Consider the following 112845-nt stretch of genomic DNA (forward strand, 5'->3'; position numbering starts at 1 on the left):
ACTGTTCGTCGCCGTCGTGGGGGTTGGTCTGATCGCCGCCGGCGTGCTGTTTCTGGCCGGCTTCTGACGTCACCCGAGCCGGCTACTCCTCATCCGCGTCTCAGGTGAGGTGTTGCCGGACGCGGCGGGGCGGGGTGAACGCGTAGAGGTCGAGCACGCCGGGTGGGTCGGCCAGGCCGGGGCCGCCGGCGCGGATCCAGGCGGCGATGTCGTCGCTCGCGTCGGTGTCGTTGATCAGGCCGAGCCAGCCCGGTCGCCCGCCGGCGCGGCGGCCGGCGGGGAGGGCTGTACGACGATGACGTTGGCGTGCGCGCAGGTGTCGAGGCAGTCGCTGACCCGTACCACAGCGACGTCGGCGACTGCCGCTTGCAGCTGGGCCAGTTGCCCGGCGTGGTCGAACCCGGCGGAGGTGCCGCAGCAGCAGCCCTGGCAGACCGTGACGGTGCAACCGGCCGTCGCGCCGCCGTCCCGGCCGCGGCGGCTCACGGCGCCCCTTCGGTCTGGGCGCGTCGCCATGCGGAGGAGGCGAGTAGGCGTAGGCCGTTGAGGCCGACGATGACGGTGGAGCCTTCGTGCCCGGCGACACCCAGGGGGAGGGGTAGGTTGCCGAACAGGTCCCAGCAGACCAGCACGGTGATGAAGGGTGCCGGCGATGATCAGGTTCGCCGTGACGAGGCGGCGGGCGCGCCGGGACAGGGCGGTCGCGCTGGGCAGGGTGGCCAGGTCGTCGCGGACGAGGACGGCGTCGGCGCTGGAGGGCAAGGTCGGAGCCGCCGCGGCCCATGGCGACGCCGAGATTGGCGGCGGCGAGGGCGGGTGCGTCGTTGACGCCGTCGCCGACGAGCAGCACCCGCCGGCCGCTGGCCTGTACGGCGCGCACCTGGTCGACCTTGTCCTGCGGCAGCAGCCCGGCGTGCACGTCGGTGATCCCGGCCTCCGCCGCCAGGTGCCCGGCGGCGCCGGCGTTGTCACCGGTGAGCAGCATCGGCCTGGCCCCGGTGAGGCGGGTCAGCGCGATGACGGCGTCGGAGCGGATCCGGTCGGCCAGGGCAAGCACCCCGACGGGCGTCCCGTCGACGATCACCACCATGGCGGTGTGGCCGGTGGCCTGCGCGTCGGCGGCCACGGCCCGGGCCTGGGCCACGGCCATGGGCGTGAGCTCGTCGAGCAGGACCGGCCTGCCCACGGCCACCTGCCGGCCGTTGACCACCGCGCGTACGCCCCGGCCGGGCACGGACGTGAAGTCGGCCGCCGCCGGCACCGGCAGCCCGTGGTCCTGCGCCGCCGCGAGGACCGCGGCACCGACGGGGTGTTCGCCTGGCGTGCTCGGCCCCGGCGGCAAGCCGCAACACCTCCTCCGGGCGGGCGTCGCCGATGGGGTGGATGTCGACGACGCGGGGATGGCCTTCGGTGAGGGTGCCGGTCTTGTCGAACGCCACCCGCTCGGGGTCGGCGAGGTGTTCCATCACCACGGCGGACTTGACCAGGACGCCGTGGCGGCCGGCGAGGGCGATCGCGGACAGTAGCGGCGGCATCGTGGCGAGGACCACGGCGCACGGCGATGCCACGATCATGAACGTCATCGACCGCAACAGCGTCGAGCGCAGGTCGGCGCCGAAGAGCAGGGGTACGGCGAACAGCGCCAGGGTGGCGACGACCACCGCGATCGAGTACCGCTGTTCGACCTTCTCGATGAACAGCTGCGTCTTGGCCTTGGTCGCCGACGCCTGCTCCACCAGGGCGACGATGCGGGCGATCACGGACTCGCCCGCTTCACGGTGCACGCGTACGACGAGCGTGCCGGTGCCGTTGAGGGTGCCGGCGAACACCTCGTCGCCGACCGACTTGCCCGCAGGCAGCGGCTCCCCTGTGATGGTGGCCTGGTCCACCTCGCTGATGCCGTCGACGACGACCGCGTCGGCGCCGATGCGCACACCCGGGCGGACCCGCACATGGTCACCGAAGCGCAGCTCGACCGTGTCCACCACTGTCTCGCCGCCGTCGGGGTCCACCCGCGTCGCCTGCTCGGGCTGTGGATCCGGGTCGGGGCCGCCGTGGCCGTCCTCGCCGCCGGCGGCGCGGCCCTGTACGCCTGGCAGCGCCGACGCAGGGCCTGAAGGGCAGACCATCCCGTCATGCAGTCGGAACGGCAGGGCAGCGGCGGGGCGGATAGGATCTCCGCGATGAGACGCTGGCAGATGACCACGGCGCAGCGAGGCGACGGACGCCTCAGCCGCGTCGTCTGCCTGCTCCTGGTTGTCCTCGTGGCGCTGATCGCCGCCCACCCGGTCACCGGCGCCAGCGCGGCGCGCAGGCACACCCAACCGCTGGCCGGTGTCAGCGTGGCTCACCACGGCCAGGACTGTCCCCAGGACCGCCCCAGCCATGCTGAGCAGGCCTGCCCCACCCAGTCGTCGAGCACTACCCCGGTCACGGCCTCACTCATCCGGCCGTTGACTCTGACGAGCCGGCGACTGCCTCCGTTGCCCGCCGAGCGGATCCATCAGGATGACCCGGGGACCCATCTGTGTCCTCGCCTGACACAGTTGGCGGTGTCCCGCACGTAAGAGCCACTCCGCGTGGCATGGCTTCGGCGGCGCAGGCAGCCTGCCTCGCCGCCGCGAGCGGGAACCGGGTATCGCCATGGCTGTCGTGGCGGGCGACCGCCCCGGACAGGCACTGCCCGCGCTGGCCGGGTGTGCTTCCGGCCCCCGCATCCCCTGCCCGCGTCGCGTTCCTGAGCGGGTTAGGGCGATGGGTACGCGTCAGCCACCTGCTGCTCACCGGCTCCATTCGACTGGAGCCGTCCAGGAACATCGGCATGTCTTCCGCCCATCGGGCGCATCCCCCACTCCCACTAGTGAGAGGCATCGTGATGAGAGCTTCCAAGTCCTCTGCCCGTACCCGACCGGCGAAGGCCGTCGCGGTGCGCCCCGGCCGGCCGTGGGGCGTCATCGCCGTCGTCACGGCGGTGAGCGTGCTCGGCGTGGCGATCATCGGCTACGCCGCGGTCGCCACGTGGCAGGGCACCCGGCCCTGGGCGCAGCGTCTGACCGGCCTGTCCGGCGTGACGGATTACGCGTCGAAGAAGCCGGCGTGGCTGGCTAGTGAGCACAAGAGCGGCCCGCTGACCTACGAGGTGACCCCGTCGGTGGGTGGCAGCCACAACAGCGCGTGGCAGAACTGCACCGGCGACGTTTACGACGCGCCGATCGCCGCCGAGCACGCCACCCACAGCATGGAACACGGCGCGGTGTGGATCACCTACCGGTCCGACCTGCCCGCCGACGAGGTGCAGCGCCTGGCCGGGCGGGTCCGCGGCGTCGACTACATGCTGCTCAGCCCGCACGACAACCTCGACGCGCCGATCTCGCTACAGGCGTGGGGCTACCGCCTCACCGTCCCCTCCGCCGACGACGAGCGGATCGACGAGTTCATCCGCGCGGCCCGGGTCAACGCCGGACCCGAGCAGGGCGCGACGTGCTCGGGTGGGATCACCGCCACCGGCACGACGCCCCGTGACCTTGCCCCTCAGGGCCAGTAGGGGCCAGCCATGGACAACGCGCAAACACCCCCGCAACCCCAGCCGGACCCGCCGGCGAGTCGCCGCTGGTGGCCGCTCGTGGCCGCGGCCCTCGTCGTCTTCGCCGTCGGTGTCGCCGTGGGACTGCTCGTTCCGGCCGTGCGGGCACCCGGCGACACGTCCGCCGACGCCGGCTTCGCCCGGGACATGGCAACCCACCACGCCCAGGCCGTGGAGATGTCGATGATCGTGCACGCCCGTACCGACGATCCCGAGGTCGCCACCCTCGCCATGGACATCGCACTCACCCAACAGGCGCAGATCGGCATCATGCGGACCTGGCTGACCCAGTGGGGCCTGCCACCGACCGGCAGCCAACCGGCCATGGCCTGGATGAACGACATGAACGGCATGGACCACGGCGGTGCAGACGCGACCGGCGCCGCACCCATGCCGGGCATGGCGACCAAGGCCGAGATCACCCAGCTGCGCGAGACCACCGGCCGGAACCTGGACATCAGGTTCGCCGAGCTGATGATCCGCCACCACCGCGGCGGACTCGCCATGGTCGAGGCGATCCTGGCCGCAGAGCCCCGCCCGGAAGTCCGCGACCTGGCGGCGCGGATGCGCGCCGGCCAGCAGGCCGAGATCACCGCTTTGCAGAAGCTGCTGGACCGGCTGCACTCCACCGCCTCCACCGATGCGTCCACCAACTGACGCGTCGCTCGGCCCCGCCGCCCAGGCCGCCGGCGGGTACGCGCCTCGCCTCCGCCCGCACCCTGGCCACCTGGCTCGGTCCCGCATCAAAGTGGGCCATGGCTGGCGGGGCGTTGGCTGTCCTGCTGGCCGCCGGATACCGCCGGCGCGCGGCACTGATCCGTGCGCGAAACGCCCGCTTGGGCGGCATGGTGATGAACCGCTGACCGCCGGCCCGCCTCGGCGTGGTCGACGTACCGTCAGGACGTGGCCGGCGGTCCGACCGATTCCAACGGCGGAGTCCTGGTCAGCGTGCCCGGCCGCCGCGACGGGTTGGCGCGCAGGGGGAGGGAGCGGGTATGGCCAGCGCGCGGGTGCGGACGGCGCCTGGGCGCCGCGTCGAGCGGGCCCGGCGACCGCACGTTGCGCTGGCCGTCGTGCTGATCCTTGCCGGGGTGTTCGCTACCGGCGCCGGGCTCGGCAGCAACGGCAGCGGCAGCGGCCTGTTGGGCTGGTTGCCTTTCGTCGGTCAGCGGGGCAGCGCGGAGGCGTTGGGTCCGAGCCGGCCGGTGCGGATCAGCATTGACGCGATCAAGGTGAACGCGGCGGTGGGGCCGGTCGGCGTGGCGGCCGACGGGTCCATCGCCGTGCCCCCGCTGTAACGGGCCGACGACACCGGCTGGGCGACCTGCGTAAGGGCTCCCGCGTCGAGATCACTCGGGCTCACCGTTCGGTCGCGGTGTTCGCGGTCACCTCGGTCGAACGGTTCGACAAGAACCGCCTGCCCGCAGACCGGGTCTACGGCGGCGACGGCGGGCCCGGGCTCCGCCTGATCACCTGCGGCGGCGCGTGGATCGGCGGAAGCGTCGGCTACGCCGACAACACCATCGCCTTCGCCTCGCTGGTCGGCTCGCGCCAGCGCTGACCGAGCGGGGTCCCCGGGACCGGCCCGCCGTGGTGTGGCCCGGTCAGATGCTGATCTGGCCCGGCCCGACCGTGGCCCGTAGCCAGATCATCAGGTCGGTCCACGCTCCGGTGAGCAGCGCGAGCCCGATCGCGACGAGCAGCGCACCGCCGAGGCGGGTGACCCACCGGTGGTGGCGGCGCACGAAGCGGGTGAGGGTCAGCGTGCGCCGCAACCCGAGGCCGACGAGCAGGAACGGCAGGCCCAGGCCGGTGCAGTAGGCCAGGGCGAGGACGGTGGCCCTACCGGTGGTGGATTCCACCGCCGCCAGGCCCAGCACTGCGCCGAGGGTGGGGGACACGCACGGCGTCCAGGACAGGCCGAACGTCGCGCCGAGCACGGGTGCGCTGGCGATCCCGGCGGACGGGAGCCGGGTGGCGCGGACCTGCCGTTGCAGCAGCGGGAACGCCCCGAGGTAGCCGGCGCCGAGGAGCACGGTCAGCGTCCCGGCGGCGATCTCGATGGTGCGCGCGTTGGTCACCAGGGCGCGGCCGGCGGCGTTGAACGCCACGGCCACGGTGACGAACACGACGGCGAACCCGGCGATGAACCCGAGCGTGCCGGCCACGACCCGCGCCCGCGCCCGCCGCCGGGTCGCCACGGCGACAGCGCCGGCCGCCGGGGGCGGGGTGGGCTGCGCCGCGGCGTCGAGGTCGGTACCGGCTAGGCCGGTGACGTAGGACAGGTAGCCCGGCACCAATGGCAGGACGCAGGGGGATAGGAAACTCACCAGTCCCGCCGCGGCGGCGACGGCCATCGCGGCCAGGAGGGGCCCGGTCGCGGCGATGGCCGCGAACTGCTCGCCCATGTCAGCCGGCTCCGGCCGACGTGCGCGCCACGGAGTCCGGTTCCACCAGTCGCGGCATGTGTCCTCCCTCAGGTCGCGCTGGCTGCGCAACGGTCATCGTCTCACGCCGCTACTACCTTTCGTAGTATGGGGTGTGCCGTCCGCGCACTGGGACGGCTTGCCCCGCAGGGGACGCCGACCGGCCCGCCGCGCGGGTCGGCTGTTGCGGCGCGCCCGGACGCGGCCGGTGTCGCGCGCCCGTGGCCGTCAGATGCACAGCACCCTCCGTCGTGGTGGCGGCCGCGCAGGTCGTGGCGGCGATCCTGGATTCCTCCCTTCGCCGCAACCGGAGGATCTAGCCTGAATAACAGTCTTCTGGTCGGACGGCAGTGATCGATGAGCCTGTCCCCGCCGCACCCCCTGAGCCCGCCGCGCTGCTCGACCTTCCGCTGACCACGGTCGCGGTGGCGCTGCCAGTCGACCACCGCTCGGTGGCAAAGGTGAGGGAGGCGCGGTGGCAGGTGCCGGCGGCCGGGCGGCCGGCTCGGAGAGCACCCTGGAAGTCCAGCTTTCAGCGGTGCTGCCGGCCGCGCAGGACGAGCGGGATCAGTGCGTGCAGCGGCTGCGGGAGCGGCTGTCCGGGACACGGGGGCTGCGCGACGCGCACGTGCACGACCGCGACGGGCAGGCAGTGGTGTGCGTGCACTACGACCCCGTCGTGCTGCCGCTGGACCGGCTGCGTCGGGTGGTGTCTCAGACCGGCGCGCAGGTCAGCGACCGCTACCGGCATGCGTGGCTCCGGGTGACCGGGATGGACTGCGGTGACTGCTCTGCGAGCATCGAGCACGTCCTCACCCGCCAGAACGGGGTGCTGGCCGCCTCGGTTAGTTACGCCGCGGAGCGGCTGCGGGTGGAGTTCGACAGCGACGTCGTGTCGTTGGACGACCTGGTCCGTCTGGTGCGCGCCATGGGCTACGGCGTGGAGGTCCCGCGCCGGCGAGGGTGGGTGCGCACCCGCGCGGAGCTGCTGTTGGCGCTGGCCGCCGGCGTACTGCTCGCGATGGGCTTCGCCGGTGAGACGTTCCTCGACTGGCCCGCCACGGTTGTCGTGGTCGCGTACGGGCTGGCCTATCTGACCGGCGGATTCACCGCGGCACGGCACGCGGCGGCCGCCGCGGTGCGGCTACGGCTGCAGATCGACGCGCTGATGGTCGTCGCGGCCGTCGGCGCTGCGGTCGTCGGGGCCTGGGCCGAGGGCGCGCTGCTGCTGTTCCTGTTCAGCCTCGGCCACGCGCTCGAGCACCGGGCGATGGGCCGGGCCCGCCACGCGATCGAGGCACTCGGGACGATCACCCCGCACACCGCCAGGGTTCGCCGCGAGGGCACTGAGACCGAACTCGACGTGCGGGAGGTGCTGCGCGGCGACGTGGTCATCGTCCGGCCCGGCGAACGCGTACCGGTCGACGGCAGCGTGCGGGGCGGGCGGTCGACGGTCGACCAGAGCCCGATCACCGGCGAGAGCACTCCGGTCGACAAGGCGCCCGGCGCTGCGGTGTTCGCCGGCACGGTCAACCACGACGGCGTCCTGGAGGTCGAGGTGACCCGGCTGGCCGGGGAGTCCACCCTGGCCCGGGTGGTCACCATGGTGCAGGAGGCCCAGACCCAGAAGTCCCCCACCCAACGGCTCACCGAGCGCTTCACCGCGGTGTTCGTACCCGCCGTGCTGCTGCTGGCCGCGGCGGTCATCGCGGTGCCGCCGCTGCTGGGCTGGCTGACCTGGCAGGTGGCGTTCCTGCGCGGCATGGCGGTCCTGGTGGCCGCGTCGCCGTGCGCGCTGGCCATCGGCACGCCGGCGGCCGTGCTGTCGGGGATCGCTCGCGCCGCCCGAACGGGTGTGCTGGTCAAGGGCGGCGTGCACCTGGAGAACCTGGGCCGGGTCGACGCGATGGCCTTCGACAAGACCGGAACGCTCACCAGCGGGCACCCCGTTGTCACCGATGTCCGCCCCGCCGCCGGCGTCGACCCCGCGGCCCTGCTCAGCACGGCCGCCACCGTGGAGAGCCGGTCCACCCACCCCCTGGCCCGGGCTGTCGTGGCGGCGGCGCAGGGCCTGCCACTGGGCCGGGCAGGCGAGGTCACCATCGCCGCCGGGAAAGGGATCACGGCGGCCGTGGACGGCCGGCAGGTCCGGGTCGGCCGCCCCGGGTATGTCCTCCCGTCGGACCCGCCTGACGAGATCCGCGGTGCGGTCGCCGAACTGGAGGCCGCCGGCAGGACGGTCATCGCCGTCGACGCCGACGGGCACCTCCTCGGCGTGCTCGGGCTGGCGGACCAGCCCCGAGACGGCGCCAAACCCATGCTGCAGCAGCTACGGCGTCTCGGTGTCACGTCGCTGGTCCTGCTCACCGGCGACAACCCTCACGTCGCCGCGGATGTCGCCCGCAGCCTGAGCCTCACCGACTACCGTGCCGGGTTGCTGCCGGAAGACAAGGTCGACGCCATCGCCGGCCTGACCCGCCAGCATCGTGTGGTGGCCATGGTCGGCGACGGCGTCAACGACGCTCCCGCGCTTGCCCGCTCCACCATCGGCATCGCCATGGGCACCGCAGGAACGGACATCGCCCTCGAAACCGCCGATGTCGCCCTCATGGCCGACGACCTGAGCAAACTTCCCGCCGCCGTGGGGCTCGGCCGACGCTCCCGGCGGGTCATCCGCCAGAACCTCGCCGTCGCCCTGTGCGTCATCGCGGTCCTGCTACCCGCCGCCGTCCTTGGGATCGCCGGTATCGGCGCCGCCATCGTGGTCCACGAAGGCAGCACCCTGGCCGTTGTCGCCAACGCGCTGCGGCTGTTGCGATGAGATCAGGGCACTGACAGCACGAGAGTCGGTCGCGGTGACGGCGGACAGGGTTTGCCTGAAGCCCGGCCGGCCCGGACCCCGCAGCGAGCCCGTCAGGCCTATGGGTCACACCACGAGCCTCACCGTCTCGTAGCGCCGCATGTAATCGCCGTCGCCTACCTCTACGGCGACTCCCGGACGGCCCACTGGCACTCTCCTCCGGGCGCCTGATCCCGACATCAAGGACGTACCGAGCCGGAGACCTCAGGGGTGCCGGGACCCGTCGCCCGCGAACATCCGGACCTGCCCACCTGTCCCGGTGTCCGGTTTCGTCCGGTTACCGGGATCCCGGGCGGGCCGGCCCGCCCGGAATGCCGGCCGGGCGGCCGTGGTTATGACTCCCGTACGCCCGAGCACCCCCGCCCGGGCGTATCTCTTTGGGCGGCCCGCACCCCGATCTGCTGGCCGTCCTTTCCCCCAGGTGAAAGGTGAGCATCAATGACTACTGTTACTCGTTGGCTCCCGGCCATCACTCAGACTTCGGTTGTTCGTAAGGCCGCGCTCGGTGTCGCCGGGCTCGCGTTCGCCGGTGGCGCGATCGCCGGTCCCGCGACCGTGGCGCACGCCGCGCCGGTGTCGGCCGGCAAGCCGGCCACCGTGGCGCAGGAGCGTGACGGCGGCAAGGAGCTGGACTTCACGTACAAGTTCCAGGAGACCTACTTCTACTGCGCGCCGGCGGCGACCAAGATGGCGCTGTCCGCGCTCGGTAAGGACCTGAGCCAGGACGAGCTGGCCAAGAAGCTGGCCACCACCGAGGCGGGCACCAACTCCGCCATCGAGACCACCCGGGTGCTCAAGGAGGTCACCGGTAAGGACTACCGCACCGTCGAGATCCCCGGCCAGAAGGCCAGCAAGGCCGAGACCGACCGGCTGCGCAACGACGTCGTGCGCAACATCGACGGCAAGCGGCCGATGGTGGCCAACATCAAGGGCACCTCGGTCGACACCGACGGCCACGCTCACTCCTACGAGGGTGGGCACTACATCGCCGTGGTCGGCTACCGCGACGGCGGGAACACCGTGAAGATCGGTGACTCCTGGTCCGACGAGGGCCAGTACTGGATCAGCACCGACAAGCTGGCCAACTGGATCGCCTCCCGCGGCTACTCCGCCTGACCTGAGCGTGAACAACGATGGGGCCGGCCCGACAAGGGCCAGCCCCATCGTCGTATCCACCACCTCAGGTCTGCCGAAAGGAGACCAGGGTGCCGATGTTGGCGCGGGGCGGGCGCGCCATGTGCGGGGACCTACCGCAACGGCCCGGGCCGCGGTCTGACACGCGGTCACGCCGCGCGGACCGCCAGAGGGGTGCGCGGAGACCGGGATCTCGAAGTCGGGCCCGACGGCACCACCCGCAACGAGTTGCCGACCCGCCTGCAACGGCGCAGCGTCCCGCCGGAATGGAACCCGCGCCCCATCCGCGACGGCTGACCCGGAAAGGCGCAGATCTGCGCGACCCACCCACCGCCTGCCATTCGGCCGGAAATGCCTCCCGTAACTGGTTCCCGAATCAGCCGAAATTGCGCTCACATCGGTGCGGCGCGGCGAGAATGTGGCGAAGGGAAGCCATGAACGGGGGGACGCAGTATGCAGTTGAGGCGGCGATTGACGCTGATGGCCGCGACCATCGTGGCCACGCCACTGGTCCTGGCGGGGTGCACCGCCGACCGCACGCCCGGCGCACGACCCGCGGACGGGCGGGCGCCGGAGTTGACCGTGACACCCGCCGACCAGACGCGGGATCTGCCCATCACCGTCGAGGTGGGTACCGCCGTCAAGGGCGGGCGGATCACGGCTGTGCGGATCACCGACGACAGGGGGATACAGGTCAAGGTGGAGCCGCGTGAGGACGGGTCGGCGTGGGTGCCGAGCGCCCCGTTGCAGCCGATGCGCACCTACACCGCCGAGGTCGCCGCCACCGGCGACGCCGGGAAGAGCACTACCCGGAAAACCACCTTCACCACGATGCCGAAATCGTCAAAACCGGCGGTCACCAGCACGTTGTATTTCGCCGGAAACCAGACGTACGGCACGGCGATGCCGGTAACCGTCGCGTTCGACCCGCCCATTGCCAAAGAGGCCAGACCGGATGTGCAGCGCCGGTTGTTCGTGAAGACGGATCCGCCGCAGCCGGGGGCCTGGTCGTGGCTGGAGGACGGCAGTCAGGTCTATTACCGGGCGCCCGATTTCTGGCGGCCCGGCACAACGATCAGCGTCCGGGCCGGGCTGCAGGGCCTGCCGATCGGCAAGGACCGGATCGGCGATGCGGACCGGACCGCCACCTCCAAGATCGGCCGGCAGGTGGCGTTGGATGTCGACAACGCCACCAAGAAGATGTCGGTCTACCAGGACGGGAAGCTGATCCGCAAGATCCCGGTCAGCCTCGGCAAGCCGAGCACGCCGACCTCCAGCGGCAAAATGGTGATCATGGAGAAGCACCAGCAGACGACGTTCGACACCCGCGGCGAGCCGAACGGCGGCTACGTGGTCGACGTCGAGGACGCCCAGCGGCTCACCTGGGGCGGCGAGTTCATCCACGGGGCGCCGTGGTCGGAGGGCGACCAGGGCTACACCAACGTCTCGCACGGTTGCACCAACGTCTCAGCGGCCGCCGCGGACTGGCTGATGGGCATCACCCAGGTCGGTGACCTGGTCACGTTCAAGGGCACCGAGGTGCAGCTGCAGCCGGGCAACGGGTGGACGGCCTGGAACGTCAGCTGGGACGACTTCGTCAAGGGCAGCGCCCTGCCCGTACCGGCCGGGCTCCAGCCGGCGCAGGTCAGCCCGGCCAACCCGGGCGCCGTAGCCGGCGGATCACCCGCACCGGCGCCGTCCCTCTCCGGCGGCTGATCCGGGCCTACAGGACCGGTCCGCCACCCGGTGGGCCGGTCCTTTGCCGTACCCGCGGCGCGCGATCCAGCGGTACCGGGCCACGCCCGCAGCGACCACTCCGCCTGCCATGAGCGTTCGAAACGATGGAACTGGGCCGACGGGTGCGGTCCACCTTGGTATCCGCCATCACCTCAGGCCTGCCGCGACGAGACCAGGGTGGCGAAGACGATGACATTGTCGGTGTAGCTGCGTTTCTGCTCGTCGAAGGTCCCGCCGCAGGTGATCACCCGCAGGCTCGCCGTGTCCGACGGGCCGTACACCAGATCGGTGGGGAAGGCGTCCTTAGGATACGACTTCACCCCGTCGACCCGGAAGGTCACCTCGGTCCGGTCAACCCGGACCACCTGGATCATGTCGCCGGGCAGGAGCTCACCGAGGCGGAAGAACACTGCCGGACCGATCTTCGCCGAGTCGACGTGACCCATGATGACGGCGTTGCCGACCTCTCCGGGACTGGCGCCCAACTTGTACCAACCGGCATCCATCGCCTGCTCCAGCGGCGGCACCTGCACGGTGCCGTCCCCGTTGACGCCGAGGGCGAGGATGTCCGCCCGCACGCCGACGCGGTCGATGGTGATGCGGGTCGGCGCCGATCGGGCCAGGCCTCTGTGCTCCGCCGCGGCGCTTGGCTCGGATGAGGCATGGGGCGCATGCGGCGTGATGGTCGCGGGCGCGACGGCCGGCGGTGGCTGGGGAGGTGGGGATGAGGCGGAGGATCCCCTCAGTGCGGCACCGACTATGCCCGCGCCGGTCAACGCTGCCACCCCTGCCAGCGCCAGCGCGATTGTCGCCGCGACCCGCTGCGCCGACCTGCGCCGCGTGCCGTACACCCTGCCGGCGGATGCCGTGCCACCCGCTGCTGCCTCGCCACCCATACCCGCACGCTAGATGGTGCAAACGAGAACTATTGGTGGAAAACGGGCTCACGCACCGATGGGGGACGCCGGTCAGGTGGCGGCGGACGGTGACGGTGACGGTGGTCTGGTCGACGTCGCTGGCGCGCGCGGTGACCTTCAGCGTCCACTCACCCGCGGCGGGGAAGCGAACCTCGGCGCTGGCGTGGTGGGGTTCCGGCGTGTCGACCGGCACCGTGATCGGCTCGACGCCGGCGGCGGGCAGAGCGAGGCTGATGGCCCATTCCGCGACGGGCAGGGCCCTGGCCTGCGGGGTGTAGACGTAGATGTGCAGGCTGTTGGCCACATCCGCCCGCCGGGGTAGACATCGAACCACAGCATGTAGAGGCCGGTGGTGAGGGTCTGCGCGACGCTGTTGCGCGCAACCCGGGCGGCGTCGGTGCCGGCGACCCGTCCTGGTGAGGTCGTCTGCACCAGCACCGCGGTGAGCGCGAGGACCACCGCCGTGGCCGCGAGTTCGAGCCAGCGGCCCCGGCGAGCCGGCGGGGGCGGGTCGCCGCGGCGCGGCGGCGCACCCTCCGCCGCTGCCCGGCGGCGACAGCGAGGACCCCGGCCAGCCGTGCGGCCTTGCCGCAAAGCGGCCGCCCGTACGCGGTGTCGAGCAGCGCCGAGGGCGGCCCAGTTCGAGCGCGGCCTGGGCGACGCCGGCGGCGACGAGCCAGCAGACCGCGAGGGTCGCCCACCGTGACCAGGCCGGCAGGATCCGCGCGAGAACCCGCTCGTGGGTGCGGCGCGGCAGGAACACGGCCAGGGTGAACAGACTGCCAAGCCAGATGGTCACCCCGGCGAGATGGGCGGTGCCCACCGCGACGCTCACCGGCCGCAGGGGCGAGGCCACCGGGTGGCCCGCCAAGGGCCAGGTGGCCAGCGCGGCCAGTCCCACCAGCGCCAGCCCGGCGGTGTGCCAGCGGCCCGCGGCGCCGCGCAGGACGGCCGGTAGCAGCGTCGCCGCGGCGCCGAGCAGCGCCAGCCGCGCGGCGAGCACCGCCCCGACCACCGCTGGCGCCGACCGCCTCCAGGTCCCCGACCGTCAGCTCGCCGATCCTCGCCCCGACCATGTCCGCGGCCTGTCCCACCCAGGTGCCGGCCGGGGCCGCGGCGACCAGCCCCTGGTGAACGCCATGACGGTCGCCCCGCGGCGGGACAGCCGCCGGGGCCACATCGTGGCCACCAGCAACACCGGTCCGACCGCCAGGACCAGGCCCAGGTAGCTGGCGTACTTGGCCGCCGGCACGAGCACCCGCCCGGGCCGGTCGGCGCCGCCGGCACCCTGCGGCGCTGTCGCCGATGGCGCTCCTGCCGAGTAGGCGAAGCTGCCCGCGATCGGGTGGCTGTCGGCGGAGGCCACCCGGTAGCTCACCAGGTAGGTGCCCAGCGGCTTGTCCGGCACCCGCACCGGGATCCGCATCGTCGCGCCGTCGAGCACCGGCTCACCGTTGTTGATCATCTTGCCGTCCGGGCCGAGGACCTGCACGCGCCCGGCGACCGGAAACCCCGGTTCGCTGAAGGCCAGCACCACCTCCCGCGGCGCGTACCCGATGACCTCGTCGCGCACGGGCGACGTGGCGACCAGGGCGGCATGCGCGGCGCAGGGACTGGCTGGCGCCAGCGGCACGGCGAGAACGGCCAACATCAACCCGCGCCGGATCGCGGTTCGTGTACGCACGCCAGATGGTTCGGACGCCACTACCAGAAGGACCCGGCCGCCGTCCTCCCGTCCAGCTCGCCGTGGCCGCGGCCCGGCGACCCGCGCAGGCGCCGCGGACCGGCCTACCGGCTGCCGGCCAGCAGCACGGCGAGTTCCTCCGGCACGGGCATCGGCTGGGTCAGCGGCACCCGCGCCCGGCCGGTGTTCCCCTGCGGGTAGCGGCCGGTAGCTGAGCCCGGGCCCGCAACCGCCAGGCGGATTACCTGCCCTACCGCCTCGATGACGTCGCGCTCGCGCAGGGCGCGCCGCAGCATGACGGCGTGCACGACGGTGTGTGGCCAGGGCCACGGCTGGGACAGGATGTGGGCCCGCTCGGCCGCCCGCCACGCCGCCGCAGGGTCGGACGTGTGGCGGGCGGTGGCGAGTTCGGCGTCGAAGACCGCGCGGACGGTCGCCGGCATCTTCTGGAACATCACGCGGCGTCTGACGGGCAGCAGGTACAACCAGGCCGGCATCCGCACCCATCCGTGTCGGGGCCGGCGGCTGATGGGGTGGTCAGGGGCACGGTGCAGCAGGCGTCGCCGCGCCACGCCTCGCGGCCTTCCTTGACGGCGACGGCGGCGATGACCAGTGCGGCGATCGGGTCGGCCCAGGACCAGCCGAACAGGCTGTTGAGGCCGAGGCCCACCAGCAGGACCGCGGATAGGTAGGTGCACAGCAGGGTCTGCTTGGAGTCGGCGACCGCCGAGCGGGAGCCGAGTTCCCGACCGGCGCGGCGCTGCGCGTACGACAGACCCGGCATGACCGCCAGCGACACCACGGCGAGGACGATGCCGACCGGGGAGTGCTCGGCGTCGGCGCCGCCGAGCAGGGCACGGGCCGACTCGACGGTGACGTAGGCGGCCAGGGCGAAGAACGACACGGCGATGATCCGCAGCGCGGTCTTCTCCCGCGCCTCGGGGTCGCGGCCGGCGAACTGCCACGCGACCGCCGCCGCCGACGACACCTCGATGATCGAGTCGAGACCGAAGCCGACCAGGGCGGTCGACGAGGCGATCGTGCCGGCGCTGATCGCCACGACCGCCTCGATCAGGTTGTAGGTGATGGTCGCGGCGACCAGCAGCCTGACCCGCCGGGCGAGCACGGCCCGCCGGGCCGGGGACGGCTCGGCCGGCGCCTGGATCAACGGCAGGCTCATCAGCAGCACCCCTTGTCGTCGGTGTCTGGGCACGCCGCGGGGTCCACCGCCAGGACCAGGCCGAGCAGGTCACCCAGGGCGTGCGCCAGCCGCGCGTCGGCCAGTTCGTATCGGGTGCGCCGGCCCTGCGGCACCGTCACCACCAGGCCGCACCCTCGCAGACAGGTGAGATGGTTCGACAGGTTTTGCCGGGTCGTGCCCAGCAGCTCGGCCAGCTCCGCCGGATAGCCGGGCCCGTCGCGCAGCGCCAGCAGCAGCCGAGCCCGGGTCGGATCCGACAGGGCGTGGCCGAACCGGGCCAGCACCTGCCCGTACGTCAATGTCTCCACGGGCACGACAGTACACTCTTCGCTGTACTAACCGGTGAACGGCCCCCTGGGTAGTCATGTGGGCCGTTCCCAGGAAGCTGACAGCAAGTCGGTACAGCGCCCCCCGTATGGTCCGCGCGATGTCCCACCAGACCGTGGGACGTCATGTCGTTGGCTGATGAACAAGGACGTGGAATGACCAAGAACACCCGCCTGACCTTGGCGCTGATCGCGGCAGTGGTGCTTGTGGTCAGCGGGTTGCTGGCCGTCAACCGCACCGACGAGCCGCGCGCCGCTACCACGGCCGCCGGCGCCATCGACCCGGCTTTGCTGGTGCGCGAGGACAGCCACCGGCTGTCCACCGCCGCCGACGGCAAGGTGACCCTGGTGGAGTTCCTCGACTTCGAGTGCGAGTCCTGCGCCGCCGCCTACCCGGCGGTCAAGCAGGTCCTGGCCACCTACTCCGACCGCATCACCTTCGTGGTCCGGTACTTCCCGATCCCCAGCCACCCCAACGCCGAACTGGCCGCCCGCACCGCGCAGGCCGCCGCGAACCAGGGCCGCTTCCACGACATGTACACGCAGCTGTTCGACAACCAGACCCGCTGGGGACACAAGGAGCAGCCGCAAACCGATCTGTTCCTCGGCTACGCCCGCACCCTCGGACTGGACATGCAGCGGTTCCAGCGCGACCTCGACGACCCCGCCACCGCCGCCCGGGTGGCCAAGGACAAGACCGACGGCGAAGCCGTTGGCGTGCAGGGCACCCCGACGTTCTTCCTCAATGGCCGCCAGCTGACCGACCTGCGCACGCAGGACGACCTCGTCGCGGCCATCGACGCCGCCCTGGCCGAATGAGCACCGCCACCGTCGAACGGCGAAGCGAGCAGGACTCCTCGCGCGGGCGGTTCCTCGCTCGGGCCACGGCGTGGATCTGCGCCGTTGGCGGCGGCATCGGCATGCTGGCCGCAACCATCCTCACCGTCGAAAAGATCAACCTGCTCGCCCGGCCCGGCTACGTGCCCAGCTGCAGCATCAACCCGATCCTGTCCTGCGGCTCGGTCATGACCACACCCCAGGCCGAGGCGTTCGGCATCCCGAACCCACTGATCGGCATCGCCGGCTTCACCGCCGTCACCACCATCGGCGTCGCCCTGCTCGCCGGCGCATGCCTGCCCCGCTGGTTCTGGCTCGGCCTGCACGCCGGCGCCACCTTCGGCGTGGTCTTCGTGCACTGGCTCATCTACCAGAGCCTCTACGTCATCGGCGCCCTGTGCCCCTACTGCATGCTCGTCTGGGCCGTCACCATTCCGATCTTCCTCTACACCACCCTGCGCAACCTGCACGACTTCTCCGGCCCGCTCCCGGGGCCTGTGCGGGCGGCCGGGATCGCCGCTGCCGGCTACCACAGTCTCATCCTCACGGCCTGGTACGCGCTGATCCTGGCTGCGATCCTGGCCCGCTTCTGGGACTACTGGACAACGCTCATCTGATCCCTGCCGCAACGGACGGCAGGCAGGAGCACCAGCACCCGTAGCCCGGCCTGATACGTCACGGCGAGGAGTCATACGAACAGCGGCAGCTGCGCGTCACACAGGCTGCCTTTATCAGGTCGGGCCTCGCTGTTAGCCCCCTGCCCGCGTCCCAGGCAGTCATCGTTCATCGGCTTCTTCAAGGCTCCTTGACTGACACGGCAAATAGCTGGACGAGGAGAGGTTCCGTCTTGAAGGACAAGGATCTCGAAGGCGCCGAGCGTTCGCAGCTTTCGCGCCGTCAATTGGTGAAGTACGCCGGTGTCGGGGCGACCCTGGCGGCGGCGAGCCCGCTGGTGGGTGGCGGTGCGGCCTGGGCCAACGACGACCGCGAGGACGACAAGCGCGACAAGGGCGGGGAGTCCCGTAACCGGGTGTGGCGGGCCGGCGACCACCACATCCACTCGGAGTACAGCGGCGAGTTCGACACCTCGACGAACCCGCCGACGTTCCACAAGGGCGCCGACGCGGTGTACCCGATCGTCACCAACGCGATCATGGCGAAGAACTTCGGCCTGACCTGGGCGATGGTCACCGACCACGGCGGGCCGACCCACTCGAAGGTCAACCTGGAACAGGCCTACCCCGACCTGTTGCTGTCCCGCAAGCTCGTGCCCGACGTGCTGCAGTTCTGGGGCATGGAGTTCGACGCCCCGGCGATGGACCACCACACCCTGATGATCCCACGCCACGACGACGAGGCGCAGATGCTCTTCGACCTGGAGAGCAAGTTCGCCAAACGCGACCCGTTCCCCGCCGTCCCGGGCGGGGACACCGAGGCCAAGATGGTCGAGTTTCTTAAATACGCCAAGACCCTGCGGCAGAAGCCGTTGGTCATCGCGCACCACGCTTCCCGGTCGGCTCCCGGTTGGGGCGTGTGGGGGCAGGACACGCCGCACGAGTTCCGCAACGGCAACAACGCCGCGCCGGACATCTATGTCGGCTTCGAGGGCGCTCCCGGCCACCAGGCGGGCCCGCTCAACGGCGGCGCCCGGGGCGGCTACGGCAACCACCCGACCCACGGCGGCTACGATCAGATGACCGCTCGGGTTGGTGGGCTGTGGGACTCGCTGCTCGGTGAAGGGCGGCGCTGGTGGATCACCGCGACGTCGGACTCGCACGTGCACTGGACCCGCGGTGGTTCCGACTTCTGGCCGGGCGAGTACAGCAAGACGTACGTGCTGGCGCGGCAGGACTACGGCGACATCATGGACGGCCTGCGTAACGGCCGGATCTGGGTCACCACCGGCGACCTGATCACCAGCCTCGACCTCACCGCGAGGAGCCAGGGCAAGGACGCGGCGATGGGTGAGACCGTCACCGTGACCCGCCGCGACCGCACCGACGTCGAGATCGAGATCAAGTTCCGGCCGCTTAACGGCCAGAACCACAACGGCGACCGGCCCGAGGTCCGGCGGGTCGACCTGATCGTCGGGCAGATCACCGGCCCGTCCGCCAACCTCGACGCCGACACCAACCCCACCACCAAGGTCGTGGCCCGGTTCGGTCCCCGCGACTGGCGCAAGCAGGGCAACGACTACGTCGTCAAGCACACGCTGCGCAACGTGGACGGTGACATGTACGCCCGCGTCCGCGGCACCAACACCGACGAGGCCGAGCCGCTCGCCGACGGGCTCGAGAGCCCGTGGGAAGACCTGTGGTTCTACTCGAACCCGGTCTTCGTCCACGTCCGCTGAACCAGCCGGTCCTGAGCCTTGGCGGACCTACCGGGAGCGGCAACCAACACATGGCGCTGCTCGGAACCGTCCGACCGCCCAGCTCCTGCTTCCCCGACGTCCGTGCCTTCCGTCGCGTTTGCGACGGAAGGCACGGACGGCGCCCCTCTGCGGCCGCGCGTCCCGGTAGGACGGCGCGGCGCTGGGCGACCGCGACGGGGATCATGACGGCGAGGGCGACGACGTTGAGTCCGATGCCGACCAGCGACGTGTCGGGGCGTTCGGCGCCGATCAGGTCAGAGATGGACTTGTAGGTGACGTAGCCGGCCAGTGCGAGGAAGCTGCCGGCGATCAGCCGCAGCGCCGGCCGTTGTCGGGCGCGGGGTCCGGCGCGTAGTTGCCAGATGACGACGGCGGCGGCGAACACCTCGATGACCGAGTCGATGCCGAAGCCGATGAGTGCGATGGAGCCGGCGGCCAGGCCGGCAGTGACGGCGATGGCTCCTTCGATGATGTCCCAGACGACGATGAGCCAGGCGAGGCGCTGCCCCCGTCGGCGCAGCGCCTCCTCCCGGTTGGTCATCCGACGCTCACCGTCTCAGGGGCTGGGGTGGTGTCGGCGTCGGTGGTGGTGGTGAGGGGTGGGAGCGGGCGGGCGCGGCCGGCGCGGACGCCGTTGGCGATGATGATCACCTCGGCGATCTCGTGTACGAGGACGACGGCGGCCAAGCCGAGCACCCCGAGCAGGGCCAAGGGCATCAGGCCGATGACGACGGCGAGGGACAGGCCGACGTTCTGTAGCATGATCGACCGTGCCCGGCGGGCGTGGTCGAGGGCCTGGGGCAGGTGGCGCAGGTCCTCGCCCATGAGCGCGACATCGGCCGTTTCGATGGCCACGTCGGTGCCCATGGCGCCCATCGCGACGCCGAGGTCGGCGGTGGCCAGGGCGGGCGCGTCATTGACACCGTCACCGACCATCGCCGTGAGCCGCTGATCGCGGAGCTGCGCCACGATGCGGGCCTTGTCTTCGGGGCGCAGGTCGGCGTGCACCTCGGTGATGCCGGCCTGTTCGGCGAGGGCGGTGGCGGTGGCTTCGTTGTCGCCGGTGAGCATGGAGACGTGGTAGCCGCCGCGGCGTAGCCGGTCGATCACCTCGACGGCTTCCGGTCGAAGCTCGTCACGCACCGCGATCGCGCCGATCAGTCGGCCGTCGTCCTCGACGAGGACGGCGGTGGCGCCGGCCTGCTGCATGCCGGTGATGGTGTCGGCGAGCTCCCCGGGGTGCAGCCAGCCGGGTCGGCCGAGCCGGACGGTCCGGCCGTCGACGACGCCGGTGAGGCCGGCGCCGGTGATGGCTTCGACGTCGGTGGCCGGCCGGGGGGTGTCGACGGCGGCGAGGATCGCCCGGGCGAGGGGATGTTCGCTGCGCGCCTCCAACGCGGCGGCCAGGTCGAGGACCTGCTCGCGGGTGGCGCCGCCGGTCGCGGCGACGTCGATGACCGTCGGCCGGTTGCGCGTGAGGGTGCCGGTCTTGTCCAACGCCACACCCCGCACTGCGCCGAGCGCTTCGAGGGCGGCGCCGCCCTTGACGAGCACGCCGAGTTTGCTGGCGGCGCCGACGGCGGCGACCACGGTGACCGGCACGGAGATCGCCAGCGCGCACGGGGAGGCGGCGACTAGCACGACGAGGGCCCGCTCGATCCAGGTGGCGGGGTCTCCGAGCAGGCTACCCACGACCGCGATGAGCGCGGCGGCGATCATCACCCCGGGAACGAGGGGTTTGGCGATGCGGTCAGCGAGGCGCTGGCTGGCGCCCTTGCGGGCCTGTTCGGCCTCCACGATCCGCACGATCTTGGCGAGGGAGTTGTCCTCGGCGGTCGTGGTGACCTCGACCTCCAGTACCCCGGTGCCGTTGATCGACCCGGCGTACACCTCGCTGCCGGTGGCGGCTTCGACCGGTACGGATTCGCCGGTGATGGCGGAGACGTCGAGGGCGCTGCGGCCGGTGCGGATGATGCCGTCGGTGGCGATCCGCTCACCGGGCCGCACGATCATCAGGTCGCCGACGCGCAGCTCGGCCGGGGAGATGGTCAGCTCGGCGCCGTCGCGGCGGACGGTGGCCTGCGCGGGGACGAGGGCGAGCAGGGCGCGCAGGCCGCGGCGGGTGCGGGCCAGGGAGTACTCCTCCAGCCCTTCGCTGATGGAGTACAGGAAGGCCAGCATGGCGGCTTCGCCGACCTGACCGAGGATGACGGCGCCGACGGCGGCGATGGTCATCAGCGTGCCGACGCCGATCTTGCCCTTGGCGAGGCGGCGCAGCGTGGACGGCACGAACGTCCACGCGCCGACGGCGAGAGCGAGGGCCTGCAGGCCGATCTCCACCGGCCGCGGCGCGCCCGTCCACCCCGCGATGTAACCGGCCAGCAGCAGCACCCCGGCTACAGCGGCCGCACGGATCTCGGAGACATCCCACAGCCGTTCCGGTTCCCGTTCTTCGGCTTCACCTGTGCCGGTGGGCTTGTCGTCGCCGCAGCCGCACGCGTCGCTCATCGGGCACCTGCTCGTCGTGCGACGGCGGCAGGGGCGCTGCCGGGTCGAGGTGTGGCGGTCATGGTCACGGATCCTTTCCGAGATACGGGGGTTACAGGGATTTGATGAGGGCGGGGACGTGCCGGCGCTGCCGGATCAGCAGCGCGACGGCCAGGACGGTGTAGACGGCGGCGATCATGTAGCGGATGTTGGGTGAGGGCAGCACGAACTGGACGGCGAACAGGCCGAACAACAGCAGTGCTTCGGCGCGGGTCAGCCGCAGGTCGGCCAGGACGGCCACGCCGAGCAGGGTCTGGGCGGTGGTGAGCGCCAGCTCCTCGGTCTGCCGGGCGTCCAGCGGCAGCCCGGCGAACGTGCCGCCGCCGAGGTGGTACGCGGCGGGAAGGCAGGCGATCAGGAGGGTCCACTGGTTGAGTTTGGCTGCCAGCAGAGCACCCATGCCGTCGTCGGCGCGGCCGTGCAGCGCGAACGTGATCGCGACGATGACCTCCGGGGCTTCGGAGGCGATCGGGGCCAGCCACTGCACCAGCAGGAACTTGTCAATGCCCAGGTCGGCGCCGGCGGCGACCAGCGAGTCGCCGAACGGCTCTGCCGCGGCGAGGATGGTGACGCCGGCGGTGATGAACAGCGCGGTGACCAAGCCGCGGCGGCGGGCGGGCGGCTGCACGGCGACGGTGGCTGCGACGCCGGTCAGGTCCTCGTCGCCTTCGTCGTTGCCACGGATGCGCCACAGGTAGGCGGCGAACAGCCCTCCGAGCACCAGGGTGTCGTACCAGGCCAGCCGGCCGGTCAGCGGAATGACCAGGGCGTAGACGGTGGCGGCGGCGAGGAACACGATCTCGGTGCGCCGATGCGGCGCCAGGGTGACCCGGTCGCGCTCGCCGCGCTTCCCGTGGCGGCGCACCGCGAAGATCGCGAAGGCGACCAGCAGTGGCCACGCCACCCCGATGAGCAGTCGGTTGGCCCCGGTCATGTTCGCCGTGGCGTAGGCGGCGTAGGCCGGTTCGTGTCCGGCGGTGTAGGCGAAGTAGATGTCGACCGCGTACTCGGGCAGGATCGCCACCAGAGCCAGGATGGCCAGCGCGAGGCTGCCGGAGATGTCCACCCGTGCGGCCTCCGACGCCCACATCAGCAGCGCCACCGCGGCCAGCACCGCCGCGCCGAACACCACCATTGCCGCCACCGGCGCCAATTGCACGCCGGCCAGCCGCACAACCACCGCCGGGGCGGCGACGGCCAGGGCGATCCCGATACGGGCGGCGGCGCCCCGTCCGCTGACGGTCATTTCGATCTCAGCGCTCACCGCTCCCCCCGGCGATCCTCGAGCCCTGGATGTCGTCGGCTGCCCGGACAGTGACGGGCACGTTGCGCAGGCTTAGCCACACCGCGACCGCAACGCCGCAGATCAGGAAGGTGTCGGCCAGGTTGAACGTCGGCCACCAGTCCAGGTACAGGAAATCGACCACATGTCCTCGGCCCAGACCCGGAGACCGGAACAGCCGGTCGACCAGATTCCCGGCCGCTCCGCCTGCCACCAGGCCGAGCGCCACCGCCCACCCACGGTGGGTAACTCTGCGCCCATACCAGGCGATGCCCGCGATGACGGCCACCGTGACGACGGTGAAGACCGGAGTGATACCGGTACCGACCGAGAACGCCGCGCCCGGGTTGCGGGTCAGCCGCAGCGCCAACCCGGCGAACAGATCGACGCTGCGGCCCGGCAGCCACGCCGCGGCCGCGCTCTTGGACGCCACGTCCACCGCCAGCGCGGTCATCGCTGCCCCTGCCAGCCACGCCACCCGCTGCGGCGGGGCCTGCACAGCGGTCACTGGGCGCCGTCGCCGTAGGTGGGGCACAGCGCCACCGTCTCCCCGGTCGCGGCCAGCAGCGACTCGGCGGCCGACAGTACGGCCATCAGCTCCACGCGCGTCAGGAAGTAGAAGGACTGGCGACCGACCGCCCGATAGTCCACCAGGCCGCAGTCACGCAGGCAGGCCAGATGCGCCGACACCGTTGACTGCGCCCAACCCAGCTCCCGGACGAGATCCACCACCCGCGCCTCACCGTCGGCCAGCCGGCGAACGATCGCCAGGCGGGTCGGATCCGCAAGCCCGCGGAACAGTGCCGCAGCGGGGGCGAGAGTCTCTCGCTCCACCTGTTGTCTCATCGCCATGCGGCGATGCTAGCGCATTATTCGGGTTGGCATCGCGCGATCGCGATCACATCGTATCCACGTGATGCTGGCATGGATCTTTCGCGGATCCCCGGCATCGACAGCCGTGTCGTTCTTCGCGCTGGCCGCCTACGTCACGGTCGAGTCGGTGCGCGCGCTCGCCGGTGGCGGGGAAGCCGAGCACTCCACCGTGGGTTTGGTCCTGGCCGGCCTGTCGCTGCTCATCATGCCCGTGCTGTCTCATGCGCAGCGGCGGGCCGGGCGCGAGTTGGGTTCCCGGTCGGCGGTGGCCGACTCCAAGCAGACCCTGCTCTGTACCTACCTGTCGGCGGTACTGCTCGTCGGCCTGGGCTTCAACAGCCTGTTCGGCTGGTCATGGGCTGATCCCCTGGCCGCGCTGGTCATCGCCGCCGTTGCGATCAAGGAGGGGCGAGAGGCATGACGTGGGGACGCCTGCTGTGCGGTGCCGGTCAGCGGAGCGAACTCGCTTACTTTCCAGGCTGAGGGCGCCGGCGCCTGCGGGTGCAAGCCCGGCTGTGCCTGCTGCACGAGCGAGGCCAAGTGATCTTCCAGCGCATGCCCGAACCGGTAGGCGTCGTGTTCGACGCCGAGCTGTTCACCGCGCGCACCGCGACCGATTCCGCTGCCGCCTGGCGCGCAGCCGAACGCGCTCACATCCTGTCCCAGCCCTGGCCGTGGCGGCACACCGTCACCCACGCCGTGATGCTCAAACGAGCACCACGCGAGCGCGACGTGGTCGAAGCGGTGGGCCAGGCGGTCCGGCTCGCGGTGGCCGGCCCAGGATCAGCCGTCGGCCGCTACCCGGAAGGCAACACGGGACGGGCCCGCGTCCCCCTCACCCAGCTGATGCGGGTGCCAGATGACTTGGCGGCCATCCTGTCGCACCGAGCTGAGTGACCAGGTGGGCAGAAGCTCCGGCCAGGCGGCTAGCTGGCCCGTGGGGCGTACATGATGACGGCGACTCCGACAAGGCAGATGGCTGCGCCGATGATGTCGTAGCGGTCGGGGTGGAACTTGTCGACGACCATGCCCCAGGCGAGAGAGCCGGCGACGAAGATGCCGCCGTAGGCGGCCAGGATGCGGCCGAAGTTCGCGTCGGGTTGGAAGGTGGCGACGAAGCCGTAGACCCCGAGTGCGATGACGCCGGCCGCGACCGAGAGCAGGCCCCGGTTTTCCCGCCAGCCCTGCCACACCAGCCAGGCGCCGCCGATCTCGGCGAGCGCGGCGAGCAGGAACAGCAGGATCGAGCGGGCTACCGTCACGCGTCCGACCGTAGCGTGACTACCTCGCGCTCGCGCTGGTCACTCTGCCCGCAGGAGCAGTTGCGGCCGGCGCAGCCGGTGGTGTGGCGGCGTTTGCTGGCCCACCACCAGGACAGGCCGGCGAGCACGGCCAGGGCGAGGGCGACGCCGGGCAGGAAACGGTTGGCCGCGGCCCAGCCGGCACCACCGAGGATTCCGGCGGCCAGCAGTGGCGGCAGCACGCAGCAGGCGGCGCAGGCGGCTCCCGCGAGTCCGGTCATGCCGGAGGGGAGCAGGCGGCGCAGCCGGTTAGCAGGTGTCGGCACGGTCGTTCCTTTCGGCGAGTTCAGCAAACGGCAGGGGGCAGCAGGCGCTGCCGGCGCAGGCGACCAGGTCGTCGCAGCCGGCCGAGATGGCGGCGCGCAGGGTGTCGCGGATGACGGATAGGTCGGCCAACTTCTGTTCCACCTCGGCGAGCTTGTCCTTGGCTCGTGCCTGGAGGCCGGTGTCGGGTCGACCGTTGTGCTGGTGTTGGCCGGCGGCGAGGAGGTCGGCGACCTCGTTGAGGGTGAAGCCTAGGCGTTGCGCGGTCTTGATGATCCGCAGCAGGGTGACCGTGTCGGACGGGTAGAGCCGATGCCCGCCGGGCGACCGCTGCGGGGAGGCGAGCAGCCCTCGGCGCTCGTAGTAGCGCAGGGTTTGCAGGTTGACCCCGGCCGCGTCGGCCAGCTGGCCGCTGCGCAGCCCTGATCCGCTCATCGCTGAACCCGGACAGCCCGCTGGGCTAGGGCATCAAGCACGTCGACGTGTGCTGCCGGTACTCGAACGTCCAGCGTCAGTGAGTTCAAGTCGGGTCGCGCGATGTCGAACGTGAAGAACGAGCAGCAAGACGATTCACGGGCTGCCAGATCCCGCGCCGTCTTTTCGACCTGCTCCGCGCCGTCGAGGTGCAACCGCAGATGCTGTGCCGACAACCGCTCGGCACCCCGCACCGCGTCCCGGAAGAACTGATCGAACTCGGCGAGCCGCAGCGGCCGTTCGGCGGTCGGCAGGGTGCAGGCATCTGGCACCCAGGAGTCATCCGTCGTGACATGTTGGTCGCTCATGCAACGACGGTAAGCCTGTACCTAGGTATCAGATGCAAGCCCTGGTTCAGGAGAAGGACCAGGCTGCCGGCAGGCCGTCGGACACGGCCAACCAACGATGACCATTGGGTCGGCAATTGCCACGGTTGAGAAGCGGCTTACCGGGCAGCGACGCCGGCTGGGCGCCCACGGGTGCATACCAGTGTCCCTGCTCCTCGACCACGGTGTCGCCACAGATCCGATCAGCCCGGGCATCATTTGATGAGGCAAGGCCTTGTCGGCGTGGTCGACGCGGCCGTGACCAGAACGGACGCCATTGTCGGCACCCGCAGGAGCGAAAGCCGGCCTTCGAGGGTGCCGGTCAGCGGGCCTTCTTCGTCGTCCGCTTGCGGGGCGGCGTCAGCAGGTCGGCGATCGCCGCGATCGCGGACGGCACCAGTCGGTAGTACGCCCAGACGCCGCGCTTCTCGCGCTCGATCAGGCCGGCCTCGGTGAGGATCCGCAGGTGATGACTCACGGCCGGCTGGGACAGACCAAGCGGCGCGGTGAGGTCACTCACGGACGCCTCGCCGTCGGGAGCGGACTGGATCAGACTGAGCAGTCGCAGCCGGGCCGGGTCGGCGAATGCCTTCAGCACTCCCGCGAGCCGCTCGGCATCGGCACGCTTGATCGGCTCGCCGGCAAGCGGCGAGACGGCAGGCGTAGCTGTTTTCGCAGTTGGCACGTCTTCCATCGTTGCACCAACACCATCGATAGGCCGCTGGAACCAGGACCCGGTCACCGTCAGGTTGCGGGTAGGGAGCCCTGTCGGCTCGTCCCGGCCGTGTCAGGGGCCGGATGGGCGGTGCCGGCGTCGGCCCAGCGTGACGTGGAACTTGGGCCACTCGGCATGATGATCCGCGGACGAAGGAGGTGCCGGGCGTGCCCGGATCGTGTGACGTGGTGGTCGTCGGGGGCGGGCAGGGTGGCCTGGCGGCGGGCTACTACCTGCGCCGTGCCGGTCTGGATTACGTCATCCTCGACGCCCAGTCTCAGCCGGGTGGCGCGTGGGGGCATGGCTGGGACTCGTTGCGGTTGTTCTCGCCGGCCGAGTACAGCCCGCTGCCGGGGTGGGGGATGCCTCGGCAGGAGGGCGAAGACTTCCCGACCGCCGGGCACGTCGTGGACTATCTGCGGGCGTACGAGCAGCGGTACGACCTGCGGGTGCGCCGGCCGGTCCGGGCACATGAGGTGCGGCGAGCCGGGGAGCGCCTGGCGGTGGAGACCGACGCTGGGAGATGGCTGGCCCGGTACGTCATCTCCGCCACCGGTACGTGGGAGTGCCCGTACGTGCCCGACATCCCGGGCCGTGAGGAGTTCGCCGGCCGGCAGCTGCACACGGTGAACTACGCCTCGCCGGAGGAGTTCCGGGGGCAGCGGGTCGTGATCGTCGGCGGAGGTAACTCCGCGGCGCAGATCCTGGCGGAGGTGTCCCGGGTCGCTGAAACCACCTGGGTCACCTTGCGGCCGGCGCGGTTCATGCCGGACACCGTCGATGGTCGGGTGCTGTTCGGTGTGGCCACCCGTAAGGCCGCCGGTGGTGCCGGTGGCGGCGTCAGCGACCTTGGGGACATCGTGATGGTGCCCAGCATCCGCGACGCGCGGGAGCGCGCGGTCCTGCACTCCCGTCCGATGTTCGTGCGGCTCACCGACCGCGGCGTGCGTTGGGCGGATGGCGCAGAGCAGCCCTGCGAGGCCGTCATCTGGTGTACAGGTTTCCAGCCCGACCTCGCCCACCTCGCGCCGCTGCTGCCCGGATGGCGGCAGGGGAAGGTGGCGGTCGAGGGCACCCGGTCAATGGACGAGGCCCGCCTTTACCTGCTTGGCTACGGCGATTGGACGGGGCCGGCGTCAGCCACGCTGGTGGGTGCCGGCCGCACAGCGAAAGCGACGGTCGCCGACATCGCCACTCGACTGCGCGCAGCTTAGCGTGCCTCTTGACAGGTCGGCTGCCCGCCGGCCGAGGTGGCGACGCGGCAAGCGGGAGTGCAGGCGAGCGACAACGACGGCGACGCGGAACCAGACGAGGGCCTGCAGCCGTCAGGGGAGGTCGGCGGTGCGGGCGCTGACCCATCGCTGCGCGGCCGTTTGCACGGCGTCCCAGGGGCTGCCCAGCGGCGGGGTGTAGGACAGGTCGAGGTCAGTGAGGGCGTCGACAGTCATGCGGTGGTGCAGGGCGCCGGCGTAGATGTCCACGCGGGTGGCGACTGCGGTGTCGCGGTGGCCGACGAGCTGGGCGCCGAGCAGCTGTCCGCTGCGCTGGTCGCCGGTGATCGCGATCGTGACCGGTTTGGCGCGCGGGTAGTAGGCCTTGTGATCGTCGACGCGGGCCACGTGCGTGGCGGGATCGAATCCGTGCTCTCGGGCATCGGCGTCGCGCAGACCGGTCCGGGCGGCTACGAGGTCGAAGACTTTGACCGCCTGGGTGCCCAGCGAGCCGGCGAACTGCCGGTCGCCGCCGGTGGCATTTTCTCCCGCCACGCGGCCCTGCTTGTGCGAGGTGCTGCCGAGCGGCAGGTACGTGTTCGTGTCCAGGAGCCGGTGGTAGGTGTGCACGCAGTCCCCGGCGGCGTAGACGTCCGGCACCCCCGTGCGCATGTGCCGGTCCACCGCAATCGCCCCGCGCACTCGGAGCCGGACGCCGGCGGTCTGCGCGAGCGCGGTGTCGGGCCGGACTCCGACGACGACAAGCACCACGTCGGTGATCTGGCTGAAGCTGCCGCTATCGCCGAGCTGGTTGGTGGAATGGCCGGTGACCTTCAGCCGGCCGCCCTCGCGTGCCACCTCAGTGACGGTGGTGTCGGTGACGACGCGCACGCCGTGGCGTGTCAGTTCGTCGGCGACCAGCGTCGCCAGCTGCGGGTCGACGGTTCCCAGCACCTGCGGGATCTGCTCGACCACGGTGACCTGCAGGCCTCGGGCGTGCAGGGCTTCGGCCATCTCCAGCCCGATGTAGCCCGCTCCCACGATCAGCGCGGATTCCGGGCCCCGCTGCAGCGTCTCGGCAAGGGAGAGGGTGTCGTCCATGGTGTGCAGCAGATGCACCCCGTCGGCCGGTGTGAGCTCGTGCAGGCCGGCGATCGGCGGGCGGACCGGGACGGCGCCGGTTCCGATGATGAGCCGGTCGTAGCGGAGCTCTTCGTCACGCCCGCCTGGCCCACTGACCGTGACGGTGCGGGACGTGGGATCGATGTGCCGGGCGCGGGTGTCCAGGAGTAGTCGCAATCCGGCGTGTTCGAGGTCGTCGCGTGTGCGGTGGGCAAGGTTCCGCCAGTCGGGCACGTCGCCGGAGATGTGGTACGGGATGCCGCAGATCGAGTAGTTGGGGAAGGCGTCGGCGGCGACCACAGTGGTCTCGACGGACGGGTCGACATGTCGGGCGCGTAGCCCGGCGCTGACGCCGGCATCGCTGCCACCGATGATCAGAATGTGGGTCATGATGCCTCTCCCATCGGCGGCCCTGGACGGGCATCTCACCGCTTAGGTTGCCTGCTTGGCCACGCTGCCCAACAGCAGCCAGCGGGTCGGGGGCGCTGGGGGTTGACTCTGCCGGGTCAGTCCTGCCGGACATCCGACCGGCAGGACTGACCGAGTTCAGGACGTGGCGGCGAGGTACCGCTCGGCGTCGAGGGCGGCGGCGCAGCCGGTGCCAGCGGCGGTGATGGCTTGCCGGTAGGTGTGGTCGACGAGGTCCCCGGCGGCGAAGACGCCGGGAATGTTGGTGCGGGTGCCGGGGGACTGCACGCGGACGTATCCCTCGTCGTCCAGGTCGACCTGGCCTCGGAACAGTTCGCTGCGAGGGTCGTGGCCGATGGCCACGAACACGCCGGTGACGTCAAGGACCGTGATCTCGCCGGTGTGGACGTTGCGCAGGCGCGCTCCGACGACGACACCGTCGTTGCCGATGATCTCCTCGACGACGCTGTTCCACACGATGCGGACCTTGTCGTTGGTGAGGGCGCGTTCGGCCATGATGCTGCTGGCGCGGAAGGTGTCGCGGCGGTGCACGATGGTGACGCTGCGGGCGAAGCGGGTGAGGAAGGTGGCTTCTTCCATGGCCGAGTCGCCGCCGCCGATGACCGCGATGTCCTGGTCGCGGAAGAAGAACCCGTCGCAGGTGGCGCAGGAGGAGACGCCATGCCCGAGGAGTTCCTGTTCGCCGGGGACGCCGAGGGGTCGCCAGGCGGACCCGGTGGCGAGGATGACAGCGTCGGCTCGATAGGCCTGCTCGCCCACGTACACGGTCTTCAGGCCAGGGCCGGTGAGTTCGACGCGGGTGACGTCGTCGGTGATGAACTGGGCGCCGAAGCGGTCGGCCTGCTTGCGAAGATTGTCCATCAACTCGGGGCCCATGATGCCGTCGGGGAAGCCGGGGAAGTTCTCCACCTCGGTGGTGGTCATCAGCGCGCCGCCGGACTGGACGCCCTCAATGACCAGGGGGGCGAGGTTGGCGCGGGCGGCGTAGAGGGCGGCGGTATATCCGGCGGGTCCGGAACCGATGATGATCAAACGGTGGGGGTCGGGCACGAGGGGCTCCTCGATCGGTCCGCCCGCCACCCCTGTAGGGGCGGCGGGCGGTGGGGTGGACTCGTCAGGTGGTGGGGGTGAGGTCGGCGAGGAGGTCCTCCACCCGGGTGCGGATCTCGTCACGGACGCGACGGACCATGTCCAGGCCCTGGCCGGCCGGGTCCTCGAGCTTCCAGTCCTCGTACCGCTTGCCGGGGAAGGCCGGGCAGACGTCGCCGCAGCCCATCGTGATGATCACGTCGGAGGCTTCGGCGGTGGCGTAGTCGAGGATCTTCGGCTTGTTGGCGGTGATGTCGATGCCGACCTCCCGCATCGCCTCGACGGCCACCGGGTTGATCTGGTCGGCGGGCTCGGAGCCGGCGGAGCGGACCTCGACGGCGTCGCCGCCGAGGTGGCGCAGCCAGCCGGCGGCCATCTGGGAACGGCCGGCGTTGTGCACGCAGACGAACAGGACGCTGGGCTTGGACATCAGATGCCTTCCTTGGAGTACACGTGGTCATAGGGCCGATTCACGGGCGTCTCGGCGCGGGGTGCAGGCAGGGACCGGTCTGGGGCGCTGCTGCGGTCGAGCAGGCGGTAGCGGCCGGCGGGACGCGGCGGGTTGAGCAGGCGGCGGTAACGCACCTCTGCCTCGCCGTGCTCCGGGTCGTGGTTGGTCATCGGCGGTGGTCCAGTGCCGGGTCGCGTTCCTCGGCAGGGACGACGACCTGGTCGGCGGCCCGCCCGGCGTCGGGGTAGAGCGCGGCGAGTAGGCCGACGCCGACCGCCAGCCCGACCAGTTGGGCGACGACGAACCCTGGGACGGAAGCGGGGGCGATGCCGGCGAACGTGTCGGTGAACGCACGGCCGATCGTCACCGCAGGGTTGGCGAACGAGGTCGACGAGGTGAACCAGTACGCCGCCCCGATGTAGGCGCCGACGGCGGCGGGAGCGACCGGCGCGCGGCCGGAGCGGGCGAGGGCGAAGATCAGCAGGATCAGGCCGGTGGTGGCGACGACCTCCCCGAGCCAGAGATGCCCGGCGGCCCGGTCCTTGCTCGACCAGGCCACGGCGGACAGGTCGAACATCAGGTTCGCCAGGATCGACCCGCCGATCGCCCCGAGGACCTGGGCGATGACATACCCGCCGAGTTCGCGCAGGGTCAGTCCGGTTCCGACGCGGCGGCCGAGGAACCAGTCGGCGGCGGACACCACGGGGTTGAAGTGGGCGCCGGAGACCGGACCGAAGATCAGGATCAGCGCGCCGAGGGCAAGAGCGGTGGCGACCGAGTTCTCCAGCAACTGGAGCCCGACGTCGCCGGGAGAGAGCGTGGCGGCCATGATGCCGGAGCCCACGACGGCGGTGACGAGCAGGGCAGTGCCGATGAACTCGGCCAGCAGACGCCGCCGGAGTGCGATGGTCATCAGTGTTTTCTCTCCCATGATCTGACTGTCCCCGACAATCGGGGCACAGCGGGTTATCGGGTGGCGGGAACGTCCAGTTCGTCGAGGAGCCGCCGGACCCGGCGCTCGATCTCGTCCCGGATCGGCCGCACATCGGCGACGCTGAGGCCCGCTGGGTCGTCGATGTCCCAGTTCTCGTAACGGGTACCGGGGAAGACTGGGCACGCGTCGCCGCACCCCATCGTGACGACCACGTCGGCGGCGCGGACCACTTCGTCGGTCCAGGGCTTGGGGAACTCCTCGGAGATGTCGATGCCGCGTTCGGCCATCGCGGCGATCGCCGAGGGGTTGATCTCGATGCCGGGTTCGCTACCGCCGGACCAGGCGACGGCGTGGTCGCCGGCGAGGTGGACGAAGAAGCCCAGGGCCATCTGGGAGCGGCCGGCGTTGTGGGTGCACAGGAACAGCACGACGGGACGGCCGTCGCGGTGGTGTCCCTCGACCCGTGCCAGGGCCCGCAACCGCTGGCGGGCGAAGCGCTCGGCGAGCAGGGGCAGGTAGTTCGGGATGCTGGCGGCGGTGGCGAACTGGTCGTAGCTGCTGTGCAGGAACCGCTTGATGGTCTCGGTGCCGTAGATGCCGTCGAACTCGGCGGCCAGCCGGGTTGCTGCGGTGTGCAGGGCGAGCTGCTGGTCGAGAGTGATCTCCTGTTGAATGCGGGCGCTGATGTCGGTCATCGGGTGCCTCTCAACATGGTGGTGGGGGCGAGGCGGTCGACGCGGTCGGCGAGGTCGGCGTAGGCCGCCTCGAACGCTTCGTCGGTGTCGATGCGGACCGGGTCCGGCACGGACCAGTGCAGGCGGGGGCGGACCGGTCCGGTGAGCTCTTCGTGGGCGTTGTCGCAGACGGCGATGACCAGGTCGTCGTCGCGGACGACGTCCTTGACGTGGGCGGTGCCGGTTGCATCGAGGTCGAGGGCGTGGCGGTGGGCCACGGCAAGCGCGCGGGGATGCACTCGGGTCGCAGGCTTGGTGCCGGCCGAGGCGGCTTCCCCATGGGTGCGCCGCTTCCACAGCGCCGCGGCCAGCTGGGAGCGGGCGGAGTTGTGGGTGCAGACAAAGACCACCCGTCCCACATCGGCCAGCGGGGGAGGGGTGAGGGCGGCCAAGGCTGCCGGCTGAAGTCGCAGGTAGGTGCGCCGCCGGTCGCCCTCGGACCGGCCGCGCTGGACGAGGCCGGCTTCGGTGAGCACCTTGACGTGGTGGGCGACGAGATTGGTCGGCATCTCGAGGGTGTGGGCGATCTCCCCGGGCGAGGCGTCGCCCTGGCTGAGCGCGTCCACGATCGCCAGGCGCGCAGGGTCGCCGAGTGCGGCGTGGACCCGTGCGCGCCCGGCCAGGGAAGCAAGCTCAGCGTTCATTGAGTCAACTATCGCTGAGTGATCTGTCGTTCGTCAAATGGGAGTGAGGGATAAGCCCGTCGGGGGCTTGGCGGCGCTCAGTCGACGGGCGGGTTCGATGATCAGGAGGGCGGCGAGGTGCGCATCGCGGTGGCGTGGCGCATCGTGACCAGGCTGCAGACGATCCGAGTGAGGCTAGCGGCGACGGCGAACGTGGCCAGTGACTTCGCCGGAATCTCTGACCGGAGGTGGCTCGCGATCACCGTGAGATCCCCGGCGAGCGCAAGGGCGGCGATGGTGATGGTCGCGGCGAGTGCGTGTTGTGGGCTTGCTTCGGGTAGCCAGCGCATGAGGCGACCGGTCGTGGCCACCGTCCCAGCGGCGGTGGCGATCGCGATGATGATCAGTGGGATGACGGGGATCGCGGCCAATAGGGCGACCAGGCCGGTGCGCCAGGGGTGGGGCTGCAGGAGCAGCAGCCACCAGATGCCCACGACAGGTCCGGTGGCGATGTACCAGGCGATGGTGCGCCGGGCGTAGGCGGTGGCCAGCTCCCCGGCGAAGGCCTCGGCGACCGCTTGCGGGGTGCCGAACTGGGCGATCGCGGCGGCGACCGCCTCACCTTGGGGTAGGCCGGCGGCGGTGCGGTCGGCGACGGCGTGGTGGAGTCCGTCGCGTAGTTCGGCGAGGATCTGCTCCCGACGCCGCCGTGGTCCACGCAGTCGTGCGGCGAGGTCGCCCAGGTAGGCGTCGAGAGGTGCTTCGCCTGCTCGGCTGGTCAGGCGGTCGTTGGCCATGCCCGCCCGCCCAGAACTGCAGTGACGGCGGTGGAGAAGTGGTCCCAGACTGCCCGCTGCTCACCGAGCGCGGCCTGTCCGGCCGGGGTGAGGTGGTAGGCGCGGCGGCGGCGGCCGCCGACGGTCTGCCAGTCACTGGCGATCAGGCCTGCGCGTTCGAGGCGGTGCAGCGCCGGGTAGACGGTGCCGGTCGGCAGGTCCAGTGCCCCGCCGCTGCTGTCTCGCAGGGCTTCGATGACGGCGTAGCCGTGCTGTGGCCCGGGTTCCAGGACCGCGAGCAGCAACGCATCGAGATGGCCTTTGAGCAGTTCCGGTCGCATCGGCAACACCTGTGGCTCCTCGTTCTTGCTGATGGCGGCCCAGCGGTTCTACTGTAGCGTCACAATACTTTGCGGTGCTACACATGGTGGTGGGTGATGAGCTCCAACCTCACGGTGGTGGACCTGGCCGAGGCGAGCGCGGTCGACCGGGCGCTGATCGGTGGAAAGGCGGCCGTGCTGGCGGACCTGACCGCAGCCCGGTTCTCGGTGCCGCCCGGGATTGTGGTCACCACCGGCGTCCTCGATGATCCGCAGCTTGACCGACGGCTCGCGGCCAGTGTCGAGGGCCTGGGCGGGGAGCGGTTCGCGGTGCGTTCGTCGGGAGCGGCCGAGGATCTACCGGATGCCTCGTACGCAGGCCTGTACGAGACGTACCTGAACGTGCCCGCCGACGGGCTGGGTGCGGCGGTGCGGCGATGCTTCGCCGCGGCGGCCAGCGAGCGGGTCACCGCCTACCACCAGCGGCGTGGCGGGGCGACGGCGGCGATGGCGGTGCTGGTGCAGGTGATGGTCGACCCGATTGTGGCCGGGGTGGCGTTCACCGCGCATCCGGTCACCGGCGACCGCGATCAGACGTTGGTGGCCGCCGTCGCGGGGTTGGGTGATCCGCTGGTGTCGGGTGTGACGACCGGCGAAGAGTGGACGGTCACCGCGAGTCGCACCGCGATGACCCGGTCCGGCCCCGGCGGTGGACGGGTCCTCACCGACGTCCAGGCCGACGCGGTCGCGGAGCTGTCGCGTCGGATCGCCGACCGGTACGACGGCCGCCCGCAGGACGTGGAGTGGGCCATCGACCGGGCGGGCCGTCTGTGGCTGCTGCAGGCCCGGCCGATGACTGCGGTGCCGGAGCCGGTGTCGTGGACGGCGCCGGGACCGGGGTTGTGGATGCGCAACTTCCGGCTCGGGGAATGGCTCCCCGAGGCCGTCACTCCGCTGTTCGCCAGCTGGCTGCTGCCGGTGCTCGAAGACGGGTATCTCGATGGGATGTACGGCAGCGTCGGGGTGCGAGTGCCGTTCCGGTACGCGCTGGTCAACGGCTGGTACTACAACGCCACACCAATCCCGTCACCAAAACTCCTCGCTGGGGTGCTGTGGCAGGGACGCTGGCGGGCCGCGAAGATCCTCTTCAACGCGTTGATCCGGGTCAGCCATGACCCGGATGCCGCCGACCGCGCCGTCCTGTCCGAACTGGAGCGGGCCTGGCGTGAACAACAACTGCCCGGCTATCGACGCCTCGTGGCCGCCGCGGAGGCGGAGGTCGACACGGCATCGCCTCGGCGATTGGCCGAGCTCGTCGACGCACTCGGGCGGGAAGCCGGGATCTACCTCTGGTATCTGGCGATCGTCGGCGGGTCGGCGTGGAAGATGGAAGCCTGCCTGACTCGCTTCGTCCGCCGGCATCTCATCGACGTGCTCCCCGACGATGAGGGCGGTGCGCAGGTGCTGTTGCGCGGGCTCCCCGGCGCCCAGCCGGTGGCCGGCGCGCACGCCGTACAGAGCGTCGACTGGTATCACCCGGTCGCCGGAGAACTGGCAACGGGCCGACCACCCCGAGCCGGGGACCGCTACCGCTCGCTTGCCGAACAGCGGATGGTTGCCGAACAACGCTGCCGAGCGACGCTGGCCGACCGCCCGCGGTTGCTGGCTGACTTCGACCGGCTGCTGAAGGTCAACCAGCGCTACGCCGTCATCCGGGAGGAGCAGGCGCGGGAGTTCACCCTCGCCTGGCCGGTCCTGCGGGCCTGCACCGCCCGCCTCGGGCGGCACCTGGTCAACCTGGGAGCTATCGAGCAGCCCGGAGACATCTACTTCTGCACGCGGGATGAAGTGAACAGCGGGATCGAAGGCGACCCCGGACAGCTGAGCGCCAGGGTTGCCGAGCGGCGCGCCCTCTGGCAGCGCCAACGCCGCCTGACCGCGCCGTTGACCCTGGGCCGTCCCGCGCGACTGATCGGCGACGTCATCGAACACGCGGTTCAACAGGCCCGCGGCACCACGGAGACCGCCGAGGGCGCCCTCGTCGGGCATCCCGCCTCGGCCGGCCGGGCCACCGGCGAAGTCGCCATCGTGCACGGACCTGAGGACTTCGACGGCTTCGCCGATGGTCAAGTGCTCGTCGCGAAGGCCACCGCCCCGGCATGGACACCGCTGTTCTCCCGCGCCGCCGCAGTGGTCACCGACGGCGGCACCCTAGCCGCACACGCCTCCCTGGTGGCCCGTGAGTACGGCATCCCCGCCGTCGTCGGCACCGGCGACGCCACCCAACGACTGCGCCCCGGGCAGCTCGTAACCGTCGACGGAACAGCCGGAACCATCACACTCCACACCTAACCTGTCATGCCTGCAGGTGCGGCATGCATGTCGGAGGGGGTGCGCGGCGTCCGGGCGGAGGGTGCTGGAGACCGCCGGGTCGCCGGTGGGCGACCTGGTCAGCAGCAGGTCGCCAGGTAAGACTGCAACTCCGCGAGGGCGGCGAGCGCGCCGTCCCGATCGGCCCGGTAGTACACGGTCTTCCCGTCGCGACGGGAGGTGACCACCCGTCCGCGTCGCAGCAGGGTCAACTGCTGCGACGCCGTGGCCTGGCTGATGCCCGTCCGCTCGGCCACCTCGCCCACCGACAGCTCGGCGCCCTGCGCGAACAGCATCATGATCCGCTGCCTGGTGGGGCTGCCCAAGGCCTTGAGGAACTCCTGCGTCTGCGGCGCCAGGCCCTCCGGGACTCCGGCCGCGCGCGCGGGCGGGGATGCCCCTGCGGGCTGTCCGGTGGCGTCGCTCATGGCCCTACCTTTCCCCACCATCGTCATATTGTCATTCAACAAAACGACGATATGATCGTGACATGACCACCCCATCCCAGCCAGTGATCATCGTCGGCGGCGGCCAGTCAGGCCTGGCCGCCGCCCGAGCCGCCCTGACCGCGGGCCTGCGGCCCGTTGTCCTGCAGGCGGGCAGCGAGCCGGTTGGCTCCTGGCCTGACTACTACGACAGCCTCACCCTCTTCTCGCCCGCCCTTTACAGCGCCCTGCCTGGCATGCGCTTCGACGGCGACCCGGACCGCTACCCCCGGCGCGACGAGGTCACGGCGTACCTGCGCCGGTACGCGCAGACCGTGGACGTCGACATCCGCACCCGCACCCGCGTCACGGCCGTGCACCCTCGCCGCGACGGGGGGTACCTCGTCCGCACTGACACCGGGGACGAGATGGCTGCGGTCGGCGTCGTCGCCGCCAGCGGATCGTTCGGCAACCCGTACCTGCCGACGCTGCCCGGCCAGGACGACTACGCCGGCGATCTCCGGCACGTCGCTCACTACCGCCGGCCGGAGGTGTACGCGGGCAAGCGGGTCATCGTCGTGGGTGCCGGCAACTCCGCCGTCCAGGTCGCCTACGAGATCGCCGGCCACGCCCGGGTCACGCTCGCCACCCGGGAACCCGTGCGCTTCCTGCCCCAACGCCTCGGCGGGCGGGACCTCCACCACTGGCTGCGGGTCACCGGCGCGGACCGCCTGCCACGCCGCGTCCTCACCCGACTTGTCCGACACGCCACCGTGCTCGACACCGGCGTATACCGCGACGCTCTCGCCTCCGGGCTGCTCTCCCGGCGGGACATGTTCACCGCCTTCACCCCTGAGGGCGTCATCTGGGCCGACGGCACGCCCGAGCCGGTCGACGCGGTCATCTTCGCCACCGGCTACCGCCCGGACCTCGCGTACCTCAAGCCCCTGGGCGCCCTCGACCATGGCGCGCCCCGGCACGTGGGCGGGATCTCCACCACCCATCCAGGGCTGATCTATCTCGGGTTGGAGTTCCAGCGATCCTTCGCCTCGAACACCCTGCGTGGCGTCGGTCCCGACGCCGCGCACGTCATGACTGCCTTCGCCGCTCACGTGTCCGGACGGCAAGGCCGGCAGCGGACAGCGGACGTCGCCTCGCACACGGGATCCGGCGCTCAACGCTGATCGCGTTGCGCGGTCGGCGCTGGTAGGTACGGGTTTGCCCGCGGCTTACGCCTGCGACGAGGGGGCGGGCTCGACCGACAGCAGGGCGGCGAGCTGGCGCAGGATTCCCGGGCGGGCGCGGTAGTAGACCCACGTGCCCCGCCGTTCGGCATCCACCAGGCCCGCTTCGCGCAGCGTCTTGAGGTGGTGCGAGATCGTTGGCCCGGTCAGGTCGAACGCCGGCGTCAGGTCGCACACGCACGCCTCCCCGCCCTCGGCGGAGGCGATCATCGACATCAGCTGCAGCCGCACCGGGTCGCCGAGGGCCTTGAACGCGGGAGCGAGCACCGCGGCCGTCTCGGCCGGAATCCGACGCTGCGCCAGCGGGGGGCAGCACGGCGTGTCGGCGTTGAGATCGATGACGGCGAGGGGCGCCTGTTGCTTTGACATGTCTCTAGGTTGACATCTCTCTAATCAACGTGCAACTCTCTGCTTAGACGGACGTCAAGACAGGCGTCTGGAGGAAGGGGACCCACCATGTTCGGCTCCACCCGCCGCTCATCCGCTCTTCGCGCTGGAGTCCGGTTCTGCGACTCCTGCGCTCAGGTGTCCACCGCCGACCAGCGTGCGCAGCGCCGCTACGACCGTGCCCGCACCACCGTCTACACGCTGATCAGCCCCCGCTGACGAGAGGACCTGTCATGAGCGACAACACCCAGACCACCGGCGGTTTCGCGGGCGACCCGGCCGCCGCCCTGCAGGTCACCGGCTCCGGCGCCTGCTGCGGCAGCCCCGCCCAGGCCGTGGGGTCCATCCTGCCGCCAATCGGCGAGGCCGCGAGCGCCGGCCCGTGCTGCGGCACCCAGGAAGCCGCGCAAGCGGCCGGCTCGTGCTGCGGCACGCAGGCCAAGGCCGACGCGGTGGCCGCGGGACAGGGGTGCTGCGGATGACCACCCCAGACGACCTCGCGGGCCTGCTCCGGGTAGTCAGCGCCGACCGGATGTCCGCGACCGTCGCCACCCTCGCCTCCGACCGCATGGCAGGACGGCGAGTCGGATCACCCGGCGGCGCGGCAGCCCGGGCGTGGCTCGTCGACGAGCTCACCGCTCTCGGCGCCACGGTCCGGACTGAGGAGTTCCCGGTCCGGGCGGTGCCGCAGGTGCACGAGGCGCCGACGGTCACCTGGGGCGGCGGGAGCAGCCCCATGCCGCTGGTATTCGGTCGCCAGGTCGCGATCCATTCCGCCTCCGCCGACGCCGCCGAGACCCGCCGCGGCCCGCTCGGCGTCGCCGGTGCCGACGACCCGGCCGGGCGGTGGCTCGTGGTGCCGGCGGAGATGAGCCTGTTCGACGCCTACCGGGACACCCGCGGCGCGGCCGGGCTGCTGATCCGCCGAGCCGTCGACGCCGACGGCTGGCAGTTCACCACCCTCGCCGGACCGGACCCGGGACCGCTGCCCGTCCTGACCCTCGACCCGGACACCCACCGCACCGTCCTCGCTGCGGCAACCGACAGCGCCAGCTGGTTCGCCGGCGCCACGCCGGTTCGCCGCGACGACGTCACCGGCACCAACATCCACGCCCGACTCCGGCAGACCGTCCCCGGCGGGGCGGAGCTGCTCCTGACCGCCCACTACGACGGCGTCGGCGACCACCCCGGGCTCCGCCAGCCCGGAGCGTCGGACAACGCCACCGGCGTCGCGGTGGTCCTCGAAGCCGCCCGCGTCCTCGGCCGCGGACTTCCCGACGGCGTCGGGCTCTGCGTCGCGCTGCTCGACGGTGAGGAGGTTGGCGCGCTCGGCTCGGCCCACCACGCCGCGCAGCTGCGCGACCAGGGCGCCGCGCCCCTGGTGGTCAACGTCGACGGAGCCGGCCGCCTGGATGGGGCGGCGGCGGTCGAGGCCGGCGGGCCCGCCCACCGCCTCCTGGCGCTGCTGGACCAGGCCGGCCGGCACACCGGCGTCCCACTCGCTGCGGGGCCGATGGCCTCGGACAACCGCCGCTACGGCGCAGCAGGCCTCGCCGCGGTCGGCATCGGTGCCGGGATGGGCGGCTACCACAGCCCCGCCGACACCCCTGACAAGGTCGACCCGGCCACCCTGGCCGCGATCGCCCGCCTCGTCGTCGCAACCGCCCACCTCACCGGGACGGCGCCTGCTAGGCTTTCATCGCCAATCGGCGATAAACGATAGAGGGAGTGGTGGTGGGCGAACTCCTCGACCGGGATACCGCGCAGACCTACGCCTCGTGGTTCCGGGCCCTGGCGGACCCGACCCGGGTGCAGATCGTGGAGTACCTGGCCCGGCATGCCCGGCCGATGAGCGTGGGGGAGATCGTCGCAGCTGTCGGGCTCGCCCAGTCCACCGTCTCCCAACACCTGAAGATCCTGACCGAGGTGCGGTTCGTGCTCGTCGAGCCGGTCGGCACCGCCCGCCACTACCGCATCAACGACGCATGCGTCGGCTGCTTCCCCTCCGCCGCCGACGTCGTCATGGGCCGACCCGCCCCCACCGTGAAAGGAGCCTGCTGATGGCCGACATCACCGTCCGCCCGATGACCTCGGACGACGCCGATCGTGTCCTCGCCATCTACCAGGCTGGCCTCGACGCCGGCAACGCCAGCTTCGAGACCACCGCCCCGACCTGGACAGCATTCGACGCGGCCAAGCTGCCGGACCACCGCCTCGTGGCCGTCGACGCGGACGACACCGTCCTCGGGTGGGTGGCGGTCTCGCCGACATCGAGCCGCGCGGTCTACGCCGGGGTGGTCGAGCACTCCGTCTACGTCGACCCCGCCGCCCAAGGCCGTGGCGTAGCCCGGCTGCTGCTGGACGCGCTGATCGCCTCCACCGAGGCCGCCGGCATCTGGACCATCCAGTCCGGAATCTTCCCCGAGAACACCGCCAGTCTCACCCTGCACCAGCGGGCCGGCTTCCGCGTCATCGGCACCCGCGAGCGGGTCGGCCGGCACCACGGCCGGTGGCGCGACGTCGTCCTGCTCGAGCGGCGCAGCCCCGTCATCTGAACCCCTTCGGCTCCGCCCGCCCCAGCACAACTGCACCTTCTTGATTCGACAGTTTTCAACACAGAGGAGTTTTCCGATGAGCATCCCGAACGAGCTGCCCGTCGTGGTGATCGGCGCGGGCCCGGTGGGTCTGGCCGCCGCCGCCCACCTGCACGAGCGTGGCCTGCCCTTCCTTGTTCTGGAGGCCGGTGACACCGCCGGCGCGGCGGTGCGGCAGTGGGGGCACGTGCGGGTGTTCTCCCCGTGGCGGTACAACGTCGACCCGGCCGCCCGCCGCCTGCTCGACGACGCCGGCTGGGTCGCCCCGGCCGAGGACGCGCTGCCCACCGGCGCGGAGCTGGTCGCCGACTACCTCCAGCCCCTCGCGGAGCTGCCGCAGCTCAAGCCGCACCTGCGCTACGGCGCGCGGGTGGAGGCGATCAGCCGCCTCGGCCTGGACCGGCTGCGCACCGCCGGCCGCGAGCAGACGCCGTTCCTGATCCGCCTCGCCGACGGTGACGAACTGCTGGCCCGCGCGGTCATTGACGCCTCCGGCACCTGGGGCACCCCCAACGTCCTCGGCGCCTCCGGCCTGCCCGCCCGTGGAGAGAAGGACGTGGCCGCGTACCTGGAGCACGCCCTGCCCGACGTACTCGGCGCCGACCGGGACCGGTTCGCCGGCCGGCACACCCTGGTCGTCGGCGCCGGCCACTCCGCCGCGAACACGCTGCTCTCCCTGGCCGAGCTGGCCGCCGCCGAGCCGGGCACGGAGGTGACCTGGGCGATCCGCTCGGCCAGCCCCGCCCGCACCTACGGCGGCGGCGACGCCGACGCGCTGCCCGCCCGCGGCGCGCTCGGCTCCCGGCTGCGCGAACACGTGGACGCCGGCCGGATCCGGCTGCTCACCGGCTTCTGCGTGCACGCGCTCACCCCGGCCGACGGCCGGGTCGCCGTCGTTGTCCGGCACGCCGACGGTAGCGAGGAGGAGGTGATCGTCGACCGGATCGTTGCCGCGACCGGCTTCCGCCCGGACCACTCGATCGCCGCCGAACTGCGCCTGGACCTGGACCCGGTCATGGGCGCCACCCGGGCTCTCGCCCCGCTGATCGATCCGAACGAGCACTCCTGCGGCACCGTCCCCCCGCACGGCGTCCACGAGCTCGGACACCCGGAGTCCGGCTACTACGCCGTCGGCATGAAGAGCTACGGGCGCGCGCCGACGTTCCTCATGGCCACCGGCTACGAGCAGGTCCGCTCCGTCGTCGCCGCCCTCGCCGGCGACTGGCAGGCGGCCCGGGACGTCCAGCTCGACCTGCCCGAAACCGGCGTCTGCAACAGCAACCCCGCCGAGGCGACCGGCACCGACAGCAGCTGCGGCCCCGCCCCGCAGCCGGCCGGGAAGGGGCTTGCCACGGGCATCGCCGGTGGGCTGCTGTCCGCCCCGCTGAGCCTCATCAGCCTCGACACCTCGACCAGCGGCCAGACCGGCGGCTGCTGCGCCAGCTGATGACCACCACCACGATGGCGCCCGCCGACCCCACCGTCGGCGGGCACCACCGGTGGCGCATCGTCGCCGCCCTCGCGATCACCTCGACCGTCGGCTACGGCACCATCTACTACGCCTACGCCGTGCTGCTCGGCCCGATGGCGACCAGCCTCGGCGCCTCGATCACCGCCGTCACCGGGGCGCTGACCGTCAGCGTCCTCGCCGGCGCGTTGATGGCCATCGCGGTCGGCAGGTGGCTCGACCGGCACGGCGGACGGGCCCTCATGACCCTCGGCTCGATCACCGCCACCGCGCTGCTGATCGCCTGGTCCCAGGTCCAGACCATCGGGCAGCTCTACGCCGTCATGATCGGTGTCGGGATCACCGGCGCGATGGTCCTCTACGAACCCGCCTTCGCCGTCATCGTCTCCTGGTTCACCCCCGACCGACGCCCCACCGCCCTGCTTGCGGTCACCGTCGTCGCCGGGTTCGCCAGCACGATCTTCATGCCACTCACCGGCTACCTGGTCGCCCACCTCGGCTGGCGCGGCGCGCTCCTCACGCTCGCCGCCGTCCACGGCGTAGTGACCGTGCCGCTGCACGCCCTCACCGTTCGCAAACCGCCGCACGTCACAGCGTCCAACCCCACGCTGCGAACGGCCCACGCCTCGCGGCGGACGGCGGCGCGCGCCGCGATGCGCGATCCCCGGTTCTGGATCCTCGCCGCCGCCCTCATCGCCCACGGCGCCGCCACCAGCACCATCGGCGTCCACCTGGTCAGCTACCTGACCAGCCGCGGCCACCCGGCTACTTACGCCGCCACCGCCGCCGGCCTCCTCGGCGTCCTGTCCGTCACCGGAAGACTCGTCCTCACCGCCGCCCGACGCCGACTCCCCGTCACCACCATCGTCGCTGGCGTCTTCGCCATCCAAGCAGTCGCCGTCCTCGCTATGCCCCTCGCCGCCGGAACCCGCGTCGGAGCCATCGTCACCGTCACCGGATTCGGGCTCGGCTTCGGCATCGCCAGCCTCGCCACCCCAGCACTCCTCGTCGACCGCTACGGCACCACCGCCTACGCCACCATCGCGGGACGACTCGCCGCCCCCGTCACCACCGCCAAAGCCGCCGCACCCCTGCTTGCCGCCACGCTCCTACCGCACGGCGGCTACCACCTCTTACTCGCCGCCGTCAGCACCGCATGCCTCCTCGCCGCCATCAGCATGCGCACCGTGGGGGAGGCCAGGACCGACAGCGGCGAGTACCGCAACCAGCCGGACTTACCGCGTCCAGGAACCCGCGTGGCTGCCGTGCCAGGGCCAGATTCAGCTCAAGCACCGGCAGATGGCGAGCGTGCAGAAGGCCGACACAACGACAGCCCGACGTCTACCCCAGGTCCCACGCGGTCCACGTGACGACCCATGGCCGCCCGGGTCGCGCGGCCGGAAGCGGCTGATCCCCGAAGAGAACTGCTCCTACCGCCTCGGCGGCTGCCTGCATCTCCGCCTCCGCGTCCCGCAGCGGATCACACACCACCAGCAGGAGATCGCCGTGAACGAGTGTCTGGGCGTGGTGGCCCGTCTGCTGCCTGATCAGCGACCGAATCTCCTTCCGAAGGACGGCAAGCTGGTCACCGGGGACCTGCCGGACCTCCGCGTGCCCGTGCTCACGCACCACGTCGCAGACCACCTGCGCGACGACCGGGACTCTGCGGTCGACCGCCGGCGCGGGGAACAGGCGGTCCATCAGCGTCAGACACCGTCGGCACGTCGGCGCGAACGCCGGCTCCCGGTACCTGCTCAGCGTCCCGCCGTCACCGCCGACCATCAGCGCCCAGACCCGCCCGCACATCGTCGTGTGCTCCCAGATCGGCTCCCGCAGCGCCTCGACGTCATAACGCCGCTGGACTGCCTCACGCTCACTGTCCCCGCCCGTGAGGTAGTGGTCGGGTACGGCGCTGCGGCCCTGCTCCAACGGCCCCTGCCGGCGCGCGAGGTGCACGGCCTCACCGCCGGCGACCGCCACGAGAAGCAGCACGGCCTCCCCGGCGGTGATGACGTTCGGTCCGTGCAGGCCGTCACGCATGCCAGCAGTATGCCCGCCCCCGTTTGATGCCGGGCGGCCACACGCGAGGCTTGGTCCGGCCTCCAGAGCCCGCTGCCGTCAAGCTCGTCGAGCACGTCGACGCGGGACCGCATCTGCCGTTGTCGCCGGCATGACACAAGCTTCCCGCCTGTACGGCGAACAGCTCGTCCGGCCGCTCGTTCCTGCCGCCATGCCCACCTGGCCCCGCCCGTGCCCGAGGCCGATGCCGGCACTGCCCGTTCACGTTCCTCCGCGGGTGTTCGCCGCCGCGCAGGACGTGCTGCTGGGGATGGCTGTCCCGTCGAGCTGCGGCCGGGTGACCGCACAACAGCTCCTGCACCCGTTGGGCTGGGAGCCGGGCCGCCGCCTCGACATCCAGCCACCTCAGGGGATGCTCGTCGTCGGCTCGGCCCACGACGGACGGCACCAGATAGGCAGCCGCGGTGAGCTGCCTCTACCGGCACCTGCGCGGCGGATGTGCGGGATCGAGCCCGGCTGGCCGGTGCTGCTCGCTGCTCTCGTCATCCACGACCTGCTCGTCGTGCACCCCGCCAGCACCGTCATCGGCGTCCTCGCCGACCTACACACTCGACTTGCGGGAGCTGGACATGCCCGCTGACGCCACCGCCGACGCCGCAGCGCGGCAGGTCTTGGCTCACCTCGGCGTTACCCTGACCGACCTCCAATCCCACACCGACGGCCCAGCCCCCCTGCCGACGATCGCCGAGTACCTACCCCGCGTCATCGCCGCAGCAGGCCCCGGCGCCCAACGCACCTACGGCACCTACTGGCAGCGCATGGCCGCCGTCTGGCGCGACCGACCGCTGGACGCCGTCGCGGCCAGCGACGTCGAGGCCATGACAGCAGATGACCATCACTGCCCGGTCGCGGCGTAACAGCCGCAACGGCCGGCACGCGGGCGAGCATGTCATCGCCGCCGCTCGCGCTTTCTACTCCCGGGCTGTTGCTGATGGTCTGATCGACGCGTCGGCCAGTCCCGCCCATCGTGTCGCCAAACCCCGCCGCCTCCCTAGCACCCGCCGTGCCCTGACGTCCTACGAGTTGGAGGAGATCAATGCGGTGGCACGGACCAGCGGCAATGACGTCATCCTCGACGCCCTCCTGCTACGCCTGCACACCGAAAGCGCCTGCCGGCGCGGCGGCGCCCTCGCCCTGCGGCTTGTTGATCTGGACCGCTCCAACGGCCTCGTGCGCCTGAACGAGAAGAGCGGCACCGTACGGTGGCAGCCGATCAGCCTCGGCCTCGCCGAGCACCTGCACGAACACGCCCGCGTCCGCGGCGCAGTTCTGCCCACCGACCAACTGTTGCGCTACCGCAACGGCCTGCCGATCAGCAGCCGCCGCTACGACCACCTGTGGAAACGCATCGGGGAACGCCTGCCCTGGGTCGTCGTGCACGGCATCTCCACCCACTGGCTGCGGCACACCACGCTCACCTGGGTGGAACGCCACTTCGGCTACGGGGTAGCCCGCGCCTACGCGGGTCACACCGACAGCCCAGCATCGTCCACCATTACCTACATCAAAGCCGATCTCCACGACGTGGCCGACGCGCTGTCGGCGATGACCGGACAGCCACACCCATTCGCAAAAACGAGCGAGACCCCGAACGGCCCGGCGACAGACACCCTGCCCTGATTAGCCTATGTGACCCACCCGGGCGGCGTGCTGGGGAATGGCTCCGCATCGCGCCGAACGGCAATTTCAAGAACTCCGGATTCTTCGGCCGTATTGGTGCCAGCGCAGGCAGCAGAATTGATTGCATTAGTTGCGCCCTGGCGTGCTCGCGGGCAGCTCACGCCTGTAGTGTTACGCATCGTGAAGTGCTAGACTTAACGCATGAGCACCCGTTTGTATAACGGATGCTACATAGGAGTGTTCAGCTCCCCCCTCGGACACAAACGATAACCCCACGGTGCGCGCTGAGATCGGTTTCAGCGTGCACCGTTTGCGCTTCAGGGACTGCGTAGATTTGCGTGTTTGACCTGGGTGTGGTCCGTTGGACAGGACGTTGATCCTTGTCCGGGAAGGACCACGTCATGGCAGACAAGAAGAACGCTGTTCAGCTTCCTGAACCGACGTCGGCGGAGGTGGAGTTCGCTCAGCAGTTGGTCGAGCGGGCCAAGGCCGACGGAGTGTCGTTGGTCGGGCCGGGTGGGCTCCTCGCGGGGATCACCCGGACCGTCCTGGAATCAGCGCTCGGTGCGGAGCTGGATGCTCACCTCGACGAGGCTGGCGTCGAGGAGGCCACCGGCCGGCGGGTCAACATCCGTAACGGGCACGGTGCGAAGACGGTGCAGACCGAGGTTGGGCCGGTGCGGATCCCAGGTCCCGCGGGATCGGACGGGTTCGTTCACGCCGCGGATCGTCCCGAAGCACACCCGCCGGCTGGACGGGTTCAACGAGGCGATCCTGTCGCGGTATGCCACAGGGCTGACCACCGGGGAGATTTCCGCGCATCTGGCGGACGTGTATGACGCCGACGTGTCCCGGGAGTTGATCAGCCGGGTCACCGACGGCGTGGTGGACGAGATGGAGGCTTGGCGGCAACGGCCCCTCGACAGGGTCTATCCGGTGGTGTTCATCGACGCCCTGGTGATGAGGATCCGCCAGGGGCAGGTCGCGAACCGGCCCGTCTACGTCGTGGTCGGTATCAGCCTCGACGGGGAACGCGACGTGCTCGGTATGTGGGCCGGTACCGGCCGGGAGGGCGCCAAGGAGTGGGCCGGTTACCTCACCGAGCTGCGCAACCGCGGTGTCGAGGACGTGTTCATGGTCTGCTCTGACGGCCTCAAGGGCATGACCGACGCGATCGAGCAGGTCTGGCCGCTGGCGGTGCACCAGCAGTGCGTCGTGCACCCTGGCCGCAGTTCGTGCCGTTCCTGGACTACGACCACGAGGTCCGCAAAGTCCTCTACACGACCAACATCATCGAGAGCCTGAACGCCCGGTTCCGTCAGGCCGCCCGCCGGCGGGGCCACTTTCCGGCCGAGCAGGCCGCGATGAAGGTGCTCTACCTCGTCGTCCAGCAGAAACGTAAGGGAGGCGGGAGCATGACCGGCCGGGTCTACGGTTGGGCCAAGGCCCTCAACGCCCTGATCCTCGCTTACGGCGACCGGATCGCCATCTAACAATCCCGATCACACCACAGGCCCAAACACGGAAATCGACACACTCCCGGGAAACATCACCTCCCCGCTTGGGGAGGATCGAGAGATGGCAGGAACGAAGCCGTATCCGCTGGAGTTGCGGGAGCGGGCGGTGCGGATGGTGGCGGAGGTGCGGCCGAACTACGAGTCGGACTGGGCGGCGACCACGGCGGTGGCGGCCCGGCTCGGGATCGGTACGGCCGAGACGTTGCGCAAGTGGGTCCGTCAGGCGCAGGTCGACGATGGGCAGGTGGAGGTGCGTTTCCGCCACACCCGCAAGCGGTCACGCAGCCAGTGGTAGCTGGCCTTGGGCGTACGGGATCCGGTGCCGTAGTCGACGTGGGCCAGACCGAAGCGGGGCCCATACCCGCGGGCCCACTCGAAGTTGTCGATGAGCGACCAGTAGAAGTACCCTCGCAGATCGAGCCGGTCGTCGACGGCGGCCGCACGGGCCGCCGCCGCCAGGTGCCCGGCCACGAACGAGATCCGTTCCGGGTCCGGCTCGGGTTCGTCCCGCAGGTCGGCGCAGCCGTTCTCCGTCACGTACACGGCAGGCAGGCCCGGGTAACGGTCCGCGAGCCCGGTCAGGGTGTCGAAGAGCCCTTGCGGCTCCACCGGCCAGCCCAGGTCGGTGGTGGGCAACCCGTTTGGCCGTAGCTGCCGGACCCCGATGTCGAACGCGCTGCGCAGCGCCGGGTCGGGCTGCTCGTATGGGGCGTCGGCGACGTGCACCCGGTAGTAGTAGTTGACACCGAGGAAGTCCAACGGTGTCGAGATCACCGCCAGGTCACCGTCCCGGCGGAACGACAGATCGCTCACCCCGGCGTAGAGCCGCTCGAACCCGGACGGGTACGCGCCGCCCAGCACCGGATCCGTGAACTGCCGGTTGAGCATGAGGTCCTGCCGATCCGCCGCCGCCCGGTCGGCCTCGGTATCGCTGGCCGGCACGGCGGGGGAGAGGTTGAGCGTGATGCCGACGCGCGCCCGCGGGCCGGCGGCGGACCGGACTGCGGCGACCGCCCTGCCGTGCCCGAGCAGCAAATGGTGGGCGGCGGCCAGGGCACCGTGTCCTTCGGCGGCGCCGGGCGCGTGCCGGCCCTCCGCGTAGCCGACCATCGACGAGCAGTACGGCTCGTTCAGCGTGATCCAGTCCTGGACCCGGTCACCGAGGACGCCCGCCACCGCGGCGGCGTACTCGGCGAACCACTCGGCGGTATCCCGTACCCGCCAGCCACCCTCGTCCTCGAGCGCCTGGGGCAGATCCCAGTGGTACAGCGTGACGAACGGCCGGATGCCGTGCCCGCACAGGGCGTCGACGAGCCGGTCGTAGTAGTCGAGGCCCCGCCGGTTCACCGCGCCCCGCCCTGCCGGCATGACCCGTGGCCAGGCGATCGAGAAACGGTAGGCGTCCACGCCGAGGCCGGCCAGCAGGTCCACGTCCTCCCGCCAGCGGTGGTAGCTGTCACAGGCGACCGAGCCGGAGGTGCCGTCGTCGACGGCACCGGGGCGGCGGCAGAAGGTGTCCCAGATCGACGGCCCGCGGCCGTCCTCGTCGACCGCCCCCTCGATCTGGTACGCCGCGGTGGCCGCGCCCCAGCTGAAGCCGGCCGGCAGGTCCGGCAGCTCGGGCAGGTCCGGCTGGGTTGCGGCCGCGGCGGCACCTTGGGATGTGGTGGTCATCCCTTCACCGCCCCCTGCATGATGCCGTCGACGAGATGCCGGCCGAGGAGCATGAAGACGACGAGGATCGGCAGCGTGGCGAGCAACGTGCCGGTCAGCGTCAGGGTGTAGTCGGTGGTGTAGCCGCTGGCCAGTGCGGAGAGCGCCACCTGCACGGTCGCGTTGTTCTGCAGCACGACCAGCGGCCAGAAGAAGTCGTTCCACGCCTGCATGAAGGTGAACAGCCCGAGCACCGCCGCGGCGGGGCGGGCCGCCGGCAGGACGATGTGCCAGTACAGGCCGAACGTGCTGGACCCGTCGACGCGGCCGGCCTCCAGCAGTTCGTCGGGCACGGCGCGGCCGAGGTACTGGGTCATGAAGAAGACGCCGAACGCGGTTACCAGCCCAGGCACGATCACGGCGGTGAGGCGTCCGGTCCAGCCGAGGTCGGCCATCAGGATGTACAGCGGGATGATGCCGAGCTGGTGCGGCACCATCGAGGTCGCGATGGCCACGACGAGAAGCGCCTTTCGGCCTCGGAACCGCAGTTTGGCGAACGCGAACCCGGCCAGGGTCGAGAAGAACACCACGGAGACGGTGATTGATCCGCTGACGATGAAGGAGTTCACCAGGGCCCGGCCGAAGTCGGTCGTGTCGAACACGCGCGCGATGTTGTCGAAGAGGTGCCCGCCGGGCACCAGGGCCGGCGGCACCTTCGTGACGGCGTCGCTGGTCTGCGAGGACACGACGATGGACCAGTAGAGCGGGAAGACTGACCCGGCCACGACCGCCAGCAGGGCGCCGTAGCTCCAGACCGAGCCCTTGCGTGGGTACCCGAAGCTCCGGCGCCGGTGGGACCGGCGTTGCGGCGGCGAGGGTGTGGTGCCGGTCTGTGCGGGGTCCGCGAGGGTGGTCACGGCGTCCTCCTCAGTCCTCGTCCTTGGCGATGCGCCGGGTGAGCAGGAAGTTGATGATCGCGAAGATGGCGATGACCAGACAGAGCGTCCAGGCGACCGCCGAGGCGTAGCCGAAGCGGAACTCCCGGAACCCCTGCTCGTACATGAACAGGGCGACGGTCTGGAACTGCCGGTCGGAGCCGCCGGTGGGCGTCTGGGAGCTGGCGAACAGCAGGGGTTCGGCCATGATCTGCAGGCCGCCAATCGTCGAGATCACCGTGGTGAAGATGATCGTCGGCCGCAGCATCGGGACGGTGATCCGCCTGAACTGCTGACCCTGCGACGCGCCGTCGAGGTCGGCGGCCTCGTACAGGTGGTGCGGGATCGCCTGCATCGAGGCGAGGTAGATGAGGGCGTTGTAGCCGGTCCACCGCCAGGCGACGATGAACGAGATGGCCAGGTGGGAGCTCCAGGTGTTGGCCTGCCAGTCGATCGGGCCGATGCCGACGAGGCCGAGCGCCCAGTTGACCATGCCGAAGTCGCGGCCGAACAGCTGGGTGAAGACGATCGTCACCGCCACGATCGAGGTGACGTTGGGCAGCAGCACGCCCATCCGTAGCGCGGTGCGGGCCCGCAGCCGGTGGTTGAGCAGGTGGGCGATCCAGAGCGCGGCGAGCAGTTGCGGCACGGTGGACAGCACCCAGATGCTGAGTGTGTTGCCCAGGGCGTTCCAGAAGTACGCGTCCTGCAGCATCTCGCGGTAGTTCGCGAGGCCGACCCAGCGGTGCGACCCGGAGTCGAGCAGGTCCCAGTCATTGAACGAGACGTACGCCGTGTACAGCAGCGGGAACAGCCCGAACGCGCCGAACAGCAGGAAGAACGGGAGGATGTAGAGGTAGGGCGAGCCTTTGGTGTCGAGCCGGCTCAGGCCGGCCCGGCGGGCCTGGTGGAGGTAGGTGGCCATCGTCGATCCTTCGTCGCCGGGGGCCGCCGGCGGTCAGGGGCGACCGCCGGCGGCGCGGGTCGAGTTACTTGGCGAGGCGCTCGACGTCGCTGACCATCTGCTTCCAGGACTCGTCGGAGCTTTGCTTGCCCTGTTCGATGCGGACGAGGGCGTCGCGGATGGTGGTCTGCACATCCCCGGCTCGCGGGCCCTGGTGCTGGGGCTTGAGTTGCTTTGCCGCGGTGGTGAAGAGCTGGCCCACCGGGGCGTTGTTGAAGAAGGCGTCCTTGTACTGGGCAATGTCAGGCTTGTCGTACAGCGCCGGGATGGACGGCAGGTTGCCCCGCGCGGTGAACACCTTGGCCTGCTGTTCCGGGGCGGTCAGCCACGCCGCGAGCTTCTTGGCCTCCTCGATGTGCTTGCCCTGCTTGGGAACGGTGAGGTATGAGCCGCCCCAGTTGCCGCCGCCGCCCGGGACGCTCGCCACGTCCCACTTGCCGGCGGCATGCTTCGCCTGGTCCTTGATCTTGGCCATCATCCAGGCCGGGCACGCTATGGTGGCGAACTGGTCCTTCGCGAAGCCGTTGTTCCACTCCTGCGAGCTGCCGATCAGCCTGGCCGACAGGCTGCTCTGGATCGCCGTCACCGTCAGGTCCCAGGCCTTGCGGACATCGGGGTTGGTGCCCACGACGATGCCGTTGTCCTCGTTGTAGTACCCGACCGGGGCCTGGCCGATGATGGCGTTGAACAGTTGGCCTCCGCCATCGAAGAAGGCGCTGCCGGCCGGGGCCTTCGCCGCGTACCGCTTGCCGAACTCGATGTACTTGTCCCAGCCGCTGCCCCAGGCGGCCGACACCTGGTCGCGGTCGAACGGCATGCCGGCCTTCTCGAACAGGTCACGCCGATAGCAGATGGCCAGGCCGCCGACGTCGGTGCCGTACCCGATCTGCTTGCCGTCCTTGGCCAGCGACGCCGCCCACTTCCAGTCGAGGTACTCGGACTGGCGGTCCTTGCCCAGGTCGACGAAGAGGTTGCCCCGCTCGCGCATCTGCGCGATGAAGCCCGTGTCGACGCCCTCGATGTCGCCCGCGCCGGAGCCGGTGGCCAGGTGGGTGATCAGGTCGCGATGATGGTCGTTGTAGGCGGCCGTGCGCTTCTGGATCGTGATGTTCGGGTGCGACTTCTGGTACTCGGCGTACAGGTCCTGGTACCCGAAGTTGCCGAACAGGTTGACGTTCAGGGTGATCTTTTCGTTGCCGCCGCCGGAGCCTCCCTCGGTGCCGGTGCCACACGCGGTCAGCAGTACTCCGGCGGCCAGGGTGGCCGCCGCCAGTCGCAACAGTCGTTTTGGGTGCATGCCAGGGAACCCTTTCGTGCGATCATGTAACCGGTTACTTGAAACCGGTTACATTGTCGGCGAAGCGATGGTGGTGGGGGTGGGTGGAGTTGGATGAAGATCGGATGCCGGCTGAGTTGCGGGTGACCGCCGGTGAGCGCCTGTCCTGGGAAGTGTGAACGGGTTCGGCTAGGGGGTGTCAAGTTACAAAACGGTAACGGTCGATGCGTCTTGACCGGCGGACATCGCTGGCGTTACGGTCGTGAAACCGGTTACAGAGAAGGCACCATATTGACCACAATTAGGGAGTTGGCGCGCCGCTCCGGCGTGTCCGTCGCCACCGTGTCCCGCGTCTTCAACACCCCCGAGGTCGTCAGCCAGCACACCCGCCAGCGCATCCTCGACCTGGCCGCCGAGATCGGCTACCTGCCGAACGGGTCGGCCCGGACGCTCGCCACGAAGAAATCCAACATGGTGGGCCTGGTATGGGACACCGACCATCGCCGCCCTGGATGGCGCCACCCGTTCCTGCAGGAGATCCTCGTCGCGCTCAAGACGGCGCTCAGCGCGCACGGGCTGAACCTGCTCATGCTCGCCGGCCACGACGCGGCGGGGCCCGACGACGGGCAGCGATACGTGCGCGCCGTCCGCCAGCACAATCTCGACGGCGCCGTCATCATCGACAACGGCACCCGGGACCCAGCCGTGCTCGCCCTCGTCGAAGCCCAGGTGCCGTGCGTCGCTCTCGACCTGCGGGTCGACGGCCCGACGTCGACCTACATCACCTCGGACAATGCCGGCGGCGCGGCGCTCGCCGTGCGCCACCTCGTCGAACGCGGCCACCGGCGCATCGCCACCATCACCGGCCCGCTGCGAACCTGGCCGGGAGCCGAACGGCTCGTCGGCTTCCGGGCCGCTCTGGCCGGGGCCGGCCTGCCGCTCGCCGACAGCCACGTCATCGAGGGAGACTTCTATCTCGACGGCGGTCACGCCGCGATGAACCGGCTGCTCGCCCTCGACGACCGCCCTACCGCAGTGTTCGTCGCCGGTGACGAGATGGCTGTCGGCGCGATGCGCGCGGCCCAGGCGGCCGGCCTACGGATCCCCGACGACATTGCGATTATCGGCTTCGACGACATCGAAGTGGCCGCGCTGATCCCGCCCGGGCTCAGCACCGTCGCCCAAAACAAGCCCGGCTTCGGCACGGCCGCCGCCGAGGCGCTGGTCGCCATGCTGCACGGCGGCGACGACCCGCCCAAGCCGACCGTGTTGCCGACGACGCTGGTCGTCCGCGGCTCCACCTGACCCGAACCGCGCGACGTCGGCGCCGTCCCGCTCTGGATCGTGCTGCTGCTCGCGGTTGCTGTTGCCGGAGCCGCTGTCACCGCCCCCGCAACCGGGCCTGCCTCGAGCGTCACACCCGTGCCTGGGCGAGGTCGCGGCCGGCGGTGGCTCGAATGATCCGGGGCCAGGTCCATGCGGCGCGCAGGATGAAGGCCAGAGGAGCGGGTCCCACAGTTCGAAGTCTTGATGGCGGCCATCGGGCGATGGAGCGACTGGGTCTCGTCGCCCGCCCGAAGTGGTCACCGAGGCCGGGCAGAACGGAAGGCTTTGGCCTGCGGTGATGTGGGCGATGAATCCGGTGTGACCTCCCAGAGAACTCCGGAAGTGGTCACGCGCATCGCTCCCGCTTGACTGGTGTCGGCTGTTGTCTCGAAGCTCGCTGACGTCAGCCAACAGGGCTTCGTCGTGTCACCGCATGGCACGGATGCCATCGCGGTGACGTCGGCATGCATCCCGGGGGCTGAGACTCGAATCCCACCCGAAGCCTGCTGACCAGGGCATCGTGCTCGGTGACCTCTTCGGCGAGCCCGAAGGTTCATGCAGCCGGGTTTCCTGACCGACGCGACGTTGTCCGGGCGGGGAGGTCAGCTAGACCCCGGAACGACCGCGACGCCCGAGGGCGTGGTCACCGATCGACCTGCGGTCGTCACATCCGACTGAAGCTGTCGATGCCTCCGTCCGCAGCCGCAGGAGGGCCGGGGCGTTACGCCATCTCGGCATCCCCACGGACCCGCGGGGGCGGGCGACCGTGCGGCGCTCCGGCCTCGCTGCCGGGCCGGCCGTGGAAGGCGAGCGGACGGGCGCGGGCAGCCGTTCGATTTGGCGGTACCGCATCCCGCCACCAATCGATACTCTTCTATAAAAGCTCGTGCGAGGGAGCCCGTCGGAACGGCATCCGCCGTTCCTCGGAAAGGAGTGCGGATGAGACACATGTTGCGGCGCGGTGCGCGATACGCGGCGGTAGTGCTCGGCGTGTGGGCGCTCGGGGTGAGCATGCTGCCCGCGTCCGCCTCCGGGGCGAATCCGGCCCGGCCGGTGGCTCCGGCGTCGGTCCGGGCGCCGGAGGCTGCACAGTTCTCCGCCGAAGGCGTCACCACGGTGGGTGAGCTGCGCACACTCGACACCACCCGCACCGCCGACCGGCCGGGTGCGCGTCAGCTCATCCGGCATCCCGGCGCCACGTACGTCAAGGTCCACTTCAGTGCACTGCGGCTGAACGAGGGGGACTACGTCACGGTGTCCAGCCCGGATGGCCGGGAGACCTACCGGTACGACCGGAGCCTCGACCGGACGACCGGCTCGGACTACACCACCGACGGCGGGCCGGGCTTCTGGGCGATGTCCGTGACGGGGGATACCGCCGTGGTGACGCTGCACAGCGCGGGGCCCGCTCGCGCGGTCGTCGACATCGACCGGTTCTGGCGAGGGTACGACCAGGCCGAGATCGCCCAGCACAACTTCTCGACCACGTCCGTCTGTAGCACCGACGCCCGCCGGGACGTGGTCTGCTACCAGAGCACACACCCCACCGAGTACGCCCGGGGCCGGGCGGTGGCACGGTTGCTCATCGGTGGCGGCGGACTGTGCACCACCTGGCGGGTCGGGAACACCAACCGGATGCTGACCAACAAGCACTGCTTCTCGACCCAGTCCGCGGTCAGCGCCAGCGAGGCGCAGTTCAACTACCAGTGCGCCACCTGCGGTGGCAGCAACCCCGGCCCGGGCACGAAGGTGAGCGGTGCGACCCTCTACCGGGTGAGCAGCGGTGGCTCGGGTGAACTGGACTACGCGCTCTACTCGGTGAACAATTTCGCCGCGATCCAGGGGTTCGGCACGCTCTACCTGAGGACGACCGCGACCAGCACCGGCACGCGGATGTACGTGCCCGGGCACGGTGATGGCAGCCCGAAGCGACTGTCGATCTACGAGGACACGCAGAACGGTGGTGTCTGCACGGTGCGCAACGCGAACTACAACACCTGGAACATCAGTTACAGCTGCGACACCTCGGGCGGCAACTCGGGTTCCCCGGTACTCGACGCCAGTCACCGCGTCATCGCCCTGCACCACCTCGGTGGGTGCCCGTCCAACCAGGGGGCGAAGGCACACCTGATCTACAACGAGATCGCCGGGCTGATCGACAACGGCTGACGGGCGCTTGCCGGTGGCTCGCCGACCGCACCCGGCGGCCGGGCCACCGGCGCGTCGCGGTCGCACGCGCCGGCCGACGGTCGGTCCGTTGCCCCCACCCGCACTCGATCCGAGTCGTTGGTTGACACGACGAGCGTCGATTGGTCAGTCTGGGAGAGCGCTCTTGCGCGCCGGGAGGTCAGCCGCCTCTCGTTTCTAGCGGGAACCGGTCGATGCCATGAGACGGCAGCGGATGCTCGGCAAGCTCCTCGTCGCCGTTCTGCTCGCCGCGGCCGGCTTGTGGCAGGTGGGGTTCGTCTACTCGCCGGCCGAAGCCGCGCAGAGCATCCGTGCGGCGGATCCCAGTGTCATCCGGGTCGGCGGCACCTACATCTCCACCCAGTCGGTCGGTGACGGCATCGCCGTTCGTCAAGCCTCGTCACCCGACCAGTTGAGCGGGGCGGTTCAGCGCCAGGTGTGGACGGACACCCGGGGCCGCGGCGGCGTCTGGGCACCGGAGATCGTCCTTGACGGTGGACGCTACTACATCTACTTCGCGCTGGGCGCGGGCAGCAGTCGCCGCACGTTCGTGATCAGCTCGACGTCGCCGGACGGTGGGTACACTGCCGAGCAGAAACTGGCCCTGCCGGACGACAAGTGGGCGATCGACGGGTCGTTGTTCACGTTCAACGGACAGCGCTGGTTCGTCTGGTCCGGATGGGCCGGTGACACCAACGTCGAGCAGAACATCTACCTCGCCAGGATGAGCAGCCCGACCACGCCGGTCGGGGCGCGCTACGTCATCTCCCAACCCCGGGAGCCGTGGGAGCGGGTGGTCGGCAACCCGTTCATCAACGAGGGGCCGGAGCCGATTCGAGACCCGAATGGCCAGTTGCACATCGTCTACTCCGCCAACGGCAGCTGGAGCGACCAGTACTGTCTCGCGGACCTGCGACTGCGGGCCGGAGGCGACCCGACGTACGTGTGGGACTGGTACAAGTCCAACGGCTGCCTGTTCGGCTCGAACCGGTCCACCATGATGTCCGGCTGGGATCCGACCCTCTACGTCAACGGCCCCGGGCATCACACCTTCGTGCTGCTGCATGGCGACATCGCCACGAGCCCACCGGCCGGGCCGCGATTCCCGCTGATGTTCCACGCGGTGCCGAAGGGAACGCCCTACACCTGGAGCAACCGGTTCTGGTACACCGGCACGTTCTGCTGGTGGGGCAACACCACCTACCGGCGGGCTAACGTCCCCGGCCCGAACACCGACACCGGCTGGAGCCTGAAGTTCTTCGAGTAGCGGCCGGTAGGGGGACCACACGGGCGGCGGACAGCGCGGACGCCACTCGTCCGCGTGTCGGCATCCGGGCCCGCCCGGTGGCGTGCAACAGAAGCGTGCCGGGACGGGAGGGAACGGGCCCCGGCCTGCCGGAAGGCCGCCGCCACGTGGCCAAGCTCCACCTCGCCCAGCGGCGAGTCGGTTTCGGCTGCGGTGAGGATATCGAGGGCACGTGTGCCGGCTCGTGGTGAGCCATCGTCCCTCTTCGAGGGCGGGCGCCGGTGCCGGGGCCCCACGGCATGCGGAACTGGCGTCGCGCGTGTGTCCGGTCCACCCCGCGCAGGGTCAGCCGGCGACCTGGTCGAGCAGTTGCAGCAGGTCGTGCGCGGCCAGTTCGACGTCTTTGTGCCGCCACTCCGAGGCGCGGTAGACGCACGCGACCAGACCGGACCGGTGGACGCGGCGGAAGTCGCCATAGGCGAAGGCGTACCGGGCCTTCGTCTCCTCGTTCGCACCCTCGGTACGGCCAAGGAACCATTCGCCATACTCGCGCCACGAGTGCTTGTCGAGGTAGCCGTTCTCGTCGGTGGCCCGGGGCTGGACAACGCCCCAGTCACTGTCGAGCACGTACTGGCGTGCTTCGATGAGCCGCCGGGCGCGGACGACAGCCGCCTGATCCACCGAGTACGAGGCCATGCCCGGCAGTATTCCCCGGCGAACGATCCGCCATGCCTACCGAGGTGGCCTCCAGGGTTCGGTCCGGCCATCCTGACTGGCGGAGTAGCGGGTCCGCCTCGGCGGGCTCGTCGGTCCGCCGGGGCCGTCGGTCACCGTGGGCGCAGCGCGGAACCGGCTCGCCAGCACCCGCGACGAGGGTGATCGGCGCACCGTTCGACACCGGTCACTGCCGGCGACGGCCGCACCTGAGCTGGCACGTCCCGGAGCGACACGGCGTGCCGCCGTCGGCCCACCTCGGACCGTCCCGGGCGGGACGCCGTGTCAGGCCTCGGATCAGCCGGAGCGCCACTTCTGGTTGGCGGTGCCGGCGCACTCCCAGAGTTGCAACCGCGCACCGTCGTTGCCGTTCCAGTCCTTGATGTCGACGCACTTGTTGGCCTGCGGGTTGACCAGGTCGCCGGCGGCGGACAGCACGAACTGCTGGGCCGGGTTGCCGCTGCAGGTGGCGATCTGGATGACCGCTCCGTTGTCCCGGGAGCCCCAGGCGACATCCATGCACATGTTGTTCTGCGTGCGCAGGCTGCCGCCGGTGAACGTCCACGCCTGCGCGGCCGTGCCGTTGCAGTTCCACGCCTGCAGCGGGACTCCGTCGGAGAAGTTCGAGTTCGGCACATCGACGCACTTGTTGTTCCAGTTGCTGATGATCCGGGTGCCGGAGCCGCCCCCGCCGGTGGTGACCAGACTGAGTCCGAAGACACCGAGGATCTCGTTGACCGGCTGGAACCACATGGTGCCGCCGGTGGTGCAGTTGCCGGATCCGCCGGAGGTGACTCCCTGGGCCTGATCGCCGGAGAGCCAGGCGCCGCCGGAGTCGCCGCCCTCGGCGCAGGCGTTGCTGCGGCTGAGCCCGTAAACCGCGCCCTGCGCGTAGTTGACCGTCTCCTCCCGGCCCAGCAGTACGCCGCACCGCCAGCCGGTCGTGCGTCCCGACCGGCACACGGAACTGCCGATCACCGCGTCCCGGGACCCGGCGACGGGAGCGTTGCCGCCGGCGTAGTTGTTCACCCAGGGCCGCGGCGTCCAGTCGGCGTTGGTGCGGACCCAGGCGTAGTCGTTGCCCGGGAACGACGAGCCGGCGAAGGTGCCCTGGGCTGCGTTATTGAAGCCGCGGGTGGGGCTGCCGGCGGCTCCGCAGTGCCCTGCGGTGACGAACCCGCCGACCACGGCGAAGCCGACGGAGCAGAGTACGTTGCCGTTGATGACGAACTGGTCGCCGCCGCGGATGTCGTACATCGGGCGCGGCGCGTCGGGCGCAGGCGCGTAGCGAACGAGCGCGTCGGCGAGGCCGGCGCCGCGCACGAACGCTCGGCCGGTGCGTTCCTGTCCCGGTGCCACCCGCACCACCACCTGGTTGGCGGCGACGTCCACGTACCAGCCGCGGACGGCGGCCCCGGGCGGTTGACCGGCGGCGCTCCGGTCCAGGGCGGTACGCGCCGATGTCAGGCTCGTGAGCGTCCGAGGGACGAGCCTGGGCCGGGCTCCCTCGGCCCGCACCGCGTCGGCCGCGGAGGCGTCGGTGACGGCGACCGTGAGCGGGCCGTCCGTCTCCAGCCACGAGCCGGCGTACCCGGTGCCGAGGCGCCCGCGCAGCCGTCGGTCGACCACCGCCGCGGCGGCCTCGGCCGCGAGGCGGGCGGTGAGTTGGTCGTCGGTCAGGTGCAGGTCGCGGCGCATCGCGGCGGCCATGCCGAGCGGCAGGCCGGCCACGGCCGGCCGTGCTTCGGAATGGTGGGCGATGTGAGCCGCCGCGGGGACGGCCGGGACAGACAGGCCGAGCATCGCAGCGGTGAGCAGCGCAGTTGTCTTGATCATCGAACTCCTTCCGGTTGTTCGTGACGCACCGGAGGCGGCGCGGGAGAGCGCTCTCAGCCTGAAACCGTAAACAATCCTTGTCAATAGATTGAACTCGATTTATTCCCTAGTTGAGCGGCCGTCGCGCCCGTCTCGGCGGATCGACGGGACGAGCGCCGGTCACCACCCGGACGTCAGCGGGAGCTCCACGTCTGGTCGGACTGGCGGTTGCCCGAGTCCCATATGGCCGACCGGGGTGCCGTCCACCGTGACGCACTGGTGCGGGCCGTCCTGGTCGTGTTTCCTAGGCGACATTGCGTCGTGGCGCCTGTGCGGGCACCGCTCGGAGCGGTGGTCATCTGCACCTAGACTGCGCCGATGGATGCTGAATTCGCGGCCAACGCCGCGGCCACCGCCGCGATTTTCGGGGTCTTCGGGATCGTCTGGTTCGGCTGGGCGCAGGAGGCACCGCCCAGGGCGTGGCGTCCGTGGCTCGGCATCGGTTCGGTGTTGTCTCTGGTCGCAGCGATCATCGGCGGCATCGTCACCGCACGCACCTGGGACAAGGGCAGTTCCGTGGACGAGAGGACGGGGCCGGTCTTCGGGGTGATCGTCCTGATCGAGGTGGTCCTCTGTGCCGTCGGCGCGATCTGGCTCCGGCGCGCCGGCCGCACCTCCCTGGTTCCGGTTTGGATCGCCCTGATCGTCGGCCTGCACTTCTTCCCCCTAGCGCCGCTTCTGGGGTATCCGGCCCTCGCGATCTGGGCCGCGCTCGTCACCCTGGTCGCGCTCGTCAGCGTCCCTGTCGCCCGACGGTGCGACTTCACCCCCAGCGCCGTCGTCGGTGCCGGCACGGGTGTGGCCCTCCTGGCCGGAGCGGCGACCGCACTGGTGCACGCGCTCACCTAGGTGTATTGCCGGAGTCGCTGGTGCCGCACAGCGCTGGGACGTGTCTGACCGACGGCGACACGGTGGGCGGTGCGCGACGCCGAGCTCCGCGCCGATGCGCCGGACGGATCGGCCGTCACGGCCGCAGGGACGGGCGCGCCGGCCGGCAACGGTGAGCCCGGGACGACTTGCGGCGGGTGCGGCTACGCCCGCACCGTCACGCCGGCTGGGCGGGTCACGCTTCGGCCACCGGTTTGTGCCCGCAGGCCAGCTCCCAGCCGCCGGGCAGCACGGCCACCCGGTCGAAGCCGACCTCCTTGAGCAGACTGGTGTAGAACTCCACCTCCCGCAGCCGACTGACGCAACTGTCGACCCCGATGAGGAAGTAGCTCCAGAAGAACTGCATCGCCAGGCGGTCTGGGGTGCGGAACTCCTCGCAGATCACCAGCAGCCCGCCCGGTTCGAGGGCCGCGTACGCCTTCTCGACCAGCCGGCGGGCGACGTCGTTCGGCCAGTCGTGCAGCACCCGGACGAATGCCATGGCGTCGTAGCCCGAGGGCAGCGGCTCGGCGAAGAAGTCGCCGCCGACGAAACCCAGCCTGTCGACATGCCCGGTGCGGGTCCGGGTCGCCTCCACCAGCGGAGCCACGGCCGGCAGGTTGTACACGTCGACCCGTAGCCCAGGCGCGTCGTCGAGGATGTGCGCGGCGAGCGTGCCGTCACCCCCGCCGATGTCCAGCAGACGGCGCCGGTCCGACCACAGCCGGCTGGCGTTGCGATGCATCGTCTCGATCACCGGACCGAGACCGACGGCCATGCTGCGCTCGAAGTCGGCGGTCTGTTCGTCGGTCTTCGGGGGCCAGGCGAAGTCGTCGTCGCTCATGCTCACCTCGCCGCGCAGGCTCTCGGCCAGCCGGCCGTGCAGCAACCGCCAGGGGTAACGGTCCCGGTCACGTTCGACAGCACCGGGGCCGACGACCGCCATGACGGCATCCCGGAGGCCGGGTACCGCACGGTACGTTGCCATCGCGATGTCGTCACCTGGCTCGCTGCGCTCAACGACACCGAGGCTTTCCAAGCAGTCGAGGAACTTGTAGAGCCGCAGGGGCCGCACGTCGAAGCGGGCGGCCAGCTCACCGAGGCTCGCCGGCCCGGGCTCCAAGGCGTCGAGCAGACCCGTGCCGAGCGCGGTCTCCAGCACGTCCATGGCCTTCGGCCCGTTGGCGAGCAGACTCATCAGCGCGCGTGGGGACAGCGTGACCTTCACCGTTTCAGCTCCTCTTCCAGGGCGTCCATGAACGTGTCGATCTCGTCGAGGGTGTTGTAGACGTGCGGGCCGACCCGCAGGTAGCCCCGCCAGCTGCAGACCATGTCGCGAGCGACCAACCGCCGCTTGACCGCCTCGCCGTCGGCGACGTCCAGGCACACGACGCCACCGCGCCGGTGCGGCTCGGTTGGGCTGACCACGTCGATGCCAGCCACCGCGGCCCGCTCCAGGATCCGTTGGGTGCAGGCGAGCGAGTGCCGTCGAATCGGGCCGGCACCTACCCCGGCCAGCAGATCCAGGCCGACCTGGGAGATCAACGAGGTCAGGGGGAACGGCGTCCCGCCGGCGAACCGTCGGGCCCCACCGGCCCAGCCTGTCGACGGCTGGAATGTGAAGGCCCGGTCACCGGCCTGCCAGCCGGTCGCCGCTGGCTCCAGCTGCGGCACCAGACCCGGGCGCACGTAGAGGAAGGCAGTGCCGACTCCGCAGAGCCACTTGTGCGCGCCGCCGAGAACCACGTCGACGCCGAGCGCCGTCACGTCCATGGGCATGACCCCTACGCTCTGGAAGGCATCAACGACCACCAGCGCGCCGACGTCGTGGGCGCGCCGCACCAGCCGGGGCAGGTCGACGGTGGCCCCCGAGGAGAAGCTGGCGTGCGGGATGCACACCAGCAGCGTGCGTTCGTCGATCCGTGCCTCGACGGCGTCCTCGTCGAACCGCGGGCTGCCCGAGCCGACCACGTCGAGCCGGGCGCCGTACCGACGGAACGCGTTCCAGATGAACGGCACCGTCGGATACTCCAGATCGGTGGTGACGATCCGGTTCCGCGGCGGACGATAGTCGAAACAGGACGCTACCCGGGCGAGCAGCGTGCTCAGGTTCGCGTCGGTGACCACGCTGCCCGGCGGTGCGCCGATGAACGCGGCGACGGAGTCGGCGTACCGGTCGAGGCCGGCGTGCCAGTCCTGCCAGACCTCGTCCCGCCAGTTCCGCAGCGTCCGCCAGTAGCCGGTGAGCACCTGTTCCGCGCCTCGCGGCACCGCGCCCGTCGAGTTGTTGTTCAGGTAGACGCCGGTGCTCAGCAGGGGGAACTCGGCGCGCAGTGCGGCGTGCGCGCTGGCGTCGAGGCACTCGGGCGTATCGAGGTCGGAGTTCCGGTGCGGTGGGCTCACTCAGGGCTGCCTCTGGTCGGCTCGATGGGGGACGGGTCGGGGCTCGCAGGCGACGGAGGTGAAGACCGGGATGGATCGGGCGGCGGCCAGATAGGGCGTGCCCTCCGTGTAGCCGGTGCCGGCCCGCGGGCCGAGCATCCGGGTCGCGAGCCGGTGGTGCGTGCGCCGCCACTGGAATACCGCGGCGGCGAACGACCGCATCTCCTCCTCGACCCGCCCGCCTTCGGGCGCGGCGAGCAGGCCGTCACGCACCGCCGCCCGGAACGCGTCGTCGATCGACGGCTGGCCGGCGTGCACCAGCTCGCGTACCTCCGGGACCTGGTGGTACGCGGCCGAGTCCAATCGCGACCCCTCGGGTGTGCGGCACAGCGACTCCATGAGCTTGTAGGAGCGGGACTGGATGGCGCTGGCCCCCGCGGTGTACTCCCGGAACGTCCGGAACGCCTCCGGCTGCATCGTCGCCAGCAGCGCGAACAGCGGCCCGGCGGCGGTGAGCTGCTGTCGGGCGTACGCCAGCCGTGCGGCCGCCCGCCCCGCCTGGCCGGCGGTCAGGGCGGCGATGGTGGCGCGCAACTCCTCGGCGACCCCCGCGAAGAGGCATTCGTACGACTGGAGCACCCGGATGAACAGGTACTCGTCGTGCGACACATGGACCGGCAGCATGCTCAGCCGCAGGACCAACTCGCCGGCGGGATCGGCGTCGGCGGCGACGGCCCGCAGCTCGTCCGGGGTCGCCACAGCTTCCCGGCCGGGGACCATCCCGGCGATGCCCAGCCGGGCGAGAGCGGGTGACACGGCCCGCACGCCGAGCCGGTAGCGCTTGGACACCACGTCCCGGCTCGGGCGCCGCTCGGGCAGCAGGTCGGTGGCACCGGAGGCGGCGGTCAACTCGAAGGCCAGCACGTCGGCGACCAGGCGAACGAGGAGCCGGTCCCGGTCCCGTCGCGCACCGAACGGGCCGGCGACGTCGCCCCCGCCGGGCAGCCGGAGCAGCCGCAGCGCAAGATAGCTGCGGTAGTCGTACCGGCCGTCCCACTTATCGAGCGCGACGTCGAGGAAGTCACCCAGCAGCCGGGCCTGCGGCTCCCGCGCGGTCGCCGGCACCGTCAGCTGCGTACGGGCCTGGTCGAGCAGAGCCAGCACTTCCTTTTCGACGAAGTGTTTACCGACCCGGTGAAACTCCGCCAGCACGGCGGAGTACGGAAAACGGCAGGTCTGACCGCCGCCGGACAGCCAACTCGTCAGTTCGCGCACGAAACCGCACCTCGACATTTCGGTCGCTACGCAGGTGGGTGAGGAAAAATTGACAATTACTGGTGAACGAGGATTGTCAACGTTGGTCGGCCTGTGATTCGTTAGCGGATCCGTCGGAGGGCTTCAGGCGGGCCCGCCACAATGCAGGGAAGAACCGGTGCCCGACGAGCTTGGCGAGCATCGTCGCCTCGGCGCCGCCGGGATCGTGGCCCCCGACGCGCAGAGCGACCCGGTAGTGCCGCATACGCCACAGCGACACCCGCTCGTCCCACTCGATGAGCGCCTCGGCGAGCCGCTGGACGGGGTCGGCGGGATCCGGCCGACCCAGTGCGGCCGGTTCAATTCCTCGGACTTCGAGATGCTCGGCGAACGCCCGGCCGAGCTGCCGGCTCATAGCGTGGACCTGCCGCCATCCGGGTGACTCGGCCCCGGATCCCTTACCCAGCGCCGGTTGCATGGCCTGGAAGTCGGCCGGGGACAGGTGCCGGAACATCTCCAGCTGGTCGGTGACCAGTCGGATCCCCAACGTCGCCCGGGTCAGCAGCGACTCGGTCACCGCCAGCTCGCCGACGCGCAGCCGGGTGACCGCCTCGGCCAACTCGGCGGCGACGAGCTTCAGCCACAACTCGGTGGACTGGTGCACCACCTGGAAGAGCAACTCGTCGCGGTGCATCATCTCGTCCGGCCGTCGTTGCAGGGCGAGCAGCGTGTTCAGTCGCATGTAGCGCGCATAGTCCGTGGCGCCGTCGCCGGGCAGCACAGGTGAGTGGTCCTGCTTCACGGAATCGGTTCCCTTCGGTCGACGTCGCTGCATCGGAAACCGATGGTGCGACCATGCGTGCAGCGGACATTATGCAACGGCAAACGACAATGTGCTATATCTCAACCCGATCGATCTGAGAGCGTAAAACCTCCTTTCCGCCCTTGAAAACGGTCAGGCTGGGCAGGGCGAGATTTGGCCGTACGTGTGCGGTGGGTCGGCAGGCCGTCCACCGATGCAGCCGGGGAGAGGCTGCGATGTGGCCGGCCCGGGCGCGGGCGGGGTGGCGGCGCCCCTGCTGATCAGCCGCGAGGTGGACCTGCTCTGGCTGGGCCAGGTGCTCACCGGGCCTTCGGGCGCTGGTGCTCGTCGAGGTTAGGGCCGGCGCGGCAGGAGCCGGATTCGCGGTGCCACCTATGAACTCCCCGTCGAGTCTGGGCGCTACCGGCCGACGGCCGAGAACGGCACGACCACGACGGCGTGGACCGTCACGTCCGGCGCTGTCGCCCGCGCCGAGCCGCCGAAGGGGTCCTGCACGCCCCGAGGGATCGGGCAGTCCGTGCCGCGCCGACCCCTGCTGTTACTGCCGGAACATGGAGATCTGCATGATCACGCCCGACGACAAGATCTCGGTCTTCGTGCGGACCACCGGACAGAGCGGTTCGGAGATCACCGGGCCATTCCGCCGGTGACCGGCTCCCGGCCCCGCTGACCGACACGCGACCACCGCTGTCCGGCCGCCCCGCAGCGGTGGCGGCCGGACAGCTGTGCGGGGTCAGCTACCGGCCGGGGCGGGTGAGACGGGTATCGGCCGACGGCGCCGACGGGTGAGCATGCCGAGGGCGATGTCGATGAAGAGGAAGCCGAGCAGAGTGACGCCAAGCCAGGGCAGTACCCAACCGAGTGCCACGGTGACCGGTCCACCGAGCGGCAGCGCCCACCACGGAAGCCCTCGGACCCCACCTCGGGCGGGCGGCGCGCCGAGCGGTGCGCGGCGACCGGCGCGGGTGGGGCGGCGCTGCCACCACATGCGGTAGCCCCAGACGATGACGCAGAGCAGGCCGAGAGCGAGCGCGGCGAGCAGGATCTGATTGACCGGGCCGAACAGGATTCCCATGTGGGCTTGAATGCCGAGGCTGCTGAGCCGCGCGAGGAGCGGCCAGTCGGCGAAGTCGCTGCGGTCGGTGACCCCGCCGGTGGTGGGGTCCACAGAGATCCGGTCCTTCGCGACCGGCCAGGTGTTGTCGACCTGGGCGACGGTCCATGCCTGGCCGGACTCCGCGGCAGGGCTGATCTCCACCGGCCCCGAGAGTCCGGCGCCGCGCGCGGAGGTCAGGACGATGTCGAAGGACGCCGGATTGTCCGCCGTGCCGGTCACCGCCCCACCGTGCTGGTGCCCACCACCACTAGCGGGCGGGGGCACGCCGTCGAGGGTGGTGGACAGTTCCGGAGTGCCGGCGCGCAGGACGTCCAGGCCGGCGCCGAAATTCGCGCCGGCGTACCGGGACCAGGTCAGGCCGGTGGCGGAGAGGAACAGCAGGCCGACCGCGAGCCAGACACCGGTGGTGGCGTGCCAGCCCCGCGTACGCCGGACTCCCTTGCGGGCGCTCAGGTCCGGTATGAGCAGGTGTGTCGTCCGGGCGCGGGTGGCGCTGCGACGGCGCCACCACAGGATGACGCCGCCGAGCACGAGGACCCACAGCCAACTGGCGGCGATTTCCGAGTAGTGCCGGCCGATCTCACCGAGGTGCAGATTGCGGTGCAGGTCGTCGAGCCAGGTGGTGGCCGGGGTGGAGCCGAACCAGGTGGTGAGCTGCCCGGTGACCTCGCCGGTGTACGGGTCGACGTAGACGGTGTGCTGCTTGTCGCCGAGTTTCTCGAGCGAGAACACCACCCGGGTGGTCCGGTCGCCTGCGCCGGGCGCCACGGTGGCGATGGTGCCGTCGGGGTGCGCGGCCCGTGCGGCGGTGACCTGTTGGGCGAGGGTCGTCGGCTGGTCGCCGACGGCGGCCACGGCCAGCTGGTCGCCGTAGAGGGCCTGGTCCAGCTGTGGGGTGATGGTGTACGCCAGGCCGGTCAGGGCGGCGACCAGGAGGAACGGGGCAACCAGGATGCCGGCGTAGAAGTGCAGCCGGGTCAGCAGCGCGGCAAAGGGCGTGGGCTCGCGACTCGAACGAGCGGTCTGCGCAGCGGCGGGAACATCCGGCGTGGGATCACCGGACAGGTCGGTGACGGACATCGACTACTCCGATCGGAAAAGGAGATTTCTAGTTCGGGGTGGCTCGTGCCCGTCGAGCCCTGGGCTGCCCGGTTGCCGTCTCCCGGTCGAGTAGTCGGTCAGGTACGTCAGGAAGTTCCCGGCTGCCCGCGCACATCGTCGGCGTCGCCTCCGCTGTGATGCGGAGCCGCCATCGTTGCTTGTCAGGTCGGCACCGCGCTTGCCGTCCGCACTGACCGAGCCTCACTGCGCTCCATCGGCCTGGCGTCCAACCGGCTCCTGCTGTGGGGAATCGCGTTCGAACTCGCCTTCGCCGCCACCATCGTCACCGTGCCCCCGCTACAGGCGATCTTCGGCACCGCCGTGCCCGGCCCCGCCATCCTCGCCATCCTGATCGCCTTCCCGATACTCGTCTGGGCACCGGACGAGCTACGGCGCGCAGTGCTACGCCACCGCACCGGACGCTGACACCAGCTATCTGTGCTTTGTGCGGGCGATGGACCTGGGGAGATGAAGATCTTCTCCGGTATCGGCGGTAACAGCCGGTAATGGATGATCAATGAGCCATTTTCATCGTGACGGCGCAGGTCACGGGCGGTGTGGGAGGCCGGTGTCCAGGTAGGACGAGGCTCCCGGTAAGACAGCAATCGACCAAGATCAGATGCCCCAACCGGGAGCCTCGCTGTGCTGTCTTACCCTGCCGCGATTCCGTTGTCCACCCGCAGCCTGAACCACCTCGCCGCCCTCATCCGAACCCGCCGCCAGCAGCAACGGTCTCGGTGGCGACGCCTCGACCCCGGCCGGCAAGCCCTGCTCGCCCTGGCCCACCTGCGCAACGGCGACACCTACACCCGCCTGGCCGCCGGATTCGACATCGGCGTCACGACCGCCTGGCGTTATGTCCGCGAGGCCATCGACCTGCTCGCCGCGACCGCCGACGACCTGGCCACGGCCATGACCAGGATCCGTCTGCTCGCCTACGCAATCCTCGACGGCACCCTGATCCCGATCGACCGGGTCGCCAACCAGAAGCCGTACTACTCCGGAAAACACAAGCGTCACGGCGTGAACGTGCAGGTCATCGCCGACGCGGCCGGGCGTCTCGTCTGGGCCTCGGCCGCGCTGCCCGCCTCGACGCACGACCTGACCGCCGCCCGCACCCACGGCATCATCGACGCCCTGGCCAGCACCGACGTGATGACCTTCGCGGACAAGGGCTATCAAGGCGCCCCCGGCAGCGTGCGCACCCCGTTCAAGCGGCGCCGCTTCCGGCCGAAGCTGTCACGCCGGCAGAAGGCCGTCAACCGAGCGCACGCGAAGATCCGCGCCCGCGGCGAACGCGCGATCGCCACCCTCAAGACCTGGAAAATCCTGGTCGAGCAGCGCTGCTGCCCACGCCGAGCGACCGCGATCGTGCAGGCCATCCTCGTCCTGCACCGCGTCGAAGCCGACCGCCACGCAGGATGAAAATGGCTCAATCTGCTCGACCTGGCTGTCTACAAGATCAGCGTGTCCCGGGTGCTTGGTGACTACGGCACCGCTGTCGACTACGCTCGGCAGGTCGACCCGGCCCGGATCGTCATGCCGGAGCGCCGAGCTCGCTACTGGGAAGACACAGCGCTGGCACTACACGGCCGCGGGCGCCCACAGGCGACATTCCAGGCGCTGCTTGCTGCCGAGCGAGACACCCCGCAGGAGGTTCGCTACCGGCCATGGGCGCAGCAACTCACAACCGAACTACTCAACCGCGACAGCCGCAACCTGCTAGGTGTACGTGAGTTCGCCAGCCGAATCGGGTTGATCTAGCCCTCTGCTTCCTATCGCGGCTGCTACTCCTGAGTTTCCCCTGCTTTGTTGGAGCGGTGGTTACCTGCTGCCGGCTGGTGCAGGGGTGGTGATAGGTGGTTCGGCTGGTTCGGTCTGGTGGTTGTGCCAGGCGGCCTCGTACTCGTTCGGGCTGAGGTAGCCCAGTTCCTTCTGGATGCGGCGGGTGTTGTACCAACCGTCGATGTAGGCGAAGATCGCGTTCTCGGCCTCGTCGCGGGTCCGCCACGAGGTGCGGTAGACGAGTTCGATCTTCAACGTTGACCAGAAGTTCTCCATGAGCGCGTTGTCGGAGCTGTCGCCGACGGAACCCATCGAGGGCAGGATCCCGTTGTCCTGCAAGCGTTCCGCGAAGCGGAAAGACGTGTAGTTCGATCCCCTGTCCGAGTGGTGGATCAATTGGCCGTCGCGGACGTCGCGCGACCAGATGCCGTATTCGAGGGCGGCGAGGATCAAGTCGGTGTCGCAGCGGTCAGACGTCTTCCAGCCGACGATCCGGCGGGAGAACGCATCGCGGACTGCGGCGAGCCAGAACGCGCCCTCGCCGCAGGGATGCGAGTGGCGTCGGCGACCCACAGGCGGTTCGGGCCGGTCGCGGTGAACTGTCGGTTGACCAGATCCGGTGCCGGCGTGTGCCGGGGATCCTGTCGGGTGGAGCCGCCGCGCCAGCCTCGACGCAGGAACGCCCCCTGCCAGCCCTGCTGCGCCATCAACCGCTCCACCCGCTTGCGGCCCACGCGGATGCCGTCACGGCGTAGCTGCCGGTGGACCCGGTCCGCGCCGTAGGTGCGCCCGGACGTCTCCCAGATCTCGTAGATGTTGGAGATCAGCCCCAGGTCGACCACGTCCCGATCACAGGGCTGCTCGGCCTGCTTGACCCACGCGTAGTAGGTCGAGGCGCCGATGTTCAGGACCCGTAGCAGGAGCGCGACCGCGAACTGGTCACGATGTTCACCGATGAACCTCATGACCGTCGCCGGGTCGGGTCGAGCTCCGCCGCGAAATACGCGCTCGCAGCCTTCCGGATCTCGTTCGCCCGCCGCAGCTCGCTAACTTCCCTGCGCAGCTGGCGGTTCTCCTCGACCATCTCGCTGCTCGACCGATCGTGACGCTCACCCTCATCCGCCTCGGCCTGCCGGATCCAGTTCCTGAGCGCCTCGTGATGCACACCAAGCTGCTCGGCCAGACGCCGGATCACCGGCTTCGGGTCCGACTCGCGGTACAGGCGCACAGCGCGCTGACGAAGCTCATCGGGGTACTTCTTCGGTGCTGCCACGGACGACTTCCTCCCCCACGGCCATCAGACCGTGGTCAAGAAGCTCCACGAAAGCGGGGGTGGCTCAGCGCTTGGGGCGGAGGATTTCTCAGGCCGTGCTGGAATCGGGAGGCAGGCTTGCGGTGCGGCCGTAGAAGCGGTGGATCTGCCCAACGACGCGCTCGAAGTCGTCCAGGCCGATGGGCTTGGTGACGTAGGCGCTAGCGTGCGCTGTGTAGCTGGCCAGCACGTCGGCGTCGACCACGGAAGTGGTGAACACGACGACCGGAATCGTCTTGAGCCACTGGTCGGCCTTGATCGCGGCGAGGACCTCCTGGCCGTTCATGCGGGGCATGTTCAGGTCGAGCAGGATCAACTCCGGGCGCGGAGCGTCGGCGTACTGGCCTTGACGGCGCACGAACGCCATGGCCTCTACCCCGTCGGGAACGTGGTGCAACTCAGCGGCCAGGGCGTGAGTGGCGAAGGTGTCCTCGATGAGAGCGACGTCGGCAGGATCGTCCTCGACCAGCAGCACCCGCAGCGGACCCAGTCGACCGCGGGCGGTTTCTCGGGCAACGTTCACAGCGGAAGAGTACTTCCCAGGCCTGACGCAGGTCACGAGAGCGATTCCGCAAGCGTTCGGAAGATCACTTCCAGTCAGTTCGGAGCCCTATGCCCCAAGGTGTAGGGCTGGGCGAATGAGCGAGGGAAAGCTGGTGGACCTGCGCCCGGCGCGGTGGCCGTCCTCCTTCGAAGGGCTTCGGCGGGCCGTTGCGGGGTGTCAGCGCCGTCAGCGGGGCCGGTCAAAAGGATCGCCAGGTGCGGGAAAGTGAGATCAGGCGCTCCTCAGCCCGCGAGCGCTCCTCGGCTACGCCCAATAGCCGCGTCCGTGGGCGATCGGCGAAGTCGGCCGCCGACACGTCCTCGAGGCGGGTGGCGCCAATCAGGTCGGCCTCGGCGGTGGTGATGAGCCCGGCGGCGACCGTGCGGGCGAGCACGACGTCGGGGTGTCCGCCGTCCGACGGCGGCACCGGCGGCTCCACGGGCGTACGCGGCTCACCGGCGCGCAGCGGCGTCCGAGCGGCGGGTGAGCGTAGTCTGAGTAGCCGCTGCGCCACCTTGGGCCCCCGCGTGGTTGAGCGCAATGCGGTCATCACCTCGGCCTGCACGTCCCCGGAGAAGCCGCGCAGCCGGTAAGCCGCTGGTGCAGTCCCGGGCAGGAGCACCCCGACCGCTCCGACTACCCAGGCGGACCGCCACCTCGGGCACTGTCGGTGAGCTGCCGCCACCCGGTCACTCACGGCGTAGCCGCAGGAAAGATGCATCAGGATCGCGGTCAACTCTGACAGCGCGATCCGCCGACGCGGCGGACCACCGCCGAGCGCCGGCCCGTCGACCGGCAGCGGCTCCGGGACGGTGGTCAGCAGCCGTAACGAGTTCGCGGAGACGTCGAAGGGTCGCTCGCCGTAGACCAGATGCGGCGAGGCCAGACCGGAGGCGGGCAGCGTGAAACGCAGGTGTGGCTGACCCGCCGTGCCACAGTGCGCTTTCGGTACTGACGAGCAGGTGCAGGTTGGCGGTGTTCGGCCAATGACGGCGCCCGTAGTCGAGTCAGTCGAGCAGTGCGTGGTGGGTCAGCTCGTCGAGCGGGCGGTCGTGACCGGCGATGGTGATGCGCCGGCCAGGCAGGTCGACGTCGTCGAGGTGCATCGCGCGGATCTGGCCGGGGCGCGCCGCGTGGACCGCGGCCAGTACGAGGAAGAGCCGGGCCTGCGGGGTTGTCGCGGCTGTAACGGCCTGGTTCAGCTCGTCGGGACGCAGGGGCTGCCAGATCGCGTCATCGACGCGTGGCCCTCTGACCCGGGCGGTCGGATTACGAAAGATCAGGTTGCTGTGCTTGGCCCAGCCGAAAAGCGACCGCAGGGCGTGGTCGCGGTCTGGCGTGGGTTGCCGTGCAGCCTGTCCAGATACGTGCTGACGTCGCGGCGGGTGACCTCCCGCAGGTGCTCGCGATGCCACGCCCAGTCGGTCAGCGCGGGCACGGTAGCGGCAACATAGCCGCGAACGGTCTCGACGCGCCGGGCGCGGACGTGTGGTCCGCCATCGCGCAGGACCGGGCCCACCGCAGCACATCGCGCCGAATGGGCGGGGCGAGGGTGGGCGAGTTTGGCGTGCAGCCATGGTTCGAGGGCGGCCGGTCGGTCATCGTCAACGACGGCCAAGGTGGCGAGGATCTCGATGACGCAGTCGAGGTTGGTGCAGCGGCGCACGACGATGTCCGCGAAGCCGCTGACCCGGATCAGATCGCCTTCCTGGTAGTCGGCGAGCAGCATTACCAGTACCCGTTGCATTCCCCGTCGTGTGACCGGGGTCCAGCCACGGGCTTCCGCGTTGGTGTGGGCCAGGTGCAGTACCCAGGCCAGCCAGGGGTTGTCCGGCGCGGGGCCGTGCCGCAGATCGATTGCGGCGTAGCGGTAGCTGCGCACTTCGGCGTCGAGCAGCGGCGGCTGGATCCATCCAGTGACCGGCCGGGCGGCCGGCGGTGGTGGTGGTTTGAGAGGCCGGCCCTTGGCTCCGTAGGGTCGCGGCGCAGCCCGGGGCCTGGCCGTCCGCCGGTCCATGTCGGCGAAGAACAACTGGTGGTGCCGGAGGTCGCGCAGGTGCGACGAGCTGGGCGGGGTTGTTCGGCTCCTGACGGCTCGGGAGCGGATGGCCGTCGCCGGGCCGGCAAGGATGGTCAGGCTGTGACGGCGCCTTGTTGGCGGGAGCCCCTATCGGGACACGTCGCGCCGGTCCGGCGGCAGCAAGCCCCCCCCGGTTACCTTTTTGATCGTCCCCAGCCGGGGCCCCTCGGTCGCCCGGCCCGGTATGACTTCCTGCCCCTGTCGTACGGATGATCCGGGGGGTGTTGTCGCCGGGTCGGGTGGCGTCGGTGGACCGCTGATAGGGACACGGCCACCCGTGTGGGGGTAGGTCTCTTCGTAACGTGGCTGCCGGCAGTCCGACGCCTGGACCAGCGGCCGAGGCCACGGACGATGCGTGGAGGCGGGTCTGGTGAACGACGAATACGGCGTCTACCTCGGCTTGGACGTCGGTAAGGGTGACCACCACGCAGTCGGGCTGGCTCCGGACGGCAAGCGGCTGCATGACGCGGCGTTGCCGAACACCGAGGCTCGGCTGCGGCAGCTGTTCGACAAACTCGCCCGCCATGGCCGTGTCCTGGTGGTGGTCGACCAGCCGGCCTCGATCGGCGCCCTGCCGGTCGCGGTGGCTCGGGCGGCCGGGCATCAGGTGGCCTACCTGCCTGGCCTGGCGATGCGGCGGATCGCCGATCTGCACCCCGGCAGCGCGAAGACCGACGCCCGCGACGCCTACGTCATCGCTGACGCGGCCCGCACCCTGCCGCACACGCTGCGGCGGGTCGACACCGGCGACGAAACTCTGGCCGAACTGGAGATCCTGGTCGGCTTCGACGACGACCTCGCCGGCGAAGCCACCCGCGTGTCCAACCGCATCCGAGGACTGCTCACCCAGATCCACCCCGCCCTGGAACGAGTCCTCGGCCCCAAGGTCCACCACAAGGCGGTCCTGGAACTGCTGTCCCGCTGCGGCGGCCCGGTCGGCCTGCGCAAGGCCGGCCGCCGCAAACTGCTCTCGATCGCCGCCGTCCACGCACCTCGCATGGGTGACCGGCTCGTTGAGCAGATCATGGCCGCTCTCGACGAGCAGACCGTCACCGTCCCCGGCACCCAGGCCGCGGAGACGATCCTGCCCCGCCTGGCCGACAGCCTCCGCGACATCCTGCGGCAACGCGACCAGGCCGCCGCCCAGGTCGAAAGGATGCTTGATGCGCACCCTCTTGCCCCGGTCCTGACCTCGATGCCCGGCATCGGCGTCAGGACCGCAGCCCGGATCCTGCTCGAAGTCGGCGACGGCAGCAGCTTCGCCACCCCCGGCCACCTCGCCGCCTACGCCGGCCTCGCCCCCCGTCACCCGACGATCCGGCAGCAGCATCCGTGGCGAACACCCACCCCGCGGCGGCAACAAGAACCTCAAACGCGCGTTCTTCCTCGCTGCGTTCGCAGCCCTGGCCGACCCCGTGAGCAGGGCCTACTACGACCGCAAACGCGCCGAAGGCAAACGCCACAACGCCGCCCTCATCTGCCTCGCCCGCCGTCGCTGCGACGTCCTATACGCCATGCTCCGCGACAAGATCCCCTACCAACCCCGCCCCACGACGCCGATCGCCGCTTGACGAACCCATAGGGACACCCCCCGGGACTCGAGCCGACAGATCAAACTCAAGGCACTGAAGGGCCGGCCGTAACGCGAGTCAGACCCGAGCACCGGGCAGCACCCGATCATCCTCACAGTCGAGTCGGCATGACACACGTTGGACAGGCGCGAGCGGGGAGCCGAGCAGGCAGAGCGGCCCACGGCCGCGGACGATCAGAAGACCACGAGCGTGGGCACGCCGTCGAGCCGGGTGAGGCCAACCGGCCCCGGCAGGCCGGCGCGACAACGGCGGGCCGTACCACGGGCGGTACCACCGGGCTGCCCGCGACCGGCCTGCTGCTGGTGGCGCCGGCGAACCCGTGGTGACCCCCGGCCGGACCTGCCCCGTCCGGCCGGGACGCGCCGGCCGTGCGGTGCGGTCACGACACCCAGACCGGTGGCGAACGCCGCCGGTTCGAGGGCAGCGCGTACCCGGAGCGCTCCAGTTCTCCTCGACTCCCCAGTCGGATAGGGTGCTCGTGCATCGATGATCGGGCTCACATCGGGGGGTTGTTGCCGTCTGGCGACGCCATCGTTCGCAGGCCAGAGCATGAGCATCGGCTCGACCAACCGCCCTCGCCCTCGCCCGGCCCGCAACGGTGCTGGCGCTCGTCGATCGCAGGGTGTCCCGGAAGGATGCCAGATGGGTACGGCGCGACCAGGGTACGCAGGTGGCCGGTCCGGGCCCCCGCAGCTGACGCCACCGACGGTTGCCCTTCACCGCCCCGGTTCGTCGTCGAAGCCCGTCGGACGGGAACGTGCCGGCCGCCGGAAGGGTCGTCCTATCGACGATGGACCGTGCTGACGGTGACCCGGTCGTCCGTAGCCTCGATGGTGCCGGTCCACTCACCGTCGTCCTTCTCGAACGTGATGATGGTGGTCCCGCCGGTCGTGCGGTCGCCCGTGACGTCGAAGAATCCCTGGGGCAGGGCGGTGCGGTAGAACGCGAGTACCCGCTGAGGGTCGGGCTCGACCAGGGTGAGCCGGGCGCCGGCGGCGGTGTCGGAGAGGTCGCGCACCTGGCTGCCCGGCGGGAACCGGAAGTTGAACGGCAGGTTCGTCACGCCCAGATCCCGGCCGGTCAGCGCCGGCTCCTCCGCCTGTGGCGGCGCGGTCGACTGCTCGGCCGGCCGGTTGCGGGCGAACGTGACTGTGGTGTCGCGCGAGGTGGCGATGACCTCGACGGTCCACCCGCGTCCGTCGAGGTGCAGAGTCTGACCGGTGTCGGTGCCCACCGGGTATCCGGCCGGCGGGCCCGCCTGGCGGTAGTGGGCGAGCACCTGCTCGGGCGGAGGAGCGGTGAGGATCACCGTGGCCGAGCCAGGGTCGCCGAACGCGGTGTCGACCTTGCTGCCGGCGGGGAACCCGAGCCCCGGTGCCACCCCGGCGACAGTCCGGCCGTCCACCTCGACCCGGTCGCCCTGGTCGCTGCCCGGCAGGCTCGCCGGGGCAGCCGTGCTCGTGGGGGTGGCGCTGTCCGGTCCGCTCACCGGCACGGCCGGGTTGCCGCAACCGGGCGCCGCGATCAGCAGCGCGATCCCGGCCAGCGCGGGTAGCTTCCGCTGGAGACATCTCATCTGCCTGTCCTTCCGGTCGTACCAGGATTCGGTGGAGCCGTCCCGATCATGCCTGGTGCGGTCGCACCCCCGCACGACGGACGAACTGCTGTCGGCAGTCCTGCCGACAGCGGTCCGGCCCGGTCCGGCATGCTGAGTGCCATGACTGCCACGGCCGCCGTCGCTCCGCCCGCTTCCCGCTCCGGTCCCGGCCCTTCCCCGGCGATTCCGCTGACCACCGGCCTGATCGGGCTGTTCGTCGTGGTGCGGATCTGCCAGGTCGCCGCCTGGCCGGTCGCGGTCCTCACCGGCGGCACGGCCGGACTGCGGTCGGTGCCGGCGGCGGTGACGGTGTACGCGGTCCAGACTCTCGCGGTGGTCGGCGTGCTGGTGTGGGTCCACGGACAGGGCGCGGTGGGCCGGGGGGTCGCCGGGCTGGACGCGACGGTGGCGCTGGTCGCCCTCGTGGCCGGCGGCCTGCTCACCCGGCCGGGCCACGGCACCGGGTTCAGCCATCCGGCCCTGCCGGCCGCGATCGGCGCGGGCCTGACCGTCGCGCTGGCACTGTCGCGTCGTCAGGCCCTCGCCTGGTACGCCGCGCTGGCGGTCGGCTACCTGCTCGGGGTGCACGCCACGGTCTCCCTGGGTCCGGCGGCGCTGTCCGGGGCGGCGGGGAACCTGCTGGCACTGGTGGGTGTGCCGGCGGCCGCCGGCCTGGTGGTCGGTGCCCTGCGGCAGGCCGCACTGCGCGCCGACCGGGCGACCGTACGGGCGGTGAAGGCGGAGGCGGCGTTGGCCGAGGCGGGGCAGCGGATCGCGGCGCACGCCGCCTACGCCTCGGAGGTGGCACAGCAGCACCGCATGTTGCACGACACCGTGCTGTCCACGCTGGACGCGGTCGCCCGTGGCGCGGTCGACACCGGTGATCCGGTGGTGCGGCGTCGACTCGCCGCTGACGCCGACCATCTGCGTGGCCTGATCGCGTCCGCCGGTTCCGCGGTCGGGATGCGGCTGGTCGGCGAGCTCACCACGGTCATCCGGGAGTTGGCGCCGACCGGCCTGCGGGTGCACCTGCGGGTCACCGACGTCCCGCCGGACGTGCCGCCGGCCGTGGTGCGAGCGCTCACCGGCGCGGTCCGGGAGGCGCTCAACAACGTGATCCGGCACAGCGGCACCTCGACCGCCTTGGTGACGGTGGCCGGCCCGGCGGCGGGGACGGACGACCCGGACCCGGCGAGGCTGCGGGTCACGGTGGCGGACCGCGGGCGCGGCTTCGACCCGGACCGGATCCGGCCAGGGCTAGGGTTGTCCCGGTCGGTGCGCGCGCGGATCGGTGAGGCCGGCGGCGAGGTGCTGGTGGACAGCGGAGCAGGTCAGGGCACCACCGTCGAGATGAGCTGGCCGCCCGGCGCGTGGACGTCGGCGGCTGGGTGAGAGGGCCGGATGATCACTGTCGCCGCGATCGACGACGACCGGATGCTGCTCGACGGGCTGCGTACCTGGCTGGCACCGGTCGAGGACGTTCGCCTGGTGCAGGTCGCCGCCACGGTCGACGGCTATCTCGACGGACTCGGCGGTGCGGACGCGCCCCGGGTGGTCCTGCTCGATCTCAACCTGCGCGACGGATCCGACCCGGCGGACAACGTGGCGCGTGTCCGGGCCGGCGGCGGGCGGGTGCTGGTCGTCTCGGCGGTCCCCGACGCCGACGGCGTGCTGGCCACGATCGGTGCCGGGGCGGCCGGCTACCTCACCAAGAGCCATCCCCTGGACGTGCTGGTGGAGGCGATCCGCGAGGTGGCGTCCGGCGGGTCGGCGATCAGTCCGGAACTCGCGTTCGTACTCAGCCGCGACGCCCGCGCCGACCGGCCGCGGCTGTCCCCGCAGGAGCGCGCGGTGCTCACCGCGTACGCCTCCGGGGCCACCCTGGCGGCCGCCGCGCGCCGCGCGGGCGTGGCCTACGGGACCGCGCGCGAGTATCTGGAACGGGTCAAACGCAAGTATGCCGAGGTGGGCCGCCCGACCCGGACGAAGTTGGAGTTGGCCGACCGGGTGCGCGAGGACCGGCTCGACCTGGGTGGTCCCGGCCGCTGAGCCCGCACCTGGGCAGTATCCAGCCGGCGTCGCGTCAGCCGCGACCACGTACCAGGGGCGGGGATACCTCTCCACGATCTCGACCAGCAACCTCGTCGTGGACGGACGGACGCCGCGCATCGCGTACCCGGCGCGCAGCAGCATGCGCGCCTCGGTCAGCGCGGCTCCCGGGGCTCGCGACGGGCGTACTTGGCGCGGAACTTCTCGACCCGGCCCGCCGTGTCGAGAAGGCGTGTTGAGCGGTCGGTAGCCTCGGCGCGGTGGCGGAGGATGACTTCATGATCGGGCTGAGCCCCCTTGGACGCGCGGCGTGCGGTCCGCCGACCGGGCGTGGCAGGCCGTCGCCGGATTGGTGGCGGCCTGCCACGCGCCGCAGGTCCGGTGGGTCAGCCGGCGCGGCGCAGCCGGCCGAGCATGCCGGCGAGGTCCTGGACGAACAGTTCGTGGCGGAAGTAGTGGCCGCCCGGCACCTCGCGCCACTCGTGCGGGATGCCAGCCCGGCTGAGCGCTCCCCGGAACTCGCGCTGGCCCGCCAGTACCTGGCCCTCGTTGACCGAGTCGAACCAGTTGACCGGGTCGGGTGACGTGCCGGCCGCCAGGAAGATCCGCTTGTTGCGGTAGCTCTCGATGCGCTCCATCGGGTTGTCCGCGCTGACCCGTGCCTCGTCCCACAGGGGCGCGCCGTACACGGTGCCGCCGCCGAGGTCGAGCGCGGCCGAGGTGATGTTCGCCCAGTGCACGACCAGGCCGAAGTCGCGGCGCAGGCTGGCTGGCCCGGAGTGGGAGCTGACCGAGCAGAAGTGGCCGTAGTACTTCGCCGTGTACTTGAGGGCCCCGAAGCCGCCCATCGAGAAGCCGGCCACGGCGCGGCCGTTGTACTCGGGGAATGTGCGGAAGTTGGCCTCGATCCAGGGGAGCAACTGGGCGATGTGGAACGTCTCCCAGTTGCGCGGCCCGACATTGGTGCTGACCGGGTTGCTGTACCAGCCAGTGGAGGCGTCCGGCATGACGACGATGATCTCGCGGCCCGCGGTGAGGTTGATGATGTTGTCCTGGAGGTGGAACGTGCGGAAGTCCGCGTTGCCGCCGTGCAGCAGATACAACACCGGGTAACGCTTGCGGCTGGTGTGGTAGCCGTCGGGCAGCAGCACGTTCACCGCCGGATCCCACTCGATCGCGTCGGTGGCGAAACGGTAGTACTGCAACCGGCCGCCGTTCTCGTTGCGGTCGACGATGCGCAGGCCGTACCCGTTGACGGCTGCACTGGCCGCGGACGGCGCGGTGAAGGCGCCGGCGAGGGCGCCGGTCGCCGCGACCGCGGCGGCGCCGGTGAGCAGCCGCCGGCGGCTCACGGTGGGGGAGATGTTCCGGTCGTGCGGCATGGTTCCTCCTGGGGCTCAGAGTGTGGTTTCGCTGGTGAGGCCGAAGTAGTCGTGCCATTTGGTGCTGGGGGCGAATGTGGTGCCGGTGGAGAGTGCGACGTAGATGTCGTTGGTGGTGCCTTTGGTGAAGACGATGAGGTCGTCTTTGCCGTCGCCGTTGGCGTCGGCGAGGTAGGGGAATTCGCCGGTTAGGCAGAAGAAGTCGTGCCACTTGATCGTGGTTCCGGCGAAGGTGGTGCCGGTGGAGGTGGCGGCGTAGACGTCGGCGTCGGTGTTGCAGGTGAAGGTGACGATGTCGTCGCGGCCGTCGCCGTTGATGTCGCCCACCCGGGGCTGCTCGGCGCCGACGGCGAACAGGTCGTGCCATTTCTGCGGTGCCCCGAAGCCGTTGCCGGTGGACAGGGCGACGATGACGTCGGCGGCGGTGGCGGGGCCTTGGGTGAAGGTGATGATGTCGTCGCGGCCGTCGCCGTTGACGTCGCCGAGGGCGGGGAACTCCCCGGCGATGGAGAAGTAGTCGTGCCATTTCACGGCGGTGCCGGTGAAGGAGGTGCCGGTGGACAGGGCGACGTAGACGTCGGCGTTGGTGTCGTGGGTGAAGGTGATGATGTCGTCGCGGCCGTCGCCGTTGACGTCGCCGACGGCGGGGACTTCGGTGCCGGGGGCGAACCAGTCGTGCCATTTCGCGGATGCGGCGAAGGATGTGCCGGTGGACAGGGCGACGTGGACGTCGGCGGTGGTGCCGTGGGTGAACACGATCGCGTCGTCGCGTCCGTCGCCGTTGACGTCTCCGGTCAGGGGGGTCTCTCCGGACAGGGCGAACCAGTCGTGCCACTTCACCGACGTGCCCGCGAACGACGAACCCGTCGACGTGGCCACATACGCGTCGGCCAGCGCACCGTGGGTGAACGCGACCACGTCATCCCGGCCGTCACCGGTGAAATCCGTCGGCGAACCACCGAAATAGCGGGGCGCGGGCGGCGGCGGCGTGCCGCAGTTGTCGCTGACCAGGAACCGCTGGTTGTATTGGCCGGGATACGGCGCGAGCGAGACGCCGTTGATCGAGATGACCTGGCCGACACCGTTGTAGAGCTGCTCGTAGTGCACGTGCGCGCCGGAGGAGTTGCCGGTGCTGCCGGTGATCCCGATCTGCTGCCCCTGCTGCACGTAGGCGCCGTCGGGCACCGAGTAGGCGCTGAGGTGGAAGTAGTAGGTGGTCCATCCGCCGCCGTGGTCGATGACGATGTAGTTGCCGGCGCCGCTGGGCTGCGAGTAGCGCCGGGCCACTCCGGCGGCGGACGCCATCTGGGGCGTACCGCCTGTGACACCGCCGTCGGCGCGGACGAAGTCCAGCGCCTGCCGCACCTCGGCGTTGTGGTGGCTGTACGTCCACCGCTGCCCGCAGGGGAACGGTGCCTTGAAGTTGGGCGCGGCGAGTGCCGGTGACGGGGTGACCGTCACCGCGGTGAGGATGGCCGCGGCCAGGGTGAGCAGCGCGACGAGGGCCCGCCGGACGGGACGCGTCGGGAATCTGGGCATGCGGTGACTCCTCGTCGGAAGAGGGATGCACTGTCGGAGCGGCGCGTGGGCGCGTCGGGCCAGGGGCCGGTGTCGCCGATGGGCGGGCCCTGACAGTTCGCGTCGGAGAAGGGGCGGCTGGCGCCCCGATCGGCGGGACGGTGGCGCTGAGGAGAAGTGAAACCGCAGACTTCGGAGCCTGTCAATACCCGCCGGGGTGGTGAGTGTTGCCGGAAAACTTCCTTCAGCGTCGCTTCCGCCCGGCCTGGCTGCGCGGCGTGCGGGCCGACCCGCCGCGAAGATTCCTGCCCTGGAGGGAAAGCCGGGCGCAAAGTATTGACAACCGTGGAAGTCTCGAAGTTAACTCGCCAGCAATCGATTTCTCATGCTCCTACGGCCGCTCGGAAGGGACACCGATGAGGCTTCGCATCGGCCGTTGGGCCGGCGCCGCAGCAGCCGCGCTGCTGGCCGTTGCCGTGCCCGCGACCTCGTCCGCCGCCGCGCCGGCCGCCACGTCGGCGCCCGCTCCCGCTCTCGCCGTCGCCGACGACAAGGGCCCGATCGGCTGGGACGCCTACCGCCGGCTCGACCGCCTGCCGGAACTGGCCGCCGGCACCCGTACCCACCAGTTCTCCAGCTTCGGCCGCGACGGCTCCAACGACGACGGCTTCGTCGGCACCTGGTCGTGTCTGCGTCGGAGCGGGGGATGTGTGATCGCCGAGGCGCACGGTCCGGGCGAGGTGCAGTCGATCTGGTTCACCCGCGACGACGGCAACGTCCGCGCCACCGGCTGGATCCGCGTCGAACTCGACGGCGTCGTGGTCGTCCAGGCCGACCTCCAGGATCTGGTGGACGGGCGGCTCGGCAGCCCGTTCGTCGCGCCGCTCGTGAGCAACGCCGACCAGACGTCCGGCGGCGTCACCGTCAAGGTGCCCATGCCCTACCGGGAGTCCATGCGGATCACCACCCAGAACAACCCGCTGTTCCACCACGTCACCTACCGGACCTTCACCGACGCGGCAGGGGTGCCCCGGTTCGATCCGGCCGACCCGGCCACCGACGTGGTCACGCTGCTGCGCGCCGCCGGCACCCGCGACCCGAAGCCCGCCCAGGCCGGCGCCTCCACCACGCGCGTCACCGTCACCGCCCCGGCGCAGGGGCAGGTGTCACTGGCCGCCCTGACCGGGCCACGCGCGATCACCGCGCTGCGGCTGCGCGTACCGGACGCCGCGGCCGGGGCGCCGACGCTCAACGGGCTGCGGCTGCGGATGACGTTCGACGGACGTACGACAGTGGACAGCCCGGTCGGCGAGTTCTTCGGCGCCGGGCTGGGCGAGCGCACCGTACGGTCGCTGATGTTCGCCATGGACTCCGCGCCGGGCGGCTGGTACAGCACATGGTGGCCGATGCCGTTCCGCACCGCCGCCGCCGTGACGCTCGTCAACACGACGGGCACCGCAGTCGGCGGCGTCGAGTTCGAGGTGACGTCGGCGCCCGGCGCCGAGTGGACGTCCCGGCTCGCCGCCGACGGCAGCGCCGGTTACTTCACCACCCAGTCACGCCGCGCTGAGGCGGTCGGCGGCGCGGACTGGATCATCGCCGACCAGTCCGGCCGGGGCCGGTTCGTCGGCGTCTCGCAGACCATGCGGGGCCACATCATCGGCGGCAATACCCGCAACTACCTGGAGGGCGACGAGCGGGTGCACGTGGACGGCTCGCCCACGCCGCAGATCTACGGCACCGGCACCGAGGACTTCTACGAGTCGGGCTGGTACTTCAACCGCGGCGAGTACAGCGGTGTCTTCACCGGCAACACCGCGCACCTGGTCCGCGGCGGCGGATGCGCCGACGAGTGCGACGCCGCCTACCGGCTGATGATCGGCGACGCGGTGGCGTACGGCACCGCGCTGCGCTTCGGCATCGAGCACGGACCGGCCAACGACATGCCCGCCGAGTACGCCTCGACCGCGTTCCTCTACACCCAGCGCACCGTGACCACGCGCCGGACCGACACCGTCGTCACCGGCGACGCCGCCAGCCGCGCCGCGCACGCGTACACCGACTCCGCGGCGACCCAGACCGCGCTCACCGCCGCCTTCGAGGGCGACGACGACAACGTCCCGCAGACCGGCCAGGTCCGTGCCACCACCGCCACGGTCCGCTTCCGGCTGGCGATCGACCCGGCCAACCAGGGGGTACGGCTGCGCCGCCACGGTGACCAGGCCGGTGGCTACCAGCAGGCGGCCGTGTCGGTGGACGGCACACCGGCCGGGGTGTGGCTCCAGCCGCTGGGCAACGACAGGCAGCGCTGGCTGGCCGACGAGTTCGTACTGCCCGCGGCGCTGACGGCGGGCCGGTCGGCGGTGACCGTCCAGCTCACCCCGGCGAGCGGCGCGCCGGCCTGGACCGCCGCCCGATACCTGGCCGACAGCATGATCGCGCCGTTCACCGACACTGTCGCCCCGGCCCCGGTCGCCGGTCTCGCCCTGGCCGGCGGGCGCGTGCACGCGCTGGGCCTGACCTGGTCCCCCTCCGCCGACGACGTCGGCGTGGTCTCCTACCGCGTCTACGCGTCCCGGAACCCGGGGGTGGCGATCACCGCCGCCAACCTGGTCGGCACCACACGTGCCACCATGTTCCGGCACGGTCCGCTGCCGGCCGCGCAGACCCGCTACTACCGGGTCGTTGCCGTCGACGGGTCGGGCAACGCCGCCGCGCCCTCGGCCGAGGTGTCGGCCACCACCCGTACCCGCAACACCAGCGACGCCGACGGCGACCGCCGCGACGACGCCGTCGACTTCACCCGCGGCGCCACCGCCGACGTGTTCACGTCGCTCTCCGACGGCACCCGGTTCGTGCCGGACAGCCGGCCCTGGAACGACTTCTTCGCGGTCGGCGCGGAGGTGCCGCTCACCGGCGACGTCAACGGCGATGGCCGCGCCGACGTCATCACGTTCACCCGTGGCGACAGCGCCGACGTCTACGTCGGGCTCTCCACCGGCTCCGGCTACTCCGCGGGCGTCAAGTGGCACGACTTCTTCGCCGTCGGCGCCGAGATCCCGGCGGTCGGCGACGTCAACGGCGACGGCCGCGCCGACATCATCACCTTCACCCGCGGCGCCGCCGCCGACGTCTACGTGGCGCTCTCCACCGGCTCCGGCTTCGGACCCGGCGTCAAGTGGCACGACCACTTCGCGCTCGGCGACGAGTTCCCGGCGGTGGGCGACGTGGACGGGGACGGGCGGGACGACATCGTGACGTTCACCAGGGGTACGACCGGCGACGTGTTCGTGTCGCTGTCCGACGGCACCCGCTTCGTGGAGGACGGCTGGAAGTGGCACGACAGCTTCGCCGCCGGCGACGAGCTGCCGGCGGTGGGCGACGTGGACGGGGACGGGCGGGACGACATCGTGACGTTCACCAGGGGTACGACCGGCGACGTGTTCGTGTCGCTCTCCGACGGGGGCCGCTTCGTGCAGAGCTCCTGGAAGTGGCACGACCACTTCGCCTTCGGCGACGAGCTGCCCGGGGTGGGGGACTTCAACGGCGACGGCCGGGCCGACGTGGTCGCGTTCACCAGGGGCCTGACCGCCGACGTGTTCGTCTCGCTCTCCACCGGCGGTGGATTCGGGCCACCGGGCAACCGCTGGCACGACCGGTTCGCCCCCGGCACCGACCTGCCCCGCCCGAGCGTGTCGTGATGCGCGCCCGGCGTGCCCTCGCGGCGCTCCTGCTCGGGGTGGCCCTGGTGGCGGTCCCGGCCGGACCGGCAGCGGCCGACGACCCGGTCCGGTTCGAGGCCGAGTCGCTCGCCGTCGTCTCCGCCACCGCGCCGGTCGGCGCGCAGACCGACTGCTGCGGGGTGAGCTGGTCCGGCGGACGGCAACTGTGGTTCCGGGGCGCCCGCGCCGGTGACGCGGTGACGCTCACGCTGCCGTCGGTGCCGGCCGGGCAGTACGACCTCGGCGCGGTCCTCACCCGGGCCGGCGACTACGGCACGCTGCGCTTCGCCGTCGACGGGGTGGCGGTCGGCCAGCTCTTCGACGGGTACGCGGGCGCGGTGCAGCGCACCGGGGCGGTGCCGCTGGGCTCGGTGTCGCTGACGGCCGGCACCCACCGCCTCACCGTCACGGTGACCGGCCGGTCCGCGTCCTCCACCGGCTTCTTCGCCGGGCTGGACACGGTGACGCTGCGTCGCGTCGGCCCGCTCGCGGCGGTCACCACCACGCCGTACGAGACGCTCGGTGAGACACCGGCGCGGGGCGCGTCCACACGCGTCTACGACCCGAGCGCCGGGGAGTCGACGACCTGGTACTACAACGACCACACGCTGGTGCGGCACGAGCAGACCGGCGTGTGGCACCTGTTCGGCATCACCCACGCCGAACCCGGTGCGCCGCAGGACGAGAAGGTCTTCGGGCACGCCACCGCGCCCACCCCGACCGGCCCGTGGACGAAACGGCCGGTGGCGCTGGCCGCCGACCCCGGGGCCGGGGAGCAGTGGATCTGGGCCCCGCACGTCGTCCACCACAACGGCGTCTACCACATGTTCTACGCGGCCGGGAACCCGGACTACGCCCGGTACCGCATGCACCTGGCCACCTCGACCGACCTGTTCACCTGGACCCGAAGCTCCGCCAACCCGCTGTTCATCGACGGGTGGGAGGGCCGCGACCCGATGGTGACCCGGGTCGGCGACCGCTGGGTCATGTACTACACGGCCACGTCGAGCCCGTCCGGCGGCAACCATGTCGTGGCGTACCGGACCAGCACCGACCTGCGCTCGTGGAGCGGCCGCGCGATCGCGTACACCTCGCCGCACACCGGCCGGGCGGGCGGGCAGACGGAGTCGCCGTTCGTGGTGCGCCGGGGGGAGTGGTGGTACCTGTTCGTCTGCTGCGACGGCACCGACTACGGCGCCGCGTACCGGCGCACGGCCGTCTACCGCAGCCGCGACCCGCTGCGCTTCGACGGCGCGGAGAAGGTGACGGTGCTGGACGCGCACGCCGCCGAGGTCGTGGTGGACGGCTCGAACTGGTACCTGACCCACGCCGGCTGGGGTCAGGGCGGGCTCTGGCTGGCGCCGCTGACCTGGTCGACCGGCGTGGTGGCGCGCGGCTGGACGGTGACCACCGGTTTCCTGCGCGCCGACGTGCGCACCTGGCCCAGCGCCCGGATCGCCGAGCTGGCCGTCGACCCGGCCGGGGCCGGCAATCACCGTCCCGCGCTCGACTCGTCGCACCGGGGCACCGGGCCGTACCTCGCCGTCGGCCGGTTCGACGTGACCGACCGGGCCGGGGCGCCGGACCGGGTCGACGTGTCCGCCGACGGCTCCCGGATCAACCTGGTCGGCATCCCGTTCGGCGACGAGCCGGTCACCGCCGACTGGCTGCTCACCGTGACGCCCCGGTGGACCGGCCCCGGGTTGCAGAGCGACGTCACCTGGTCGGTGAACGGGTGGCCGACCGCCGCGGTGTGGGAGGTGGCGTTCAACATCGACGGCGCGTCGCCGCTGGTCGGCGACCCGGCGGTGGAGGCGCGGCCGACAGGTGACGTCACCGGCATGCCCCGCTGGACGATGAGCACCGGCGACGGGCTCTCGGTGGTCGCGGCGCACCGGTGGGGGTCGGCCTGGCGCGGCGACAACACCTGGTACGACGCCGGCCACGCGATGGCGGCCTGGCAGCCGCTGTGGCGCTCCGGCGGCCTGTCCTGGGCGCCGGGCCAGTACGCGGGCGGCACCTGGCGTCTGACCGCGAGCGGGGTCCGGCGGGACGTGCAGTTCGCCGACGCCGCGCACACCGCGATCAACGCGATCCCGTGACCGGCGTGGACACCCGCGACGCGCCCGGCCCTAGCGGCCGGGTGGTGGTCGCGGCAACCGGAGTGGCCAAGCGGTTCGGCGGCGTGACGGCCCTCGACGGCGTCGACTTCGACGTACGGGCGGGCGAGGTGCACGCGCTGCTGGGCGAGAACGGCGCGGGCAAGTCCACCCTGATCAACATCCTCTCCGGCGTGATCACCGACTACGACGGAGAAGTCGCAGTCGACGGGACGCCGGTACGGTTCACCGGCCCGGCCGCCGCCCAGGCCGCCGGGATCGCGACCATCCACCAGGAACTCGACCTGGTGCCCGCCCTCTCGGTGGCCGACAACCTCGTGCTCGGGCGGGAGCCCCGGACCCGGCTGCGCACAGTCGACCGGCGGGCCGCGGGCCGCACCGCGCGCGAGCACCTGGACCGGCTCGGCGCAGACATCGACCCGCGCCGCCCGGTGGGCTCGCTGCGCGTCGGCGAGCAGCAACTCGTCGAGATCGCCAAGGCGCTCGCCCTGGACGCCCGCGTACTCGTCATGGACGAGCCGACGGCCGCGCTCGCCGACGGGGAGGTACGGCGGCTGTTCACCACAATCGGCGGCCTGCGCCGCCGGGGCGTCGGCGTCGTCTACATCTCCCACCGGATGGAGGAGATCGAGGTCGTCGCGGACCGCGCGACGGTGCTGCGCAACGGTTCCGTCGCCGGTGTCGTACCGGCCGGCCGGATGGACCGGCGGCGGATCGTGGCGATGATGGTCGGCGGCCGGGCCGCGTCGCTGTTCGAGCCCGCCCCGGCGGAAACGGCCGGCGCTCCCGGCCCGCCGCCCGGATCCGCCGGCGGCGGCCCGCTGCTGCGTGTCACCGACCTGGCCGTGCGGCCCCGGACGCCCCGGCTCGGCCGCTGCGAGCCGGACGGCGTCAGCCTGACCGTGCGGGCCGGCGAGATCGTCGGCCTGGCCGGGCTGATGGGCGCGGGACGTACCGAACTGCTGGAGACCCTGTTCGGCGCCGGGTCCGCGGGTCGCCGCACCGGCGCGGTGCTGCTGGCCGGCCGCCCGTACGCGCCGCGCCGCCCCCGCGCGGCACTGCGGGCCGGCGTCGGCTTCGTCCCGGAGGACCGGCGCCGCTCCGCGCTCGTCCTGGACCACCCGGTCGGCCGGAGCATCGTGCTGGCCGCCCTGTCCAGGCTGACCACGGCCGGGATCGTCAGCCGACGCCGGGAACGGGCGGCCGTCGCGCGGTCGGTCACCGACCTGGCGATCAAGACGGCGTCGGCGGCCACGCCGGTCGGCGCGCTCTCCGGTGGCAACCAGCAGAAGGTGGTCTTCGCCCGGCACCTGCTCACCGAGCCGCGGCTGCTCCTGCTGGACGAGCCGACCCGCGGCGTCGACATCGGGGCGAAGGCGGAGATCTACCGGCTGCTGCGCCGGCTCGCCGGCGACGGCATGGGCATCCTGCTCGCCTCCTCGGAACTGCCCGAGCTGCTCGGCGTCTGCGACCGGGTGGTGGTGCTGCGCCGTGGCCGGGCCGTGGCCGACCTCGCCACCGGCGGCTGCACCGGCGAGGACATCCTCGCGGCGGCGATGGGCGGCCCGGCCGCCGGAAGGGACGACCGATGACCGACACCCGAGTGCCGCCGCCCGAGCCGGCCGTGACCGGGGCGCCGCCCGCCGCCGGTACGGCCGGACTGCGCGGCGCGACGGCCCACTGGCTGCGTCGGCCGCGCAGCCGCCGGGAACTCGCCGACCGGCTCTTCGCGGTGCAGAGTCTCTTCGCGCTGCTCGTGATCTTCGTCGTGGCGATCCTCGCCTCACCGCGCCGCGACGGCGAGATCCTCTTCCTCACCGCCGGCAACCTGGGGAACATCGTCCGCGCGGTGTCGGAGATCGGCATCATCGCGATCGGGATGACGTTCGTCGTCCTGCTGGGCGGCATCGACCTGTCGGTCGGGGCGATCCTCGGCCTGTCGGCCGTCGGCACCGCGACGCTCATGGTCGACTCCGGACTCGGCATCCTGCCCGCCGTCGCCGCCGTGCTCGCGATCGGCGTGCTGTTCGGCGCGCTCCAGGGGTACGCCGTGGCCCGCCTCGGCATCCAGTCGTTCATCGTGACACTGGCCGGTCTCCAGGTCGCCCGGGGCATCGCCCGGATCTGGTCCGGCGGCCTCGGCATCCCGATCGCCTACGGCGACGGACCCCAGGAGGCGCCGCCCGCCTTCGAACTGCTGAACGGCTCGATGAACGGCGTGCTCCCGGTGCCGGCGGTGCTGTTCGTCCTGATCGGGGTGGCCGCTGTGGTGGTGCTGCGGACGACGGCGTTCGCCCGGCACGTCTGCGCGATCGGCGGCAACGAGAAGGCGGCCCGGCTCTCCGGTGTGCCGGTGACGCGGGTCAAGGTCGCCGTGTTCGCCGTCGCCGGCCTCCTGGCGGCGGTGGCCGGAGTGGTGCACGCGGGACAGCTCAACCAGGGCAGCCCGAACGACGGCGCCGGATACGAGCTGGACGCGATCGCCGCTGTCGTCATCGGCGGCACCAGCCTGGCCGGCGGCTCCGGCTCGATGGGCGGCACCCTGGCCGGCGCGCTGCTGCTCGGCATCCTCAACAACATCCTCGCGCTCAACAACATCGACGCCAACGTCCAGCTGCTGATCAAAGGACTGGTGATCGTGCTCGCGGCGGCGCTGCAGAAGCTGCGCCGCGGCATCGCCTGACCGAACCGACTCCGAGGAGCCACCCGATGGACAAGCGAACCACACTGCTCGCGCTGCTGGTCACCGGCGCGCTGGCGATCACGACGGGGTGCAGCGTCGAGAAGCCGTCCGACGACGCCGGGCGGGCCCGCGCCTGCGGCGCCGGCAAGGACTTCCTGATCGGCATGTCCCAGGCCAACAACGCCGAGCCGTACCGGCAGGTGATGAACAACGACGTGCAGACGGCGGCGAAGTCGGTGCCCGGCTTCCGCGTCGTGGTCTCCGACGCCGCCCAGGACAACAGCAAGCAGGTCGCCGACGTGGAGAACTTCCTCACCCAGAAGATCGACCTGCTGATCATCTCGCCGAACGAGGCCAAGCCGCTCACCGCTGTGGTGAAGAAGGCGTACGACCAGGGCGTGCCGGTGATCGTGCTGGACCGCAAGGTCGAGGGGGAGGCGTACACCGCGTTCATCGGTGGCGACAACGTGGCGATCGGCAAGGCGGCCGGCGAGTTCTACGCCACGACGCTGCTGCCCGACGGCGGCAAGGTGATCGAGATCGCCGGGCTGCCCGGCTCGACCCCCGCCGCCGAGCGCGCGCAGGGCTTCCGCGACGGCATCGCCGCCAACCCGAAGATCCAGATCGTCGCCTCCCAGCCCGGCGACTGGCTGCGGGAGAAGGGACAGTCGGTGGCGGACGCGCTGATCAAGGCCCACCCGGACGTGTCCGCGATCTACGCGCACAACGACCCGATGGCCGAGGGCGCCTACCTCGCCGCGAAGTCGGCGGGCAAGGCGCAGCGGATCAAGTTCACCGGCATCGACGCGCTGCCGGTGCCCTCCGGCGGGATCAAGGCCGTCGAGCAGGGCCGCCTCGCCGCCACGTTCCAGTACGCCACCGGCGGCCGGGAGGCGGTCGAGCTGGCCCGGAAGATCCTCGTCGACTGCGCCGAGGACGTCCCGCGTACCACCACGCTGGGCACCATGCGGATCACCAGGGAGAACGCCGCCGAGGCGTACGCGAAGCTCGGTGGCCTCTGAGCGCGGGGGCCGGGATGCGCAGCGCGAGCGTGCGGCGGGCGGCGCCGGTGGTGCTCGGCGTGGACATTGGCACGTCGAGCAGCAAGGGGGTTCTCGTCGACCTCGACGGGCGGTTGGTCCGGTCCCGGGTCCTGGAGCACCGGGTCGACCGGCCCGGCCCTGGCCGGGTCGAGATGGACGGCCGGATCTGGTGGCGGGAGTTCGTCGCCCTCAGCCGGGATCTGCTGGCTCCGGGTGACGTCCGGGTGTGCGCGGTCGGGGTGAGCGGCATGGGTCCGTGCGTGCTGCTCACCGACGCCGGCGGCACTCCACTGCGCCCGGCCGTCCTCTACGGCGTGGATACCCGCGCCGGGGAGCAGATCGAGCGGATGAACGAGCGGTTCGGCGCCGACGAGATCATCCAGCGGTGCGGGTCGGCGCTGTCCAGCCAGGCGGCGGGCCCGAAGATCGCGTGGGTGGCCGACACCGAACCGGAACTGTTCGCCCGTGCCCGCCGGCTGTTCATGCCCAGTTCGTGGCTGGCCTACCGGCTCACCGGTCGCTACCTGCTCGATCACCACTCGGCAAGCCAGTGCACGCCGTTCTACGACACCGAGGCCCAGGACTGGTACCGGCCGTGGATCGACCCGTTCGCACCCGGACTGGAGCTTCCGCCACTGTGCTGGCCCGGCGACGTGGCCGGTGAGGTGACGGCCGTGGCCGCCGCCGAGACCGGCCTGCCGGAGGGCGTTCCGGTGGTGGCGGGCACGATTGACGCCTGGTCGGAGGCGTTGAGCGTGGGTGCGCAGGGCGTGGGCGACCTGATGCTCATGTACGGCACCACCATGTTCCTCGTGCACACCGTGCCGCACCGGCTGACCAGCCCGTCGCTGTGGGGCACCGTCGGCGCGCTGCCGGGCACCCGCAACCTGGCCGGCGGGATGGCGACCTCCGGCGCGATCACCGGCTGGCTACGCGACCTGGTGGCGGGCACCGACCACACCGAGCTGCTCCGCCTCGCCGAACGTTCCGGCGCCGGTGCCCGCGGGTTGCTGATGCTGCCGTTCTTCGCCGGGGAACGCACGCCGATCCTCGATCCCCGGGCCCGCGGCCTGATCGCCGGTCTCACCCTCTCGCACGGCCCCGGCGACATCTACCGGGCGGCGCTGGAGGCGACCGGGCTGGCGGTACGGCACAACATCGAGACGATCGAGGCGGCTGGCGGCGACATCCGCCGGATCGTCGCGGTTGGCGGCGGCACCCGGGGTGGGCTCTGGACCCAGATCGTCTCCGACATCACCGGCCGGGAACAGCAGATCCCGGCGCAGACCATCGGCGCCAGCTACGGCGGCGCCTTCCTGGCCGCCCGGACCGTGATGGACGTCTCGATCGAGACGTGGAACCCGATCGCCGGGGTGCGTCGGCCACGACCCGAACCCGCCGCCGACTACGACGAGCTGTACCGGCTCTACCGCGAGCTGTATGCCGGTAGCCGATCTGTGGTTCACGCCCTTGCGGCCCGGCAGGAACGCCTGCCGGGCGCGTTCCGCTCCACCCACCGTCCGCCCGCCGAGGGAGCTGCCCCGTGACCCGTTACACACTGCCCGTGCCGGTCGAGCGCCCGGCCGCCCCGCCCCGCACCGTCTACACAGTCGCCAGCGGTGACCTGCGGCTGAGCGCGAACGTCACCTGCTGGCCCACCCAGCGGCAGCTCGAAGCCGACCTCACCGCCGCGGTCACCGCGCTCGGCTGGCACGTCCGGCGCGGTCACGACGTCGACCCGGGCAAAGGACACGGCTTCATCGACAGCCAGCGCGCCGGGATCGAGGTCTTCCGGAGCATCCCGGCCGACGTGCCGCTCGTCGTGGTGGAGGCGGTCTGGCAGTACAGCCACCACGTGCTGGCCGGGCTGCGCGCCCACCGCGGGCCGATCCTGCTGGTGGCGAACTGGAGCGGCGAGTACCCCGGTCTGGTGGGCCTGCTCAACCTCGCCGGCAGCCTCACCAAGGCGGGCGTGCGGTACTCGACGCTGTGGAGCGAGGACTTCACCGACGAGTGGGCGCGCGACGGGCTGAAGAAGTGGCTGGAGACCGGCCGGGTGACGCACGACGAGAGCCACGTACGCCCGCTGCCGGTGCTGCGGCCGGACGAGGAGGTCGAACTCGGCGTGGCGCTGGCCCGGCAGCTCGTCTCCGAGCGGGCCGTCATCGGCGTCTTCGACGAGGGCTGCATGGGCATGTACAACGCCATCATCGACGACGAGCTGCTCAACCCGCTCGGCGTCTTCAAGGAACGCCTGTCGCAGAGCGCGCTGGTGGCGGAGATGGCGCGGGTGCGCGACACCGAGGCGCGGGCGGTGCTGGCCTGGCTGGAGGCGGCCGGGATGACGTTCCACACCGGCACCGACGAGGCCACCGAGCTGACGTACGCCCAACTGCTCAGCCAGTGCCGCATGTACGTCGCCGCGCTGCGCATCGCCGACGACTTCGGCCTGGACGCCGTCGGGATCCAGTACCAGCAGGGGCTCAAGGACACCGTGCCGGCCAGCGACCTGGCCGAGGGGCTGCTGAACAACGTCGAACGCCCCCCGGTGACCAGCCGGGACGGCTCCCGGGAGCTGTACCCGGGCGTCGCGCTGCCGCACTTCAACGAGGTGGACGAGGGCGTCGCGGTGGACTCGCTGGTCACCAACCGGATCTGGACCGCGATGGGCCTGGACCCGGCGACGACGCTGCACGACATCCGCTGGGGGCAGCAGTACGGCGAGCACTTCGTCTGGGTCTTCGAGATCTCCGGTGCGGTGCCCGCGTCGCACAACGGCGGCTACGACAGGTCATACAGCATGCGTCAGCCGCCGATGTACTTCCCGCTCGGCGGCGGCACGCTCAGCGGCGTGTCGAAGCCGGGGGAGATCGTCTGGTCGCGGGTGTTCGTGATGGACGGCGGCCTGCGCGTCGACCTCGGGCGCGGCACGGTGGTGGCGCTGCCCGAGGCGGAGACCCGGCGGCGGCTGGACGCCACCACACCGCAGTGGCCGATCATGCACGCCGTGTTGCACGGCGTGGGCCGCGACCAGTTGATGGCCCGGCACAAGGCCAACCACGTCAACGTGGTCTACGCGCCCGACGCCGGCACCGCCGACCGCGCGCTACGGGTCAAGGCCGCCCTCTTCGCCGAGCTGGGCGTACGGGTGCACCTGTGCGGGGAGGTCACGATCTGAGCGAGCCGGCGGCAGTGCCGCGTGACCGGGTACGGCCCGCCGCGGGGCCCTGGCGGCCGGCCGACGGCGCCGAGCTGTCGCGTACCCGCAGCTCGGTGTGGAGCACCACTGTCGAGGGTGCCTTGGCCGGGTCGGCGATCCGCTCGACCAGCAGCGTGGCCGCGGTGCGCCCCAGGTCGTAGGTGGGCTGCGCGACGGTGCTCAGCGAGGGCCGGACCAGGTGCGCCCAGGGGATGTCGTCGAACCCGACGATGCCGAACGGGTCGGGCACGCCGATGCCGTTGTCCACGAGGCACTCGAGGGCGCCCACAGTCATCAGGTTGTTCGCCGCGAACACCGCGTCCGGCGGCTCGGCGGTCTCCAGCAGGGAGGCCATCGCGCGGTAGCCGCCCTCCTCGCGGAAGTCCGCGTACCGGATCAGGTCCTCGGTGGTCTGGCGTCCGCTCGCCTTCAGCGCCCGCTGGTAGCCCCGCAGCCGCTGCATGGCGGTGGAGATCCGGCGTGGGCCGGTGATGCAGGCGATCCGCCGGTAGCCGCTGCCCACCAGATGGGCGGTCGCCTGCTCGGCGCCGTGGGTGTTGTCCACCAGCACGGTGTCCACCTCGACGCCGCGTGGTTGCCTGTCGATCGCCACGACCGGGATGCGGGCCTGCACCAGGCGGCTGATCAGGGCCGGCCGCCCGGACGAGGAGATGATCACCCCGGCCATCCGCTCGGCCAGGGCCGCCGCCACGTAGCGGGCCTCCTTCTCCGGATCCTCGTCGCCGTTGCAGAGCACGACCGAGAAGCCGGCCTCCTGCGCGACGTCCTCGACACCGCGCACCATCGAGGTGAAGAACGGGTTCCCGATGTCGGAGATGATGACCGCCCAGAGGCTGGTCCGGCTGCGGCGCAGGCTGCGCGCGACGGCGTTCGGGCGGTAGTCGAGGTCCTGCGCGGCCTGCCGTACCCGGGCGGCCATGTCCGGGTCGACCGAGGCACGCCCGTTGAGGACGCGGGAGACGGTCGCCGGCGACACTCCCGCGCGACGCGCCACGTCGTAGATGGTCGTCATCGCGCTCCCGTCGTCGTCGCCCGGGCGCTCCGGCCCGGCCCCCGTCGGATGGTGACGTACCGGAGTGAGACCGCCACCGCGGGAGATCGCACGGAATCCTATACCCGTCCAGCAATCGATTTCCGACCGGGTCGATCGCGTCCCGCCGCCGCTATTGACATCGATGTGGGTGACTACGAGACTCGTCGGCAATCGATTTCTCGTCCGGTGCCGCTGGTCACCCCCACCCCCGAGGAGCACGGTGAGACGAAATCTGCTGGCGATGCTTGTCGCGCTCTGCACCGTCACGGCGGCCGGCGCGGCCGGCGCGCCGGCCGCCGCCGTACCGATCGGCACGCTCGCCTGCCCGTCCGTCCCGGCCACCCACGACCCCGCCGTCACCGTGATCGTCTACCGGGTGGCCCGGTCGTACAACGTCAACGACAAGGTCATGCTCTCCACCTTCGAGGCGGGCTGGGTCGAGTCCCACATGAACAACCTGCCCTGCGGCGACAAGTCCAGCCTGGGCGTGTTCCAGCAGCGCTGGGACTACGGCTGGGGCACGCCGGAGCAGATCATGGACCCGGTCTACGCCACCACGCAGTACGTCACGCGTGCGATCACCTGCGACCGCAACAATCCCGGCTACACGGCGGGCCAGGTCGCCCAGTGCGTCCAGCGATCGGGCTTCCCCGACCGGTACGACCAGGTGGCGGGGACCGCGCGCACGCTGCTCAACCAGGCGGCGCGTACCCACGGCATGGCAGGCGGCTCGTCGACGGACGTGAACGGTGACGGCCGCGACGACATCCTCACCTTCACCCAGAACGCCTCCGCCGACGTGTACGCGAGCACGTCGACCGGAACCGGCTTCGCCGGAACGTCGGTGAAGTGGAACGACTTCTTCTCCATCGGCGGGGAGACCGCGTCGACGGGCGACGTCAACGGTGACGGCCGCGACGACATCGTCACGTTCGCGCACGGCAACACCGGCGACGTGTACGTGGCGCTGTCGAACGGGTCGGCGTTCACGTCGCCGGGCCGGTGGCACGACTGGTTCGCCCCCGGTGCGGAGATCGCCGCCGTCGGTGACGTCAACGGCGACGGCAGGGACGACATCGTCGCGTTCACGCACAACGCGACGGCGGACGTCTACGTGGCGCTGTCAACCGGGTCGTCGTTCTCGGGCACGGCGGTGAAGTGGCACGACTACTTCTCCATCGCCGGGGAGTTCCCCGCCCTGGGCGACGTCAACGGCGACGGCAAGGACGACATCATCACCTTCACCCAGGGCCCCGCGTCAGCGGCGGACGTGATCGTGTCGCTGTCCACCGGCACGTCGTTCGGGGCGCCGCAGAAGTGGCACGACCTGTTCGCCGTGGGTGCCGAGCAGCCGCGGGTGGGGGACGTCAACGGCGACGGCAAGGACGACGTCGTCACGTTCACCTGCAACGCCGACGCCGACGTCTACGTCGCCACCTCCACCGGCACCGGCTTCGCCGGCACCACCGTCAAGTGGCACGACTTCTTCTGCCTGCCGGGCGAGTTCCCCTACCTGGGCGACGCGAACGGCGACGGCAAGGACGACCTCATCGTCTTCACCAAGGGCGCCACGAACGACGTCTACGTCGCCCTGTCCACCGGCACCACCTTCGGTGCCAGCAGCAAGTGGCACGACTACTTCGGGCTCACCGGTGAGGTGACGCTGTGACACCAGGATGGGAGGCCCCCGTGGCCGGAACACGACGGAGACGGCGACGCACCGGCGTCGCCCTGCTGGCCGCGGCGCTCGCCGGCGGGATCGCGGTGCAGCCCGCGCCGGTGTCCGCGACGCCGCCGGGCCGGACCGCGCTGGACGCCGCGTTCGTGCGGGCGGCGCAGGAGTACGACGTACCTCGGGACGTCCTGGTCGCGGTCGGCTACGGCGAGTCCCGCCTCGACGCGCACGGCGGCAAGCCGAGCCAGGCGAACGGCTACGGGGTGATGCACCTGGTCAGCAACCCCGCCCAGCACAGCCTGGAACGGGCAGCGAAGTTGACCGACGAGCCGGTCGCGCGCCTGAAGACCGCCACGCCGGCGAACATCCGCGGCGGTGCGGCCGTGCTGCGCGAGCTGGCCGACGCCGAGGGGCTGACCGCGCGGGATCGGGACCGGGTGACCGCCTGGTACCCGGTGGTGGCGCGGTACGGCGGCGCGGCCGACGACGCCACCGCACGCCTGTACGCGGACGGGATCTACGAGCTGGTGCAGCAGGGCATCCCGGGCGCGGTGCCGGTCCGGGCGCACCGGGTCGAGCCGGAGCGGGGTCGCTACGCCGCCGTGGCGCCCGCCGGCACCGCGTCCCGTACGCTCGCCGCCGCCGTGCCCGAGTACCCGCCGGCGCGGTGGGTGGCTGCCAACGGAGCGAACTACGGCGTGGGGCGGCCCAGCCGGATCACCACTGTGATTCTCCACGTCACCCAGGGGTCGTACGCCGGTACGATCAGCTGGTTCCAGAACCCGTCGGCCGGGGTCAGCGCCCACTACGTGGTGAAGTCCAGCAACGGCGAGATCACTCAGATGGTCCGCGAGGGCGACACCGCTTACCACGCCCGGTCGGGCAACGCGTACGGCGTCGGCATCGAGCACGAGGGGTACGTCGACAACCCGGCCTGGTTCACCGACGCGATGTACCGTTCCTCGGCCGCGCTTACCCGTTACCTGTGCGACAAGTACGGCATCCCGAAGAACCGCACCGGCATCAAGGGGCACAACGAGATCCCGGGCAACGACCACACCGACCCGGGACCGAACTGGAACTGGAACTACTACCTCTCGCTGGTGAACCAGGGTGGCGGGGGCCCGACCGCCCGCTATTTCGGTGGTTCGCCGACGGATTTCACCGGTGACGGCCGGGATGACGTGGTCGCGTTCACCCACGGTGCGCTGGCCGACGCGTATGTGGCCACGTCGACGGGTTCGTCGTTCGCGGGCACGTCGGTGAAGTGGCACGACTGGTTCGCCCTGTCCGGAGAGACCCCCCTGACCGGAGACGTCAACGGCGACGGACGCGACGACGCGATCGTGTTCACCCACGGCACCACCGCCGACGTCCACGTCGCCCTGTCCACCGGCACATCCTTCGCCGCATCCGCGAAATGGCACGACTGGTTCGCCCCCGGCACCGAAGTCCCCGCCGTCGGCGACGTCAACGGCGACGGCCGCGACGACATCATCACCTTCACCCACGACACCAACGCCGACGTCTACGTCGCCCTGTCCACCGGCACCTCCTTCACCGGCACCGCCGTGAAATGGCACGACTACTTCTCCATCGCCGGGGAGTTCCCCGCCCTCGGCGACGTCAACGGCGACGGCCGCGACGACATCATCACCTTCACCCAAGGCCCCGCCACCGCCGCCGACGTCATCGTCGCCCTGTCCACCGGCAACGGCTTCGGGGCACCGCAGAAATGGCACGACCTGTTCGCCGTCGGCGCCGAGCAGCCCCGGGTGGGCGACATCAACGGCGACGGCCGCGACGACATCGTCACCTTCACCTGCAACACCGACGCCGACGTCTACGCCGCCACCTCCACCGGCACCACCTTCGCCGGAACCACGATCAAGTGGCACGACTTCTTCTGCCTAACCGGCGAATTCCCCTACCTCGCCGACGCCAACGGCGACGGCAAAGACGACCTCATCGTCTTCACCAAAGGCACCACCAACGACATCTACGTCGCACTCTCCACCGGCACCACATTCGCCCCCAGCACCAAATGGCACGACTACTTCGGCCTCACCAGCGAAACCACACTCTGAGCCCGACGGCGAGCGACGCCGGCCCGGATCGGGACCGGCGTCGCTCGCCGTTTACCTGCCGCTCCACCACGTTGCGCGAGCTGGAGGCAGGCCTGACCGACGGGCTGGCCTTCGCTGCCGCGCGTATGTTGCTGGTCGTGGCGGTTGTCGCGGTGCGGCTGCGGCAGCGGCGTCACCTGCGCCTGGCCACCTGACCGGCGGGGACGTGGGCGGAACCCGGGGAGACGATCGCGGTCAGGCCGGCGGTGGACAGCGTCGCCCCGCCCAGGTCGAGACGCCCACCGGTCGGGTCCCGCGATTCCGGGACCAGTATCCGGCCGGCGAGCAGGCAGATCACCACGATCGGGACGTTCACCAGGAAGATCGCACCCCAGGGCAGGTGAGCCAGGACGAGTCCGCCGATCGGCGGCCCGGCGGCGAAGCCCAGCGCACTGGTCGCCGCCCAGATGCCGATCGCCGGGGACCAGCAACAACATCTTCCCGCTCGTCCCCGGCGTGGCCGGCGTGGTACGCGACGAGAAGGGCAACGTCCGCTGCGTGGTCCTGCACGATACGCCCCTTGGAACCTTCGCCGAACGCACCCTGATCGACCCTCGCGCAGCGTGGTTCTACCCGACGGCGTGGACCCGGTGCGGATCGCCACCGCCATGAACCCGGGCGATGTCATCCTGGATCGCGCTGACGCGCCGCATCAACTTCACCGCGGGCCAGCGCGTCCTTGTCCTCGGCGCCGTCGGCAACGCAGGTCGGATGGCGATCCAGATCGCGAAGTACCGTGCTCGCTCGTCGAGCTCTTCGACGTCTGCATCGCCGGCCTCATGCCCACGACCGAGGAGCCGGTCGCCGGCGGACGTGGCCTCGCACCTGCGCTCACGTATTGCTGCTCAGCCTCAGCCACGGCGCTCACTGTCGATCACGTGCCCTCGCCCAGCCACCGCGCACGAGAAAGGAGCCGGATGGGTTGCGGGCCGACAGCCACGCCGAGGCCGGTCCGGCGCGTCGGATTTCCCACAGCGGGTGCCCGGACCGGATCCGCGGCGAGCGCGGGCCGTTATGGTGGGGACGCCGTGGTGTTCGGGAAGCCGGTGTGATGCCGGCGCGGCCCTCGCCACTGTGATCGGGAGACCGTCGGCCCTCGTCGTTTCGCGAGGTCACTGGGCAGAGATGCCTGGGAAGGCCGGCCGGCGGTTGCTTGTCCCGTCAGCCAGGAGACCGGCCACGGCACGTTCGTCCCCGTCCACGAGGTGTTGGAAGGCGGTCCCGCTGTGCGGTTCCCCATGCCCTGGCGCGTTGCCGCGCCGTTGTTGCTGTCCACTGTGCTGCTCACCGGCTGCGGCGCCGATGCCAAGCCTGCTGCCGCACCACCGGCGGTGTCCGCTGGACCGGTCGCGGTGACCAACTGCGGCACCCCGGTGACCATCGCGGCGCCACCGATGCGGGTCGTCACCATGAACCAGGCCGCCACGGAGATCATGCTGGCCCTGGGCCTGCAAGATCGGATGATCGGCACGGCCTACCTCGACGACGCGATCCTGCCCGCCTACGCGGACGCCTACGCTAAGATCCCGGTGCTGGCCAAGGAGTACCCGACCAAGGAGAAGCTGCTCGAGGCTGAACCCGATTTCGTGTACGCGTCGTACAACAGCGCGTTCGGTGACGAGGGGGTCGGTGACCGCGCCGACTGGCAGAAACTCGGCGTCGGCACCTACATCTCCCCTGCCGGGTGCCCGGCGCAGACCCGGCAGGCGAAGCTCGCCATCGGCGACGTGTTCACCGAGATCCGCGAGCTCGCGGCGATCTTCGGGGTGAGCGACCGCGGCGAGAAGCTGATCGCCGACCACGAGGGCCGCATCGCCACGGCCGCAGGCACCGCCCGCAACGTGAAGGTCATGTGGTGGGACGGCGGCAGCGACGCCCCGAGCGTCGGCGCCTGCTGCGGCGCCCCCAACATGATCATGTCGGCGGCCGGGGTCACCAACGCCTTCGCCGACCTCACCGGCAGCTGGGGCGACACAAGCTGGGAGACCGTCACCGACCGCAACCCCGAGGTCATCGTGCTCGTCGACGCGAGCTGGGATCCCGCCGCGCAGAAGAAGACCTTCCTCGCCGGGCACCGCACCCTCAAGGACCTGCCCGCGGTCAAACAGCAGTGGTACGTGGTGATCCCGTTCTCGTCAACCACGGCCGGTGTCCGCAACGTCCTCGGCGTCGAAGCCCTCGCCCAGGGCATCGCCGCGCTGCCGTCCGGGGCCCCGAGCTGACCGCCGTCACCACCCGGCCCGCCCCGGTGCGCACCCACCGCCCGGTGCGGGCGGTCGGCCTGGCCGCGCTCGTGCTGGCTCTGGTCGCCGGTCTGGTGCTGTCGGTGGCCGTCGCGGTCACCATCGGCCCGGCCGACCTGACTGTCGGGACGGTGTGGACGGTCGTCGCCGGCCACCTGGGACTCGCGAACTCGGACGTGCCGCTGCTGCGCGACCACATCGTCTGGGACCTACGTTTGCCCCGGGTTCTCGGCGCCGCCACGGTGGGGGCGGGCCTGGCCGCGGCCGGTGCGGTCATGCAGACCGTCACCCGCAATCCCCTGGCGGACCCGTACCTGCTCGGGGTCTCCTCAGGGGCGTCGCTGGGCGCGGTCCTGGTGGTCGTGGCCGGCATCGGTAGTGGCGTAGCCGCGCTGACCGGCGGCGCCTTCCTCGGCGCCCTTGTCGCGTTCCTGCTGGTCGTGGGCCTGGCCGGGAGGTTCGGGGCATTGTCGCCGACGCGCGTGGTGCTGACCGGGGTCGCGGTGGGACAACTGTGCGCGGCACTGACCTCTTTCGTGATCATCTGGGTGGCCGACCCGCACGCCACGCAGAGCATCACGTTCTGGCTGTCCGGGTCGATGGCCCGCGCCGACTGGACGGCCCTGGGCTGGGCGGTACCGGTGCTGGTCGTGGTGCTGGCGGTGGTCGGCTGGCACGCCCGTACCCTCAACGCCTTCGCCTTCGGTGAGGAGGCCGCCGCGAGCCTCGGCGTCGAGGTGAACCGGCTGCGGTGGCTGCTGCTGGTCGGCACCGCCCTGCTGACCGCCGTGCTGGTCGCGGTCAGCGGCGCGATCGGGTTCGTCGGGCTGATCCTCCCGCACGCCGCCCGCCTGATCACCGGACCGGACCACCGGCGGCTGCTACCGGTCGCCGTGCTCGCCGGCGCCATCTTCCTGACCTGGGTCGACACCGCCGCCCGCACCGTCTTCGAACCGCGTGAGCTGCCGGTCGGGGTGCTGACGGCACTGGTCGGGGTGCCGGCGTTCTTCCTGATCCTGCGCCGCCGGGAGGTACGCGGCTGATGCTTCAGATCTCCGACGTCTCGTGGGCGGTGCCCGCCGCCCGCATCCTCGACCACGTCACCGGCACCGTCCCGGCGGGCAGCCTGGTCGGGCTGCTCGGCCCGAACGGCTCCGGCAAGACCACCCTGCTGCGGGCCGTCGCCGCGCTGGTGCGCCCGGATACCGGCAACATCACACTCGCAGGCGACGACGTGACTCGGCTGCGGCGCCTTGCCCTGGCCCGGCGCATCGCGTTGCTGGCCCAGCACGCCGAGACCGACCTCGACCTGACCGTCCGCGACGTGGTCCTGCTCGGCCGCATCCCGCACCGCCGGACCCGCTGGTCCGACACCGGCTGCGACCATGCCGCCGCGGTCGAGGCACTGGGCCGGGTCGACCTGGCCGGGTTCGCCGACCGTAAGTGGCAGACCCTGTCCGGTGGGGAACGCCAGCGCGTCCAGCTCGCCCGCGCGCTGGCCCAGGAGCCGGAACTGCTGCTGCTCGACGAACCCACCAACCACCTCGACATCGGCCACCAGCTTCAGCTGCTGCACCTGGTCCGCCGATCGCAGGTCACCGCCCTCGCCGCGCTGCACGACCTCAACCTGGCCGTCATGTTCTGCGACACCGTCGTCGTGCTGCACCACGGCCGGGTCGTCGCCGCGGGACCACCCGCACGGGTGCTCACCCCGGCGCTGCTCGCCGACGTGTACGGCGTCGACGCAGACGTGCGGGTTCACGACGGGCGGACGGTCATTGAGTTCCGGCCGCCGTCATGACCCGGCACGTGCTGCCGGTGCCCGGTCGGTCACCCACCACGCTGGCCACGACACGATCCACCAGCTCGCCGAGCAGATGGCCGCGCGTCTGGGCGTATTCGTGCACAGGTGTTTCCTCGACGGCGCGAAACCGTTTGCTGCACGCGGCGCTCGACGCGGCCACCGGTTCACTGGTCGGACGTGACCCGGCGGTTCGACGCGCCCCGCGCCGGCAACCCGATTATCCTGGCACGATGACCGAGGCCGGCGCTGGGCCGGCGTTCCTCGCGGCGCAGCAGGCGGCGGGAGTCATTGCGGCCAGACACCGCGGTGACTTCGCCGGCGCCGAGGAACTGCTGGGCGCCATCGGCGACGAGACCGTGCGCACCCGGGTTTCATGCTGCTCGCCGAACTCGCCCTTGGCCCTGGTCCAGTCACAGACAGGGCAGAGCATGGACGAACTCGTCCATGAGGTCACGTTGCTGATGGCCGAAGTGGTGGGCAGCGTCGGACACCAGCCCGGGCTGGACCTCGCCCACGCCGAGCCCGGCGGTCCGGCGGATGGACAGCAGGCGATACTGGGGCGGTGGAAGGACAGGCTCGCCGAACCGGGCGGCTCATGGTGGCGGGCACGACGTCGGACGCGGGCAAGAGCCGGGTGACGACCGCGTTGTGCCGGGCGTTCGCACGGCGCGGTGTTCGGGTCGCTCCGTTCAAGGCACGGAACATGGCGAACAATTCGATGGCGTGTGCGGGTGGGGCGGAGATCGGCCATGCTCAGTGGGTGCAGGCGCTGGCGGCGGGCGCAGAGCCGGCCCGGCAGGCCCGGCTGGATCTGCTCGCCGACCTGGCGGAGAAACACCTGGAGGTCGACGCGCTGCTGAACCTAGCCGAGCGGGGCGCTCCCGCGGCGCCGGTGATCGGACCCTACGCGTGAGGATTCTCGTGCTCGGTGGGACGGGCGAGGCCCGCGCGCTGGCGGCCTCGCTCGTCGACGACGGTGCCGTGGTCGTGACCTCACTGGCGGGGCGGGTCGCGCGTCCCCGGCTGCCGGTGGGGCAGGTCCGCGTCGGTGGCTTCGGCGGGATCGCAGGACTGGCCGCGTACCTGGCGGAGACCCGGGTGCGTGCCGTGGTCGACGCGACGCACCCGTTCGCGGAGAAGATCAGCGCCAACGCGGCGGCGGCGTGCCCGGCCGCCGGGGTTCCCCTGCTCCGTTTGGAACGGCCCGGCTGGGCCGCTCGCCCCGAGGCGTCGGCCTGGTACTGGGCCGGTGACCACAGTGAAGCTGCCCGGGTGGCGGCCGGTCTGGGCGACCGGCCGTTCCTCACCGTCGGACGGCAGTCGCTGGCGCACTTCGTCGAACCGTTGCGCCGGCACGCGTGCCTGGTTCGCGTGGTGGACGAGCCCGACATCGTTCTGCCGGTGTCGTGGAAGCTGCTGCGCAGCCGCGGTCCCTACACCCTCGCGCACGAGCGGGAGGTGATGGCGGGCACGGACGTTCTAGTTACCAAGGACTCCGGCGGTGACCACACGGTCGCGAAGCTGGAGGTCGCCGCCGAGCGGGCGATGCCGGTCGTGATCGTGCGCCGCGCCGGGCCGCCGGCCGGAGTGCCGCTGGTCCGTGACGTGGACGCCGCCCTGGCGTGGGTGCGGGCGTTGCCCGCACCCTGACGCGAGGTTCAGCCGGGAAGGTTCAGAGCGTGGCCGCCAGCTCCTGGCGGCGCAGCCGCTCGGCGGCACGGTCCGCGTCGCGTCCGACCAGACCGGTCAGCACTGCACCCAGGACCGCCCAAGTCGCGGCCAGGGTCGTGATCGACGAGATGCGGAAGTACCAGAGTGTGCCGGCCGGGAAACCGCCGACCTCGTTGACCGTCGGCAGCAGAGCCCCGGCGACCACGACGACCACGAGATAGGCGCCGGCACCGGCCAGCACCGCCGAGTATGCGCCCAGCTGGGGCAGCAGACGCCGGGCCAGGACCACGGCGCCGATCGCGGCGGCCAGGCTCAGTGCCCAGAACCCGAAGTACAGCGCGGTCCGCTCGTTGATCGTGTCACCGGAGCCGACCGCCGGTGGTGTGGCGGGGTACTTGAGGAACGGCACGAGGGCGGTGGCGACGAAACCGACGGCGGCGACCACCGCGGTGCTGGCCCGTGCGGACAGGGAGCCCAGACGCCCGGCGGCGAAGGCGGCAGCGAGCGCGGTCGCTCCACCGAGGACGATGCCCACCAGGATGGTGCCCAGTGCCAGGCCCCCGGTGGACTGGGTGCCACGCGAGACCTCGGCCTCCTCCTCATCGTGGCTGTGAGACTGCTCGGCGGTGGCATTGTCGTGCGGGTGCTCGGCGGCACCGGCTTCCTCCAGGGCGATGGCTGCATCGACCTGGGGTTCGGCGACGACGTAGGAGACGAGGAAGGCCGCGAAACCGGCGATGAGCCCGGCCAGCAGCCCGTGAACGAGAAAAGTGCGAGGGGTCATCAAGGGTCCGTTCGAGAGCCGGCCGCGGGCATCACGAAACGCCCGCAGCGCCGGTGACGAGGAAAGACGAAAACTCCGGCCGGGCCGGGCGAACTGCCGCGTGGCGTGGTGTCAGTGGCAGGGGAAGCCCAGCACGTGCCGTGCGTCGTGCGTCAGCTCGTGGATGAAGGTGCCCTCGAAGACGGAGAAAGCTCCCTGCTCGGCGCCCACGAAATACAGGACGACGGCGGTGACCAGCGCGAAGAACAGCGCCCAGGGGGCGAGCGCGCGAACGGGGATGGTGGGAAGAACGGCCGGAATGGCCGTGGTCGCCTGAGGCATGACACTCCTTGGGATGCTGCGTCCCGTCGATGGGTGGTCGACCTGGCTGGAGGGTCTGGCTTCGCCGCGAGCGGCGTCACAGTAGCGCGACTGCGCCGGATTCACACCGGCTTCCTTCAGCAGGGTGGCACGACCATATCAGGTATCGGAGCAACGCGACGCTGTCGCGACTGCCTGCACGGCGGCCGGTCCGAGGGCGACGACGTGGCCGATCACCGTTACGGCGGGCGCGCCGATGCCGGCCTCGGCGGTGTCGGCGACGACGTCGGCGAGGGTACTGCGCAGCACCCGCTGGCCGGCCGAGGCGGCGTCCGCGACGACGGCGCAGGGTGTGTTCCGGTCGAGACCAGCGGCGACGAGCGCGTCGGCGATGGCCGCGAGGTTGCGCATGCCCATCAGCACCACGAGGGTGGTGCCGGTGCGGGCGAGGGCGGCGTAGTCGATCGACGAGTCGGGATGGCCGGGCGGTACGTGGCCGGAGATGACGGTGAAGCCTTGCACGAGTCCGCGGTGGGTGACCGGGATGCCGGCCAGCTCCGGGGCCGCGATGCTGGAGGTCACGCCGGGTATCACGGTGGTGGGGACGCCGGCTTCGGCGCACGCGGTGACTTCCTCGAAGCCGCGGCCGAAGACGTACGAGTCGCCGCCCTTGAACCGCACAACGTGCCGTCCGGCGCGGGCGTGCTCGACGAGCAGCGCGTTGATCTGTTCCTGGCTCGTGCTCCGCCCGTACGGGATCTTGGTGACGTCGATGATCTCGGCGTCCGGACGCGCCCACTTCAGGGCCTCCCACGGGGCGAGCCGGTCGGTGAGGATCACGTCGGCCTGCTTGACGGCCGCGCGTCCGGCGACGGTGACCAGCCCCGGATCGCCCGGGCCGGCGCCGACCAGCGTGACGTGTCCGGCCGTTCGGACCGCTGCCGCCGACCCGGCCTCCGAGGGTGCGACGGTACGCAGCACGACGTCGAACCGGCTCTCGTCGACCGGGGTGGTGACCCAGGTCAGGCGCCCGCGGAGGGCGAGGTCCTCCAGCGCGGCGCACACGGCCGGCGCGGCGACGGTGACCAGGGCGCGCCTGTGCAGCAGCGCACTGACCGTGACGGCGGCGGGTGCGCTCCCGTCGAGGACGAGCACGCTACGGCCGGTGAGGTTCAGCTGCATGTGACGGTGATTCCTAACGTGCTGAGGAGACAGCCGTCCGGTGTACGGCCTCGGTGAACGACTGGGCCAGATGCGGTTGCCCAGCCCAATGCACGTGCAGATAGGACGCGCTGAGGCTGGGGGAGGCGAATCCGGCATTGCGGCCCTCGATGCGCCAGGCGGGGTGCTCGCCGTGACCGGGTGTGACGGTGGTGCGGTGGAATTCGTGGCCGGTGGCAGCGGTTCCCCGCTCGCCGAGCAGCTGGTCCGAGCCGAGTGCGGCACGGTGGTACGCGAGGGTGAGGCGCGGCGTCATGACGGCTTCGGCGTCGAGCGCCCCGACCATGGGATGGCCGTCGACGGAGCGGCACAGATACAGCAGGCCGGCGCACTCGGCGACGGTGGGGACGCCGTCGAGGACGGCCTGGCGCAGTTCGTGGCGCAGCGTCGTGTTGGCGCTCAGCGTGGACGCGTGTACCTCGGGGAACCCCCCACCGAGGTATAGCCCGCGTGTCCCGGCGGGAAGCCGCTGGTCGCGGGCCGGGTCGAACGGGACGACGGTGCAGCCCGCCGCCTGCAGCAGCTCGGTCGTCTCGGCGTACCGGAAGGTGAAGGCACGCCCGGCCGCGACCGCAACCACCGGTGATCCGGCGCCCGGCCGCCGGACGTGCGCGGCGGGGTCCCATGGCTGGGCGTCCAGATCGGGTGCGGTGCGTGCCACCTGCAGCACCGCATCGAGGTCCACGTGGCGGGCGATCTGCTCGGCCAGCACGTCCAGGGCGGCGGCGGCCTCCTCACGTTCGGCTGCCGGCACGAGCCCGAGGTGGCGCGACGGGGCGCTGACACCCTGGTCGCGGTGCAGGATCCCGAGCACCGGTACGCCGGTGGATTCCACCGCCCGGGCCGCCTCGGCGGCGTGGCGGGCGGACCCGGCTTTGTTGAGCACGACACCCGCGACGGTGACGCCGGCCTCGAACGTGTCCATTCCGTGCACGACGGCCCCGACGCTGCGCGAGGTGTGCGAGACGTCCACGACCAGCAGGATCGGGGTGGCGGTCAGGGCCGCGAGGTGCGCGGTGGAGGCGAAACCGTCGCCGCCGATGCGGCCGTCGAACAGGCCCATGACCCCTTCGACGATGGCGATGTCCGCGTCGCGTGCGCCGTGCAGCAGCAGCGGGATCACGAGTGAGGGGTCGGTCAGGTGCGGGTCGAGGTTGCGGCCGGGGCGTCCGGTGGCCAGCGCGTGGTAGCCGGGGTCGATGTAGTCGGGCCCCACCTTGTGCCCCGACACGGTGTGCCTGCGCGCGGCCAGCGCGGCCATGAGCCCGGTCGCGACCGTGGTCTTGCCGTGGCCGGAGGCCGGCGCCGCGACGATCAGCCGCGGAAGGCTCACCATTCGATGCCTCGTTGGCCCTTCTGGCCGACGTCCATCGGGTGCTTGACGTGCTGCATCTCGGTCACCAGATCGGCTGCCTCGATCAGCCGGGGGTCGGCCCGGCGCCCGGTGACGATCACGTGCTGACGGCCGGGACGGTGGACCAGTGTCTCCACGACGTCGCCGACGTCGACCCAGCCCCACTGCATCGGATAGGTGAACTCGTCCAGGATGTAGAGCTGGTGCCGTTCCGCCTGGATACGGCGCTTCACCTCCGCCCAGCCCTCGGCGGCGTCCGCGGCGTGGTCCGCCTCGGTGCCGCTCTTACGGCTCCAGGACCATCCGGAGCCCATTTTGTGCCACTCGACTGGCCCGCCTTCGCCGGTCTGCTCGTGCAGCAGCCCGAGCCTCTCCAGGACGGTCTGTTCCCCGATGCGCCACTTGGCCGACTTCACGAACTGGAACACCCCGATGTCCCAGCCCTGGTTCCAGGCGCGCATCGCCATGCCGAAGGCGGCGGTCGACTTGCCCTTGCCGTTTCCGGTGTGGACCATCAGCAGCGGCCGGTTGCGCCGCTGGCGGGTGGTGCTGCCGTCGTCCGGGACGGTGAGCGGCTTACCCTGCGGCATCAGGCCACCCCCGCCCGCGGAGCGGTCGCCGTGCGAACGACCCCGGTGAGCCCGTCGGCGGTCACTTCACCGAGCGGCACGTGCTCGGCCCTCAGATGAGTGGCAAGCCGGGCGGCGAGGCCGAGCCGGAATCGTCCGGTCTCGCAGTCCACGACGACGACCTGGACACCGCTGGTGGCGAGCGCGGCGGCGGCGCGGTGGGCACGACCCAGCGGGTCCGGGCCGGAGGTGGCGCGGCCGTCGGTCACCACGACGAGCAGGGGCCGGCGGGACGGGTCGCGCAGCGCCTCCCGGCGCAGCACCTCGCCACTGCGTTCCAGGCCCTCCGCGAGCGGGGTCCGGCCACCGGCCGGTAGGTCGGCCAGGCGGCGGGAGGCGACGTCGACCGAGCCGGTCGGTGGCAGGACGACCTCGGCGGTGTGCCGGCGGAACGTCACCAGTGCGACCTTGTCCCGGCGGCGGTAGGCGTCCAGCAGCAGCGACAGCACAGCGGTCTTGACCTGCTCCATGCGGCGGCGGGCCGCCATCGAACCGGACGCGTCCACGCACAGCAGCACGAGGTTCGACTCGCGCCCGACGGTCTCGGCCCGGCGCAGGTCGCCGGGCACGAGCGCGAGGCCGCGACCGCCGGTCAAGCCACCCCGGGAATGCTGATGCGGCGCCGCCGCGGTGATGGTGCCCGGCAGGTGCAGCCGGCCGTCGCCGGACGTGCGCCGCCGCTGCCCGGCGACACGGCCCTGCGGTGTTCGTGCCCGGGACCGCCGGCCGGCCTGACCGTCGCCGGTTCCTTTCACGACCAGCAAGCGGGCACGTGCGGGCTCGCCCGCGGATGCCATCGATGTGGCGGCCTGCCGTTCGGGCTCCGGTACGGGCGGGCTCTCGCCGGGAGAGCCGGGCACGTCCCCGGCCGATCTGTCGTGCCCGGTGTCGTCGGGCAGACCGCCGCCGGGACCGTCGGGTCCGGGGTCGGGGTCGTTGTGGCCGAGTAGGTCGTCCAGGCGGTCCTGGTCCAGGCCGGGCTCGTCGAAGGGGTTGCGGCGGCGGCGGTGCGGCAGCGCGAGACGGGCGGCGATGCGGATGTCCTCGAGTGTCACTCGCGTACGTCCCCGCCAGGCCGCGTGCGCCGCGGCGGCGCGAGCGGTGACGAGGTCCGCACGCAGGCCGTCCACGTCGAACGCGGCGCACAGCTCGGCGATCCTGGTCAGCGTCTCGTCGTCGAGCACGACACCGGCCAGCGAGCGCCGGGCGGCGGCCAGCCGGGTGCGCAGGGCTTCCTGCTCGCCGGCCCAGCGTGTGGCGAAGCCCTCCGGGTCGGCGTCGAATGCGAGCCGGCGGCGGACCGCCTGCACCCGCAGGACGGGGTCACGCGGGGCGGCGACCTCGACCGTCAGGCCGAACCGGTCGAGCAGCTGCGGGCGCAGTTCGCCCTCCTCCGGGTTCATCGTGCCGATCAACACGAACCGGGAGGCATGCTCGACCGAGACACCGTCGCGTTCGACGCTGACCCGGCCGGTCGCCGCGGCGTCGAGCAGCAGGTCGACCAGGTGGTCCGGCAGCAGGTTGACCTCGTCGACGTACAGCAGGCCACGATGGGCCCGGGCCAGCAGGCCAGGCTCGAACGCGACGACGCCGTCTCGCAGCGCGGCATCGAGCTTCAGCGATCCGGTCACCCGGTCGTCGCCGGCTCCGACGGGTAGTTCGACGAGGCGTACCGGCCGTTCGACGACGGGCGTGGGCACGTCGAACGGCCCGTCGGGGCAGACCGCCGAGGGATCGTCCGGGTCGATGGAGAACCGGTCGCCCGCATAGACCCGTACCGCCGGGAGCACCTCGGCGAGGCCGCGCACGGTAGTGGTCTTGGCAGTGCCCTTCTCCCCGCGGATCAGGACACCGCCGATGAGCGGATCGATCGCGACCAGGGTGAGGGCGAGAGTCATGTCGTCGGCGCCGACGACGGCACAAAAGGGGTACTGCGCTGGCATGTAGGGCTCCCGCTCGATCTGCCATGGCGGTCCACGACGCGGCATGCGCCGTGGATCGGATCGAGGCCGGTCTTCGGACTTCCCAGGTCAATGCCTGGATCACCGCAGCGGGCCCTGTGCCGGATTCTCACCGGCTTCCCAGATTCTCCCCGCGACCACGGTCGTGGGGCACCTCGAACCTGTGCATCACCATAGACGCCCCGGTGGCCGGGGCAAGGGCCGGTGGGCGGCTAGGGTGCATCTCCATGGAGGAGCGGGTGACCGTGGTGGGGATCGGGGCTGACGGGTGGGTGGGTCTGCCGGAGCCGTCCCGGGCGCTGGTGCGGGCGGCCGCGACGCTGCTCGGCGGGCGGCGGCACCTCGAGGCGGTGCCGCCCGTCGACGGCCAGCAGCGCGTGGCGTGGCCGTCGCCGCTGCGGGACAATCTGCCAGGTGTGCTCGCCTCCGCGCGAGGGCCGGTTGTCGTGCTGGCCTCCGGCGACCCGCTCGTGTCGGGTATCGGCACGACGCTGCTGGACGTCCTGGGCCCGGAGCGCGTGACGATCGTGCCCGGGGTCTCCTCGGTAGCCCTCGCCCGAGCACGTCTCGGATGGCCGGCCGAGTCCGTCACCACGGTCAGCCTGGTCGGCCGGGACCTACGGCTGATCGTGCCTGCGCTCTCGGCCGGGCGCCGGCTGCTCGTGCTGTCCAGCGACGAGACGACACCCGCGGCCGTGGCCGCGGTGCTGACCGGGCTCGGTTGGGGGCAGTCCAGGCTGGTCGTGCTCGGTGACCTCGGTGCCGCCGGTGAGTCGTGTACCGCGACCACCGCGGCCGGGTGGGACCTGAACGACGTGCCGCGGTTGAACGTTCTCGCTGTCGAAGCTCGCGGTGCCGGTCCGGGCTGGGCCTCGGGCGGCGTGTTGCCCGACGACGCGTTCGAGCACGGCGGGCAGATCACCAAACGTGACCTGCGGGCCAGTGCCCTGGCCCGGCTCGCGCCCGCGCCCGGTCAGCTGCTGTGGGACGTCGGCGCCGGCAGCGGCTCGATCGGTGTGGAGTGGATGCGGGCCTGGCCGACGGCACGGACGATCGCGGTGGAGCCCCGCTCCGACCGGGCCGCGCTGGTGCACCGCAACGCCGCTGCCCTCGGCGTGCCGGGTCTGTGTCTGGTCGAGGGTTCGGCGCCCGGGGCCCTGTCCGGCCTGGACCGTCCCGACGCGGTGTTCGTCGGCGGCGGGGCCACCGTCCCCGGCGTGCTGGACACCTGCTGGGATGCGCTCGGCGCCGGTGGACGGCTCGTCGTGCACGGTGTCACCGCCGAGACCGAGGCGGTGCTGCTGGAGCAGCACAGCCGGCGCGGCGGTGAACTCGTCCGCCTGCACGTCGAACGCGCCGAACCGCTCGGCGGCTTCACCGGCTGGACGCCCGCACGGGCAGTCAGCCAGTGGTCCATCGTCAA

At 71.2% G+C, this 112845-nt stretch carries 103 protein-coding genes, 10 pseudogenes and 3 riboswitches (2 of these 116 running past the window's edge); of the genes and pseudogenes, 54 read left to right on the forward strand and 59 right to left on the reverse strand.

What is annotated here, in order from left to right; translation table 11 throughout:
- Positions 1–67, forward strand: the 3' end of a protein-coding gene (locus BFV98_RS32105; RefSeq protein ID WP_176921741.1) for a hypothetical protein. 71 nt of this gene lie to the left of the window's left edge; only the last 67 of its 138 coding nucleotides appear in the window; its start codon lies beyond the left edge, outside the window; the stop codon is at positions 65–67.
- Positions 68–234: 167 nt separating this feature from the next.
- Here the strand turns inward: BFV98_RS32105 and BFV98_RS30320 are convergent, their stop codons facing one another.
- From BFV98_RS30320 to BFV98_RS33145, 3 genes and pseudogenes are all read right to left on the reverse strand, one after another.
- Entirely contained in the window at positions 235–486 is a 252-nt protein-coding gene (locus BFV98_RS30320) for a hypothetical protein (protein ID WP_225319877.1), read from the reverse strand.
- Between the two features lie 325 nt (positions 487–811).
- Positions 812–1261, reverse strand: a pseudogene (locus tag BFV98_RS33140) (HAD-IC family P-type ATPase); the annotation flags it as partial.
- 106 nt (positions 1262–1367) lie between these two features.
- Positions 1368–2387 (reverse strand): annotated as a pseudogene (locus BFV98_RS33145) (HAD-IC family P-type ATPase); the annotation flags it as partial.
- A gap of 488 nt (positions 2388–2875) precedes the next feature.
- Between BFV98_RS33145 and BFV98_RS30340 the strand changes: the two are divergent.
- The 3 genes and pseudogenes from BFV98_RS30340 (at position 2876) to BFV98_RS30350 (ending at position 5144) form a co-directional block, all read left to right on the forward strand.
- Positions 2876–3544, forward strand: coding sequence for a DUF3105 domain-containing protein (locus BFV98_RS30340; protein ID WP_082171189.1), 669 nt, complete (start codon positions 2876–2878; stop codon positions 3542–3544).
- Between the two features lie 9 nt (positions 3545–3553).
- Positions 3554–4240 (forward strand): DUF305 domain-containing protein, encoded by a 687-nt coding sequence (locus BFV98_RS30345; protein ID WP_047890780.1) that lies wholly within the window; start codon positions 3554–3556, stop codon positions 4238–4240.
- A 338-nt stretch (positions 4241–4578) separates the two neighbouring features.
- A pseudogene (locus BFV98_RS30350) lies at positions 4579–5144 on the forward strand (class F sortase).
- 43 nt (positions 5145–5187) lie between these two features.
- Here the strand turns inward: BFV98_RS30350 and BFV98_RS30355 are convergent.
- On the reverse strand, positions 5188–5991 hold the full coding sequence (locus tag BFV98_RS30355; RefSeq protein ID WP_030271575.1) for a cytochrome c biogenesis CcdA family protein: 804 nt from the start codon (positions 5989–5991) through the stop codon (positions 5188–5190).
- Positions 5992–6484: 493 nt separating this feature from the next.
- Here BFV98_RS30355 and BFV98_RS30360 point away from each other — a divergent pair, with 493 nt between their 5' ends.
- The 3 genes from BFV98_RS30360 to BFV98_RS30370 all read left to right on the forward strand — a co-directional run bounded on the left by BFV98_RS30360 (position 6485) and on the right by BFV98_RS30370 (position 11719).
- The gene (locus BFV98_RS30360; RefSeq protein WP_052166178.1) at positions 6485–8830 is read left to right on the forward strand and encodes a cation-translocating P-type ATPase; all 2346 of its coding nucleotides are present in this window, start codon (positions 6485–6487) and stop codon (positions 8828–8830) included.
- A 477-nt stretch (positions 8831–9307) separates the two neighbouring features.
- The gene (locus tag BFV98_RS30365; protein ID WP_047890781.1) at positions 9308–9985 is read left to right on the forward strand and encodes a C39 family peptidase; all 678 of its coding nucleotides are present in this window, start codon (positions 9308–9310) and stop codon (positions 9983–9985) included.
- A gap of 471 nt (positions 9986–10456) precedes the next feature.
- Positions 10457–11719 carry an Ig-like domain-containing protein gene (locus BFV98_RS30370; RefSeq protein ID WP_030271581.1) on the forward strand — a complete coding sequence of 421 codons (1263 nt, stop codon included), beginning with the start codon at positions 10457–10459 and terminating at the stop codon, positions 11717–11719.
- A 173-nt stretch (positions 11720–11892) separates the two neighbouring features.
- Here the strand turns inward: BFV98_RS30370 and BFV98_RS30375 are convergent, their stop codons facing one another.
- Positions 11893–12636 (reverse strand): class F sortase, encoded by a 744-nt coding sequence (locus tag BFV98_RS30375; protein WP_082171190.1) that lies wholly within the window; start codon positions 12634–12636, stop codon positions 11893–11895.
- An 89-nt stretch (positions 12637–12725) separates the two neighbouring features.
- Between BFV98_RS30375 and BFV98_RS30380 the strand changes: the two genes are divergently transcribed.
- Positions 12726–12935: a hypothetical protein gene (locus tag BFV98_RS30380; protein WP_052166179.1), complete on the forward strand. Its 210-nt coding sequence runs from the start codon at positions 12726–12728 to the stop codon at positions 12933–12935.
- A 770-nt stretch (positions 12936–13705) separates the two neighbouring features.
- On the opposite strand, the gene BFV98_RS33020 is transcribed toward BFV98_RS30380, so the two are convergent.
- The 4 genes from BFV98_RS33020 to BFV98_RS30400 form a co-directional block, all read right to left on the reverse strand.
- On the reverse strand, positions 13706–14341 hold the full coding sequence (locus tag BFV98_RS33020) for a copper resistance CopC family protein (RefSeq protein WP_135241033.1): 636 nt from the start codon (positions 14339–14341) through the stop codon (positions 13706–13708).
- Positions 14342–14445: 104 nt separating this feature from the next.
- Positions 14446–14796 (reverse strand): DUF3703 domain-containing protein, encoded by a 351-nt coding sequence (locus BFV98_RS30390; protein ID WP_198039662.1) that lies wholly within the window; start codon positions 14794–14796, stop codon positions 14446–14448.
- Positions 14796–15521 carry a cation transporter gene (locus BFV98_RS30395; protein WP_030271586.1) on the reverse strand — a complete coding sequence of 242 codons (726 nt, stop codon included), beginning with the start codon at positions 15519–15521 and terminating at the stop codon, positions 14796–14798. The genes BFV98_RS30390 and BFV98_RS30395 overlap by 1 nt, the downstream gene beginning before the upstream one ends.
- The gene (locus BFV98_RS30400) at positions 15521–15856 is read right to left on the reverse strand and encodes a helix-turn-helix transcriptional regulator (protein ID WP_030271588.1); all 336 of its coding nucleotides are present in this window, start codon (positions 15854–15856) and stop codon (positions 15521–15523) included. Before BFV98_RS30400 ends, BFV98_RS30395 begins: the two co-directional genes overlap by 1 nt.
- A 168-nt stretch (positions 15857–16024) precedes the next feature.
- Here BFV98_RS30400 and BFV98_RS30405 point away from each other — a divergent pair, with 168 nt between their 5' ends.
- The 3 genes from BFV98_RS30405 to BFV98_RS30415 all read left to right on the forward strand — a co-directional run bounded on the left by BFV98_RS30405 (position 16025) and on the right by BFV98_RS30415 (position 19058).
- Positions 16025–16687: a thioredoxin domain-containing protein gene (locus BFV98_RS30405; protein ID WP_030271590.1), complete on the forward strand. Its 663-nt coding sequence runs from the start codon at positions 16025–16027 to the stop codon at positions 16685–16687.
- Positions 16684–17322: a vitamin K epoxide reductase family protein gene (locus BFV98_RS30410; RefSeq protein ID WP_030271592.1), complete on the forward strand. Its 639-nt coding sequence runs from the start codon at positions 16684–16686 to the stop codon at positions 17320–17322. Before BFV98_RS30405 ends, BFV98_RS30410 begins: the two co-directional genes overlap by 4 nt.
- Before the next feature lie 230 nt (positions 17323–17552).
- Entirely contained in the window at positions 17553–19058 is a 1506-nt protein-coding gene (locus tag BFV98_RS30415; RefSeq protein ID WP_030271593.1) for a hypothetical protein, read from the forward strand.
- Positions 19059–19616: 558 nt separating this feature from the next.
- Here BFV98_RS30415 and BFV98_RS30420 read toward each other — a convergent pair.
- The 4 genes from BFV98_RS30420 to BFV98_RS30435 form a co-directional block, all read right to left on the reverse strand.
- The gene (locus tag BFV98_RS30420) at positions 19617–21587 is read right to left on the reverse strand and encodes a cation-translocating P-type ATPase (protein WP_030271597.1); all 1971 of its coding nucleotides are present in this window, start codon (positions 21585–21587) and stop codon (positions 19617–19619) included.
- A 91-nt stretch (positions 21588–21678) separates the two neighbouring features.
- The gene (locus BFV98_RS30425) at positions 21679–22890 is read right to left on the reverse strand and encodes a sodium:proton exchanger (RefSeq protein WP_083395345.1); all 1212 of its coding nucleotides are present in this window, start codon (positions 22888–22890) and stop codon (positions 21679–21681) included.
- On the reverse strand, positions 22880–23362 hold the full coding sequence (locus tag BFV98_RS30430) for a signal peptidase II (protein ID WP_135241032.1): 483 nt from the start codon (positions 23360–23362) through the stop codon (positions 22880–22882). Before BFV98_RS30430 ends, BFV98_RS30425 begins: the two co-directional genes overlap by 11 nt.
- A 50-nt stretch (positions 23363–23412) precedes the next feature.
- Positions 23413–23760, reverse strand: coding sequence for a helix-turn-helix transcriptional regulator (locus BFV98_RS30435; protein WP_030271602.1), 348 nt, complete (start codon positions 23758–23760; stop codon positions 23413–23415).
- A 67-nt stretch (positions 23761–23827) separates the two neighbouring features.
- Here BFV98_RS30435 and BFV98_RS30440 point away from each other — a divergent pair.
- Both BFV98_RS30440 and BFV98_RS30445 read left to right on the forward strand, forming a co-directional pair.
- A pseudogene (locus BFV98_RS30440) lies at positions 23828–24325 on the forward strand (cation transporter); the annotation flags it as partial.
- Entirely contained in the window at positions 24322–24678 is a 357-nt protein-coding gene (locus BFV98_RS30445) for a DUF3703 domain-containing protein (RefSeq protein WP_198039664.1), read from the forward strand. The pseudogene BFV98_RS30440 and the gene BFV98_RS30445, both read left to right, overlap by 4 nt.
- A 29-nt stretch (positions 24679–24707) precedes the next feature.
- On the opposite strand, the gene BFV98_RS30450 is transcribed toward BFV98_RS30445, so the two are convergent.
- The 5 genes from BFV98_RS30450 to BFV98_RS30470 form a co-directional block, all read right to left on the reverse strand.
- Positions 24708–25043: a YnfA family protein gene (locus BFV98_RS30450; RefSeq protein ID WP_030271608.1), complete on the reverse strand. Its 336-nt coding sequence runs from the start codon at positions 25041–25043 to the stop codon at positions 24708–24710.
- The gene (locus BFV98_RS30455; RefSeq protein ID WP_135241031.1) at positions 25040–25348 is read right to left on the reverse strand and encodes a hypothetical protein; all 309 of its coding nucleotides are present in this window, start codon (positions 25346–25348) and stop codon (positions 25040–25042) included. Before BFV98_RS30455 ends, BFV98_RS30450 begins: the two co-directional genes overlap by 4 nt.
- Positions 25332–25781, reverse strand: coding sequence for a MerR family transcriptional regulator (locus BFV98_RS30460; protein WP_030271612.1), 450 nt, complete (start codon positions 25779–25781; stop codon positions 25332–25334). The genes BFV98_RS30455 and BFV98_RS30460 overlap by 17 nt, the downstream gene beginning before the upstream one ends.
- The gene (locus BFV98_RS30465; RefSeq protein WP_030271613.1) at positions 25778–26128 is read right to left on the reverse strand and encodes a hypothetical protein; all 351 of its coding nucleotides are present in this window, start codon (positions 26126–26128) and stop codon (positions 25778–25780) included. Before BFV98_RS30465 ends, BFV98_RS30460 begins: the two co-directional genes overlap by 4 nt.
- Before the next feature lie 340 nt (positions 26129–26468).
- Positions 26469–26840: a helix-turn-helix transcriptional regulator gene (locus tag BFV98_RS30470; RefSeq protein WP_030274786.1), complete on the reverse strand. Its 372-nt coding sequence runs from the start codon at positions 26838–26840 to the stop codon at positions 26469–26471.
- Positions 26841–27028: 188 nt separating this feature from the next.
- On the opposite strand from BFV98_RS30470, the gene BFV98_RS30475 reads away from it, so the two are divergent.
- Positions 27029–28075 (forward strand): ArsO family NAD(P)H-dependent flavin-containing monooxygenase, encoded by a 1047-nt coding sequence (locus tag BFV98_RS30475; RefSeq protein WP_123111594.1) that lies wholly within the window; start codon positions 27029–27031, stop codon positions 28073–28075.
- A 111-nt stretch (positions 28076–28186) separates the two neighbouring features.
- Here BFV98_RS30475 and BFV98_RS30480 read toward each other — a convergent pair whose 3' ends face one another.
- The 9 genes from BFV98_RS30480 to BFV98_RS30520 form a co-directional block, all read right to left on the reverse strand.
- On the reverse strand, positions 28187–29584 hold the full coding sequence (locus BFV98_RS30480; RefSeq protein WP_030274782.1) for an FAD-dependent oxidoreductase: 1398 nt from the start codon (positions 29582–29584) through the stop codon (positions 28187–28189).
- A gap of 156 nt (positions 29585–29740) precedes the next feature.
- On the reverse strand, positions 29741–30673 hold the full coding sequence (gene trxB, locus BFV98_RS30485) for a thioredoxin-disulfide reductase (protein ID WP_030274780.1): 933 nt from the start codon (positions 30671–30673) through the stop codon (positions 29741–29743).
- A 64-nt stretch (positions 30674–30737) separates the two neighbouring features.
- The gene (locus BFV98_RS30490) at positions 30738–31145 is read right to left on the reverse strand and encodes an arsenate reductase ArsC (RefSeq protein WP_030274778.1); all 408 of its coding nucleotides are present in this window, start codon (positions 31143–31145) and stop codon (positions 30738–30740) included.
- On the reverse strand, positions 31142–31333 hold the full coding sequence (locus BFV98_RS30495) for a hypothetical protein (protein WP_030274776.1): 192 nt from the start codon (positions 31331–31333) through the stop codon (positions 31142–31144). The genes BFV98_RS30490 and BFV98_RS30495 overlap by 4 nt, the downstream gene beginning before the upstream one ends.
- A complete protein-coding gene (locus BFV98_RS30500) occupies positions 31330–32076 on the reverse strand; it encodes an MIP/aquaporin family protein (RefSeq protein ID WP_036311740.1) in 747 nt (248 codons plus the stop codon). Before BFV98_RS30500 ends, BFV98_RS30495 begins: the two co-directional genes overlap by 4 nt.
- Before the next feature lie 53 nt (positions 32077–32129).
- Positions 32130–32792, reverse strand: coding sequence for an arsenate reductase ArsC (locus BFV98_RS30505; protein WP_030274772.1), 663 nt, complete (start codon positions 32790–32792; stop codon positions 32130–32132).
- Positions 32789–33475, reverse strand: a complete 687-nt coding sequence (locus tag BFV98_RS30510) for a helix-turn-helix domain-containing protein (protein ID WP_030274770.1) — start codon at positions 33473–33475, stop codon at positions 32789–32791. The genes BFV98_RS30505 and BFV98_RS30510 overlap by 4 nt, the downstream gene beginning before the upstream one ends.
- 101 nt (positions 33476–33576) lie before the next feature.
- A complete protein-coding gene (locus BFV98_RS30515; RefSeq protein WP_030274768.1) occupies positions 33577–34251 on the reverse strand; it encodes a permease prefix domain 1-containing protein in 675 nt (224 codons plus the stop codon).
- On the reverse strand, positions 34233–34571 hold the full coding sequence (locus BFV98_RS30520) for a PadR family transcriptional regulator (protein WP_030274767.1): 339 nt from the start codon (positions 34569–34571) through the stop codon (positions 34233–34235). The genes BFV98_RS30515 and BFV98_RS30520 overlap by 19 nt, the downstream gene beginning before the upstream one ends.
- 117 nt (positions 34572–34688) lie before the next feature.
- On the opposite strand from BFV98_RS30520, the gene BFV98_RS30525 reads away from it, so the two are divergent.
- Positions 34689–36902: a PEP/pyruvate-binding domain-containing protein gene (locus tag BFV98_RS30525; RefSeq protein ID WP_176921742.1), complete on the forward strand. Its 2214-nt coding sequence runs from the start codon at positions 34689–34691 to the stop codon at positions 36900–36902.
- Positions 36903–37000: 98 nt separating this feature from the next.
- Here BFV98_RS30525 and BFV98_RS30530 read toward each other — a convergent pair whose 3' ends face one another.
- Positions 37001–37348: a helix-turn-helix transcriptional regulator gene (locus BFV98_RS30530; protein WP_082171419.1), complete on the reverse strand. Its 348-nt coding sequence runs from the start codon at positions 37346–37348 to the stop codon at positions 37001–37003.
- A 62-nt stretch (positions 37349–37410) separates the two neighbouring features.
- Here BFV98_RS30530 and BFV98_RS30535 point away from each other — a divergent pair, with 62 nt between their 5' ends.
- Positions 37411–38529 carry an NAD(P)/FAD-dependent oxidoreductase gene (locus BFV98_RS30535; RefSeq protein ID WP_083395346.1) on the forward strand — a complete coding sequence of 373 codons (1119 nt, stop codon included), beginning with the start codon at positions 37411–37413 and terminating at the stop codon, positions 38527–38529.
- A 45-nt stretch (positions 38530–38574) separates the two neighbouring features.
- On the opposite strand, the gene BFV98_RS30540 is transcribed toward BFV98_RS30535, so the two are convergent.
- Positions 38575–38958, reverse strand: a complete 384-nt coding sequence (locus BFV98_RS30540) for a metalloregulator ArsR/SmtB family transcription factor (protein ID WP_030274759.1) — start codon at positions 38956–38958, stop codon at positions 38575–38577.
- A gap of 87 nt (positions 38959–39045) precedes the next feature.
- Here BFV98_RS30540 and BFV98_RS32410 point away from each other — a divergent pair, with 87 nt between their 5' ends.
- From BFV98_RS32410 to BFV98_RS30570, 7 genes are all read left to right on the forward strand, one after another.
- Positions 39046–39195, forward strand: a complete 150-nt coding sequence (locus BFV98_RS32410; protein WP_157551546.1) for a hypothetical protein — start codon at positions 39046–39048, stop codon at positions 39193–39195.
- Positions 39196–39209: 14 nt separating this feature from the next.
- Positions 39210–39458 carry a hypothetical protein gene (locus BFV98_RS30545; protein WP_030274757.1) on the forward strand — a complete coding sequence of 83 codons (249 nt, stop codon included), beginning with the start codon at positions 39210–39212 and terminating at the stop codon, positions 39456–39458.
- Positions 39455–40699, forward strand: coding sequence for a M28 family metallopeptidase (locus BFV98_RS30550; protein WP_030274755.1), 1245 nt, complete (start codon positions 39455–39457; stop codon positions 40697–40699). Before BFV98_RS30545 ends, BFV98_RS30550 begins: the two co-directional genes overlap by 4 nt.
- 11 nt (positions 40700–40710) lie before the next feature.
- Positions 40711–41037 (forward strand): helix-turn-helix transcriptional regulator, encoded by a 327-nt coding sequence (locus BFV98_RS30555; RefSeq protein ID WP_030274753.1) that lies wholly within the window; start codon positions 40711–40713, stop codon positions 41035–41037.
- Positions 41037–41531 carry a GNAT family N-acetyltransferase gene (locus BFV98_RS30560; protein WP_030274750.1) on the forward strand — a complete coding sequence of 165 codons (495 nt, stop codon included), beginning with the start codon at positions 41037–41039 and terminating at the stop codon, positions 41529–41531. Before BFV98_RS30555 ends, BFV98_RS30560 begins: the two co-directional genes overlap by 1 nt.
- Before the next feature lie 76 nt (positions 41532–41607).
- The gene (locus tag BFV98_RS30565) at positions 41608–43017 is read left to right on the forward strand and encodes an FAD-dependent oxidoreductase (protein ID WP_030274749.1); all 1410 of its coding nucleotides are present in this window, start codon (positions 41608–41610) and stop codon (positions 43015–43017) included.
- The gene (locus tag BFV98_RS30570) at positions 43017–44408 is read left to right on the forward strand and encodes an MFS transporter (RefSeq protein ID WP_082171418.1); all 1392 of its coding nucleotides are present in this window, start codon (positions 43017–43019) and stop codon (positions 44406–44408) included. Before BFV98_RS30565 ends, BFV98_RS30570 begins: the two co-directional genes overlap by 1 nt.
- Here the strand turns inward: BFV98_RS30570 and BFV98_RS30575 are convergent.
- Positions 44380–45078: a hypothetical protein gene (locus tag BFV98_RS30575; protein ID WP_047893942.1), complete on the reverse strand. Its 699-nt coding sequence runs from the start codon at positions 45076–45078 to the stop codon at positions 44380–44382. The two genes, BFV98_RS30570 and BFV98_RS30575, sit on opposite strands and share 29 nt — an antisense overlap.
- Positions 45079–45394: 316 nt before the next feature.
- Between BFV98_RS30575 and BFV98_RS30580 the strand changes: the two genes are divergently transcribed.
- The 5 genes and pseudogenes from BFV98_RS30580 to BFV98_RS30600 all read left to right on the forward strand — a co-directional run.
- Positions 45395–45697 carry a hypothetical protein gene (locus BFV98_RS30580; protein ID WP_143025381.1) on the forward strand — a complete coding sequence of 101 codons (303 nt, stop codon included), beginning with the start codon at positions 45395–45397 and terminating at the stop codon, positions 45695–45697.
- Entirely contained in the window at positions 45687–45974 is a 288-nt protein-coding gene (locus tag BFV98_RS32865) for a hypothetical protein (protein WP_053065512.1), read from the forward strand. Before BFV98_RS30580 ends, BFV98_RS32865 begins: the two co-directional genes overlap by 11 nt.
- The gene (locus tag BFV98_RS30590; RefSeq protein ID WP_091331295.1) at positions 45946–46737 is read left to right on the forward strand and encodes a site-specific integrase; all 792 of its coding nucleotides are present in this window, start codon (positions 45946–45948) and stop codon (positions 46735–46737) included. Before BFV98_RS32865 ends, BFV98_RS30590 begins: the two co-directional genes overlap by 29 nt.
- 401 nt (positions 46738–47138) lie before the next feature.
- Positions 47139–48230: pseudogene (locus BFV98_RS30595) on the forward strand (IS256 family transposase).
- An 85-nt stretch (positions 48231–48315) separates the two neighbouring features.
- A pseudogene (locus tag BFV98_RS30600) lies at positions 48316–48498 on the forward strand (IS3 family transposase); the annotation flags it as partial.
- On the opposite strand, the gene BFV98_RS30605 reads toward BFV98_RS30600, so the two are convergent.
- The 4 genes from BFV98_RS30605 to BFV98_RS30620 all read right to left on the reverse strand — a co-directional run bounded on the left by BFV98_RS30605 (position 48474) and on the right by BFV98_RS30620 (position 53085).
- On the reverse strand, positions 48474–49928 hold the full coding sequence (locus tag BFV98_RS30605; protein WP_013476094.1) for a GH1 family beta-glucosidase: 1455 nt from the start codon (positions 49926–49928) through the stop codon (positions 48474–48476). The pseudogene BFV98_RS30600 and the gene BFV98_RS30605 sit on opposite strands and share 25 nt — an antisense overlap.
- Positions 49925–50824, reverse strand: coding sequence for a carbohydrate ABC transporter permease (locus tag BFV98_RS30610; protein ID WP_030274737.1), 900 nt, complete (start codon positions 50822–50824; stop codon positions 49925–49927). Before BFV98_RS30610 ends, BFV98_RS30605 begins: the two co-directional genes overlap by 4 nt.
- Positions 50825–50834: 10 nt before the next feature.
- The gene (locus BFV98_RS30615) at positions 50835–51767 is read right to left on the reverse strand and encodes a carbohydrate ABC transporter permease (RefSeq protein ID WP_013476096.1); all 933 of its coding nucleotides are present in this window, start codon (positions 51765–51767) and stop codon (positions 50835–50837) included.
- A 64-nt stretch (positions 51768–51831) separates the two neighbouring features.
- Positions 51832–53085, reverse strand: a complete 1254-nt coding sequence (locus BFV98_RS30620) for an ABC transporter substrate-binding protein (RefSeq protein ID WP_255368309.1) — start codon at positions 53083–53085, stop codon at positions 51832–51834.
- A gap of 306 nt (positions 53086–53391) precedes the next feature.
- On the opposite strand from BFV98_RS30620, the gene BFV98_RS30625 reads away from it, so the two are divergent.
- The 3 genes from BFV98_RS30625 to BFV98_RS30635 all read left to right on the forward strand — a co-directional run bounded on the left by BFV98_RS30625 (position 53392) and on the right by BFV98_RS30635 (position 57862).
- Positions 53392–54387 carry a LacI family DNA-binding transcriptional regulator gene (locus tag BFV98_RS30625; RefSeq protein ID WP_230650269.1) on the forward strand — a complete coding sequence of 332 codons (996 nt, stop codon included), beginning with the start codon at positions 53392–53394 and terminating at the stop codon, positions 54385–54387.
- Positions 54388–55347: 960 nt separating this feature from the next.
- A complete protein-coding gene (locus tag BFV98_RS30630) occupies positions 55348–56577 on the forward strand; it encodes a serine protease (protein WP_071098633.1) in 1230 nt (409 codons plus the stop codon).
- A 217-nt stretch (positions 56578–56794) separates the two neighbouring features.
- Positions 56795–57862: a glycoside hydrolase family 43 protein gene (locus tag BFV98_RS30635; RefSeq protein ID WP_069089513.1), complete on the forward strand. Its 1068-nt coding sequence runs from the start codon at positions 56795–56797 to the stop codon at positions 57860–57862.
- A gap of 324 nt (positions 57863–58186) precedes the next feature.
- Here BFV98_RS30635 and BFV98_RS30640 read toward each other — a convergent pair whose 3' ends face one another.
- Complete coding sequence (locus tag BFV98_RS30640) at positions 58187–58537, reverse strand: hypothetical protein (protein WP_013476101.1); 351 nt, start codon at positions 58535–58537, stop codon at positions 58187–58189.
- A 315-nt stretch (positions 58538–58852) separates the two neighbouring features.
- Complete coding sequence (locus tag BFV98_RS30645; RefSeq protein ID WP_071098634.1) at positions 58853–60391, reverse strand: ricin-type beta-trefoil lectin domain protein; 1539 nt, start codon at positions 60389–60391, stop codon at positions 58853–58855.
- Between the two features lie 357 nt (positions 60392–60748).
- Here BFV98_RS30645 and BFV98_RS30650 point away from each other — a divergent pair, with 357 nt between their 5' ends.
- The gene (locus BFV98_RS30650; protein ID WP_030274727.1) at positions 60749–61279 is read left to right on the forward strand and encodes a hypothetical protein; all 531 of its coding nucleotides are present in this window, start codon (positions 60749–60751) and stop codon (positions 61277–61279) included.
- A 214-nt stretch (positions 61280–61493) separates the two neighbouring features.
- Here BFV98_RS30650 and BFV98_RS30655 read toward each other — a convergent pair whose 3' ends face one another.
- The 5 genes from BFV98_RS30655 to BFV98_RS30675 all read right to left on the reverse strand — a co-directional run bounded on the left by BFV98_RS30655 (position 61494) and on the right by BFV98_RS30675 (position 67953).
- Positions 61494–62525 carry a methyltransferase gene (locus BFV98_RS30655; RefSeq protein ID WP_030274725.1) on the reverse strand — a complete coding sequence of 344 codons (1032 nt, stop codon included), beginning with the start codon at positions 62523–62525 and terminating at the stop codon, positions 61494–61496.
- Positions 62522–63700 carry an aminotransferase class V-fold PLP-dependent enzyme gene (locus BFV98_RS30660; RefSeq protein WP_043325486.1) on the reverse strand — a complete coding sequence of 393 codons (1179 nt, stop codon included), beginning with the start codon at positions 63698–63700 and terminating at the stop codon, positions 62522–62524. Before BFV98_RS30660 ends, BFV98_RS30655 begins: the two co-directional genes overlap by 4 nt.
- The gene (locus tag BFV98_RS30665; RefSeq protein ID WP_071098636.1) at positions 63701–64972 is read right to left on the reverse strand and encodes a tryptophan 2,3-dioxygenase family protein; all 1272 of its coding nucleotides are present in this window, start codon (positions 64970–64972) and stop codon (positions 63701–63703) included.
- A 58-nt stretch (positions 64973–65030) separates the two neighbouring features.
- On the reverse strand, positions 65031–65735 hold the full coding sequence (locus BFV98_RS30670) for a tryptophan 2,3-dioxygenase family protein (RefSeq protein WP_071098638.1): 705 nt from the start codon (positions 65733–65735) through the stop codon (positions 65031–65033).
- 754 nt (positions 65736–66489) lie between these two features.
- Positions 66490–67953, reverse strand: a complete 1464-nt coding sequence (locus BFV98_RS30675; protein ID WP_071098640.1) for a PepSY domain-containing protein — start codon at positions 67951–67953, stop codon at positions 66490–66492.
- 171 nt (positions 67954–68124) lie between these two features.
- Between BFV98_RS30675 and BFV98_RS31715 the strand changes: the two genes are divergently transcribed.
- The 3 genes from BFV98_RS31715 to BFV98_RS31720 all read left to right on the forward strand — a co-directional run bounded on the left by BFV98_RS31715 (position 68125) and on the right by BFV98_RS31720 (position 69738).
- A complete protein-coding gene (locus BFV98_RS31715; RefSeq protein ID WP_082171463.1) occupies positions 68125–68400 on the forward strand; it encodes a cation transporting ATPase C-terminal domain-containing protein in 276 nt (91 codons plus the stop codon).
- Positions 68401–68616: 216 nt separating this feature from the next.
- Positions 68617–69399, forward strand: coding sequence for an IS5/IS1182 family transposase (locus tag BFV98_RS30685; RefSeq protein ID WP_071098642.1), 783 nt, complete (start codon positions 68617–68619; stop codon positions 69397–69399).
- A gap of 51 nt (positions 69400–69450) precedes the next feature.
- On the forward strand, positions 69451–69738 hold the full coding sequence (locus tag BFV98_RS31720) for a hypothetical protein (protein WP_227457594.1): 288 nt from the start codon (positions 69451–69453) through the stop codon (positions 69736–69738).
- 60 nt (positions 69739–69798) lie between these two features.
- On the opposite strand, the gene BFV98_RS32415 is transcribed toward BFV98_RS31720, so the two are convergent.
- The 6 genes from BFV98_RS32415 to BFV98_RS30710 form a co-directional block, all read right to left on the reverse strand.
- Positions 69799–70251: an IS3 family transposase gene (locus BFV98_RS32415; protein ID WP_232236821.1), complete on the reverse strand. Its 453-nt coding sequence runs from the start codon at positions 70249–70251 to the stop codon at positions 69799–69801.
- Entirely contained in the window at positions 70209–70724 is a 516-nt protein-coding gene (locus tag BFV98_RS32875; protein WP_091331546.1) for an IS3 family transposase, read from the reverse strand. Before BFV98_RS32875 ends, BFV98_RS32415 begins: the two co-directional genes overlap by 43 nt.
- On the reverse strand, positions 70721–71032 hold the full coding sequence (locus BFV98_RS30695; protein ID WP_083395347.1) for a transposase: 312 nt from the start codon (positions 71030–71032) through the stop codon (positions 70721–70723). Before BFV98_RS30695 ends, BFV98_RS32875 begins: the two co-directional genes overlap by 4 nt.
- Before the next feature lie 88 nt (positions 71033–71120).
- Positions 71121–71594 (reverse strand): response regulator, encoded by a 474-nt coding sequence (locus BFV98_RS30700; RefSeq protein ID WP_013476110.1) that lies wholly within the window; start codon positions 71592–71594, stop codon positions 71121–71123.
- 220 nt (positions 71595–71814) lie between these two features.
- Positions 71815–72237: a hypothetical protein gene (locus BFV98_RS33150; RefSeq protein WP_141722637.1), complete on the reverse strand. Its 423-nt coding sequence runs from the start codon at positions 72235–72237 to the stop codon at positions 71815–71817.
- A gap of 657 nt (positions 72238–72894) precedes the next feature.
- The gene (locus BFV98_RS30710) at positions 72895–73647 is read right to left on the reverse strand and encodes a hypothetical protein (protein ID WP_235437644.1); all 753 of its coding nucleotides are present in this window, start codon (positions 73645–73647) and stop codon (positions 72895–72897) included.
- A 418-nt stretch (positions 73648–74065) separates the two neighbouring features.
- Here BFV98_RS30710 and BFV98_RS30715 point away from each other — a divergent pair.
- Positions 74066–75266: pseudogene (locus tag BFV98_RS30715) on the forward strand (IS110 family transposase).
- A gap of 802 nt (positions 75267–76068) precedes the next feature.
- Here BFV98_RS30715 and BFV98_RS30720 read toward each other — a convergent pair.
- On the reverse strand, positions 76069–76863 hold the full coding sequence (locus BFV98_RS30720; protein WP_013476112.1) for a hypothetical protein: 795 nt from the start codon (positions 76861–76863) through the stop codon (positions 76069–76071).
- A gap of 141 nt (positions 76864–77004) precedes the next feature.
- Here BFV98_RS30720 and BFV98_RS30725 point away from each other — a divergent pair, with 141 nt between their 5' ends.
- Complete coding sequence (locus BFV98_RS30725; protein WP_041784246.1) at positions 77005–78276, forward strand: sensor histidine kinase; 1272 nt, start codon at positions 77005–77007, stop codon at positions 78274–78276.
- A gap of 9 nt (positions 78277–78285) precedes the next feature.
- On the forward strand, positions 78286–78933 hold the full coding sequence (locus BFV98_RS30730; protein ID WP_030275359.1) for a response regulator: 648 nt from the start codon (positions 78286–78288) through the stop codon (positions 78931–78933).
- Positions 78934–79088: 155 nt separating this feature from the next.
- Here BFV98_RS30730 and BFV98_RS33155 read toward each other — a convergent pair.
- From BFV98_RS33155 to BFV98_RS30740, 3 genes and pseudogenes are all read right to left on the reverse strand, one after another.
- A pseudogene (locus BFV98_RS33155) lies at positions 79089–79166 on the reverse strand (50S ribosomal protein L31); the annotation flags it as partial.
- Between the two features lie 153 nt (positions 79167–79319).
- Positions 79320–80315 carry an alpha/beta hydrolase family protein gene (locus tag BFV98_RS30735; protein WP_013476115.1) on the reverse strand — a complete coding sequence of 332 codons (996 nt, stop codon included), beginning with the start codon at positions 80313–80315 and terminating at the stop codon, positions 79320–79322.
- Positions 80316–80330: 15 nt separating this feature from the next.
- Positions 80331–81854, reverse strand: coding sequence for a VCBS repeat domain-containing M23 family metallopeptidase (locus tag BFV98_RS30740; RefSeq protein WP_091331550.1), 1524 nt, complete (start codon positions 81852–81854; stop codon positions 80331–80333).
- A 395-nt stretch (positions 81855–82249) separates the two neighbouring features.
- Here BFV98_RS30740 and BFV98_RS32125 point away from each other — a divergent pair, with 395 nt between their 5' ends.
- The 7 genes from BFV98_RS32125 to BFV98_RS30775 are packed head-to-tail and all read left to right on the forward strand — an operon-like array spanning position 82250 to position 94579.
- A complete protein-coding gene (locus tag BFV98_RS32125; RefSeq protein WP_071098646.1) occupies positions 82250–85534 on the forward strand; it encodes a DUF2961 domain-containing protein in 3285 nt (1094 codons plus the stop codon).
- Positions 85534–87657, forward strand: a complete 2124-nt coding sequence (locus tag BFV98_RS30750; protein WP_013476118.1) for a family 43 glycosylhydrolase — start codon at positions 85534–85536, stop codon at positions 87655–87657. The genes BFV98_RS32125 and BFV98_RS30750 overlap by 1 nt, the downstream gene beginning before the upstream one ends.
- Positions 87654–89267 carry a sugar ABC transporter ATP-binding protein gene (locus BFV98_RS30755; protein ID WP_013476119.1) on the forward strand — a complete coding sequence of 538 codons (1614 nt, stop codon included), beginning with the start codon at positions 87654–87656 and terminating at the stop codon, positions 89265–89267. Before BFV98_RS30750 ends, BFV98_RS30755 begins: the two co-directional genes overlap by 4 nt.
- A complete protein-coding gene (locus tag BFV98_RS30760; protein ID WP_176921743.1) occupies positions 89264–90358 on the forward strand; it encodes an ABC transporter permease in 1095 nt (364 codons plus the stop codon). The genes BFV98_RS30755 and BFV98_RS30760 overlap by 4 nt, the downstream gene beginning before the upstream one ends.
- Before the next feature lie 26 nt (positions 90359–90384).
- Positions 90385–91380 (forward strand): substrate-binding domain-containing protein, encoded by a 996-nt coding sequence (locus tag BFV98_RS30765; RefSeq protein ID WP_071098648.1) that lies wholly within the window; start codon positions 90385–90387, stop codon positions 91378–91380.
- A 14-nt stretch (positions 91381–91394) separates the two neighbouring features.
- The gene (locus tag BFV98_RS30770) at positions 91395–92948 is read left to right on the forward strand and encodes an FGGY-family carbohydrate kinase (RefSeq protein ID WP_071098649.1); all 1554 of its coding nucleotides are present in this window, start codon (positions 91395–91397) and stop codon (positions 92946–92948) included.
- A complete protein-coding gene (locus BFV98_RS30775; protein WP_071098651.1) occupies positions 92945–94579 on the forward strand; it encodes a fucose isomerase in 1635 nt (544 codons plus the stop codon). Before BFV98_RS30770 ends, BFV98_RS30775 begins: the two co-directional genes overlap by 4 nt.
- Here the strand turns inward: BFV98_RS30775 and BFV98_RS30780 are convergent.
- Positions 94569–95633 (reverse strand): LacI family DNA-binding transcriptional regulator, encoded by a 1065-nt coding sequence (locus BFV98_RS30780; RefSeq protein WP_071098653.1) that lies wholly within the window; start codon positions 95631–95633, stop codon positions 94569–94571. The two genes, BFV98_RS30775 and BFV98_RS30780, sit on opposite strands and share 11 nt — an antisense overlap.
- A 241-nt stretch (positions 95634–95874) precedes the next feature.
- On the opposite strand from BFV98_RS30780, the gene BFV98_RS30785 reads away from it, so the two are divergent.
- On the forward strand, positions 95875–97323 hold the full coding sequence (locus BFV98_RS30785; RefSeq protein WP_013476125.1) for a VCBS repeat-containing protein: 1449 nt from the start codon (positions 95875–95877) through the stop codon (positions 97321–97323).
- A 20-nt stretch (positions 97324–97343) separates the two neighbouring features.
- Positions 97344–99416 (forward strand): N-acetylmuramoyl-L-alanine amidase, encoded by a 2073-nt coding sequence (locus tag BFV98_RS30790; protein WP_071098654.1) that lies wholly within the window; start codon positions 97344–97346, stop codon positions 99414–99416.
- Between the two features lie 223 nt (positions 99417–99639).
- Here the strand turns inward: BFV98_RS30790 and BFV98_RS31730 are convergent.
- Positions 99640–99879 (reverse strand): annotated as a pseudogene (locus tag BFV98_RS31730) (MFS transporter); the annotation flags it as partial.
- A 588-nt stretch (positions 99880–100467) separates the two neighbouring features.
- A riboswitch (cobalamin riboswitch) is annotated at positions 100468–100652 on the forward strand.
- A 41-nt stretch (positions 100653–100693) separates the two neighbouring features.
- Between BFV98_RS31730 and BFV98_RS30800 the strand changes: the two are divergent.
- The 6 genes and pseudogenes from BFV98_RS30800 to BFV98_RS30825 all read left to right on the forward strand — a co-directional run bounded on the left by BFV98_RS30800 (position 100694) and on the right by BFV98_RS30825 (position 105152).
- Positions 100694–101677, forward strand: coding sequence for an ABC transporter substrate-binding protein (locus BFV98_RS30800; protein ID WP_013476127.1), 984 nt, complete (start codon positions 100694–100696; stop codon positions 101675–101677).
- Positions 101678–101703: 26 nt separating this feature from the next.
- Complete coding sequence (locus tag BFV98_RS30805) at positions 101704–102741, forward strand: iron ABC transporter permease (protein ID WP_013476128.1); 1038 nt, start codon at positions 101704–101706, stop codon at positions 102739–102741.
- The gene (locus tag BFV98_RS30810; RefSeq protein ID WP_013476129.1) at positions 102741–103499 is read left to right on the forward strand and encodes an ABC transporter ATP-binding protein; all 759 of its coding nucleotides are present in this window, start codon (positions 102741–102743) and stop codon (positions 103497–103499) included. Before BFV98_RS30805 ends, BFV98_RS30810 begins: the two co-directional genes overlap by 1 nt.
- A 233-nt stretch (positions 103500–103732) precedes the next feature.
- Positions 103733–104140 carry a hypothetical protein gene (locus BFV98_RS32885; RefSeq protein WP_063778319.1) on the forward strand — a complete coding sequence of 136 codons (408 nt, stop codon included), beginning with the start codon at positions 103733–103735 and terminating at the stop codon, positions 104138–104140.
- Positions 104098–104292, forward strand: a pseudogene (locus BFV98_RS32890) (cobyric acid synthase CobQ); the annotation flags it as partial. The gene BFV98_RS32885 and the pseudogene BFV98_RS32890, both read left to right, overlap by 43 nt.
- 131 nt (positions 104293–104423) lie before the next feature.
- Entirely contained in the window at positions 104424–105152 is a 729-nt protein-coding gene (locus BFV98_RS30825) for a cobalt-precorrin-6A reductase (protein ID WP_013476131.1), read from the forward strand.
- A gap of 22 nt (positions 105153–105174) precedes the next feature.
- Here BFV98_RS30825 and BFV98_RS30830 read toward each other — a convergent pair whose 3' ends face one another.
- The 6 genes from BFV98_RS30830 to BFV98_RS30855 all read right to left on the reverse strand — a co-directional run bounded on the left by BFV98_RS30830 (position 105175) and on the right by BFV98_RS30855 (position 111404).
- The gene (locus BFV98_RS30830; RefSeq protein ID WP_071098656.1) at positions 105175–105957 is read right to left on the reverse strand and encodes a CbtA family protein; all 783 of its coding nucleotides are present in this window, start codon (positions 105955–105957) and stop codon (positions 105175–105177) included.
- 111 nt (positions 105958–106068) lie between these two features.
- Positions 106069–106278 (reverse strand): CbtB-domain containing protein, encoded by a 210-nt coding sequence (locus BFV98_RS30835; RefSeq protein WP_013476133.1) that lies wholly within the window; start codon positions 106276–106278, stop codon positions 106069–106071.
- A riboswitch (adenosylcobalamin (AdoCbl) riboswitch) is annotated at positions 106277–106417 on the reverse strand. (Overlaps the previous gene by 2 nt.)
- A complete protein-coding gene (gene cobA / locus BFV98_RS30840; protein WP_071098658.1) occupies positions 106417–107439 on the reverse strand; it encodes a uroporphyrinogen-III C-methyltransferase in 1023 nt (340 codons plus the stop codon). Its footprint overlaps the riboswitch before it by 1 nt.
- 13 nt (positions 107440–107452) lie before the next feature.
- Complete coding sequence (locus BFV98_RS30845; protein ID WP_071098660.1) at positions 107453–108814, reverse strand: cobyrinate a,c-diamide synthase; 1362 nt, start codon at positions 108812–108814, stop codon at positions 107453–107455.
- Positions 108808–109422, reverse strand: a complete 615-nt coding sequence (cobO, locus tag BFV98_RS30850; protein WP_030275079.1) for a cob(I)yrinic acid a,c-diamide adenosyltransferase — start codon at positions 109420–109422, stop codon at positions 108808–108810. The genes BFV98_RS30845 and cobO overlap by 7 nt, the downstream gene beginning before the upstream one ends.
- Positions 109422–111404 carry a magnesium chelatase subunit D family protein gene (locus BFV98_RS30855; protein WP_030275077.1) on the reverse strand — a complete coding sequence of 661 codons (1983 nt, stop codon included), beginning with the start codon at positions 111402–111404 and terminating at the stop codon, positions 109422–109424. The genes cobO and BFV98_RS30855 overlap by 1 nt, the downstream gene beginning before the upstream one ends.
- 46 nt (positions 111405–111450) lie before the next feature.
- Positions 111451–111595: riboswitch (cobalamin riboswitch) on the reverse strand.
- Positions 111596–111649: 54 nt separating this feature from the next.
- On the opposite strand from BFV98_RS30855, the gene BFV98_RS30860 reads away from it, so the two are divergent.
- Positions 111650–112845: the 5' portion of a bifunctional cobalt-precorrin-7 (C(5))-methyltransferase/cobalt-precorrin-6B (C(15))-methyltransferase gene (locus tag BFV98_RS30860; RefSeq protein WP_030275075.1), read on the forward strand. 13 nt of this gene lie beyond the right edge of the window; only the first 1196 of its 1209 coding nucleotides appear in the window; the start codon lies at positions 111650–111652; the stop codon falls past the right edge of the window.

This window comes from Micromonospora sp. WMMB235 (assembly GCF_001855515.1).
Lineage (GTDB): Bacteria > Actinomycetota > Actinomycetes > Mycobacteriales > Micromonosporaceae > Micromonospora > Micromonospora aurantiaca.

Bases quoted from the DNA above. Each gene is read 5' to 3' on its own strand.
- BFV98_RS30340 (WP_082171189.1), top strand. From the start codon at position 2,876: ATGAGAGCTTCCAAGTCCTCTGCCCGTACCCGACCGGCGAAGGCCGTC.
- BFV98_RS30345 (WP_047890780.1), top strand. From the start codon at position 3,554: ATGGACAACGCGCAAACACCCCCGCAACCCCAGCCGGACCCGCCGGCG.
- BFV98_RS30355 (WP_030271575.1), bottom strand. From the start codon at position 5,991: ATGGGCGAGCAGTTCGCGGCCATCGCCGCGACCGGGCCCCTCCTGGCC.
- BFV98_RS30365 (WP_047890781.1), top strand. From the start codon at position 9,308: ATGACTACTGTTACTCGTTGGCTCCCGGCCATCACTCAGACTTCGGTT.
- BFV98_RS30370 (WP_030271581.1), top strand. From the start codon at position 10,457: ATGCAGTTGAGGCGGCGATTGACGCTGATGGCCGCGACCATCGTGGCC.
- BFV98_RS30375 (WP_082171190.1), bottom strand. From the start codon at position 12,636: ATGGGTGGCGAGGCAGCAGCGGGTGGCACGGCATCCGCCGGCAGGGTG.
- BFV98_RS30390 (WP_198039662.1), bottom strand. From the start codon at position 14,796: ATGTTCCAGAAGATGCCGGCGACCGTCCGCGCGGTCTTCGACGCCGAA.
- BFV98_RS30395 (WP_030271586.1), bottom strand. From the start codon at position 15,521: ATGAGCCTGCCGTTGATCCAGGCGCCGGCCGAGCCGTCCCCGGCCCGG.
- BFV98_RS30405 (WP_030271590.1), top strand. From the start codon at position 16,025: ATGACCAAGAACACCCGCCTGACCTTGGCGCTGATCGCGGCAGTGGTG.
- BFV98_RS30410 (WP_030271592.1), top strand. From the start codon at position 16,684: ATGAGCACCGCCACCGTCGAACGGCGAAGCGAGCAGGACTCCTCGCGC.
- BFV98_RS30420 (WP_030271597.1), bottom strand. From the start codon at position 21,587: ATGAGCGACGCGTGCGGCTGCGGCGACGACAAGCCCACCGGCACAGGT.
- BFV98_RS30430 (WP_135241032.1), bottom strand. From the start codon at position 23,362: ATGACCGCGCTGGCGGTGGACGTGGCGTCCAAGAGCGCGGCCGCGGCG.
- BFV98_RS30435 (WP_030271602.1), bottom strand. From the start codon at position 23,760: ATGGCGATGAGACAACAGGTGGAGCGAGAGACTCTCGCCCCCGCTGCG.
- BFV98_RS30460 (WP_030271612.1), bottom strand. From the start codon at position 25,781: ATGAGCGGATCAGGGCTGCGCAGCGGCCAGCTGGCCGACGCGGCCGGG.
- BFV98_RS30465 (WP_030271613.1), bottom strand. From the start codon at position 26,128: ATGAGCGACCAACATGTCACGACGGATGACTCCTGGGTGCCAGATGCC.
- BFV98_RS30470 (WP_030274786.1), bottom strand. From the start codon at position 26,840: ATGGAAGACGTGCCAACTGCGAAAACAGCTACGCCTGCCGTCTCGCCG.
- BFV98_RS30480 (WP_030274782.1), bottom strand. From the start codon at position 29,584: ATGACCCACATTCTGATCATCGGTGGCAGCGATGCCGGCGTCAGCGCC.
- BFV98_RS30495 (WP_030274776.1), bottom strand. From the start codon at position 31,333: ATGACCAACCACGACCCGGAGCACGGCGAGGCAGAGGTGCGTTACCGC.
- BFV98_RS30500 (WP_036311740.1), bottom strand. From the start codon at position 32,076: ATGACCATCGCACTCCGGCGGCGTCTGCTGGCCGAGTTCATCGGCACT.
- BFV98_RS30505 (WP_030274772.1), bottom strand. From the start codon at position 32,792: ATGACCGACATCAGCGCCCGCATTCAACAGGAGATCACTCTCGACCAG.
- BFV98_RS30510 (WP_030274770.1), bottom strand. From the start codon at position 33,475: ATGAACGCTGAGCTTGCTTCCCTGGCCGGGCGCGCACGGGTCCACGCC.
- BFV98_RS30515 (WP_030274768.1), bottom strand. From the start codon at position 34,251: ATGGCCAACGACCGCCTGACCAGCCGAGCAGGCGAAGCACCTCTCGAC.
- BFV98_RS30520 (WP_030274767.1), bottom strand. From the start codon at position 34,571: ATGCGACCGGAACTGCTCAAAGGCCATCTCGATGCGTTGCTGCTCGCG.
- BFV98_RS30530 (WP_082171419.1), bottom strand. From the start codon at position 37,348: ATGAGCGACGCCACCGGACAGCCCGCAGGGGCATCCCCGCCCGCGCGC.
- BFV98_RS30535 (WP_083395346.1), top strand. From the start codon at position 37,411: ATGACCACCCCATCCCAGCCAGTGATCATCGTCGGCGGCGGCCAGTCA.
- BFV98_RS30540 (WP_030274759.1), bottom strand. From the start codon at position 38,958: ATGTCAAAGCAACAGGCGCCCCTCGCCGTCATCGATCTCAACGCCGAC.
- BFV98_RS32410 (WP_157551546.1), top strand. From the start codon at position 39,046: ATGTTCGGCTCCACCCGCCGCTCATCCGCTCTTCGCGCTGGAGTCCGG.
- BFV98_RS30545 (WP_030274757.1), top strand. From the start codon at position 39,210: ATGAGCGACAACACCCAGACCACCGGCGGTTTCGCGGGCGACCCGGCC.
- BFV98_RS30550 (WP_030274755.1), top strand. From the start codon at position 39,455: ATGACCACCCCAGACGACCTCGCGGGCCTGCTCCGGGTAGTCAGCGCC.
- BFV98_RS30560 (WP_030274750.1), top strand. From the start codon at position 41,037: ATGGCCGACATCACCGTCCGCCCGATGACCTCGGACGACGCCGATCGT.
- BFV98_RS30565 (WP_030274749.1), top strand. From the start codon at position 41,608: ATGAGCATCCCGAACGAGCTGCCCGTCGTGGTGATCGGCGCGGGCCCG.
- BFV98_RS30570 (WP_082171418.1), top strand. From the start codon at position 43,017: ATGACCACCACCACGATGGCGCCCGCCGACCCCACCGTCGGCGGGCAC.
- BFV98_RS30575 (WP_047893942.1), bottom strand. From the start codon at position 45,078: ATGCGTGACGGCCTGCACGGACCGAACGTCATCACCGCCGGGGAGGCC.
- BFV98_RS32865 (WP_053065512.1), top strand. From the start codon at position 45,687: ATGCCCGCTGACGCCACCGCCGACGCCGCAGCGCGGCAGGTCTTGGCT.
- BFV98_RS30590 (WP_091331295.1), top strand. From the start codon at position 45,946: ATGACCATCACTGCCCGGTCGCGGCGTAACAGCCGCAACGGCCGGCAC.
- BFV98_RS30605 (WP_013476094.1), bottom strand. From the start codon at position 49,928: ATGACCACCACATCCCAAGGTGCCGCCGCGGCCGCAACCCAGCCGGAC.
- BFV98_RS30615 (WP_013476096.1), bottom strand. From the start codon at position 51,767: ATGGCCACCTACCTCCACCAGGCCCGCCGGGCCGGCCTGAGCCGGCTC.
- BFV98_RS30630 (WP_071098633.1), top strand. From the start codon at position 55,348: ATGAGACACATGTTGCGGCGCGGTGCGCGATACGCGGCGGTAGTGCTC.
- BFV98_RS30635 (WP_069089513.1), top strand. From the start codon at position 56,795: ATGAGACGGCAGCGGATGCTCGGCAAGCTCCTCGTCGCCGTTCTGCTC.
- BFV98_RS30640 (WP_013476101.1), bottom strand. From the start codon at position 58,537: ATGGCCTCGTACTCGGTGGATCAGGCGGCTGTCGTCCGCGCCCGGCGG.
- BFV98_RS30645 (WP_071098634.1), bottom strand. From the start codon at position 60,391: ATGATCAAGACAACTGCGCTGCTCACCGCTGCGATGCTCGGCCTGTCT.
- BFV98_RS30650 (WP_030274727.1), top strand. From the start codon at position 60,749: ATGGATGCTGAATTCGCGGCCAACGCCGCGGCCACCGCCGCGATTTTC.
- BFV98_RS30665 (WP_071098636.1), bottom strand. From the start codon at position 64,972: ATGTCGAGGTGCGGTTTCGTGCGCGAACTGACGAGTTGGCTGTCCGGC.
- BFV98_RS30675 (WP_071098640.1), bottom strand. From the start codon at position 67,953: ATGTCCGTCACCGACCTGTCCGGTGATCCCACGCCGGATGTTCCCGCC.
- BFV98_RS32875 (WP_091331546.1), bottom strand. From the start codon at position 70,724: ATGAGGTTCATCGGTGAACATCGTGACCAGTTCGCGGTCGCGCTCCTG.
- BFV98_RS30720 (WP_013476112.1), bottom strand. From the start codon at position 76,863: ATGAGATGTCTCCAGCGGAAGCTACCCGCGCTGGCCGGGATCGCGCTG.
- BFV98_RS30725 (WP_041784246.1), top strand. From the start codon at position 77,005: ATGACTGCCACGGCCGCCGTCGCTCCGCCCGCTTCCCGCTCCGGTCCC.
- BFV98_RS30730 (WP_030275359.1), top strand. From the start codon at position 78,286: ATGATCACTGTCGCCGCGATCGACGACGACCGGATGCTGCTCGACGGG.
- BFV98_RS30735 (WP_013476115.1), bottom strand. From the start codon at position 80,315: ATGCCGCACGACCGGAACATCTCCCCCACCGTGAGCCGCCGGCGGCTG.
- BFV98_RS30740 (WP_091331550.1), bottom strand. From the start codon at position 81,854: ATGCCCAGATTCCCGACGCGTCCCGTCCGGCGGGCCCTCGTCGCGCTG.
- BFV98_RS32125 (WP_071098646.1), top strand. From the start codon at position 82,250: ATGAGGCTTCGCATCGGCCGTTGGGCCGGCGCCGCAGCAGCCGCGCTG.
- BFV98_RS30750 (WP_013476118.1), top strand. From the start codon at position 85,534: ATGCGCGCCCGGCGTGCCCTCGCGGCGCTCCTGCTCGGGGTGGCCCTG.
- BFV98_RS30760 (WP_176921743.1), top strand. From the start codon at position 89,264: ATGACCGACACCCGAGTGCCGCCGCCCGAGCCGGCCGTGACCGGGGCG.
- BFV98_RS30765 (WP_071098648.1), top strand. From the start codon at position 90,385: ATGGACAAGCGAACCACACTGCTCGCGCTGCTGGTCACCGGCGCGCTG.
- BFV98_RS30770 (WP_071098649.1), top strand. From the start codon at position 91,395: ATGCGCAGCGCGAGCGTGCGGCGGGCGGCGCCGGTGGTGCTCGGCGTG.
- BFV98_RS30780 (WP_071098653.1), bottom strand. From the start codon at position 95,633: ATGACGACCATCTACGACGTGGCGCGTCGCGCGGGAGTGTCGCCGGCG.
- BFV98_RS30800 (WP_013476127.1), top strand. From the start codon at position 100,694: ATGCCCTGGCGCGTTGCCGCGCCGTTGTTGCTGTCCACTGTGCTGCTC.
- BFV98_RS30810 (WP_013476129.1), top strand. From the start codon at position 102,741: ATGCTTCAGATCTCCGACGTCTCGTGGGCGGTGCCCGCCGCCCGCATC.
- BFV98_RS32885 (WP_063778319.1), top strand. From the start codon at position 103,733: ATGACCGAGGCCGGCGCTGGGCCGGCGTTCCTCGCGGCGCAGCAGGCG.
- BFV98_RS30830 (WP_071098656.1), bottom strand. From the start codon at position 105,957: ATGACCCCTCGCACTTTTCTCGTTCACGGGCTGCTGGCCGGGCTCATC.
- BFV98_RS30835 (WP_013476133.1), bottom strand. From the start codon at position 106,278: ATGCCTCAGGCGACCACGGCCATTCCGGCCGTTCTTCCCACCATCCCC.
- cobA (WP_071098658.1), bottom strand. From the start codon at position 107,439: ATGCAGCTGAACCTCACCGGCCGTAGCGTGCTCGTCCTCGACGGGAGC.
- BFV98_RS30845 (WP_071098660.1), bottom strand. From the start codon at position 108,814: ATGGTGAGCCTTCCGCGGCTGATCGTCGCGGCGCCGGCCTCCGGCCAC.
- cobO (WP_030275079.1), bottom strand. From the start codon at position 109,422: ATGCCGCAGGGTAAGCCGCTCACCGTCCCGGACGACGGCAGCACCACC.
- BFV98_RS30855 (WP_030275077.1), bottom strand. From the start codon at position 111,404: ATGCCAGCGCAGTACCCCTTTTGTGCCGTCGTCGGCGCCGACGACATG.